This is a genomic window from Bacillus sp. URHA0034 (genome assembly GCF_056280405.1).
Genome location: NZ_JBWCDK010000002.1, coordinates 1,898,823 through 2,014,165 on the forward strand (window position 1 = coordinate 1,898,823; position 115,343 = coordinate 2,014,165).

A 115,343-nucleotide genomic window follows, 5' to 3' on the forward strand; every position below is an offset into this window, starting at 1 on the left:
CCTGACCGCCTACAAGGGGACTCCCATTTATCATCAGCATTCCACCATCGGACATTGCTTCGATTGCATTTTTTATATAATTAATTAGTACTTGTTTCAACTGGTTAGAATCACCTATGATCCACATGTTAGCAAAATCAAACTGTTTGTCAATTTGGATATTATTAAGAAGGGCCTGGGATCCCATTAAGGTAACAACCTGATCTAATAAGACTTGGAGATTTACTCTTTCATATTTTTGTTTGGATGGTTTGGCGAGTACCATTAATTCTTTTAGAATATCTTCAATCCGATCAATCTCCGAATTAATGATTTCAAAGTAGACTTTATTACCAATGTTTTCTCCCATTAGTAATTGTAAAAAGCCTTTGATGGCTGTAATGGGGTTACGAATCTCATGGGCAATACCGGCAGCTAGTTGTCCGGCAGTGGCTTGTTTTTCTGATAAGCGGGATAAATGATGGATTAGGGTATGATACTCTTTTTCACGTTCAAACGTTAACCTATTCTGCTTAATGAACGTTATATCCTTTAAGACTAAATACGAGCCAAGAAACTCTTGTTCAAAAAAAATAGGAATCGCGGTAACGTTAACATCTAATTTACTTCCTTCAATTACATGGACCTGAGCATCAAAATTATCGATTTTTTCCTGTTCTCTGCCTTTAAAGAAGGTTTGCTCTTCATCTAAAAAATCGGACACAAACAGTTTATTTAATTTTTTTTGTTGCAAAGTATCCCTGGAAAAACCTAATAATGGTTCACAAGCACGGCTGGCATATTCAATATTTCCTTGCAGGTCAATTAATATAAACGCATCACGAGTTTTAGATAGGATCGAAAAATCCTTATCCATATTCGTATCTCGATACACTTTTAACAGAACGCCTTTTCGATCGGTACCATGCATAACCATAAGGCAGATCCTCCTTTCTTAATTTACAGAAATAAAAAAGCCACAATAAGAGCAGGTAATTACCTACTTCTTACTGTGGCTTTAAAATCTAGCATACATTTTCTAGAGTTCGTTACCTTAATAAATATTACTATTTACCTAAATTCCCGAGTTAGAACATTAGAACAGAGCATTAACTCTATATCCATACTTAATATATTATATTCTTCCATTTTTAGCAATAAGTTATCAGTATTTTCTCAAAATAAATGTTCACTAAGATTATTCTTCTTACCTAGGTTCCACAAAAGGTTTGGTAAGGCCGCTTTGAAGGCTCCGGCAGTTTACTGTATTCCACCTGTTCCGGAGTATGAGCATACGGGTTTGAGAGAACACCTAAAAGTCTGTTCATTACACTGAAATCTTCATGATTTACTGCTGCTTCAAGTGCTTCTTCTACCAGGTGGTTCCGAGGGATTACTGCAGGATTACTGCCCCTCATTAACTGATGCGATTCCTCTTTAGTTTTTTCCTGCCTGCCAAGTCTCGCCTGCCACCGCTCCTTCCATTGTGTAAATCCATCTGCCGCAAATAACTCGTTCTCTTCATATTTATCAAAAGTTAAGGCAAGAAAAGTATTGGAATAGTCGGCCTGATACTTATGCATTAAATTGAGCAGTTCTTCAAATAAGGATTCATCCTCTTCCTCTTCGTTAAAGATCCCTAGTTTTGCTCTCATTCCTGTGAGCCAATTCTTTTGAAACAACTTTGTAAATCCTGAAATATTCTCCTGTGCTATTTGGAGAGCCTGCTCTTGATTGTTATCGAGAAGCGGCAATAAAGTTTCCGCGAATCGCGCCAGATTCCATCCGCCAATATACGGCTGATTAGCATAGGCGTAGCGTCCCTCTCGGTCAATGGAACTAAAAACAGTTGCCGGATCATATTGATCCATAAAGGCGCAAGGTCCATAATCAATGGTTTCACCACTTATGGCCATATTATCAGTGTTCATTACTCCATGGATAAAACCAATTAACTGCCATCTGGCAATCAAAGCAGCCTGACGGTTAATAACTTCCTGAAGCAGCGATAAATATTTGTTCTGATTATCTTCAATATGTGGATAATGGCGCTTTATGGTATAGTCAGCCAATGCCCGCAGATCATCCACTTCTCCTCTTCCTGCTGCATATTGGAAGGTCCCGACACGGATATGGCTGGCAGCCACTCGTGTAAGAATGGCACCTGGAAGTATAGTTTCGCGGATAATGGTCTCACCGGTTGTAACCACAGCCAGGCTGCGGGTAGTTGGAATTCCAAGTGCATGCATGGCTTCACTAATAATGTATTCGCGCAGCATTGGCCCAAGTGCCGCTCTGCCATCACCACCGCGAGAATATGGAGTACGGCCTGAACCTTTTAACTGTATATCGAACCGTTCATCTTTAGGGGTAATCTGCTCCCCAAGCAGTACTGCCCGGCCATCTCCCAGCATGGTAAAATGTCCAAATTGATGACCGGCATAGGCTTCTGCTAGCGGTGAAGCACCTTCAGGTATCTCATTACCCGCAAACACCGCTGTACCAGTTTCACTTCGAAGCCCCAACTTGTCTAATCCTAATTCTTCTGCCAATCGTTCATTCAGAACCACTAGCTTTGGGGAACTAACAGGGCTTGGGTTCTGACTTGTGAAAAATGAATGAGGAAGACGGGAGTAACTGTTATCAAAATTCCATCCTGTTTTTGTCATGACAGCTCCTTTTCTACATATAATCATGATTTTATTGTTATTCTTCGTAAAAAGGTGATAGCACTTTTTAATTTTTGCCTTCACATAGTTATTATACCTTTTCTCCATCAAGGTAATGTGAGGTATGCGTTGATCAGTTATAAAAAAAGCAGCTCCTTGAAGAGAGCAGCTCATATAGAATGGTTAACTAAATTTTCATAATCATGTTTCGTATCCACATCCAAAATCGTCCATTCATCATCTATAGGCACGTAAATATGTTGATCAGCGAATTTAAAAATCGGTTTCGCCCCCTGGTCACCGCTTATCGTTTTTAGATAAGGGATCATTGAGGCAGAAATAAAAACAGGATGTCCTGGTGTTCCATTATAGGTTGGTTGAACAATACATTTGGATTGAGCGAGTCCCTTTTCTATAATAACTTTGAGGATTTGATCGATTGTCGATATCCTTAGAAGGGGCTGATCACCCAAGAAAACTAAAACACCACTTGCTTCATTATTAAAGAAACCGATTGCTGCCTTTATCGAACTACTTAACCCTTCTAAGAATTGTTCATTAATGATCCAATTGAACCGATCGTCTTCAAGATTTATAGCCTCTTTTAGTTCATTTCTTTTATACCCAACAACCGCCAAGACTTCTTGAAACGGAAACGATAAAACTTTAGTCAAAACAATCTCAAGCATTGGTTTTCCATCAATCGGAAGCAAAGGCTTAAATTTTCCCATTCTTGAGGAAACACCTGCAGCTAAAACTACTGCTCTTATCGGAAACAAATTTATGTGTACCCCCACGAATTTTTTCCTCCTCTTTTATCAAGCGTGAGGTCTAAAAAGACACATGATGGTGTTTAATAGAATAGCTCAACCTAAACCATATTCTTTTATTTTGTTGTAAAGAGTCCCCCGTGAAATACCGAGCAAACTGGCCGCCGCACTTTTATTTCCATATGTTTTTCTTAATGCCTCTTCTATTTGCAACGCTTCTGCATTCTTTGAGGAAATTTCCACCGGGGTGCTTTCTACACCTTTTCCCTCGTTATCATTGATTATAATTTTGCTCTTTATGTTCTCAGGCAATTGTTCAATTGTAATGGATGGCTTGTCATTCAGTAGAACGATTCGTTCGATGGTATTCCTGATTTCACGCACATTCCCAGGCCAATCATAGTTCACTATGTGGAGCATCGTTTCGGGATGAACCTCTGGAACCATTTTTTTATACTTAGCACTAAATTCATTGATATATTTATCAACCAATGTGACAATATCCTCTTTTCTCGTCCGAAGCGGAGGGATATCGATTGTTATCACTGAAAGATGGAAGTAGAGCTTCTCATTTAAACTTCCTTCCCTTAGTAGCAAATCAATGGGTTCGGACGTTGACGTTATAATCCGGGTAGGGGATGTAATCTTCTCTACCCCTCCAACCCTGTAGAAACTATGGTCGACTAGGTATCCCAGTAACTTGCCCTGGATAGATAGCGGCATTTTATCAACATCTTCAATATATAACGTACCATTAGACGCGTGCTCAATCCTTCCAATTTGCAAAGTTTGCTGTTCAGAGGTGGCGGTAACCTTTTGAAAACCAAAAAGTTCAATTTCTAATAATGCCGCAGGAATGACCGAACAATTTAAAGTGATAAAAGCTCCATCTGCTTTTGCTCCACCATAGTGAATCGCTTGCGCTAACATTTCCTTGCCTGAACCAGGTTCCCCTGTTAAATGGACTGGTATGTCGGCATGCGCTACTTTTTGCGCAATTTTCAATGACTCTTGAAATCTTGGGCTTCCCGTTACCATCGTAGAAAATGGATTTGTCTTTGGGACGAGTAAAGATGAGTTTGAGTCCAATTCTTCATTAAGCCGTATAATATTGGTAATATTATGTTCTGTAGCGACACCGCCGATAATTTTGTTTTCAATTATAATCGGTAAGGCATTTATTAGAACATGAGTATCTTTATTTGGACGATGGTACTCTCCTCTTACAAATCGCCCTTCATTCAGAATTCGATGAAGAATAACCGAGTCATCATTAAAGTGCTCACCAATCTTCTTACCCAGGATAAATTCCTTTTTAATCTTGTATGTCTCTTCTGCTGTTGTATTCCAGTAAACAACATTTCCCGATTCATCCACAGCCGTAACAGAATCACTTATGGTTTCAGCCAAAGTTTTAAAATAAGCTGAAATCTTGTTATTCTCTTCGTTAAGTTTTTTAATTTCCTTCCCTGATGTTAGGATTCCCATGTATTCCCTTTCATTTTTAAAAAGGACCGGCCTCCTCCAGTCCACTTCCGACGGGAGACCTTTATCAGCTAAAACTACAGTTGAAGGCAGCCATTTGAGATGCTGAAGCCAGTCAATAATAGGCATAGAATCGTTCCCTAAAGCCATCAGGTTATATTCATAGTTATTAATGATAAAGTATGTTCCACCTGCGACAATGACAAAATTATACTCGTTCAGTTTCTTTTTAATTTCAGTTAATGGTGTACGATCATTTACAATTGTAAAGGAGTAATCCAATTGATATTGTGCACTTTTGAACATACTAAAATCCTTTCTCGCTTTTCTTTCACTTTACCACAAAATAAAACGCTATATCCACTTAATCGCATCAAAGATAGCTTCCCCTATAAAGCAAAAACATTATTATAATCACTGTTTTTGTCTGAACTCTTAACAACGAGTTAATCTTTGTTAGATATTTTTAACGCGGCTGATTGTCAATACAAAAGCTCAGTTTAAGTATAAAAAAGCTGAACCCGTATGAACGGGTTTCAGCTTTTTTAAATGGAATTACTGAATACTTACCTACCAGCGTTAGTCTAGAATTTTGACCAATCCATCATAATTAGGAATATCTCTTGGGACAGGACAATTATGCTGATTGTTTGTATTGATCAAATTCTTTCTTTAACTGGTCATTCGGTTCCGGTGTAACCAGGCTGACAAACCAGATAGCTGCCAACCCGACAATGAACCCTGGAATAATCTCGTAAAGGCTTTTTGCCAATACGGGAACATTGGCCCAAACAATTACAGTAACTGCTCCGCCAATCATACCAGCAAGAGCCCCCCATCGATTCATCCGTTTCCAGTAAAGGCTCAACAGAATAACTGGCCCAAAAGCTGCTCCAAAGCCTGCCCATGCATAAGCAACTAGGGAGAGAATAGTGCCATTTTTATTAAAGGCCAGAAAAACAGCAATAAAGGAAACAACAAGGACTGAAAGTCTGCTTACAAGCAACAGCTCTTTGTCTGTTGCTGACCTGCGGAAAAAAGTCTTATAGACATCTTCTGTCAAGGAGCTCGCCGTAACCAAAAGTTGAGATGAAATGGTACTCATGACAGCAGCTAACAATGCCGCTAACAAAAAACCAGTAATGAGTGGATGGAAAAGAATTTCACTTAATTTAATAAAAATTGTTTCTGGGTCTGCTAGATTAAGTCCTTGCTTTGAATAATAAGCTAGGCCTATAAAACCAGTAAACATCGCGCCACCCACAGAGAAAATCATCCATCCCATCCCAATTCTCCGAGCTTTCTTAATCTCTTTAACGGATGAGATTGCCATAAAACGAACAATTATATGAGGCTGTCCAAAGTAACCTAAACCCCAAGCCATTAACGAAATAATCCCGAGCAAAGAAGTCCCTTTAAAAATATCAAATAATTTAGGATTGATCGCTTTGATCTCACCAAATGCGGAGTCAAACCCGCCTACTTGCATAATAGTTACAGCGGGAACAAGTACTAGAGCAATCACCATGATTATTCCTTGGACAAAGTCGGTCCAACTAACCGCTAAAAATCCGCCAAATAAAGTATAGCCAATGACAACAGCAGCGATTATCCAAAGACCTGCCTGATAGTTAAGATTGAACGTTGACTCAAACAGAACCCCGCCTGATACCATTCCAGAAGAGACATAGAAAGTAAAGAATACAATAATAACAAGTCCGGAAGTTAACCGCAGCATTGACGAGTGATCGCCAAAACGATTTTCCAAGTAGGCTGGAATCGTCATTGAATTATTGGCGGTTTCCGTATAAATCCGCAGTCTTGGAGCCACGTACAGCCAGTTTAAATATGCGCCTATTGTCAGACCGATAGCAATCCAGGATGCACTCAAACCTTGGGTAAACATCGCACCTGGAAGACCCATTAGCAGCCATCCGCTCATATCGGATGCCCCTGCACTTAAAGCGGTGACCGCAGCGCCAAGTCCCCTTCCACCAATCATATAATCGGACAGATTAGAAGTTCGTTTGTAAGCGAAATAACCGATTAACAGCATTCCCACCATATAAATACCAATCGAGATAAGTATCTGTGAATTCAATCGTCATCCCCCGTTCTCCGTAATAAATTCTACAAATAAAACGTTCACATACATAGATTATCTCTTTCTAGTTTTCTGAAAAGAGCCCCCCTTACAGGAGCTCCCCAGTCTTATTGTTAAAATAGTTTTTTAGATTTTAACTTTGCCTGAGTAAATAGGAGCAAGTAATCGTATCCTCCCGCTTTAGAATCTGTACCAGACATATTAAATCCGCCAAACGGATGTGCTCCAACTAACGCGCCAGTACACTTTTTGTTAATATACAGGTTTCCACAATGCATATTTTCAAGAGCATAATTGATGCGTTCCTCATCCTTAGAATGGTAGGCACCTGTCAACCCATATTCAGTATCATTATAAATCTCAATTGCTTCCTTCCAGTCAGCAGCTTTTGCAATGGCAAGAACAGGTCCAAAGATTTCCTCCTGCATGATGCGGGCTTTCGGGTTTACATCAGCAAAAATTGTTGGTTCAATATAAAAGCCGTTCCCTTCCGCTCTTGAACCGCCAGTAAGCAGTCTGCCTTCCGTTTTACCAATTTCAATATAGTCCATAATTTTATCGACCGATTTCTGATCGATTACTGGACCAATTGAACAGTTTTCTTCTGGTAGACCAATGGATAGGTTTCTCGTCAATTCTACTACCTTTTCCACCACTTGGTCAAAAACTGATTCTACGATAATCGCTCTAGATCCAGCCGAGCATTTTTGTCCCTGAAAACCATAAGCTGAAGCCACGATTGCCGCCGCCGCTGCATCCAAGTCAGCTGTTTCATCAACGACAACACCGTCTTTCCCTCCCATTTCGGCAATGACACGTTTTAACCATAACTGGCCTGGCTGTACCTTTGACGCCCGCTCATAAATCCGGCATCCTACAGCACGTGAGCCTGTAAACGAGATGAAACGTGTTTTTGGATGTTCAACCAGATACTCACCCACTTCGATCCCATCCCCAGGCAAAAAGTTAAGTACACCTGAAGGAAGTCCAACCTCTTCCATTAATTCCACAAATTTAGCTGCAATCACAGGAGTTGCGTCTGCAGGCTTTAAAATAACTGTATTTCCAGATACAATCGCTGCCACTGTCGTCCCTGCCATGATGGCCAATGGAAAGTTGAATGGAGAAATGACAATACCAACGCCCAGCGGGATATAAGAAATTTGGTTGTCTTCTCCTTCGATTTTAGTAAGCGGCTGATGAACGCTCGTCTCGTTCAGGCGAATCATTTCCCTCGCATAAAATTCCATAAAATCTATTGCCTCTGCAGTATCTGCATCCGCCTCAGCCCAGTTTTTACCTGACTCATATACAAGATAGGAAGAAAACTCATGCTTGCGCTGTCTCATTAGGTCAGCTGCTTTGAATAAAAACTCTGCACGTGTTGCAGGGTCAACCTTTTTCCAGGTTTCAAATGTTTTCAAAGCCTCCTGCATAGCCTTTTCAGCTATCTCCTGATTCCCTTTACTAACAGTTCCAATAATTTCATCTACATTCCCAGGATTAGTAGAAACGGTTTGCTCTTCGGTAAACAGCTTATTTTTCCCAACTACTATTGGATACTTTTTGCCAAGCTCCTTTTTAACTTTTGCAAGAGCTGCGTGCATTGATTGTTTATTTTCCTCCATTGCAAAATCTGTAAAAGGCTCATTTTTAAATGTAGCTACTTGAATTGTTGTTGTCATAAGATCCCTCTCCTCTTTATATAAATTTGTTATTTTAATAGATTTTTAAGTACAAACCAGACATTAGCAGGTCTTTCTGCTAATCGTCTCATGAAATAACCAAACCAATCGACCCCATATGGTACATACACACGGACTTTAAAACCTTCTTTTACAAGTCTTGCTTGAGTCTCTTCACAAATACCATAGAGCATTTGGAATTCAAATTGCTCTTTCGGTATTTGATTCTCATTAATGACAGACTTTGTATATTCAATCATTGTTTCATCATGGGTTGCGACGGCTGTATAGTTACCGTTTAGAAGATGCCGCTTAATCATTTTTTTGTAGTTTTCATCCACATCATTTTTCTCTGGAAAAGCTACAGACGGTGATTCCTTATATGCCCCTTTCACAAGGCGCAGGTTTGCATTCAGTTGATTTAAGTCTGCAATATCATGCTCGGTCCTGTAGAGATAAGCTTGAATGACCAGGCCGACATTGTCATACTCCTTGCGTAGCTCTTTGTAAATATTGATTGATATTTGGCAATGCGCATAATCCTCCATATCAATTCGTACAAAATTATTATGGCGTTTAGCCCGATCGAGGATTTTACGCATATTCTTCATACATAGCTCTTTACTTATATCAAGTCCAAGAGATGTCATTTTAAGGGAAAGATTTGAATTAACGCCTGCCTCATTAATAGCATCCAGGGTTTGAATACACATGGCAGCCGATTCGAATGCCTCTTCTTTGGTATAAACAAATTCACCTAAATGGTCTAAGGTCACAACCTTACCCTCGCTATTTAGCCTTTTAACAACCTCAATAGCAGACTTAATAGATTCACCCGCTACAAAGCGGCTTGCCCCAAAACGTAACCCATATTTCTTTGCGAGTTTATTGGCGGAAGTGTTTTTCCCAAGTGATTGAAACATGTTTCTCATTATTAATTCCAAATCCTTCAATCCTCCTTAAAATATTATGTAAGTCCTTACAACAATTTTAATATTTTCTGAACACTATTGTCTATATATTTTTAATTTAGACAATATTGTTAACTTTATAAATTAATAATAAAGTATACTCGACAACTTTTGAACATTATTGTTACATTATCTGACAAGGTATTACAATGGTGTTTAATCTATATGTTCATGAGTAAATATTCAATTGAAGAATTTTGATATCCCCTAAAAACTAAGTTATCCTTTTCTAATTTTCTAGTTACAAATCTAGTAACGAACTTTTACTGTTCCACAAAAAAACATCCTATTCTCGTAAATAGGATGTTTTTATATTATGGCTATATATCAAAAATGGTTAGACCTAACGTAAAACTCGAGCTGCACTTGAAAACTTAGATGGATTATAAGCAGCGATTTTTACAACGTCACCTGTTTGTGGCGCGTGGATATATTGTCCGCCTCCAATATAGATACCGACATGATAAGCAGGGTTGCCTCTGAATACCAAATCTCCCGGCTGTACTTGACTCGGTGAAATTCTGGTTCCAACATTCTGCTGGTCGCGCGAAACCCTTGGAAGATTGATTCCGGCTGCATTTCTAAACACGTATGAAGTAAATCCCGAACAATCAAATCCACTTGGCGTAGAACCGCCCCAAACGTAAGGAGTGCCTAAAAATTGTTTTGCATATGCAATAATTGCACTTGCCGATCCAGAATTAGCTGGAGGGGCTGCAACTGTTGGTGGTGCAGACTTAGCAGGTGTGCTACTTACTGGCGTTTGCTCTTTAACTGGCGTTTGCTGTTTAACTGGCGTTTGCTGTTTAACTGGCTGCTTGGCTTGTTGCGCAGACTTTTGAACCTTTTGAGCAGGCTGCTGAGTTTGTTGTTTTGCTGGTTGTTGTTGTGCTTGTTGTTGTGCACGCTGACGAGCCTGCTCAGCCTGTTGTTGTGCAATTGCACGCTGGCGTGCTTCTTCTGCTAGCTGTTCAGCATATTGTGCCTGTTGGTTTTGTAATGTATTTTTTGCAGAAACTAATTCCTTTTCAACTTCTTCTTTATCTTGTTCAATCTTTTTTTGTTCAGAAGCTAATTCAGTTTGGCTCTTTTGTAATTGAGCGTATTCGTTATGTAATTTTTCCTCTGCACTTTTTAATGCTTGTTCTTTTTCATTCAAACCATTCAGCAAGTCTGTATCACTTTGCATAATACTAGAAATGGCAGTAAAACGAGTTAAAAACTCAGAAATATCATCAGAAGACAACAAAAGTTCTGCGTAGGCGGCTACGGACTGTTTTCCTTCTAATTGAATGCTTTTTAGCCTTTCAGCGTAGACTTCCTTGTGAGCATCTAGGGACTTTTGGGCTGCTGTGATTTCAGCCTTTGTTTCTTCAATTTTCGCTTGTTGTGTTTTAATTTGGTCGTTAAGTTTTTGACTTTTCTCTATTGCAAGGGAAATTCGATTGTCTAATTGTTGAACCTTTGTTTCAAAATCATCAATTTGATTTTGTGTTTGATTGATTTGTCCTTGTGTGACTGGATTTGCAAAAACAGGTGTAGCGGAAATCATAGTGGCGATGATGGAAGCGGATACGGTATATTTTATTAATTTTTTTATCATTCTTAGTTCTCCTCTAGTAACCTATAATTCTTAACTAATTCTTAATATATTCCTAGTTTATATTCCAAAAAGACTAAAAACAATGAATTAGTCGATAATGTAATATAATTGTAATTTAATGTAGAATAATCTGATTAGGATGTCGACTTCTGTTATGGCAGAGGAGGTATTGGCGGCAAAAAAAAGAAACAGGATCTATGATCCCATTTCATTATTTTACTTGTTGGCCTATTGCTTTTTAAGCCCTATGTCCAATAAAAATTTTTCATACTCAGGAAGTTACTCCACGTGTTCGTATAATGTCACACTTTCAATGTAGTTTATAAATTTACGAAGTTCTTTTGTCTGCTCTCTGTCAATCTGACCAAATTCGTACATTCTATGTATTTCTGCACGTTCGATATCCATTACCCTTAGCCGCATCTCTTCTTTTTGCTCTTCGCTTTTTTCATTATAACGGGAAGCCGGTCGTTTTAATTGATTAATGATTCGTTTGTAATCGACTATCACCAGATTCACAGCATCTGTTATTTTGTCCAATTTATTAGCGTATTCTTCCAAAAATTCAAGTGCTGCCTGCAAGGATTTTAATTGAATTCCTCTGCTCACACGTAATCTAGCGACCCTTTTTTCCTTATCTTTTCGATATTGGAGCCAAAAACGGCCCCATGTTCTTTTAATGACCCTTAAAAGATACAAGGTTCTCGAGCGAGCATTGTTAGACAACGCTTCTTCTCGATGATCAAGCGCTTTTTCAAACGTTGCAAATACTTCCTCATCCAACCCCTTTTTTTCCATAAGATCATGGATATAGATTCTTTCCACTTTCAGTGCCATTAATCGAATTTCGGTTACCTGTTGTTGAAAGATATGAGAATACTGTGCTTTAAGATACTTGCTAGGTTGAATCTGATGGAATTTCCGTTTATATTCAGCCATTAACTCATATCCTGCTGCTTCATTTTTTTCGTTTATTTCTTCCCTTATCTTCTTTATCGCTGCCAGCAAAATCTTTCGCTTTGCCTCTTGAATGCTTATATAATGCTTGTCCGCTCCTTCAACCTTTTCGCGATTACTTAAAAAAGGCAGAAACACTGTAGCCGCAAGCAAGGTAAACAGTATCACCCCTGCTGCCAAAAAGAGAAGCAAGGAACGTTCTGGAAAAGCCCCTCCGTTTATCTTGGTAAAAGGAATGGAAAGAATGCCTGCCATTGTCACAGCTCCGCGAACACCGGTTAAACTAGTGATTAGAGCTGTTTTTATATCTGGCTTTAGTGTACCCTTTGTCCCGGCTTTATGATATTCATAATACGAAATAAAGTACGACCAGATAAAGCGAATCCCAAGAATGACCAATCCAAACGCGATCACATAACTAATGATTAACCCATTTCCTATATTAGGATTTCTGACAGCCTCCACCATCGATGTTGGTATGTTTAATCCTAATAAAAGGAAGACAACACCGTTAAGCATAAATAACACAATTGACCAGATCCCCTCTGTCAATATTTGCTCTTCGGCCACGAAGGTTTCTGTTTTTTCTTTAACAACTGAATGAAAAATACCAGCAACAACAACAGCAATCACTCCAGAAGCATGCAGCAGTTCTTCTGCAATGATAAAAATAACAAACGGTGTCAGGAGATGTAATAATGAATGAAAGGTCACATCAATGATTCCTTGTTTTCTTAATAGATAGCGGACCCAAGTAATCAAGATTCCTAGAAATAGACCGGCTGCTGCCCCAACAATGAACATATAGGAGAAATCAAATATCGCCTCTTTTAAGGAAAAATAACCCGTTACAACAGCTGCAACTGCATAATTAAATGCCACCAAACCAGACGCATCATTAATGAGGGATTCTCCTCTAACCAGATTTAAGACCTTTTCTGGTATATGGATTCGCTTTGCAATTCCATTTACTGCAACAGGGTCCGTTGGAGACAGAATCGCTGCCAGTGCAAAAGCTGCTGCAAGGGGAATATTTGGAATCATCCAATGAATGAAATAGCCACCGCCAATAGTGGTGACCAAAACAAGGACAACGGCATTAGCAAGGATGGGTCTTCTCATTTTCCACAGTTCATCCCGAGGAAAATGCCGCCCGTCGTTATATAACAACGGTGCTACAAATAGCAGCAAGAACCACTCTGTTTCCAGTTCAAGTGTTAATCTCCTTGATATTAGGGCAATCATTATCCCGAACGCAATTTGTGTTAATGCTGTTGGGATAAACGGTATATAATGGCTGATAACATTCGATATTAATAAACATAGCAGCAAGATTAAAATAGTCATTAATAAATTCATCCGTTACTCTCCTATTGCGATCAGTTTTTTTATTATCCCCATAAATAAAAAAATATTGAAACTTATCTTCAAGTATTTTCCATAATTGTTCAATGCTACATAAAACATAAAGTGTATCCCCCCGCAAACCAGAAGTATCTTTAATTTTTTAAGTATTATCTTTAGTTTTTGGTGGTTAAATGTTTTGAGTCCCAAGCTAGAATAAAAGAATAAGAGAATGAGAGGAGGGCAGCCCTTCACTTGTAAGCGTTTCATTTGTTATGAAAAAAATTTTTGTGGGGGTAGAAAATGATAGGAAAGTTCAAAAGATTTATTTCATTACTTCTTGTAGCCTTTTTAGTAATTCCGACAGGCTGGATTGGACATGTTGCAAAGGCAGCGACAAACGCAGATATTCCCGTTCTTTTGTATCATCGGATTGTTCAAACTCCTACCAATCAATGGACGGATACCAGTATTGACCATTTTAACCAGGCCATGAAGTACCTTCATGACAATGGTTATACCACGCTATCAGCAGATGAATATGTGAGCATCATGCAAGGAACTGCAACGGCTCCTGCGAAGGCTGTTTTATTAACCTTTGACGATGCTACTCCTGACTTCGTTACCACTGCTCTTCCGGTACTGAAGCAATATAACATGAAATCCGTTCTGTTTGTTGTCAGCAGCTGGATTGGCGGCGGTTATAGCATGTCACTAGCACAGTTGCAAAGTTTAGTGAACGAACCTAGTGTGAGTATTGAGAATCACTCCAAAACTCATGACGAAAAAATTTGGGGAAATGGTGCTGCTGGTACTAGCAGTATGACCACTCAACAAGCGACTGATGAAATTGTCACAGCGAATGATTACTTAACAAAATTGACAGGTAAAGCCCCTGTCCTTTTAGCCTACCCATACGGTTCTTTTAATGCGACTGTAAAGGATGTTGCTAAAACCAACGGCATCAAGTATGCATTTAAAGTTGGAACCCCTAGTACTGGGGATTACGAAAAGGGTCGTTACTATGTATTAGATGCTGATTTAGCAACAATTGCAGGCTGGGTTGGCGGACCGGTACCTGAACCTACGACTCCTCCAACAACCGGAGACCAAACGCAAACGGTCTTTCACGAAACCTTTGAAAGTGGTTTAGGTGTTGCAACAAAAGCAGGCAACCCGCAAATAGAAGCAGTTTCCGGAAAGGTTTTTGATGGCAACGCTGATGGAAAAGCAATCTCTGTAAGTGGTAGAGTGAACAACTGGGATAGCGTGGATATCCCTTTCAGCAAAGTCGGCATGCAAAATGGAAAGAAATATACGATTACAGTCAAAGGATATGTTGATACTACCGTAAGCGTTCCTTCGGGTGCACAAGCTTTACTTCAGAATGTGAACAGCTATAGCGGCTTGTATGTAGCAGCCGATTATAAGACTGGACAAGCTTTTACTTTAACGGGTGATTACACCGTTGATACAAGCAAAGATTCTGCACTAAGAATTCAATCTAACGACGCAGGTAAAACAGTTCCATTCTACATCGGAGATATCCTGATTACAGAGAAGGTCGCCGCACCTACTCCTCCTGTAGATACAACAAGATCACCAGCACAAACCTTCAACCCAATTACCTTTGAAGATCAAAAAACAGGAGGCTTCGAGGGCAGAGCTGGTACTGAAACGCTTAATGTAACTAATGAAGACAACCATACTTCCGGCGGTTCTTACGCTCTCAAAGTTGATGGCAGGACACAAGCCTGGAATGGTCCATCACTACATGTAGAGAAGTACATTGACCTTGGAAAAGAATATAAGATTTCGGCATGGGTTAAGCTGATTTCACCAGAAAGCTCACAGCTTCAGCTTTCCACACAGGTAGGCACTGGCGGAGCTGCCAGCTACAATAACCTTCAAGGGAAAACAATCAATAAAGCAGACGGCTGGGTTAAGCTAGAAGGCACTTATCGTTATACCACTGCAGGTGACGAAAATTTGACGATTTATGTAGAAAGCTCAAATAACGCTACCGCATCTTTCTATATTGACGACGTCACCTTTGAACCTACTGGTTCAGCTCCGGTTACAATCCAAGATTTAACTCCGATAAAAGATGTCTATAAAAATGATTTCTTAATCGGAAATGCTGTATCATTAGCAGACTTGGATGGTGTTAGAGGCGACCTTCTCAAAAAGCATTTCAATATTGTCACAGCAGAAAACGCAATGAAACCGGATGGAGTGTATAATGCGAACAGACAATTTGACTTTACCGATGAGGATGCGCTCGTTAACAAAATTGCAGCTGCAGGCCTAAAGTTGCATGGACACGTCCTTGTTTGGCACCAGCAAACCCCAACATGGTTGTATTCTGATGACAATGGACAACCATTAAGTCGTGATTTAGCATTAGCCAATTTAAGAAGACATATTGACACAGTCGTTGAGCATTATGGTAACAAGGTCGTTTCATGGGATGTTGTCAACGAAGCGATTAATGATGGCATAACAAACCCAGCAGATTGGCAAGCAAACCTTCGTCAATCCGGATGGTATAAAGCGATTGGACCGGACTTCGTTGAGCAGGCCTTCTTAGAAGCTAGAAAAGTAGTCGACGAACATGGCTGGAATATTAAGCTTTATTACAATGATTACAATGAAGATAATCAGAACAAAGCACAAGCTATTTTTAACATGGTCAAAGATATCAACGATAAATATGCACAAACTCACCCTGGGAAACTTCTAATCGATGGTATCGGTATGCAATCGCACTATAACTTAAACACCAATCCTGCAAACGTTCAAGCGTCGATGGAAAAGTTTATATCTTTAGGTGTTCAAGTAAGTATTTCCGAGCTTGATGTTACAGCCGGCAGCAACAGCCAACTTACTGAAAAGCAAGCAAATGATCAGGCTTATCTATACGCGCAATTGTTTAAGATTTACAAAGATCACGCTAGTCACATCGGGCGCGTGACCTTCTGGGGACTAAATGATGCGACGAGCTGGAGAGCTGCGCAAAATCCGCTTATTTTTGATAAAAACTTGCAAGCGAAGCCTGCTTACTATGCGGTTATCAATCCGGATAAATTTATCGCAGACCATGCGCCTCAAGTAAAAGTGGCTAAACAAGGCACTGCTTTATTTGGCACCCCGGTCATTGATGGAACAGTAGATGATATTTGGAATAATGCACCAGCACTTCCAATTAATCAATATCTACAGGCTTGGCAAGGGGCAAACGGTACATCCAAGGTTCTTTGGGATAAAGAAAACCTGTATATTTTAACGCAGGTGAGCGACTCCCAGCTCGACAAATCAAGCCCTAATCCATGGGAGCAGGATTCAGTCGAAGTCTTTGTTGACGAGAATAATGCAAAAACAGCTTCTTACGAAAATGGAGACGGACAATATCGAGTAAACTTTGACAATGAGACATCCTTCAACCCTGGAAGCATTGCCAATGGTTTCGAATCTAAAACCAAAGTATCGGGTAATAGCTACGTCGTTGAAATGAAGATCCCGTTCAAAACCATTACTCCACAACACAACACGAAAATCGGTTTTGATTCACAGATCAATGACGGTAAAGATGGTGCCCGTCAAAGCGCTGCTACCTGGAACGACACTACTGGTAATGGATATCAAGATACATCAGTATTTGGCGTCCTAACACTTGTTGACAACGCTGCACCTGTTACAACTGATAACTCACCAATAGATTGGGTTAATAAAGATGTTAAGGTTAATTTTACAGCAACTGATAATGGTTCTGGTGTTAAAGCTACTTACTACAAAGTTGATAACGGTGACCAACAAACTGGAAATTCGATCGCTATTTCTGATGAGGGTATTCACACGATTACTTATTGGAGTGTAGACAACGCTGGAAACATCGAAGCGCAACATACAGTGACAGTCAAAATTGACAAGACTGCACCTGCTACAACTGATAATGCGCCAACAAATTGGTTGAATAAAGATGCTAAGGTTGAACTGACAGCAACTGATAATGGTTCTGGTGTTAAAGCTACTTACTACAAAGTCGATAACGGTGCCCAACAAACTGGAAAATCAATCACTATTTCTGATGAGGGTGTCCATACAATCACTTATTGGAGTGTAGACAACGCTGGAAATACCGAAGCGCAACATACAGCGACGGTCAAAATTGACAAGACCGCACCAACGTTAAAGATTACTCTAGACAAAACAACAATATCGTCACCTAATCATAAGATGGTGCCAGTTACCGCTACTATTAGTTCAGCAGATGCCGCATCAGGAATTGACTCAGTTGTGTTAACTTCCATTACAAGCAATGAGAAGCTTCAAGCTGATGATATTCAGAATGCCAAATTGAATACACCTATTACTGGCTCTACAGCTTCCTTTGCTCTTCGTGCAGACAGATTAGCAACTGGTAATGGCCGTGTATACACGATTACTTTTACGGCAACTGATAAAGCTGGTAATGTAACAACTAAGAGTGTTACTGTTACTGTTCCACATGATCAATCTAAATAATATTTAAAATGCCGAAATACCCTGAATGTGCACCATTCAGGGTATTTTTTTGACTTATATTTTGTTAAGTTAGCTAAACGTGAGTAACTTAATCAGTCATTCAAACAAAATTTCAATTTCACCATTAGACTTTGTACCTAAATATTAGAGATTGTCCAGTCAATCTCCTTATGCCCTATTTGGCGTAAGAACTCATTTGTCCGGAAAAATGGCTTGCTGCCAAAGAAACCACTGTGGGCAGAAAATGGACTCGGATGCGGTGATTTTATAATAAAATGCCATGGTGAGGTAATCAGCTGTTCCTTTTGCTGTGCAAATCTTCCCCACAAGATAAAGACCACAGGTGTCTTTCGTTCATTTAAGATTTCTATGACTTTATCAGTAAACCTTTCCCAGCCTAATCCTTTATGCGAGTTGGGTTTTCCCGCCTGAACCGTGAGCACAGCATTAAGCAGCAGCACCCCCTGCTTCGTCCATTCCGTTAGGCATCCATGATTTGGTATCTCGCAGCCTATATCAGCATGCAATTCTTTATAAATATTTTTCAAAGAAGGCGGAATGGATACCCCTGGCTTGACGGAAAAACTAAGTCCATGAGCCTGCCCTTGTCCATGATAGGGATCCTGACCGATAATCACCACTTTGGTATCCTCAAATGAAGTAAACTGGAGTGCATTGTATATATCATGCCTATCAGGATAAATTACTTTGTTTTGGTATTCTTCCTTTAGTATCTGCCGCAAACGCAAATAATAGCTTTCTGTGAATTCCCCTTCTAATAAAGGAGCCCAGTCATTTTTTAAAATGGTCATTTCAAAAACACTCGTTTCATTTTGGGTTGTCTATTTATTATAAATACCGGTAGAAGGAGTTATCAATGTCAAAAACATTTTTTCCTTAATTGGTTGAATGAAAGAATAGAAATAGGCAGTCACATATAGTGATCTGCCTTTTTTACTCGTGTTTAGAATCTATTAACGTTCTTCAAAAGTTTTGCAAGCTGTTTCGTCCACATTAGAAGCTACTTCGCTGCCGTTAAGACCAATCACATAAATGGAGTCAGCAATGCATTGGTCACCTTTTGCCCAATACTTACAATTTTTAACGTTGCACTTTACCTCTAAATCCATCACTTGCCACCTCCTTAAAAACGTTTTACTCATCAAATACCCTGTCAGGAAATGAAGTAAACATTTTTAGGAATCGTACTGATCGTGGCTAGTATCTATCTCGTAAATAGGAAGCAGACTACGAAACTGGTTGAAATTTTTTACAGAAAGAAGTGAAAAGGATAGTTGGGCAGAATAATTATGCTCTACTATCCCTTTTTTATTATATCTGACCACTTACTTGCTGTTTAACTAAAAGTTGCCTATTTCCTTGGTGCGCTTCTCTCAAAAATTAGATCCTAAGCGCGCCACGGAAACCTCTGGCCGCATAGTAGGATTCTGCTCCATTGTGGTACACGAAGACAGTGTCATAGCGACGGTCACAAAAGATGGCCCCACCGAGTTTTCTAATATTAGCAGGTGTTTTCACCCAACTTGATGTTTTATTATCGAAACTTCCAAGTTTCTGCAGCCCTCGGTATTGCTCTTCCGTTAACATCTCAATGCCCATTTCAGCAGCCATATTGATAGCGCTGTTTTGTGGTTTGTGTTGTTTCCTTGACTCCAGCGCTTCACGGTCGTAACAAACACTTCTGCGGCCTTTAGGACTTTCTGCTGAACAATCATAAAAGATGTATTCGCCCGCCTGATCATCATGAATAATAAGATCCGGTTCACCGCCAGTCCTTTCCATCTCATGAAGCGACCACAGTTTTTCAGGATTAGCTTCTAGCTTTGCTTGTATGTTAGCCCATTCAAGTCCTTTATGGCGGTTCATTTTTTTCTCAAAACGCGCTTTTAATGTTTTGAGTATTTCTTCACGTTGTTCTGATGACAATTTCCTTTTAACATTTTCCATACTAAGACCTCTTCGTATAATATGTTTAGAACTACCTTTTTCAGATCACTTCATTTGCCCGAAAGAATTAGCTTCCTTTTCAGAAATGGTTATTATTAGGCTACTTCATCTACTATTTTCTTATACCTTCTTCATTTTGTCGATACATAATAAATGTTTAAATTTAGTAGAGGTTTTTTTAGAGGATAAAAGGAAATTCATAAGATTATCTGGAAAGGTAAGGGAAATTGTTACATACGAAGGTAATTGCTTCTTTAGAGGTGTAGAGCGCAGCAAAATTGAAGATTGTAGAGAAACAGTCCTAAAGTATTAGCCAAAATAAATCCTTACACTCCCTTCTAGTTTTGCTGTCGCTAAACAATTTTGTATAAAATTCAGGATTTGTTTTTGGTCCCAAGCGAAGAACTCCTTTTTTGCCAAAGAAGAATCACCATTTTTATAGAATTGCTTGTAGGCATTCATAGCCTTTTCAATTTGTTGTATTGAGAAGGTAGAACTACCGCCTGATCCACTAACTCCTGCATAGTAATTATTTGCATCTAGTACATTATACAGTATGGTAGCATTATAATTCCCCATGCTAAAACGCGCATAGGCAATTTCTTTTCCTGCTTTATTGTATCCCGATATATCGTGGCCCATTATTTATCCTCCTTCAAATCTAAATTAACTTATCAGAAATAAATAGTCTTAGGAAACTTATATTGATAATATGTTTAAATGGTTTACCCCTATCCTTTCAAGTCTATTTTTTTTTAAACAATTCTCTTGAAAATAACATGTAAGAAATGGGTGTTTAAGGAGAACTTTGTGAAGATTCAATAAGAAGATGGTTCATAAACGTTTGCATCATTAAAGGTTGTATATATTCTTCGAGGGCTTCATAAAAACATCAGTTTGGATGGGGAAAATGATGAAGAAAAGAAACGTCATAATGTGAAAAAGTAATTATTTTTATTGTCATATATCCATTTTGCTACCTCCTCCTAATAAAATAATATCACATTAGATTTCATATAAATTTAGTCTTTTCAAAAGCTTTTCTACAATTATGTGAACATAAAATAAATAGCCTGTATCGACGACAATTACTTGGTGATCTCGATACAGGCTTTTTTATCAAAATGTCTTATTGAACTGTTTCTTACCAAGAGCAATCACTATTATTGTAGTTCGGCAAATAATAGGAGACCTTCAATTAATATTTTTACTGTTAAACTATTCCATCAAGATTGTTTGAAAAGTTATCAAGCAATGCACGAACTTCATCTGTTGACTTTGTATTCATTAATTGATTTCTTAATTCACTAGCTCCTCGAAATCCTTTGACATATATCTTAAAAAAGCGATGAAGAGCAGTGTACGGACGCAGCCCTAAACTTGAATATTTATCATGGAGATCTAAATGCAACCTTAAGAGATCCAGCAATTCCTTACTACTATGATCTTTCGGTTCTTTTTCAAAGGCAAAAGGATTATGGAAAATACCACGCCCAATCATAACCCCATCAATACCATATTGATGAGCAAGCTTCAAGCCAGTTTGACGGTCAGGAATATCCCCATTGATCGTCAAGAGTGTATCTGGTGCTACCTGATCTCGAAGTTTCTTAATTTCCGGGATTAGTTCCCAATGAGCATCTACTTTGCTCATTTCCTTTCTAGTACGCAGATGGATGGAAAGATTAGCAATATCTTGTTTCAATATGTGTGTCAGCCAGTCGCGCCATTCGTCGACCTCCGAGAATCCAAGTCTTGTCTTTACACTTACTGGCAATCCTCCTGCTTTTGCTGCTTGAATTAAATCTGCTGCAACTTCTGGACGCAGGATAAGGCCACTTCCCTTTCCGTGTTGTGTCACATTAGGGACAGGACAGCCCATATTGATATCGATACCCTTAAAACCAAGTTCCGCCATACCAATACTCATTTGCTGAAAGTATTCAGGTTTATCTCCCCAAATATGGGCCACAATGGGTTGTTCATCCTCTGTAAAAGTCAAACGCCCCTTCACACTTTGTTTCCCCTCTGGGTGACAATAACTCTCCGAATTTGTAAACTCTGTAAAATACACATCTGGTCTGGCTGCCGCGCTTACTACATGGCGAAAAACAACATCCGTCACTTCTTCCATTGGTGCTAATATAAAAAATGGTCGTGGTAAATCACGCCAAAAATTATCTATCATTTCCAATTTCAAATCCTCTCATTACGGGATATCAAGCTAGCTTCTTGTCCCAAAATTAAAAAGCAGATTGTCACTGCTTCTTTTACACTTATATCACGGATAAGCACTTTTTATCAAACCATCAAAAACATTTACGGTTCTGCTTACTTTAACATAAGCTCGTAACAGCTTTAACCTGCCCAGAGTATATATGGTAACACAGGAAATGCTGGTGACCACATATTTACGACTCTAGCAAAAATCTTTTTAGGATGCAAAGCCCTTTCTCCAATTCAACGGAGTCCTTAGGAGATGTTAGTGAAATACGAATAAATTGAGGAGATTCAGCTTTTTTGACCAAGAAACGATGAGAATGATAAACATGGATTCCCTGGTTCAAAGCAATCTGCTCAAACTGGTTTAGCTGCCATTCTTTATGCAATGGTAACCAGCGAAAGAAACTAATCAGGTTTTCGCTCGGATGATTGATTTTAAAATATTTCTGGTAAATCCGGTTCCGTTCTTGCGAAATTTCCCGCTTTTTCCTAATGATTTGTTCAGCAGCCCCTGTATTAATTAATTCTGTTATAATTTCTGCATTTAAGGCAGATGTTTTTACGTTGAGATTGAAAATTCCATAGGTGATTTTTTCAACAAACGGATTAGCGTAAGCGATAAATGCAACTCGGATACCAGAGCTGAGTGATTTGGCAATACTCAGGATATAAACAAACCTTTCCGGTACAAAATGTGAAATTGGGAAATAGCCATTTGGTGCCAGGAAAGAGTATACGTCATCCTCTATTAAAATAAGCCCGTGTTTATTAATAACTTCTGCTATTTCCTTTCTGCGGTTCATATTCATTGATACTGCAGTAGGATTATTGCAGGAGGGACTTAAATAAATTCCCTGCAATGCATTTATTCTGCAGACAGCATCTAATCTCTCCGGATTCATGCCAAACTCATCCCCCTCAATAGGGATTAATTGGATATTCAATATTTTAGCCAGTTCAATAAAATTAGGATAAGTATAGATATCGACCGCTATTTTATCTCCCGGATGAAACAAGGCCATTAGAATAAGTGAAAATGAATTTTGCCCTCCCGAAGTGATCGCTATATTTTCAATCGGTACATCCATGTTAAAGCGCTGCATCCACTTTTTAGCTGCCATTCGATGATAAGGCATACCCAAAGGGTGTCTGTAATCTAATAAATTTTCAAGGTAATCTTTGGCGGCAATGCTTTTAATCGCCTGTGCGACGAATGCGTTTGTGCTGTCGAGGGGCTTAATGATCCCCATCTCTATATAATTCTTATTCTCATCACTGTCCGCCATAAAAATAGCATTTTTTATATTGGGAGTAACAAAGGTTCCCCTTCCGGTAACGGCATATATGAATCCTTTCACTTCGCATATTTTAAATGCCCTTGTGACAGTGCTGAGATTAATATCAAGATAGTCTGCTATTTCTCGCTGAGGAGGAAGTTTCGTATTGGGTGCTAGAAAGCCGTTGAGAATATCATATTCCAGTAAACTGGCAATCGATCGATACAATGGAGGAGCAAGCTGTTTTTTATCCGGCTTCCACGACATAGGATAATTTTCAAACGAATTAACTGGCATATAACACCCTCCCGGGAAAAATTGTATTGCATACAATTATATCATTGAAGCCATACAATAGGGATGATAAAGTAAATTTACATACAAATTCTTATAAGTGGGTGAAAGATTTGAACATCAGTGATAACACGTTTTTGCGGGAAGAAAGCGGCTTCCTTGCCGGTGTACGGGATTGTCTGCCCACTGTACTTGGTTACTTAAGTATTGGCTTTGCGGCCGGTGTTGTGGAAAAAACAGCAGGGCTTACGATTGTTGAAATTGGACTCATATCCTTACTTTTATACGCTGGTTCTGGTCAATTTATTGCTGCCGCGATGATTGGAGCTAATAGTCCGACTCTAGCGATTATTTTTACTATTTTCTTCATTAACCTCCGTCATCTTTTAATGAGCGCGGCTATATCGCCTTATTTCCGTCATCTAACAACAGGCAAGAATATATTCATCGGATCTTTACTTACTGATGAAACATTTGGTGTAGCAATGAATGAAGCAGCAAGTAAAAAATGGCTTAGCGAAAAATGGATGCATGGACTAAATATAACTGCTTATTTGAATTGGTTTATTGCTAATATTGCAGGAGCATTTTTTGGAGAATGGATTTCCAATCCGGAAAAGTTCGGTCTTGATTTTGCATTGCCGGGAATGTTTATCGGCCTGCTTGTTCTGCAAATGTTCAGCCGAAGAAAATGGATGAAAGATATTCTTGTTGCACTAACTGCTGTTGCCATTGTTGTAGGGGTAAGTTTAGTAGCATCTGGAAGTGTAGGTGTTATTGTGGCGACAATCATTGCCTCTAGCGTAGGAATGGTGGTGGAAAAATGGAAGTAAGATGGTCAATCTTTTTAATTATTTTAGGATCAGCCCTTGTAACATTCATTCCAAGAGTACTTCCAATTGCTATCTTAAGTCGTGTGGAACTGCCAGAATGGGCTATGCGGTGGTTGAACTACGTTCCCATTGCCGTTATGGCTGCCTTAGTGGGGCAAGAATTACTAATGCCAAACGGAAAATTGGAACCTTTGCAAAAAAATCTTGAACTAATCGCCGCGATGCCTGCTTTTATGATTGCGATTGTAACACGCAGTTTATTAGGAACTGTTGTAGCTGGAATCCTATCTATCATGGTATTGCGTTTTATATTTTAAATTGGTAAAGGCTGTTAATGCAGTTTTGTAATAAGCATACTAGCAGTATCGGTCTTCAAAAAAGTGAAGAGGGGTTCACAAAGTTATTTTTCAATACTTCGTGAGCCCCTCTTCGTTATATTCCCAACATCTTGGACGTTAACCTTTATTCAGATTAAGCTCAATCATCGATATCAGAGCTTTAGTTTTTTTACTTTAACATGGTTGCTTGGAGGAATTCTTTTGTACGTTGCTCTTTAGGATGATCAAAGAATTCATTTGGCCGATTTCTTTCGATAATTCTACCATCGTCCATGAAGACAATCCAATCAGCCACCTCACGTGCGAAGCCCATTTCATGCGTAACCACTACCATGGTCATTCCTTCATCGGCTAACTCCTTCATGGTTGCCAATACCTCACCAATAAGCTGCGGATCAAGTGCAGATGTCGGTTCATCAAAAAGCATGATATCAGGTTTCATCGCCAGCGACCTGGCAATTGCCACACGCTGCTTTTGACCGCCTGACAATTTGCTAGGATAAATATTCGCCTTATCAAGAAGACCCACCTTTTGAAGCAACTCCTTTGCTTCAGCAATCGCCTGGTCTTTTGGGATTTTCTTTACCATAATCGGTGCTTCAATGACATTTTCAAGGACGGTCTTATGCGGGAATAGATTAAAGTGCTGGAAAACCATCCCCACCGTTTGGCGGATATTATTAATATTGTGGGTTTCCGGGCTAATCTCTTCCCCGTTGATTGAAATTCTCCCACCTTCCTTCTTTTCTAAAAAGTTCAGGCATCGCAGCAGCGTACTTTTACCAGAGCCAGATGCTCCGACCAAGCAGACAACTTCACTTTCATACACGGACATGTTTATATCTTTTAATACATGTAAACTGCCATAAGATTTATGTAAGTTTTCTATTTTTATCATTTCTCGTTCATTCACTTTGTCGTCCTCCTATCGATCACTAACTGCCAATCTCTTTTCGAACAGGCTCACCAGTATCGTTAATATCGCAACAAGTACTAGATAATAAACGGCTACTATTAACAAGTAGGTCATTTCATCGAAATTATTGGAACCCAGTGTTGTCGAAACATTGAACAGTTCATTCATGGAAATAAAGGCTGCAAGAGATGAATCCTTAAGTCCAATAATAAATTGGTTTCCAAGGGGAGGCAGTGCCCTCTTGAAAGCCTGTGGAAGAATGATACGGCGCATTGCTAGTATTCTGGTCATGCCGAGAGAGCGTGCCGCTTCCATTTGCCCTTTATCAATGGATTGAATCGTCCCCCTAAAAATTTCAGCAATATAGGCACCGTTATGAAAGGCAAGCGCAAGAGCCGCTGCCCAAAAGTCAGGAATGAGGAAAATTCCGCTAAAGCCAAAATACAGAATGAAAATCTGGACAATGAGCGGAGTCCCCCTTACAAGGAATACGTACGCATTTGAGATATAGCCCAATACTTTAATCCTGGAAATTTTTAAAAGAGCAAAAAATAATCCGAATAAAATCCCAATTAAAATGGAGACAACCGTAAGCTTTAACGTCAACAGCGCTGCATCTATGAAAAGATTTTTACTACTGATAAATGTATGTAAAAAGTGAGAAAAACTAGGCAAAATAACAACATCCTTTCTTTCTAATAACAATCTATTATTCTGGTTTTTTCGTAATATCCTCACCAAAATATTTTTGACTGATTCGGGATAATGTTCCATCGTTACGAAGTCTTTGAAGTGCATCATTAATCCGCTTGAGCAGTTTTGGATTATCCTTCGGAACTACAATGGCCTGCTCGCTTCGCTCGATTAACTGCTGCCCCTGAATCTTAAACCCTTCCTTTTTTGCACTTTTACCAGTGACAAAATCGGTAATAACGGCGTCATGCCGGCCAATACTTAGCGCTTTTAATGCCGTAATATCACTGTCATACATTTTAATATTACTGGTATACCTTTTGGCTATATCCGCATAGGTGGAGCCCTTTGCGACGGCAACTTCTTTTCCTTTTAAGTCATCTACTGTTTTAATCTTGCTGTCAGGTCTTGTAAAGATCTGTGGACCTGAGTAATAGTAGGGTGTGGAAAAGTCAACTTGTTTGGCGCGTTGTGGGTTAATGGTGTGGCTGGCAACAGCTGCGTCTGCCCGTCCCGTTTTAATGCCCTCGATGAGTCCTTTGAATTTCATCCTCTTCTGGACTGGTTTAAGTCCGAGTTCTTTTCCGACTGCGTTTCCTACCTCAATATCGAAACCAGTCATCGATAAATCATCATTGCTAACATAGCTAAAAGGCTTAAATTCTCCTGAAGCTGCAAAAATAAATTTCTGCTTATCGATCAGCTTTGTTCCATCTGCCAACTGGTTCTTTTGGATACAGCCAGTCAGCATCCCCATTAGAAACAAGCACAATAGAATCATTATGTATCGTTTTTCCATGCTTGATTTTCTCCTCTCTCGTTCAAGCTATACCATTACTTTTCCAGCATTTAAAAAAAGGACTGCTCTTTTGCTTGTGAAGCAGAAGAGCGGTCCCCTGATTTTCATTCACGAAGCTCGAAAGTTTTGCAAGCTGTTTCTTCCACAGTGTCAGCCTCTCTGCTGCCGTGTGAGCCTACCACATAAATGGAGTCAGCCACACATTGGTCACCATCAGCCCAGTACTTGCAGTTTTTAACATTACATTTCACATCCAATTGCATATTGTGCCACCCCCTCTAAACGGTTTTCTATTTAGATACCCCCTGCAAAGTTGGGTGAAACAGATTTTTCGACAATCGTCGCCACTGCAAAGTAGTCCCATCATCATAAATAAAAAAGGCCCTCATCATATATGAGAACCGAGAGACTTAGTATCTTGTTTACTATTTTTCAGAAATGCTATAGTTTATTTATTCTCCATTGGAAGTTCAACAGTAAAAGGTTTTAATTTTTTAGCTGGGACGAAGCTTGAAAAATCAAATAGCAACATTGTATTTTCCAGCTTAAAATTCTCAATCCTTTCTTTTCCGTTTAAGTCAAAAGTAGATTGGAAGTGTGCTGTTGACTTATCAATCATTTTTACCTTATTAAAGGGAATACCATGGTTTTTAGGAGGCCAGGGATTTTCTGGGTCGATCTCGGTTAAATATTCTTTATCAACCAACCAGAAAAGGTATTCCAAATTATGGTTAATTATTTCCAGTTTACCTTTACTCAAATTCTTTGGAAGTCCTGTAAGTTGATAATCTATTACCAAATTCCCACCTTTTTGAGTAACATCATTTACCTGCAAGCCTAAATTGAACCGTGTGCTTTTTAAGGTGAAAGATTTACTATTCAAAAGTTGTTCTACTTTCGGATCTGCTGCAGTTAACTGAGGATAAAAGGAAAGTGAAGTAATATCTGAATTGAACTTGTTCATTTCTCTTCGCATGGTACTATGATATCCATCTTCTTGTTTCGATTCCTCGAGAATTGTTGGGTCTTCAAACCTATAAACTTTTCCTCTATTATCAACAGCTTTTTGTATATAAATATCATCATCCTTGTATTTCTCCACAGTCTCATAAATAAGCGAAGATGATGCTTTTGCTGTGAGTATCTCTTTAATACGGATTTTTACCTCGTCTTCCGGATATTCTTGTTCCTTGTTTATAGCAAGTGTACGATTTTTTTCTTGTTTAATTGGAATATCAAAAATCCATTCGCCTTTTATTCCGTTGATATTATGTATTGCAATGGGGAGAGTAGAATTCTCCTTAAATGATTTATATGGATATTCCATTTTCCATTGAAAGTTATAACCATTAGCCACTTTCTTAATGTTAGTTGACTTTCCACGCAGCCAAGGGTCATAATCCCCCTTATAGTGTTCGAAGTTCATATCAAAGCTTACTTCCCCTTTTTCGTTGCCCCCCTTTTCAACACCTTCATCTACAAATCCTGTAATGGATACCACATTACCATCAAAATAAGCGCTGGTGAGTTTTACAGTCACTCCATTTTTAGTAATGGATTGATTTAATTCTGTAACTGCATCCTGATTCGAAAGTTCAACGCCCATTGAATCACCAAACTCTTGAAAGATTCCTCCAATTAACGGTGCGTTTGCTAATACTTTGTTCATAGTAGGATTAATAAAACCAGAGGCAACAGTCATTCCAAGGAGAGCAGCGGCAGCAGCAGCTGAACCTGCAAAAGCTTTCTTTTTCTTTATATTCCTACCTTGCCCTGACATTTTTAAGCCTTTATCAATAGCGGTAAACACTTTTTCTTTTGGTACCACTATTTTTTCAATAGCTCTTTTTACTTCTTTGTCATCCATTACATTTGCCCTCCTCTTCTTTATAGGATTTTTTTAATTCGGCTTTCCCCCTGCTTAAATAAGTTTTTACAGTTCCTTCGGGGATCTCCATGATTTCACTAATGGTTTTAATAGAATAATCATTGTAGTAAAACAAAATAATAGCGGATCGATAATTCCCTTTTAACTGTCCGATCGCATCTATTAGATTTATAGCTTCGTCATGACCTGAATGATAGGTTACCGTTAAATTAGACATTACTTCGTCTGTTAGCCGTACAATATTAGTTCTTTTCTTAAGAATTTGGCTGGCGCAGCGGATAATAATTTTTGTAAGCCAAGTCATAAAATATTCCGGATGCTTTAACGAATGAATACTCGTAAAAGCTTGATACGTTGCCTCTTGAACGACATCTAATGCATCCTCTTCGTTATGTACATATAGATAAGCAGTCCGGTAGATTCGTTCATAGTACTGCTTTATGAGTTGTTCAAAGGCCTTTTTATTACCCCTGATTGCTTTTTTAACCATCTTATCGCTATCAAACTCCATCTCTCTCTCAACTCCTCTCAACTATTAGTAGAATATATACTTAGAAAAAGTTTCAAAAATTAATAATAAATTTCTCGATGGTACTGCCCAAATTTAATACCGCTTTGTTAAGCCGTTACAAAAAACACAAAAAGGCAACGCCCCGGAGGGTTAGTTGCCTTTCAATAAAATGAGCTGCGTGATTCACTTCACGCGTCCAAAGAGCATGTGGCAATACATGAGGTGCTGCTAGTTTCGCTTCGTAATTTCCATCATAAGTGTTAATTATTTCTCCTTTACAAGACTTTGTTTTCCCTTTAAACTAAGTATGCAAAAGTTTTAATTCAACGAGAAAAGAGATGTTCTTAATGAATTCAGATCTGAAAAAGCTGTTCCTTCTACAATCGGTTTTTTTGAGTATAACTGGGTACAGCACCATTTTTATCAGTTATTATTTCTGGAAAAACAGCACCACACTAGGACCACTGATTGCCTTTAATGGCTTAAGTTATTTTTTGTCGTGCTTTGCATATATAATCGGGACGTATTATCTATTTAAAAATAAGTTAAAAACAAGCTATTATTTAAGCGCTTTGTCAGCCATCATCCTTTTTATTGTCCTGCTTTTAAGTTCTTACTTAAATCATATAGTTCTTCTTGTCATTTCAGCAACTTGTTTTGGTTGTGTTTTTGGTTTCTTTTATTCGTCTTCCAATTATGCGTTAAGTGTTCTATCAACTCGATCAGAACTCGATATCTTTAATTCGCGTATTGGTTATGTAAAAAACATTTTAATGATTATACTTCCACTCATTAACTCTTTTTTAATCTATTATTTTAGTTTCGCGGTTTCATTTTGTTTAATGCTTTTGATTTCAATTTTTTATTTTGTGGCAGTCACCAAAATGCCCTCAATTGAAGCTGAATTTAAATCGAACTTCGTCCACGATTATAGAACTGTTAAGGTGTCTAAACAAATGGTGCCATTTGGGATTATTACCGCAGGTGTTTTGGAATGCATGGCGTGCCTGCAAGTTATTTTGATGGTTGTTTTATCCAAAAACGCGCTTTATATATCGTATTTGAATGTGTTAAATATTGTGGTTTTAACCATTGGCATTGTTTATATATCGAGATTGAAAAAATTGAAATTGGAAACACAGTTTGTGATTTATACCTTAATCAGTACGGCGTTCATTCTGCTTACCGGTTTCGCGCAGTTAGAACCACTTTATTTTGTGGCAATGGTCGGACTTGTGATTTCAGTTTACGTGTACGGTTACACTATGGACAATACATTTTTCAGATATTTAAACGGCATGAGAAAAGAAGATCAAATCGTTATTCTTTTGAAACGTGAATTTTTAATCACACTTGGTCGTTCAATAATGTATCTAGTATTGTACCTGTTTGTTCAGACGATTCATTCTCCTTACCTCCCTTATTTGACGCTTGGAGTGATGCTTGTACTTGTTTACTCACTTATTAGATTCCGAAGATTTGATCATGAAAATGAACAACAGCTAGCGGCGTAGCGATTATCGGAAATTAACAAAAGTACTCTGCAGAAAATACAGTCTGATTACCAGCAAGAAAAAAGTCTATTGTCAGGAAACTGAAAAAGGCAACGCCCAAAGGGTTAGTTGCCTTTTTTTAATATGAGCTGTGATATGCACTCCACGTGTGCTGTATGCGGGAACATATCCACAGGTTGAATATATTTCACCTCATACTTCGGACTTAAAGTTTTAATATCCTTTGCCAAGGTAGAAGGATTACAAGAAACATAAATAAGCTTCTCTGGTTTCACCTGCAAAATCGTTTGAAGGAGCTGGTTGTCTAGTCCGGTTCTTGGCGGGTCGACTACGATGACATCCGGCTTCCAGCCTTTTTTGACCCACTTTGGCAATACTTCCTCCGCTTTACCTGGGACGTATTTTGTATTAGTGAATCCATGACGCTTGGCATTTTTCTTGGCATCATCAATTGATTCTGGGATGACGTCCATCCCGCGGACCTCTGCCGCTTGGTCAGCGAGCCATAATCCAATTGTCCCGACACCACAATAAGCATCGACTACCTTCTCTTTTCCGGTCAAGGCTGCAGCATTTTTAACCTCATTATAGAGCTTGACCGTTTGAATCGGATTCAATTGAAAAAAAGTTCTCGCCGACAGCTCAAATTGTAGATCCCCTAGCGTCTCCTGAATAAACTCTTCACCTGCAAGAGCAAGGGTTTCCGCTCCAAAAATAAGTGAGGTTTTTTCACCATTTATATTTTGAACAATTGATTTCACTTTAGGGAGCCTTTTTTGTATTTCTTCAATAATAGACTCCTTTTTAGGCAAGTCCTTTTGGGTGGTTATCAGAACTACCTGCAGCTCGCCTGTTTCCATACCTACACGTGCAACAATCGTTCTAACAATCCCTTTTCTAGTTTTTTCGTTATATATAGGGATTTGCAAGTCTTGGAGAATTGACTTTACTGTTGTAACGGCTTCATTTGTTTGTGAATGCTGGACCGCACAATGCTCAATATCAATAAGCTGGTGTGAATTCATACCATATAATCCGGCTAAGACCTTGCCATTTTTCTGTGCTACCTGAAAGCTGCTCTTATTCCGGTAACCCCATGGATTTTCCATTCCAATTGTTTCACGAATTTCGAGCTGATTCACGTTCAACTTTGTGTGCCGTTCTAGTGATTGAACAATAATATCCCGTTTTTCTTTCAACTGCTGGCCATATTGCAAATGCTGAAGCTGGCAGCCGCCGCATTGCTCATAAAATGTACATGGGGGCTGGACTCGATGCGGTGATTTAACCCGAATCTTTTTGACTTTCGCCTCAGCAAACTTAGGATTGATTTTAGTTGCCTCAACTACTACCTCTTCACCAGGCAGAGCCCCGGGGACAAAGACTACCTGCTTTTTAAAATAACCCACGCCTTCCCCATTAATTCCGAGTCTCTTTATGGTTAACGGAAAGGTTTGTTTTAATTGTATTTTAATACCTTGTTCGGTTTTCATTTTTCTCACTCCAAATTTTAAAAAAGCTTGAGTTGTATTATAGCATGTTTTATATTGAAAAGCCGAATTCTGCCTGAATCCGGCTTGGTAAGTGTTTACTAAGGTATTGCGGCAAATCTTTGTTCATTCTTTTTAAATAACAAAAAAAAGGCAACGTCCAAATGGGTAAGTTGCCTTCATTAATATTTACAAGTTAAATTTTTTCTATCTGCCAATCACTTTATTTAAGAATTGGACCAATCTTGGGTTTTCATTATTTGTAAATACTTCCTCAGGTGTTCCTTTTTCTACAATGACCCCTTGGTCCATAAAAATGACCTGATCTGCGACATTTTTAGCAAATGACATTTCGTGAGTCACTACAACCATGGTCATACCCTCATCAGCTAGGTCCTTCATTACCTTTAGCACCTCACCGACCAATTCAGGATCAAGGGCAGAGGTAGGTTCATCAAATAACAACACAGCCGGATCCAACCCCATCGCACGAGCAATCCCTACCCGTTGTTGTTGTCCACCAGATAATTGATGCGGATACATATTAGCTTTATCTCGCAAACCAACCCTGTCTAGTAATGTCAGAGCTTTCTCCCGAGCTGCTGTTTTTTCTCGCTTTAAGACATGAACCTGGCCTTCCATTACGTTCTCTATCGCTGTTAAATGAGGAAATAGATTATAATTTTGAAATACCATTCCCGTTTGCTGACGAAATGACGTTATGGAAGAAGAGGACAATTTTGTTTTTCCTGAGAAATCAATGGACTTTTCACCTAAAGTTATTTTCCCTGACTCAGGAGTTTCTAGTAAATTTAAGCAACGCAAAAATGTCGTCTTGCCTGAACCGGAAGGACCGATAATAACGGCTGTCTTGCCTTTCTCGATGGATAAATCAATTCCCCGTAGGACCTCCAATTCTCCAAATCGCTTAGTCACTTTTTCAACTGAAATCATATATCTCCCTCCCTCCATTATCTAGCAACGCCTTTTTCATATCGCCGTTCAAGCTTCGATTGCAGATTAGATAGGAAGGTACAAAAAATCAAATAAATGAAAGCCACTTCAATATATAACCATAGGGGTTCATACGTCACTGAAGCAATTTGTTGACCTTTTTGAAACATTTCTGTAACAGTAATCGTCGCTGCTAATGAGGTATCTTTGACAAGACTGATAAAGGAATTCCCAAGCGGCGGCAGGGATACTCTTATTGCTTGCGGCAGGATAATTCTCCTCATCGCCTTCGACTTTGTCATTCCAATCGAAAAGGCAGCCTCCCATTGTCCTTTGGGGATCGATTGAATGGCGGCACGAATGATTTCAGAGCTATACGCACCTACATTTAGGGTAAATCCGATGACGGCTGCCGGAAATGGATTTAACGTAATTCCCATGCTTGGGAATCCATAAAAGAGGATAAAAAGCTGCACTAATAATGGTGTGCCGCGAAAAATCCACAAATAAAATCTCGCAATTGCATTCAATTGCTTTATACTCGACAGGCGTGCTAAAGCAGTCAAGAAAGCAAGAATAATCCCCAGTGCAAAAGAAATCAATGTTAAAGGGATTGTAAAATACAATCCCGCTTTTAAAAGTGGAAAAAAGGAATCACTTAGGATTCCCATTATCCGATGTAAACGATCATCTGCCATCAATTTGAATCAATCCTTTACTTAGAAACATCTTCTCCAAAGTATTTCTTGGAAATTTTTAAGTAGGTTCCATCTTTTTTCATATCTGCTAATGCCTTATTTACTGCCTTAACTAATTCAGGGTTATCTTTACGGAATAAGAAAGCATTTTGTGTAGCGTTTGGCTCTGTATAAACAACCTTAATTGGTAAATCAGGACGTTGTTTCTTTAGATCTAAATAAGAAAGGCTATCATTAATGGTTCCATCAATTCGTTTAGAAGTAATCAAATCAATTGCCTGGTTAAAACCGTCAACCACTGTATTAGTTGCCCCATGTTTTTCAGCAACGACTCGGTAATTGCTATCTAATGACTGTCCAACTTTTTTACCCTTCAAATCATCAAGCGATTTAATCGTATTATTATTTGATCCTACAATTAATACTGCTTTTGAAGCGATATAAGGATCTGACATATCATATTTTTCAAGTCGTTCAGGACGAACCGCAACTTCGTTCGCAACCATATCATAACGTTTTGCATCCAGACCGGCAATCATTCCGTCCCATTTCGTTTCAATAAACTTGGGCTTAATGTTTAGACGTTTAAATACTTCTGTTGCTATTTCAATATCAAAACCGGTTAATTTATCGTTATTATCATGAAAGGTAAATGGAGCATAAGTACCTTCCGTACCAATCGTTACTTCGCCTTTCGCTTTAATTTGATCATAAAGTGATTTATTAGCAGTTGATGCTGTATCATTCTTTTTATCTGTATTGTTACATGCAGCTAGTGCAAACAACAAAAGTATGCTTACAAAAGATAGTAAATATTTCCTCACAGTTAATCCCCCATATTCTTATCGGTTTTATTTATTTTCTTACATTAATCCAGAAATTCTATTATGTCAATAAAATAATTCAACTATATTAAAAAACAATTTTTCAGAAGATAAAAAATTCAAAAAGCCGAATTCTGTTGAATCCGGCCTCGTTTAGTTACTTAGGTTTAGGAAAATCATCGAGGCTTTTAAATTTATAGCCCCTCTTTTTCAAGTCTTTAATCGCTTGTTCGAGTGCATCGGCGTTATCTTTTGAGACCGAATGCAGCAGAAGGACACAGCCTGGATGAACTTGCTTCATAATATTATTGTAAGAATATTGCCAGCCTTTTTGCTGATTAATATTCCAGTCAACGAATGCAAGTGACCAGAAGACATGTGTGTACCCCTCTTCTTTTGCAATTTTCATGGTTCTCTCGCTAAATACACCACGAGGCGGGCGAAGATACTTCATTCCTTTTTGCCCGGTTACTTCTTGTGTTTTGACCTTTACCTTTTTTAGCTCTTCACGGATTTTTTCATCACTAACAGCGGTAAAATCCGGATGGCTCCAGGAATGGTTGCCGATGATATGTCCTTCTTTCACCATTTGTTTGGCAAGCTCGGGCTGTGAGTTTAGAAAATGTCCTGTCACAAAAAAGGTTGCTGGGACTTTTTCTTTTTTCAAGACTTCGAGAATTTTCGGAGTGTAGCCATTTTCGTATCCACTGTCAAAGGTAACATATAAGATCTTTGACTTAGGGTCGCCTTTATAAAAAGCCCCGTATTTTGCCAGCAGCTGGTCATACTGGGCGCCAGCTTCGGGCGGAATCTCATTTTGTGCTTTTTTAAACCCCCAGTTAATTGGCTGGTTAGATACTGCCGCATAGGTACTAGTCGGGATTAATAAGCACATGATGGCAAATAAGGTGATTAAGCGTTGCATCCATGTTCCCCCTATTATTTTGTTAATTTTAGTGTTTGTTATTAAGGGGAAAAGGATAATTAGTATTTATAGGAAATCTTTAGGGGGATGGTAGTTGCGGCCTTTGGTTGTACCTGTATATGGGAAATTTAATAAGGACATGGTATAGGTGGTGATTCGTGAAGATGGCAGATGAAGGAATGAGCGCAGTTCCATGTTAGAAAACGAGGAATTTCCTAACAAAAAGTAATCTTTTACAGCATTCAAATAGGCGTCTTGAGAGATAAAATGACAGTTAGGACACTTCCAATTCTTTCTCTGATAGTCCATTGAAAAAGAAAAGCACTTTGGACATTGGACCCCAGTTATTACTTCTGATTTTAAAATCCTAAATTTCTCATATAGGTCTGTATTTAATGGTGTATGTTTCTTTAGAAGCAGCCTTTTTATTTTTTCCAATGTTTTGTTATCTAGTAGTTCACGATTATAACGATGATAAAGAACCTCTAATTTTTTCAGTAAGTCACTTAACCGGCAGACCTTCGTTATAGCTTCCGAATATCCGGAACTAATAACTAATTCAGTTGAGGATTTGCTAATCACCACAAGGGATTCTATTGGGACAGATGGTATCTTATATTTTTCTAAAAAATAAGATAACAACAGGTTGTGTCGGTTGGCCTGGGAAACGGGATTTTCATAAATAACTCTTTTATCTTCATACTCTTGGATCATTTGATTTGGGTCGATAATTAGCTTTCCTGAGTGGTTTTTACCATCTAACATGAAAATTCCTCTGGAGGAGAGAAGCAGGGCATCAATTTGGAAGTAGGCATTATCTCCATATTGTAGGCGGAGATCGTGAAAAATATAGAACCGTTCCGATGGTATTTGGTTTAAATAATAATTTATTTTCCGTTCACCATTATATCCTGACCTTGAATTTTTGATAAAAGACTTTAAATCGGAAATACTAGGATGATTTTGAGCGATTCTTTTCTCGAGAGCTTCTGCCCTTTGCAAAATAATGGGTGCTTTTAAGTTTTTAACGAACAAAATTCATGCCTCCCTTCATATTGAAGGATAAATTCGATTTATTAGATGCACTATCCTTTAAAATTCACGTGAACTTTTTATGAATTAAACATCAAATCGGTTTACTTGTTATAGGAATCCTACAATTTTAGTGCAGAATTCTACAAAGTAAAGGAGGAATTCTACAATTATTCAATTTATTCTACAAATCAAGGCTCCAATTCTACATCACTTAGAAATTAATTTCCGATTTAAAGATATTTTGCCCTAATTCTACGAAAGACTAGAGGAATTCTACAACATTCAATACTTATTCAACAAAAAATGTACCTTTTTACCAACTATCTCCTTACAAAAAAAAGGACAGGCGCCCCACTAACGCCTATCCCCAAACCCCTATTATTTAAAAACCGGCTCCTTAAACTGAGCTAACTTTTCCAATGAAGACTTATCTACATCAGCATGCAGGCTGTTGCCATGTGAGTCCATCGTTACAACGGCCGTAAAGCCTTCAACACGAAGGTGCCACATCGCTTCAGGAATACCAAACTGCATCAAATCAACGCCTTCAACACCTTTAATACAATCCGCATAATATTGGGCAGCGCCGCCAATCGCGTTCAAATAAACACCGCCATGCTCGTTCAAGGCTGCCAATGTTTTCGGTCCCATTCCGCCCTTACCAATCACGGCACGAATACCAAACTTCTTCATGATATCACCTTGATAAGGCTCCTCACGAATACTAGTTGTCGGACCAGCAGCCTTTACATGCCACTTGCCATTATCGTCTTTTAACATAACTGGACCGCAATGATAGATAACCTGTCCATTCAAATCAACCGGTGCCTCATGATCACTTAAATATTTATGAATCGCATCACGGCCGGTGTACATTAAACCATTGATTTGAACGACATCGCCAACCTTTAACGAGCGAATCTTTTCTTCTGTAATCGGGGCCTCTAACGTAATCACATCGGTGGACAACGCAGCAGCTGTTTCCTTTTCTGCTTCCGTTTCAGCGAAATCTATGAACTCACCATCCTGATAAGCCCACTCATTAATCTCACCCGTTGCAGCATCCACACTCACACCTAAGCGGCGGAATGCCCAGCAGTTGTAGGCAACTGAAACATAAAAGCTTGCTGGAATCCGGTTCATGACACCGATTTTACAACCTAAAAGGGTTGCTTCACCGCCAAAGCCCATCGTTCCGATTCCTAATTTGTTTGCATTTTCCATTACATACTCTTCTAGTTTGCGGAGATCCTCGTTTGGATTCACGTCTTCAACCGAACGGAATAATTGCTCTTTTGCTAAGTCATAACCTGATGAACGGTCACCACCGATACCTACCCCAATAAAACCAGCGCTGCAGCCTTGACCCTGTGCCTGGTAAACAGAATGCATGATACATTTTCGAATACCATCAAGATCACGGCCGGCACGGCCAAGTCCTTCTAATTCACATGGCAGGTTGTATTGAATGTTTTTGTTCTCACAGCCGCCGCCTTTTAAAATTAACCGGACATCAATATAGTCCTTTTCCCATTGATCAAATTTAATCACTGGTACCCCGGCACCAAGGTTATCCCCGCTGTTTTTACCTGTTAAGGAATCCACAGAGTTCGGGCGCAGTTTCCCTTCCTTTGTAGCAAGGACAATGGCATTTCTAATCGCTTCTTTGATTTCTAATTGGTTAACGCCCACAGGCGTCTTAATTTTAAAGGTTGGCAGACCAGTATCCTGACAAATTGGTGAAACTTGATCGTCAGCCATTTTAATATTGTTGGTAATCGTTGCAAGACTCATGGCGGCACTTGTTCCTGCATTTTCTTTTTGCTTGGCCGCTAATACAGCACGGCGAACGTCTTTCGGAAGTTTCGTTGATGTTTCAACAATTAGCTCGTACATGCTTTCTTGAAATTTTTCAATATTCAATTCGAGTACCCCTTTCCCTTGGTTCTCCCATTTTCTCTATTTTTAATTTTACAACTATTTACACGCTTACATTATACTCCTATAACCAGTAGAATTAAAGGAAATGTAAACGGAATTTCCCCATTAAAAAGAGCCTGTTATTCAACAGACTCACTCACTTCACGATTAGTAAATTCTCGGCATTTAGATTCCATCTCATCGAGCATCGAGATTAAACGATCAATATCCTCTAACTCAGTTTCTTCGGGATCAATCGCATCAAGTACATCGATAAACATATTTAAACGGTGTTTTAGGAAATCCACTTGTGTATTTTTATTTTGAATTGGGCTGCCCAAATGATCCACTCCTTTCATTACCGTTCCATCCTATCGAAATATAACAACTTTGGCAATGGGTTAATCATATTTTGCCCAGTTTCCTAAAAAAAGAACCCCTCAGTTAGAGGAGTCTTAAATATCCACGCAATTATCTCGGCCGTTCAGAGGCTGCAAAGCCAAAGGAAACATAATCCTGTACAGGGATCCAGGCTCCAATGCCTTGGGAGGTAACGTTTTTGATAACAATAAACTTTTTACTTCCTTTCAGCATCAAATAGACTTCTCCGTATGTGACCTTTCCTTTTTCACTTACCCCCGGCGCATAAGCATATAAATAACCCAAGCGATTTGGCGGGATATTGTAAATGTGATCATTCTTAGTCCCTGTACCAATAATGGTTTCAAAGGCTAACGGAAGACGTGTCTTTTCCATTGCCTTCAACAACATCATCTTTTTGACTTCTTCTGCATTCGGAATTTTAGAAGTCAAACCGCCTCTGATAATCTTTTGTGATTCCTGTACATACTTGATTTGATACGGAGTCTTGCCGCCGCGATTATCAAAATAATTGGTGTTAATTTTTTGATACTCCCAGTTAGGAGAAGTTTCGGATGATTCGTAGTTTAATGGCCACTGGCCAAGATAAATAATCGCTCTGTACCCAATCGCAAACGGCGAACTGTTAATGCTTGACTCATTAAGCATCCGAATCAGATCAGGGTTTTGAATTTTAACTCTTGAAGAATTAATCAGTTTTTTGGTCATATCACTTGGTTGCAGTAATGGTAAGTCCTGTGTTGAATTCGGGTACGTATTTTCTTTCGAAATGTTACGAACCGATGGTGGAACCTGATATTTTTGATATTTTATTGCAGATTGTTTTACCGGGGCTTTTTGAGCAAAAGCAGACGGTATAAAGGTTAACATTAATAGCAGTGTCATAAATAACGAAACATTTTTCTTCACGAGCTGGAACTCCTTTCACTAAGAACATTAATCAGTCTGCTAATAGTTTTTTCGGAGTTCCCCCATATTATCCATTTCCCTCTAAGACTTTTTTAACTATACTATGAATATTTCATTTGCAAACGCTGCATAAGTTTCTCAAAATAAGGAAAAAACAGTTGAATGGCTGGTCCTACTGTAAACGTAATAATGAGAGTGCCATAGGAAATCGGCCCATTTAGGAAAAAGGCAGGAATCAATGCAGTAATTTCACCAATGGTCTTGGCTGCCATCAAGTTAACACGGAACCGCTCCTTGATAGCTAACATGAAGTTATCAATCGGGCTTTGGGGAAACTTCGCCTGTAAATAAATCGATGCACCAAAACCGATAATCAAAATCCCAGTCAATAACATAAGCAGCTTCACTATTAGGAGTTGAACATGAAATAAATTGAAAACAGTATTGAGCCAAAAGTCAACTAACAAGCCAATTACAATAATAGTCATCAAAGAAAGGAGATCAGGTCTTCTTTTTACTAAGAGGCCATTAACAAAAACTAAAATAACTCCATCAATCATGACCCATTTCCCTACCGATAGCCCCACTTTTTCTGTCAGGGCAACATTCAAAGCATCCCATGCCCCTACCCCAACGTCTGAAACCTTAATGGTCATACATACGCCAAAGGTCATGATTGCTAGCCCAATAATGAAAAATAATAAGCGTATAGTAAATTTCATCTCTCTCTCCTTATGTATTGGTACTGAAGTAACAAAATTGTAATAATCTGATTATTTACAAAACTTTAACTAGGAATTATAATAAACTTAACCTTAAAAAAAGGAGGGCAGTAATCAATCGGTTTACGAGATACTTACTTTTACCTAACTTAAGGAGGTTGGGATTCCCGTCTTATATGAAAATTCAACACTCGTGTTTTACTATTAGTTTCCACTAAACATGAAGGTTGGTGATTGATGGTACCCACAAAATGAAAACGATTGATTTAGAACCCTAAAAAAATAGTGCTGCATCAGTATAGCACATGAATGAAGATTTACCTTACATCGAAAAATTTGTAAAAAAGGAGACTCTATACCATTTGGCATAGAGTCTTTTCTATTTCTATAACAAGAAAAAGCCAATCCCCATAATGACATAGGCAGCTAGTAGTGTTAATCCTTCAAACCAGTTGGACTCTCCATCATTCGAAATAACCACCATCAATAGGACTGATGAAACCATCGCGATTAGTTCCTGCCAGCTGAAAATAAGCGGCATCGACGTTTCAAAGAGGAGCGAAACGAGAACTAGCACTGGCAATACAAACATCGCCACTTGTAAGGTAGATCCAATCGCAATTTCAACAGCCACGTCCATTTTATTTTTGTAGGCCATCAACACGGCAGAAGCATGTTCTGCGGCATTCCCGACGATTGCGACAATAATGACGCCAATAAATAATTCTGACCAGCCAAATGTGTCCCCAACATATTCAAAGGTATGAACTAGATGTTCGGAAATATAAGCGACAGCAAGGGTTGCGATGAGCAGGACTGTAATTGCCTTCCCTTTCCCCCATTCGGGAACTTCCTCCTCATGGACCTCTTTAGGGGCAGCCGATTGATAGACTCCGCGATGGGTAACCAGCTTAAAGAAAAGAGCCGCTAAATAAAGCAAAATCAAAATGACTGATGTTCCTATACTTAAAGTTAGTGTACTGGTATCATCCATATTAATTGAAAAAACTTCTGGAATAACGAAGGCGATCATGACAGCAAACATTAACAAGCCGGAATTATGTCTGGCATCATACACATTAAATTCCTGACGCTTGAATTTTAAACCGCCAATAAAAAACGAGAGCCCCGCAACAAGCAGTAAGTTCCCTAGTACGGAACCGGTTAACGAGGCAAGAACCACGCCTACAAGACCTGCCTTTAAGGAAAAGATGGAAATGATCAGCTCTACCGCATTTCCGAAAGTTGCATTTAACAACCCGCCGATCCGGGGACCAGCCACAATTGCAAGACTCTCCGTGGCTCTTCCCATAAAACTTGATAAGGCGACGATGGTTAAACAGTACAGGATAAATAATATTATGCTCGACCAGTGCATCATGGTTCCAATCACAGACACTGGAACCCCAATGAATGTCATTAGCATAAAAACTTTATTCGTCAATGCATTCCCTCCAGTTAATTCAAACTTCTCTTTTATATTTTTCCACTTGTACCTTAATTTACCTAAAAATAAGAAAAATGTCTAGGTAACAATTCCCTTGCAAATGACCTACTTTCTAGATACCATCATGGAGGGACTATTAAACTTACTTTACATTACGCGAGGATGTTTTATGAATAAAATAAATGTGCGTTTTTGGATCCTTGTCAGTATTGTGGCAATCTCAGGATTCTCTCAAGGGATGCTCCTTCCGCTCATAGCAATTATTTTTGAAAAAAACGGAGTTTCTTCTTCATTAAATGGCTTTAATGCAACCGCCTTATATATCGGAATACTCTTAGTATCTCCGTTTATGGAAAGGCCGTTACGAAAGTATGGATACAAGCCTGTTATCATTTGGGGCGGAGGTCTAGTTGTTATTTCTCTTGCTTTATTCCCCCTTTGGAAGACATTCTGGTTTTGGTTTGCATTACGATTATTGATTGGGATTGGTGATCACTCGCTTCACTTTGCAACTCAAACGTGGATCACCTCATCTTCGCCAGCCGAAAAACGCGGCCGGAATATTTCCTTATACGGGTTGTTTTTTGGAATTGGTTTTGCGGCAGGACCCTTAATGACCCCACTTGTCACTATTAATCAATCCTTACCTTTTATTATTTCTTCAATTTTATGTTTAATTGGCTGGGGTTTTGTCTTTACGCTGAATAATGAATTCCCTGAACAAACTGTCCACATTAATTCTTTTTTAGCAACAATTAAACAATTTAAACAAGCTTTCAAATATGGCTGGGTTGCATTTTTACTTCCTTTTACATATGGGTTCTTAGAATCCTGCTTAAACGGAAGCTTTCCTGTTTACGCTCTCCGGACCAACATTAATGTTTCGAGTGTTTCCCTTGTTCTCTCTGTGTTTGCCCTTGGCAGTATCATTACACAGCTCCCATTAGGAATGTTAAGTGATCAATTTGGGAGGAGAAATGTCATCATGATCGTGTTGCTGCTCGGTTTTTTAAGCTTTACGCTGGCTAGTTTTGTGGGGCACTCGTTTATTGGCCTTTTCATCGCCTTTCTTTTTTCGGGGATGGTTGTCGGATCGACCTTCTCACTCGGTATTAGCTTTATGACGGATTTGGTGCCAAGGTTTCTGTTACCAACCGGTAATTTATTATGTGGAATTTTCTATAGCCTTGGCAGTTTAAGCGGACCAATAATTGGCGGTTTATTTATTAAGTTTTTTCAAAATGTAAGTTTCTTTTACATTATTAGTATCATGCTCCTTATCGTCGGCTTTATCATTTTTGCCTTTGCCAAAAAAACTGCAGTAAGGCTGGAACAGCAAAATACCTAAGTGCTTTTTGTAAGAGCAAATTCATATCTTAAAACATACGATATATGGTAAAATAAATAAAAAGAATATAGGTTGAGATTCGTGCTGTCATCACTTGATGACAGCTTTCGTGTTTTTTAAGGGTAATGAAGATGATTATTTTTCTCAATTAGACTCAAAAGCGGAAGCGCCCGTTTAGCGAAGGACACTGGCCGCTGGGCGCTGCAGCTAGACGTATCAAAAATAAGGGGGGAGTACAATGAGTTCCGAAGCAAAAGTTCTAACAAAGAGGATTCAAGAAGTCAGTTTGGTTGAAAAAATAAAACCACATATCGAATTGATAGCGGCAGCACTAAGCGGGGTTTTAATCGCTTCAGGCTGGCTGTTGGATAAGTATGGGTATGGGGTCGAATCGATAATTGCTTATTTACTGGCATTTGTGATTGGGGGATTCGCTAAAGCAAAAGAAGGAATTGAGGCAACATATGAAAATAAGGAACTAAACGTTGAAATGCTGATGATCTTTGCCGCAGTCGGTTCGGCCATCATCGGTTATTGGACGGAAGGAGCAGTATTAATCTTTATTTTCGCCGTCAGCGGTGCTTTGGAAACCTACACGATGAATAAAAGCCACAGAGAAATCTCCTCCTTAATGGAGCTGCAGCCACAAGAGGCTTTACGAATTACCAATGGTTTTGAAAAGCGTATAGCTGTTTCTGAACTAATAGTTGGTGACCATATCCTGATTAAACCGGGTGAGCGTGTCCCTTCTGATGGAGTTATCATAAAGGGGCAAACCAATATTGACGAAGCAGCCATTACCGGAGAATCCATGCCTGTTTCGAAGAGCGAGCAAGCAGAAGTTTTTGCCGGTACTGTCAATTTGACTGGGTCTGTCACAGTCGAAATAACAAAGGCTAGCACCGATACACTTTTTCAAAAAATAATCCAGCTGGTTCAATCGGCTCAAAGTGAAAAATCACCTTCTCAGCTTTTTATTGAACGTTTTGAAGGAACCTACGTGAAAGTGGTCCTGCTTGTCGTCATTACCATGTTCTTTTTACCATATTTCTTACTTGGCTGGAGCTGGCATGAGTCTTTTTATCGGGCGATGATTTTACTGGTTGTTGCCTCACCATGTGCCCTTGTTGCCTCGATTATGCCTGCTACCCTCTCCGCCATCTCAAATGGGGCAAAACACGGAATCTTAGTTAAAGGTGGAGTCCATTTAGAAAATTTAGGACATTTAGAAGCCATTGCCTTTGATAAGACGGGTACCTTAACAAAAGGAAAACCCGAAGTAACGGAAGTAATAGTAAAAGAAGGACTCAATAAAGAAGACCTTATTTTAAAAGCTGCATCGATTGAGAACCAATCAACACATCCACTTGCTCAATCAATTGTCAACTATACTAAACAATCGTTGAAGAAAGAGTTATTACAACCAGACAGCCTTGAAGATATACCTGGCTGGGGAGTAAAAGCATCCATTAACGGCGAGCAGTGGAAAATTGGTAAAGCAGCATTTGTTGGAAACGACGAGGCCGATAAGTTTGCTGAAGGTAAGGCTAAAGAACTCGCTGGCTTAGGGAACACCCTAGTCTTTATTGAAATTAATGGTGTACTCTGTGCGATGATAGCTATGAAAGATGTGGTTCGGGAAGAAACAAAGCATGCGATTGAGGACTTAAAAAAACAAAGTATCAAGACCATTATGCTTACAGGTGATAGTGAAAAAACAGCTCGGGCTATTGCTGCCGAGAGCCATGTAGATGAATATTACGCAGATTGTCTACCCGAGGAAAAGGTTGACCAATTAAAACAACTTAAAGAGAAATATAAAACAGTGGCGATGGTTGGAGATGGTATTAATGATGCCCCTGCATTAGCGATTGCTAACGTCGGAATTGCGATGGGAGAAGGAACAGATGTAGCACTTGAAACAGCTGATATTGTGTTAATGAAAAATGATCTGCCTAAAATTGCCGAAGCCGTCCGTCTTTCACAGCGAATGAACAAGATCATTAAACAAAATGTAGTTTTTTCTATCGCAGTTATTATGCTTCTAATATGCTCGAATTTCTTTCAACTGCTGGATTTGCCATTCGGGGTCATTGGTCATGAAGGAAGTACCATCCTTGTGATCTTAAATAGCCTTAGGCTGTTAAAATCATAAGTAAAGGACCAGGTGAATTCCCACCTGGTCCTTTTATATTAGGCTTAGTGATAGCCGTTAGATCCGTTTGCAGAACCCGAAGTTTTATTCCCCTTACTGCCTTTACCCTTTTGCTTCGTGCCGCCATCTTTTTTCGTATGCTTTGTCATCTTGTCATCCTCCCTTGATGTTCGGGGACTAAGTCCCTAATCATAGTTTGGCCGGATGAGTTATTTTCAGTAAGGTAAGTGTTAGCAGTTTGTCTTGTATTTTTCACTGTAGAAGGCATTTACTTCGCCTCCAAGAATAATAATAAAGGCTGATAAATATAACCAAATCATTAACACAATAATGGCACCAATTCCTCCATATGTAAGGGAATAATTACTTATGTTCCCAACGTAAAAGGATAGACCCATTGACGAGATAATCCAGCCAATCGTGGCAAAGATGGCTCCGGGAAAAGCACTTCTGCATTTAAGCTTTACATTCGGTGCTATCCAATAAAGCCCCGTAAAAATAAGAAATAAAATGATAGTACTGCCCAGCCAGCTTAACGTATTCCAAATCTTAATAAATTCTTCCGTATAACCTAATTGCGAGAATAAAAAAAGGCCTATTTCCTTTCCAAACACAGGGAGGATAAGGGCAAGTAAAAAGACAAAAATCATACCAAATGTTAATAAAATCGCCGTACCCCTTGCCACTATGAAGGAACGGCTTTCCTTCACGTTATAAGCTTTATTAAAAGCCCTTACGATGGCGTTAATTCCATTCGATGCTGACCAAATGGTCCCTATAATCCCGAACGAAAGTAAGCCGCCATTTCGTTGACTCATAATTTCTTTAACATTTTTTTCAATAAGCGCCATTGCCTCATCCGGTGCGAAATCGCGGATCATCCCGAGGATATTCTGATGTGGTATCGGGATATACGGAAGAAGCGAAAATAAAACAATTAAGAGCGGAAATAAGGAAAGAAGAAAAAAATAGGCCAATTGCGCACTCAAACCAGGAAGATCATCTTCTTCAATCCGATGCCAAAGTAATCTAAGCAATGAAGAGCGTACATTTACTTTCTTGTCCATATAGATCCTCCTTCTTATTTGTGATTTAGTGTCCGTTTCCTATTACATCATCTAAAAATTCATCCTCATCATTAACAGTAACAAAGGTTTCTTTCGTTTCTTTAATAATTTCGGTTACCTGTGGTGTCAGTTCCCTTAACTCCTCCACTTTTTCCGTAATAAATGTTATATCTTCGCTAACCGTTTCAAAGGTGGATTTAATTTTTGCAGCTGTTCCCTTGACTTTTTCAGATACTTCATCAGGATGACGCATGATATAACCTACCTTACTAGAGGTCTTTATTACATTCTCCTTCATAGCCTCACGTGTACCTTTATCAAATAAGCTAAGTGCTCCACCTGCAATGGCCCCTAGCAGCATACCCTTCCAAAACTGATTTTTCCTCGTCATCTTAACCTCTCCTTCGTGCTTTATCATTATCATTGGCTCTTCTTAAAAGAAAATAATACCATTGTTTATCTTACCATTTATTTTGCGATATCAAACCTTACAAGTTATCATTAATCATTTTCTTTGGACAAACTACAGGTGAGATTAATATTGACAGATACTTTTTAACATGAAAAGATGAGATTAAAATTTGTGAAAAGGGTGAAGGAAATGAATTTATCAGAAAAGTCTATTGAAAATGTCGAATTCATGATTGAACAAATAAAAGAAAAGTTAAAGGTACTTAACCTTGGAGCGATTAAACCCTCCCATTTTGATGAAGAAATGTACGAAGAATTAAAGGAAATCTATGAAATGGTCTTGAAAAAAAAATCATTTAGTCCAAATGAAATGCAGGCCTTAGTCGAAGAACTTGGAAGTCTAAGAAAAAAATAATAAAAAAGACCCGTTATTTATGAATTATCCAAATAACGGGTCTTTCGTTTATTTTTGTTCAGTTAAAATAATAGGACCGTCCTTTGTTATGGCCAGTGTGTGCTCGTATTGCGCAGAATATTTTCCATCAATCGTTCTAGCAGTCCAGCCGTTTAGATCCATTTTCGTCTGGTATCGTCCAATGTTAACCATAGGCTCAATCGTAAATACCATTCCCTCTTTGATACGCGCCCCCTTGCCTGGAAGCCCATAATGTGGAATATCTGGTTTCTCATGCATAACTGCTCCGATGCCATGACCAATAAAATCACGAACAACAGAAAACCCTTCACCTTCTACATACGTTTGGATCGCATGACCAATATCCCCAATTCGATTTCCGGCAACCGCCTGCTCAATTCCTTTATATAAGGCTTCTTTTGTTACCATTAATAAATGGGCTGCCTCCTCCGAAATTTGGCCAACACCGTAAGACCAAGCAGAATCCGCAAGTGCCCCATTATAATTCACAACCATATCAATCGTGACAATGTCACCATCTTTTAATGGGTCCTTTCGGGGAAACCCGTGACATACCTCGTCATTAATACTTGCACATGTAGCGTACTCATAGCCTTTATACCCTTTTTGCTCAGGTATTGCTCCATTTTTCCTTAAAAATTCATCAACGAATTCTTCTATTTCCCACGTGGTGATTCCTGGCTTAATGAGTTTAGCGATTTCCTTATGACAGGCTGCAAGTATTTCTCCTGCCTTTTTCATTGCTTCAATTTCACGTTGTGATTTTAATACAATCATCTGATTCCCTGCCTTTTTGATTATATTTATGTACATTCAGATTATTCGTTATAGTGTTGATTAGAACATTATTCTTTCATACTATAATGGCAACAATTTAATATTAACGCTATTGAGTCTTTTTTTCAAAACATACCTTCAACAGGTCCTAGGTCTAGGAGATTATTCACATTGTTCATGATATTGTAATAATAGTCCGTTCTTAATATGGTACTTGTTCATACTTTTTGATAGAATATATGTAAAGAATCTGTCCGATTAAAACATAATGACACTAGTTATCGGAAAAAACTAAAATGTAGGTGTGTGAGACTGAATGATTGGTGATCGCGTTAAAAAATATCGTTTAGAAAAGAAGATGTCACTATCCGAACTTGCTGAGCAAGCGGGAGTTGCAAAATCTTATTTAAGTTCATTAGAAAGAAACTTACAAAAAAACCCTTCTATTCAATTTCTGGAGAAAATTTCCGGCGTATTAAATCTTCCTGTCGAGCATCTAATTCACGAACAAATCAATAAGGATGATTTAGATACGGATTGGATGAATCTTGTCAAAGAAGCCATGAATTCCGGTGTTTCAAAAGAGCAATTCAAGGATTTTCTCGAATTTAATAAGTGGCGGATTAATCAAAATAATAATGAATAAAAAAAGCATTCTACAAAAGCGTTTATTTTTGTAGAATGCTTTTTTTTAATATGTAGCTGATGATTTTAAATCATCGTGAGTAAGAAAATTGCGCACATCCTCGATGGAGAGTCCAATTTTTCTTGCCTCTAAAATGAGCTCCATCCATTCCTGATCAACAACATCCAATTCTTTTTCAGTAATCACCATTCTACTCACTCCCAAAATACCGCTGTATTCCAGGTAACCCGGCCATCCTAGCAGCTGCTTTCCTGCCTTAGATCCTCGGCTTTGCGTCCCTGCTTTTCAACAGGTTTGCCCTTTTCTGCTTTCCCTACTTAAGTAATGTGATCTTTTTTCCAACCGTTTATATCTAGGTCTTTTTACTTAATCATTTGTGATATGTTCATTATATCGATTACCACAATTGGAATGTGTTGTTTTTTGTCATTTTTTACTAATTTTCTAGCAACTTTTTAAATTAAATTCCCCTATAATTCTACAAATAACCACATTTCATTTACAAATTTTCCCTAATTTGTTTATGAAGGTTAAATTTGTCTTAATTATAAACAACAGGTGAATATGCTTAAAATAAAAAAATTCAAAAAAGGTGTGAATGTAAAATGACCTTAATTCATGTTTTGAATTTTTCGATTCCTATTGCCTTTATGGTGGTTGCTGGCTTTTTATTGGACAGAATGTGCAAACCTGTTGAACAAGAAAAAAAGCTGGTGATGAGTAGTTCCTACTGCACCAAACCAACTATATTATTTATTTATTTTACGCTGTATGTTTAACTCATAGTTTTTAAACAGGGAAGAATTTGTTTTTACTCCTCTTTTTGCCATTAACTGATTAAACCTTAGCAGCTTTTCATTTAATTTTCGTTGAAGATTCTCCCTTTCATTATCATCACATTTTTTCAGTAAATCCTCAATAACCACCATTTCTTGACGTATGCGTCCTTCATCCTCTGTATAACCCGCATTTTTCATTATTTTATAAGCCATACGCAAGTCCTCAGGAATTGCGGATAAATCCTCAAGCTGCATGGGTTTGCCCAGGCCAGGCAGTGAATCAAATTCGCCATCTTTATACGCTTTTTTTATTCGGTCTTCTGACAAAATCTGAAAAAAATCCATAAGAAATGCCTCCTTTTCGCTCTATTGACTTTTTTTAATTATACCAACTGCAGCACTATAGTTAAATTGGAAAAATGATTCCAATTTATTTTTAGGAATGTTGGGGGAAACTACATGCGAAGACGAAAGGAGTGTTAACTTTGGCACGTGGAGAACATTTTGAACACAAAAAGAAAAATCATCCAGGTAATTTCCCAAAGGACAGCCTAACAGAAAAGCATGTAAAGGAAGCCATTGGAGATGAAGAATTAATTGTTACTCAGGAAGCTTTTAAGAATAGAATCGAAGATGAGGATGAACAGCGTGTAGATACTGGCCGCTGGCTCCCAAATCATATGAAGTAAAAAGGCGTGAGTTTTCACGCCTTTTTTGGCTATTTTTTTATAAATTGGTGAACTTCCATCATCTTTAACCACTGAGCCGCCTTTTCGATATCCTTTGAAAAAATCCGGTCGCTTTTAATTGAAGGTACTTGTTCCCGACCTTTGTCATACAACGCTCTTGTAATTGTAGCCATCTTATTGATCCCGCGAATTTCCACTGCCTGCATGGCACAAATCAATTCAATTGCAAGGACCCTTCTGACATTTTGGATAATTTGGTACGCGTGCCTCGAGGCAATCGTCCCCATGCTAACATGATCCTCTTGGTTAGCGGACGATGGAATCGAGTCGACACTAGCAGGATGGGCGAGTGTTTTGTTTTCTGAAACCAGTGACGCTGCGGCATATTGCATAATCATTGCCCCAGATTGCAGACCAGGTTCAGGACTCAAGAACGGAGGCAAATCATTTAGCTGCGGATTGACTAGCCGTTCAATTCTTCTTTCCGAAATATTGGCTAACTCTGCAACAGCTATCTTCATAAAATCCATCGCAAAGGCAATCGGCTGGCCGTGAAAGTTGCCACCTGAGATTACCGTCTTCCCTTCATCGAAGATTAGCGGGTTATCGGTTGCCGCGTTCATCTCAATTTCCAATTTGTCTTTTACATAGTCCAATACCTGCCAGGTGGCACCATGAACCTGCGGGATACAACGTAACGAATAGGCATCCTGTACCCTTAACTCCCCTTGTCTTGTTGTTAACAGACTGTCATTTAGGTAATGCCGGATTCGCGCAGCAGTTTCAATTTGTTGTTTGTAGCCTCTAGCCTCTTGCACCTCTTCTGCGAAAGCATCCATAATTCCATTTAAAGCTTCCATTGTCATAGAGGCTATCAATTCACTTTCAAAGCCAAGCTGTTCTGCTTCTAAATAAGCGACCACTCCCATTGCTGTCATTGCTTGTGTTCCATTAATGAGAGCGAGCCCCTCTTTCGCTTCCAATGTCACTGGTAAAATCCCTTCCTTTTGAAGGGCCACAAGGGATTCTACTCGTTTTCCTTTGAAAAACACCTCCCCTTCGCCAATTAATACTAAGGCAAGGTGGGAAAGTGGAGCGAGGTCGCCGCTGGCTCCGAGCGATCCTTGCTGAGGAATGACAGGGATAATATCTGAATTTACTAATGCTAATAATTTTTCAATAATAATAGGTCTGATTCCAGAATATCCTTTTAACAATGCATTAGCCCTCAGGAGTAACATTGCTTTGGAAACCACTTCCGGAAAAGGTTCTCCTACCCCGCACGAATGGGAACGGATTAAATTAAGCTGCAGGTCCTGGACATGATTTTTATCAATTAATACGTCACTAAATTTCCCAAACCCTGTTGTGATTCCATAAACAACTCGGGATTCTGAGACAATTTTTTCGACTGCCTCCCTGCTTTTTTGGACTGCCTCCAAGCTCTTCTTAGAGGCATTTACCTTCTTATTATCATATAAAACGGCTTTTATTTGATCTAACGTTAAATCCTTACCTGTTAACGTAATCATTTGTCTCTCTCCTCTACCAAGTTAGTAGAATAAAGAAAGAGGCTGGATTCCTCAACCTTTTAGATTAGGGATCCAGCCTCTTTTATTATTTGACGTTTATATTTTAGGGAATGCCGCATGTCCTTCATTCCAATCTATAACTATTCTGGTAATTTTATTGTATGTGAGGAAAAGCTTGGCTGTCAATCCGATTTCATCGAATAGATAACAATTTCCTTTCCAGGCAATCAAAGCCTTAGCTTTAGCTAAGAGAACAGATATTAAGGAATGAACACCGCCACCAATGTTAGCATATGCTTACTCTAGTTTTAGCTTTTTTAAAGCATCAGCCAGAGCTGAATTGATTGGCTCTTCTTGTTTTTGCTGCTGTTTTAAATATTTTTGGACATCGCCTTTCGATACTTTTCCACGAGATTCTTTTTTGCGCCGCGCTTCGAAAGCAGATAGTTTTTCACGGTATCCACATTGACATGCAAAGATTTGCCCTTCTCCCTCACCACGTAATTCAAGCTTTTTGCGGCATTGTGGGCAGCGGGCATTTGTAATGCGTGAGACGTTTTTGCGATGCCCACATTCACGATCCTGACAAACGAGCATTTTGCCTTTTTTGCCGTTTACCTCAAGCATTGGTTTCCCACAGTCAGGACATGATTTTGTTGAAATATTGTCATGCTTATACCTTTTATTACTTGCTTTAATTTCGCTTACGATTTCTTTTGTATGCTGCTTCATCTCATTAATAAATGTTTCTTTTTTAAGTTTACCTTTTGCAATTAACTCCAGCTTTTGTTCCCACTCTGCCGTAGTTGCAGGAGATTTCAGTTCTTCTGGAACTAAATCTAGGAGTTGACGACCTTTCGAAGTGATATGAATATCTTTTCCGCGTTTTTCAATTAAGAACGAATTGAATAGTTTGTCAATAATATCAGCACGTGTTGCAACTGTACCGAGACCACCGGTCGATTTCAAAGTGTCTGTAAGTTGTTTATTTTGATTCTCCATATACTTTGCTGGATTTTCCATTGCTGATAAAAGGCTTGCTTCTGTAAAGCGTGCCGCAGGTTTAGTTTGACCTGACGTTTGAGCGATTAATGTAATGTTTAATGAATCACCTTTTTCTATTCGTGGTATAATCTGTTCCTTTACGTCGTCTGCAGCATCATCATCTTCATAGCGGTTTTCGTATACTTCTTTCCAGCCAGAGTTCAGAATGGTTTTTCCACGCGCAATGAAATTTTCTTCACCAATTTTTGCACGAAGCGTTAATTGTTCGTACTCAAATGCAGGAAATAATACTGCTAGGAAGCGTTTAATAACTAAATCATATATTTTACGTTCTTTATCGGTAAAAGCAGAAAAGTTTACATACCCTTCCGTTGGAATAATCGCATGGTGATCACTTACTTTGCTGTCATCTACAAATAATTTAGAAGCCTTAATTGGTTTCTTTAATACTTTGTTTACTAACGGACGATAATCTCCTATTGAACATGCTTTAAGGCGTTCTGAAAGCGTTGGAACAATATCTGATGAGATAAAACGTGAATCTGTACGAGGATACGTTAATACTTTATGTTGTTCATAAAGCTTCTGCATAATGTTTAGCGTTTCTTTGGCAGAGTAGCCAAATATTTTATTGGCATCACGCTGTAATTCTGTTAAATCATAAAGACCCGGAGAGAATGACTTCTTTTGCTTTTTCTCAATCTCCGTCACAATTGCATTTTTCCTGCCAAGCTTTTTCACAATCTCATCGATCTTTTCCTTTTCAAAGCTGCGTCCATCGCCCTTAGCATTCTGCCAGGTTAGTTTTAAACCATCAACCGTTTGTGCTTCGATTCCATAAAAGTTTCGAGGTTTGAAATTTTTAATCTCATCTTCACGTGCTGCAACCATTGCAACAACCGGAGTTTGCACACGTCCGCAATTTAATTGCGCATTAAACTTTGTGGTTAGTGCACGGGTGGCATTAAGACCGATATACCAGTCAGCTTCAGAGCGCGCAACTGCCGATAGATATAGATTTTCATACTCTTTACCATTTCTTAGCTTTTGAAATCCCTCTTTAATTGCCTTGTCTGTAACGGAGGAAATCCATAACCGTTTTGTAGGTTTATTTACCTTTGCTTTAGCAAGAATCCACCGAGCAACTAGCTCCCCTTCACGAGCACTATCTGTTGCTATTACAATCTCTCCTACATCCGAACGCTGTAGTTGGCTCTTCACTGAATGAAACTGCTTACTCGTCTGCTTAATGACCACGAGTTTTAATTCATTCGGCATCATAGGTAAATCTTCTAATTTCCACGTTTTATATTTATCGTCATACACTTCAGGGTCTGCAAGTGTAACTAAATGTCCTAGCGCCCATGTTACGATATATTTATCACCTTCTAAATACCCATTACCTTTTTTATGACAATTCAATACGCGCGCAATATCTCGAGCGACTGAGGGTTTTTCAGCTATTACAACACTTTTTTTCACTTTATCTAACACCCTTTCGGAAAGCCGTTGAACTTTTAATATAGCATACAATCCCTTGAATTGCAGAATAGCTTGACTATGTTTGATGCTTCAAAATAATTTTGAACATTTGACGAGCAATCAGTTACATACTTAATTTCAGATGAAAATAAAGGTAAACAATTCTTATAAAAGGGGAGACTGTCTTCCTTTTTTTCTTGAAACCACTTCCAAGGGGATAGTATGATGTAGTGGCACGCATATAGAGAAACGAGGATTTTTATGAGGATTAGGGATTGGGATGCAAATTTAAAGGTTCGATTATTTGCGGAAGCCTTGGTGAATATCACCTATTGGATGTTTTTTCCGTTCTTATCGATTTATTTTGCTGAAGAGTTTGGCAAAAATAAAGCAGGTTTATTGTTAGTTTTTTCACAGATCTTTTCTGTATTGGCTAATCTAATGGGAGGATATTTTGCTGACCGCTTTGGACGAAAACGAATGATGGTTCTAGCATCTTTCGGACAGGGGCTTTCATTCTTATGCTTCTCCTTAGCCAGTTCTCCATGGCTTCAGTCTCCATGGTTAGGATTTATAGCGTTTACGGCAGCAGGTGTGTTTGGTTCATTTTACTGGCCCGCGAGTCAGGCTATGGTCGCAGACGTAGTCAAGGAAAAGGATCGCAGTGATGTGTTTGCTATCTTTTATACATCAATTAACATAGCTGTAGTAGTCGGACCCATTTTGGGATCCATTTTTTATGTTCATTATCGCTTTCAGCTATTGCTTATTGCTGGGGTTGTTTGCATTTTAGTAGGTTTGATTCTGACAAAATGGACTCGGGAAACGGTCCCTTCGCAAACACAGGTCACTCGCTCCACCGAGGGAAAATGGTATTATTTTTTGAGGAACCAAATAAGAGACTATGCTTTAATTGTGAAAGATAAAACCTTCCTTCTGTTCATAATTGCTGGAGTCTTAGCAGGTCAGACTTTTATGCAATTGGACTTATTAATACCTGTCTATATCAAAGATTTTGTAAAAGACCAGAGTTTGCTTGCCATTGGGGATTGGTCGTTCCTTATTAAAGGAGAGCAGGCATTTGGGATTGTTTTAGCTGAAAATGGTTTTCTTGTTGCCCTGTTGACCGTCTTTGTATCAAGATGGATGAGTAAATATTATGAGAGAAACGTCTTTGCCCTCTCTTCTGTTGTATATGCTATCTCTATTATTATTTTTAGTCAGACACACTGGATTTGGGGATTAATTTTAGCCATGTCCATTTTTACCTTTGCTGAATTAATGGGAGCAGGTCTGCAGCAAGGCTTTGTTTCAAAACTTGCACCAGATCATATGCGCGGCCAATATTTCGCGGCGGCCAGCTTGCGATTTACAATCAGCCGGACAATTGCCCCACTTGCCATTCCAATGACTGTTTGGGTGGGTTATGGATGGACTTTCTTTATTCTTTGTCTGCTGGCACTTGTGAGTGCAGGATTATATTGGATCATGTTTTATGTATTCGAAAAACAAAAAAGGAGAATTACTGCATAACCTGCTTTATCACTATGGTTTACGGTTTATTTTTCCATTTAAACACGCTACAATATAGGAAGATTCTGATAAAAGGAGATACATAATATGAGTGATTTTAATAAAAATCTTGAAAAATATGCCGAGCTTGCTGTTAAGGTCGGTGTGAATATTCAAAAAGGCCAAACCTTGGTGGTAAATGCCACTTTAGAAGCAGCTGAATTGATTCGTCTAATTGTCAAAAAGGCTTATGAAACAGGCGCACTCAATGTCATTGTGAATTGGAACGATGATTTCGTTTCAAAAACAAAATATGATTTAGCCCCAGATGAGGCCTTCTTAGAGTATCCAGTTTGGCGTGCAAAGGAAATGGAGGATTTAGCAGAAAAAGGGGCAGCCTTTATGTCGGTTATTTCTTCAACTCCTGACTTGTTAAAAGGTGTGAATCCTGAACGAATTGCTAACTTCCAGAAGGCAGCCGGAAAGGCACTTTCCCAATATCGAAAAGCCATTCAATCAGACAAAGTCAGCTGGACAGTGATTGCTGCAGCCTCACAGGATTGGGCTGCGAAAGTGTTTCCGAATGAGCCAAGTGACAATCAAGTAAATAAGCTTTGGGAAGCTATTTTTAAATCTGTCCGTGTCGATACCGAAAATCCAGTTGAAGCTTGGAAAAAACATGACGAAACCCTTCATGAGAGGGTTCACTATCTAAATGGTAAAAGGTATAAAGAACTTCATTATACTGCGCCAGGTACAGATTTAACCATTGAACTGCCGGAGAAACATCTTTGGGTAGGTGCCGGCAGTGTAAATGAAAGCGGGTTTGAGTTTATGGCCAACATGCCAACAGAAGAGGTATTTACTGTCCCTCTAAAAACCGGTGTGAACGGTACGGTTGCCAGCACGAAGCCTTTAAGCTATGGCGGCAATATCATCGACCGCTTCTCAATCACGTTTGAAAATGGGAAAATTGTTGGAGTGAAGGCAGAAGAAGGCGAAGAAATCTTGAAACGTCTTGTGGAAACGGACGAGGGTTCACATTATCTTGGGGAAGTAGCACTTGTTCCTTATAATTCTCCAATTTCACAATCCAACGTTCTTTTCTTTAACACTTTATTTGATGAAAATGCCTCAAACCATTTAGCGATTGGCAGTGCCTACGCTTTCTGTATTGAAGGCGGGAAGAAAATGTCTTCAGAAGAATTAGCACAACATGGGCTGAACGAAAGTATTACCCATGTTGATTTCATGATTGGGTCCGCCGAAATGGACATCGATGGAGTAACGGTTGATGGAAAAACAGAACCTATCTTCAGAGCTGGTAACTGGGCTTTTTAACAAGCAGAAACGGAGTTAGTTAAGTACCTTAGTTGCTGAGGGGACGTATCTTCTTTGATGTGGGCTCTTATCCCCCGTACGCGGCAACTTGGTGGGGCTTCGGCAGTTATGAATGGCTCTTATCCCCCGTAAGCAACAACCTGGTGGGGCTTCGACAGTTATGAATCGCTCTTATCCCCCGTAAGCAGCAACTTGGTGGGGCTTCGACAGTTATGAACTTTTAATCCCAGAACACCCTGCAACGGAAGAAGCGTACAGTAATTCTATAATAAGAAGAGAGCAGATTCACTTCTGCTCTTTTTTCTATGGCTTAAAAATAATCGCTCCGTCCTTTTCCTTTTCAATCGTTTCACGCATTTTAGTAAGCTGCTGGATGGGGTCCTCTAGTTTGATTCTGCCCAATAGATCAAAGAGTCCAAGCGATTTTAATAAACCTGTCTCCATTTTTTGAAGCTGATTCGCTAGCGCGGTATCATTTTGACAGACTTTGCTTAAAGGTAATTTCTTATTTAGTCCTTCATTGATTAATTCCAGTGCGAGCTGCTTATTAACGACTCCTTTACTTTCTCTTAGACGTTCACACGCCGATTGAATCGGCATCTCCCCTTTTGCTACTGGCTCCAGTGGCTTGGTCACAGGCTCTAATGGTTTCAGCACCGGCTCCAGCGGCTTCGTCACGGGCTCCAATGGTTTCAGCACCGATTCCAGCGGCTTCGTCACGGGCTTTAATGGTTTCAACACCGGTTCCAGCGGCTTCGTCACGGGCTCTAATGGTTTCAGCACCGGTTCCAGCGGCTTCGTCACGGGCTCCAATGGTTTCAACACCGGTTCCAGCGGCTTCGTCACAGGCTCTAATGGTTTCAGCACCGGTTCCAGCGGCTTCGTCACGGGCTCCAATGGTTTCAACACCGGTTCCAGCGGCTTCGTCACGGGCTCTAATGGTTTCAGCACCGGTTCCAGCGGCTTCGTCACGGGCTCTAATGGCGCTAATACAGGCTCCAATGGATCCAACACTGGCTTCAGCGAATCCTTCACTGGCTCCAATGGTTTTGTTACCAGCTCCGTAGTATCTTTTATCGGATCGAGCAGGGTACCATCAGAATTTGTCACCTCTCCTATTTTGGAAGGATCCTCACACATTAATGGCAAATGACCTGTTGTGATTTTTTCAATTTCTTTATCCATTTCCTTCAGCGGTAATAAGCTCAAATCTTGCAATACCTTTATCGGACCTGGCTTTGGTGGATTTGTTTTTCCTGATAACGCAGCCAGTGTCAATTGTTCTATTAAACTATCGACCGATTTCATATAATGAGCATCCATGACCACATTTTCCATACCAATTTCGGGTATCGTCTCTGCCGCGTTAATGCAGGCACCATTAAATGAAATCGCCGTTGTGTCGACGGTCATATTTTTTACGGTTACCGGTCCATTTGCTTTTAAGCTAATGGTTACAGCCCCATTAGGTGTGTCGATTTGCTTTGTTAATCTCATTCCATAAATCGTTGCTGATTGATACTGAATTCGGAGCATCAGCTTCCCGTTTTTCTGAGTCGTCTCTTGTTTGACAATCGTTGCATTCATACCGGAGCCAACCACCCGGTCCGCTTCGATAATAAATCCCTGATCGGTCGAGTTTTGGGCGGCGTAAACAGGATTACCGAGAGAACTTAAGGTCAGCATCAGCAACAGAATACAAAAGCACAAAAGAATAGGCTTTCGTTTCCAACACATAATTTCTCCCCTTTAAACAGAGTGTGTTTTCTCCAATCCGCTTGGAGGTGCAGTCTTCACTTTTGCGGGTTCAAGCCGCCAGGCCATTAGTAGAGCCCCGCCAATAATTCCGAATAATGTACCAAATAAGAACCCTCCTAGAGCACCAATAACGGAGAGAATCGAAAGGAAAATCGTAAAGATACCAAGAATCTTGGAGGCATTCGGGTAAAATAACGCGACTATGCCAATTAAGGTGATGACACCCCCAAATAATAAACCGATTACGGCAATTGACCCCGGTAAAAAGGTGCTTAGATATAGATTTAACGGAACCCATAAGATCATTAACCCACTTAGAATTGTAAGGATGGATCCCCACAGAGGCCGGCTTTTGTGCCACTTTTGAACTTCCATTATCTCTAGCCCCCTTCGCTAATTCTTATTAATTTTTTCAACCGTTAAGCGCATTCCGTTCATATTAATTGTTTTTTGGAATAGATAGTGAGTTTTTAATTTTGCATGCTCTAATATAATCGTTGAAGACGTCTGCTTAAACTGTTTCTGCCAGTCATCACTATGCTTTTCTTGAAGAACTAAGTTTTCGAATTTGGCGTTTGCTTCAATCAATGCCGCATCATGCTGAAGACCAGTAATCTGGACTGGCTTGGAGGCGGTTATTTTGACACGAATCCATTCCCCGCCGACTTTAAAATCTTTGTATAATTGAAGATTATCAATGGTCAGTGTTTCAATTAAGTTTGTTCCTTGCGGTGCCGAATCTGAAGAACTGGTTTCGCCCATTTTAGGATAGAAGGTATAATTATTTCCTACCAATTTATCAAACTCTACATAAAAATCCCCTACACCTGCGATTGGAACAGCATAAGCAACACCTGATATTCCAAATGAAACTAGTAGCAATGCTAACGTCAATACCCCCGCCGTTAGTGCTGACCAAAATACCTTTTTGCTAGTCGTCCCCTCTACAAGCTGAATCGAACCTCCCATCAAACCCCTCCTCTTTTAAACTATTTAAATAATATATCTTTTACCAAGCATACAATCCCTGTTTCATCCCAGCAATTACGGAAAATATCGTGTAAATTTTATCCCCCCGTCAAATGTCGGGGTCGTCATTCCACTACGGACATATTAGGAAATAACATTACGTACTATTTAAAAAGCGATGAATGAGGGTGAATGGTGATGAAGCATAAAATAGATACTCTTTTATTGAAAGGGCTTTCTCTTCTATTTGAAAATAAGGAATCGTTTTTAAAACGGTGGAAACGTCAGCTGACAAAATTAAATTTTCAAAATGACGGCTTAGCTAGCAAATTTGAAACGATTATTGAGATGGCCTTCCACAAAGCTGCAGACCATAAAAATCTTAACGTTGACTCATTTATCTTTTCACTGTTTTCGGAGTGGCAGGCTCAATTTTCTATAAAAGAAGAAGAATATGATTCTATTTTTCTTCTTACTACGATTGAAAATCTCTTTCATCAATTGCTTGCGGAAAAACCTGCCACAACTTTTTTAGACCATCAAGCCATACAATCCTTCTTTTCTAGAGTCCTTGATCAAACCTTAATAACCCAGCATGTGGAAGCGCAAAATCATAAATGGTTAAAATCAATCATCTCAACCAATATGGTCCCGTTGAAATGGGCAGCTGTGGTGAAAAAAGAACAGTCTGATTATCAAGTTGAAACCGTGGTCTGTTCCGATTCGAATCCAGTGGACAGCCATTTACTTGATATCTGTACAAGTTTAAAAGCGGTGGAAATAAACCACCTTTCGTTAGCAATTCAAAAATTAGTAGGTGTCAGTACCGATAAAGAGAAAATAGTCCAAATACCATGTATGAATGATTATCTCCTTATTAGTTCGGAGGATTTGTTGACTGGAGAGCAAATTTCTTTTATTAAGGGAATGTACTTACGGCAATTAAAGCTTCAACAGCTTGAAAGTAAAATGGAATGGAAAGATGCTTCCCTGCTATTTCTACAACATCTGCTCCGTACGAAAAGTGTAGACGATACCGTTAATGCAATTACTAGAGGACTAGTGGATTATATGCCATTCAAGCGCTGTGCCTTATTTTTATATAACCACTATGTTGACAAAGGGATAGGTGTTTCTGGTTATAACGTGAGCGATTCCACTATCCAGCAAATAAAAGAGGAAATCTTTTCTCTTCCCTTAATAGACAAATACTTTTATTGCCTAAGTCATTCCCAGCCTTTATATTTTTCGCAGGCGCTCGATATCTTACCGAAAAGATATGTGCAGGAGTACCAGCTTAGATCGCTTGTTGTCCTGCCTATTTTCGTACCAACCAATAGCAAGTTACTTGGGATTGCCCTGTTAGATCAAGGGGCAGATACATCATTTGAGGTTTTGCCTGAAACGATGACGACATTAATTAAATTTGGCCAATATGCTGGAGAGCTTTTGTATTCGATATGGGATGAGGCACTACAGCAATTCGGCGGACCGCAGACCATTTTAACACTTAGGGAAAAAGAAGTCCTGCAGTTAATTGCTGATGGGGCTTCCATTAGTGAAGCAGCGGTTAAGTTACATCTTAGCAGTTATACCGTCCGAGATTATGTATCAGCGATTATTCAAAAGTTAGCCGCAAAGAACCGAACCGATGCAGCTGTAAAGGCGATTAAAATGAAATTAATATCGTAAGGCGGCCAATATGTACCAAAAAGATATAGTTGCCTTTCTTGCTGGGTAGAGATAAAATGAACAATTAAGATAAAAAGCAAGGGGGGCTGCTTAAATGTGGAAAGAATTTAAACAGTTTGCCATGAAAGGCAATGTGATTGATCTAGCTGTTGGGGTGATTATTGGCGGGGCATTTGGAAAAATCGTCTCTTCACTGGTCGCCGATATCATTATGCCAATTGTTGCGTTGTTACTAGGGAGAGTGGACTCCTTTGCAGATCTTTCGTTTCTCGGCTTGAACTACGGGAAATTTATCCAGTCGGTGGTTGACTTTTTTATCATTGCATTTTCCGTTTTCCTATTTGTAAAGTTCATTAACCGTTTTAAAAAGAAGGAAGCACCAGCGGAAGTCGTGGTAAAAGTCGAACGGCAGGAAGAGCTATTGGCGGAGATTCGTGATCTTCTAAAAGAAAACCAAGAATTTTTTAGAAAAAATGAAACATCTTGACCACTTATACGTATATGTTATTAAGGAAGTCAGGGACTAAAGACTTTCTATCAAATTCATTTTGAGGTGAAGATTTTGTATACACAAACATCTACTGAATTTATGCCTTCCGTTTTAAGGACGTTTGCACTTTCATTAGCGATCGCCTTCTTAGGGACGATGGCAGGGGCATTTGTCGTACCGCCTGGATTGTTTATGCCGTTAATGATTTTAGAGTTTATTATGTTGATAACCGCCTTTTTCTTTAGAAGGAGAAAAGCTGTTTCTTATGGCTTTTTGTATATCTTTACTTTTATCTCGGGGATTACGTTGTATCCAATCGTAGCTTACTACCTGTCGACTTCTGGAGCAAATGTAGTCGGCATGGCATTTGCGAGTACAACCGTAGTCTTTACAGGGATCGCCATTTACGCCGCAAAGTCCAAACGTAATTTTTCTTTCTTGGGCGGGTTTTTACTGGCAGCTATTTTAGCATTAGTAGCCATTTCGGTTTATAATATCTTCTTTCCTTTAAGCTCGACAGGAATGCTTGCATACTCATTTGTCGGCGTTTTAGTTTTTAGCGGATATGTTCTTTTCGATATTAGCCGTATGAAGCACTACGGAGTAAGAGCAGAAGATGTGCCGTTGATGGCATTAAATTTATATCTCGATTTTGTAAACTTATTTATCAGTATTCTTCGTATCCTTGGAATTGTTTCAAGTAGAGACTAAAAAACAGGAGTTTGGCAAATTGCCAAGCTCCTGTTTTTTAGTTCTGTTTGATAACTGTGCCCCCTACTCTATGAAAAGTTCATCGTTCCGCTGCGTTCGTAACCATACCTTTCATAAAAATAGAAACCCCAATCTTTTTACAGATCGTTAAATAGTGCATGAGAGCTAAAAGAACTGCCCCTGTATTCATGCCGATAATCACCCCATTCATCTGCCAGTCGTGGGAGGAGCCAAGCCACAGGACTAAAGCAAAGGAGATGATCGTTGACCAAATTATATGAAAAAATAACTCTTTTAACATATCAAGACCAATTAAAAAAGCCTGCATTGGCATGATAAAGAAATGAAAAAGAAAAAACGGCCAGAGCAGCTGCAAATAAACAGCAGATGTATCAGATTTAAAAAATAAGGAGGTTAGTTCCGGAGCGAAAAAGTAAAAAATCGTCACAGCAGGAACACCATATATAAACGTAATCGTCATCACCTGCTGGAGCATTTTTTGCAAGGTTGCGTAGTCCTTTTGTGAATGGGTCTTAGAAACGGCCGGAATCAGTACAATCATTAATGAGTGTGCAATAAAAGCCGGGAAAAATCCAATCGAAGCCGCCACCCCCATCAGCATGCCGAATTGCTGAGTTGCCAGGGTGCTGGATACTCCAGAGTAAACCAAGGCCCCCTTGATAACAAACGGTTGAACGGCATTCATGACCGCTGAGAAAAGCCGGAGGCCTGTCGTTGGAATCGACACTGCGATTAAGTTTTTCCGTACCCCTTTCCGGTTCATATTAGAGAAAGGCTTCCGCTTTAACTGTTGAAATTGAATGATAAACAAGTAGAACAAATATAAAAACATCACAACCTCACTGCCAATCAGGGCGCAAATAGCAATTAATAAGGAGGCCTCCGCATCAAATTCAAAAAAGCGAAAGAGGATAAACAATCCCACAAGCTGGACAGCTTTACGAAGAAAGTTGGAGACTGCTATTTTCCCCATTTCTTGGACACCCATAAAGTACCCTCTTGCTACAGAGGTGAAAGAGATAACTGGGATTAAAATCAAAACCAGCCATCTGACATATGGATGGTAATTATCAAATACAGAGATAAATGGAAGGAGCGCAGCTGCCGCTAAAAATAGAATACATGTAAACGTGATCGTAATGGTCATGGCATGGTAAAGAATAGTGCGGTGATATCGCTGCTCCCTTTCAGCAACGAACTTTGAAATGGAGACCTGTAATTCAAAGCTAGACAACAACACCAGTAAAAAAATGGATGGAAGGATCGTCATATAAAGTCCGAGCCCATGTGATCCTAATTCTCTTGCCAAAATCATATTGATTAGAACCTCAATCATTTCACCTAAGAACGCAGAAGCAGCTAGAAAAAAGATTCCTTTATAATAAATACCCAATTTGCAAATCTCCCTTACTCTCATCTCTTTTAATAACTTATGAGACAAGTCCCTTGAATAGTAGGAGAAATTTTTAAAAAGAAAAGGACTGGTGGAAGCCAGCCCTTTTAAGCATTTGTTGAGATTACTTGTTTACCATCGCTTTTTTTCACCAAATAAGTAGTGAAGAAGATAATAAACAGTAATAGTAATTGGGGTAATGTGGTTTCATACGTTGGATACAGTCCGAGCCAGTCAATAAATGGCAATCGTTCCACTGTAGTGGTCGATAGCACATTTGAAATCTGCAGGGCATGGATACTGATTCCTAAAATTTTAAACGCTAAAAAGTAAATTAAGATGGTTGCTGTTCTAAAGAACAAGCGAATTGGAATTCTTACACTGTAATGAATGATGGCAAATCCAGCGATTACTAACACCACAAGGGCCAGACAAATCCCTAATACGAGCTCTGCTAAACCTATATACGGAGTAATGCCGGTATAGAAAATAATCGTCTCAGCACCTTCACGAAAGACCGAAAGAAAACTAATAAAGGCAAAGGAGATGAGACTCCCTTTTGCGATTGCCTGCTGCATTTGCTGATTAATGTATTTATTCCAATTTCCGATACTTGACTTGTTATGAAGCCAAGCCCCGACAGTCAGCATCATGACGACAGCAAGTATACCAGTAATCCCTTCAATATACTCCCTGCTGGATGCTGCCACAAACTTTGAAAAGACAATATTAATAATTACGGCTAGGACGGCACTGGCCAAGATACCTGCTACCACTCCTGTCCAAATCCACTTTTGCTGGGCGGATTGCCCCATCTTTTTCAAAAAGGCAATCAGGGTTGCGACAACTAATAATCCTTCTAATCCTTCACGCAATAAAATTAGGGCTGCATCCCAGAAGGAGTAACTTGTTTTACTTAATAACGGGGCAAGCCGATCTTCTAGGTCCTTAACAATATCGGAGGCTTTATCGGCATTTACATTTTCAGAATCTAATAGACTGATGGCTGTTGGTACTTTCGTTTCGATATCACTGTACAAACTGCTGTCCCTTGTTTGGACGTCGCCTTCCACCATTGGCCAAATCGTCAGGATTTTATTTAACTGCTCACTGGCATCTTTATAATCATTTTGAGATATTGCCTTTTCGGCATCACTTAACAATGTCGCTAAGTCCGTTAAGGAATAATCACCTTTAATCTGGTTCGTTACTTTACCTGCAAGAAAGTTTTCCACTTCACCTTTAAGTTGTTCTAAGTTTTGCCCGGCTTTATCTAAATCTGCAGGTTCCTGTGTAATCGCAATTCGAATCAGAGCTGTGTATTTCTCTATGTTCCCATATGCAGCAATACTCTCATCGTGAACTGCTTTCTCAGAAGCCGTCCACCCATTCATTAATTTTTGGTATTGAAGCTTTAAGGATGCGGTATCTCCTTTTTCGACCGAGTCCTCCATAACAGTTATAAGCGGAAGTAACGGCTTTATCTGTTCTTTTCCTTTTTCTTTATCTTTAGGATTTTGTTCCTCTTCATATTGGACGACTGCACTTGAAAGGGCCGAGAGACTTTTCGAGAGTGCCTCTTTATCGCCGCTGCCTTTAGCTAGTAGGCTTTGAATTTCTTTTAATTCTTTGTCAATCTTTCTAGACTGTTGGCTATCTGCCTTCTTAATTGACTTCCACTCACTAGCAAACTGCTCCATGTTTTTGGCAACGACTGCCTGCTCGCCATCCTTTGCCTTCATTAAACTATCACCAATTAGTACAAATAATTCATCACTATTTTCGGCAGCCTTAACGGGAAGGCTGATTTGAAAAAAACTGATTAGTAGGATGAATATTAATAATGGCTTCCAATTAAAACGATGCATCATTCTCTCTCCTCTGTAAAAGAGCATCCACTAGTTAAATAGTGTCTCTCCGATAAAACCGCCCTGTTTAGTGCCTGGTAAACAAGCAAAAATGGCACTTCCGCGGTGGGATGTATATTCATTTAATTTATCCATTTTAGCCAATCTGTTCTGAATAGGGATAAACTGCTTACTTGGTGTACGCTGGAAACATAAAAACAAAAGGCCTGCATCAAAGCTGCCTGTTTTCAAGTCCATTCCATCCGCATAGGAATAGGCCCGGCGAAGAATCTGCTGTGTGCCATCGCCATGGGATAAGCGTACATGAGAATTGACAGGGATCATGTCCGCACCGGTTTCTTTCTTCTGAGTGAAATCAGGTTTATCAAATTCATTCTTTTGACCTAACGGTGCACCACTGTCCCGGTATCGGCCAAATGTGTTTTCTTGCTCCTTTAGATTGGTTCGGTCCCATACCTCAATAAACATTTGAATCCGGCGCACTACAAGGTAACTGCCATTAACAAGCCAATCGGGTTCATCACCCGGCTGAACCCAGATATGCTCGTTAGTCTGTTTTTTACTATCAACATCCGGGTTGACTGTACCATCTTTAAAACCGAATAAGTTTCTCGGAGTTTCCTTTTTAGGATCGGCCTGCTTCGTCCGCTGGAAACCAGTTTGCGCCCAGCGCAAGGTCGCTTTCCCTCTGGCGATTCGAATAAGATTTCTGACCGCATGAAAAGCTACCTGCAAATCATCGGCACAAGCTTGAATACACAGATCTCCACCGGTCCATTCCTCTTCCAATGCATCAAGCGGAAAAGCAGGAAGGTCGACCAATTCCTTTGGCTGCCTGTGTTTTAATCCAAAACGGTCTTGATTATCTTTGACAAAAAGACTAGGTCCGACTCCAAATGTAATCGTTAAGTTTGAAGGCGAAAGACCTGCCGCCTCCCCTGTATCATCTGGAGGTAAAAATTCATTGCTAGAAAGTTTGCCGACTGCCTTTCCCTCTGTCATCAAAGCAGAAGCCTTCGTCCATTCTTTAAATAGTTTGGACAAGTCTTCTCGTTTAGATGTCGTTACATCTAAGGAAACAAAATAAACGTGGTTTTGTGGTTTTGTCGTAATACCGCTTTGATAATCACCATAAAAAGGAACAATCTCTTGATTCGACTCAGGGCTGGATGCCTTACTTTCCTTTAGCGAAAGGACACTACCGAGACCGGATGCTCCTAGAATGACTCCGACACCGCCAATTCCGGCGGATTTCAATATATCCCGTCTTGATACCTTTTTTTCAGCTAGTGCCTCTAAGTTGGTTGGATTGTTTGTCAATTAAGACGCCTCCGTAATAATACCTATTTGTGATAGTGGTTCAGCTAGTGCATCAATGGCCTGGCTAAGCTCTTTTACCTGCGCTTCCGTCAATTCTGTATAAAGCTTGTAGCCATCACCATTTTTATGCTGGTTTAATAGACTATACACATCATCAAAACGAGCCTGAATCTCTGTTGAAACGTCTTTGTCTTTTTTCTCTAATGCTGGTTGCAGCAGCTGATAGATTTTCTCCGCTCCTTCAACGTTTGCCGCAAAGTCGTAAAGATCGGTATGGGAGTAGCGGTCCTCTTCACCGGTTACTTTGGATGTGGAAACTTCATTTAGAAGGTCTACAGCTCCGGTTATTAATAAATCCGGCGTTACTTCAACTGTGTCAGCCTTTGCACGTAACAGGTTAACATCTTTCATTAGCTGATCAGCCATTTGTTCATACCCTTTTGTCGTGTTTTCCATCCATAATCCTTTTTCAATCCGGTGATATCCGCCCCATTCTGCTTCGGGAACGTCTCCTTCTCGCGCATCAATCTTTGGGTCGAGGTCACCAAAACTCTCAGCGATTGGTTCGGCGCGCTCATAGTGCATCCGAGCTGGTCCATAAAGCTGTTTTGCTTTCTCAATATCACCGCTTTTAACTGCAGTAGTAAACGCCTCTGTGGCTTTAACAAACTCTTCAATTTCGGTTATCGCATATTCTCTATAATCCGCACTTACCCCTTTTAAAGAATCCGCTGCAGTGTTTTTGGTTTCCTTTACTTTTTCTGTCGACGAAGCTTGATCGGAATTGGAACAACCAAATAGTAGACTGCTAGATAATAGAACAAGGCCAGATAATTTATGTATTTTCATATATTAATTTCCTCCAGGCAGATATTAATGAGAATGATTTTCATTATTATAATAATAACAGTAAATGAGAACAATTTTCAATGATTTTTTTTAAAATTAAAAGACCTTCCAACATATGTTAGAAGGTTTCACGTTTATTTTATTAAGGAATGCTTAAAGGCATAGATCACTGCTTGGGTTCGATCTTGGACATTTAGTTTGCTTAAGATATTGCTAACATGGGTTTTTACGGTTTTCAGGGCGATATATAAGTCATCCGCAATATCCTGATTCGTTTTCCCCTCAGCCATTAAAAGGAGGATTTCCAGTTCTCGGGCAGTTAGTTCTTCATGTGGCAGATGAGTAGTTTTTTGACGCATTTTGACCATCATTTTTCCAGTCACTTCAGGCTCAAGGACCGATTGGCCATGATAGGTAGCACGGACAGCGTTAGCAATTTCACTAGCCTTAGAGGTCTTCAGCATATAACTAGTCGCCCCGGCTTCAAGCGCAGGATAAACCTTTTCATCATCCAAAAAGCTTGTCACGATAATAACTTTAGCCTCAGGCCATTGCTCAATAATTTGCCGAGTCGCTTCAATTCCATCCATTTCCTTCATAACCAGGTCCATCAAAATAATATCAGGGCGAAGTGACAAAGCGAGTTCTACCCCTTTTTTCCCATTATCAGCTTCGCCTACCACTTCAATGTCCGGCTGCGCTGAAAGGTAAGAAGAAACTCCGATTCTTACCATCTCATGGTCATCGACAAACACTACTCTAATCATGCACACCATCTCCATTAATCATCACTGGAACCTTCACTTCCAGCCTTGTTCCTTTATTTTTAACACTAACCACTTTTAGTGTACCGCCTATTTCTACTGCCCGTTCGTGCATGTTCTGCATGCCATAGGATCCAGCTTTCATTTCGTTCACTTCGAAACCAATTCCATCATCTACAATCCTAAGAATAACAAGGTCATCCCGTTTTACTAATAAAACCTCAAATTTACTGGCTTTAGAATGCCTGAGCGTATTGGAAACACACTCCTGCAGGATTCGGAACAGATGATCTTCTACCCCTTTATCTAAGGGAAAATTCTCGACCTTCCAGTTAATATCCATTGTCACCTTTTGAGATAATTCGATTAATAGCTCTTCTATTCCTTCTTGGAGCGTTTTATTTTTTAAGGCAACCGGGCGTAAATGTAATAATAGGGCCCGCATCTCTAATTGTGATTGATGAATCATTTCCTCAACGAGCTTTAATTGTTTAGCATCCCGGTCATCTTCAGATTGGTCTTTTGTTTCGTTGATGGCCGACATCATCATCGAGGCGGCAAATAATTGCTGGCTGACAGAGTCATGCAATTCTCGGGCCAGGCGATTCCGCTCCTGTTCAATGATTTGCTGAATTCTTTCTTCCTGGGCCTCTACCTTTTCAGTAGCTAGCCGCTGTGACAGCTTTGCCTGCTCAGACATTTGCCTGCCAACGTTCTCAATTCTTTTAGCAATGGCTTGGATCTCTGAAACAGAGGGCTTCTCTGGCACTTCTATTGGTCTTCCTTCCTCCAGCTGATGCAATGAATGCTCAACTGCAAGTAATTGTTTACGCCAAAAAAGGCCTGAAATCCCGCCTAAGAATATTCCGATTGCAATACTAAAGACAGGAACAAAAATCACAATCGGTATATTCATGAATTGTCTCGACCATAGTTCCGACCAGTTTCCCAATGGGAATACATAAATTAGAACCGCTCCAATGACTAACGCGATTAGAAAACAAAACAGAATATGCCAGATCATTTGCCGCTGGGTTGAACTCATATCCGGCTCACCTCTAAATTCCCGACCACAAGCGAGGTAACGATTTTCACTTTGGTCTCGGAAGTTTCATAACCGGAAGTTTTCAGGTGGAAAACTTGGTTGAAAATTTTATCTTTGTCATTTCCAAATACTTTAGCCGAACCCACGACACCAGAATGGTGAATACTTACTTCCGTTTCGTATGGTACAAGGATGTGGATATTTCCGATGATATTTCGGATAAAAATAACGGCTTCTCCCTTTGGCAGCAGCGTGTAACTAAGGTCAATAACAGTATCGCCAATCCCCGTTTGGATGTTCACATCATCCCATTCATATACACCGGTAGGCGTTTTTTGCTGTCCAACGAGAATATTACTAAACAATGGTTCCGAACTAATCAACGTTTCTTCTGATTGCTCTGGTTCAGAAGGAACAATATCCGGCACTATTTTTTTTGGCTGCTTTTTTGAATTTATAAATTGAATGAAAAAGTGTAAAAGTATGGCTAGCAATAAAAACTTAAAAGTCATCATATGGACAATACTTAGAACAAAGAAGATGATGCCAACAATAAACAGGAATTTCCCTAGTCTTTTACCTGCCTTTTTTCGGCCTAAATAGATCATCCCGCCTGCAATAAAAAGAGAGAATATCAGCCCTCTGTTAAAAAATAAAATCTCTAAGAGCAAGATTACGATCCCGATGATAACAAGCCAGCTAAGATAATCACTTTTCGTATTTTTAAACATTGGCCACCCTCCCTTTTTAATGCAGTATTTTTACAGGTAAAAGGCGCAGTTACACTACGCCTTTTACCTGCCGGCTCGTCTTGTGCTTGTCACCGATAGACGGGCGCCTTACGCTTTTCTTTTAGGATACCATTTTTTTGACTAAATGGACTTACTTTCTTCTAATTTCATTTCTTTTTCTATTTTGGCAATCCTCGCATCGATCGTATTGCGGTAAAGGGAGCTGTTGACTTGATGCTCAAGCCGATCGAGATAGTTTTCAATTTCCTTAAATTTTGAGTAAGATTGATCGGAATAAGTATGAGCATCCAGCACTTGGTTCATTCGAAGATTTGCCCGAGTTACATTCTCACGGCCCATTAATTCCATCCGGCGTAAATTCATGTCTTTTAATTTATGCTTCATTTCTTCGTATTTTCTTTCTAAATCTCCAAGCTGTCCGGTGACTTGGTCAAGTGATGCTTTGATGCGGCTGGACCTGTCTTGGTATTGTTGATACTCAGTCGAGGCAAAATCAGCTAGCTCTGTTTCCTCCGCTTTTGAAGCAATTTCTGCCTGGTGCTTTCTTTTATTGGCTAACTCTACTGCATGATGGTATTCCCTCGTAAATTCATCCTTTAAAATATATTGACGCTCTAACAGTTTTCTAACCTTTTCTGTTTCTTGTTCACATTCACGAAGGTATTGGTTCAGCATAGCAATGGGGTTTTTATTTTCCTTCTGGTCGAGCGCCTCATGTAAATCGGCAGTAATGGTATTTCTAATCCTTGTAAATAAGTTTGTCATTTTTCATACTCTCCTTTTAAATTAGCATTTTAGTAATTTTTCAATTCGTTCCACTGTTTTTCAAAATTAACAAACGGGTCATCAGCTGCGTTTATTTTGTTGACCTTGCTTTTGTTCCACTTTTTATAAACAAGGTATAAAACATAAGCTGCTGCTACACCAATGATCGCTGGGGCATTGTGTAAAGATGCCATCAGGACGATAAAGCCAATAATTCCAAGCCCAATTCGGCCGCCAATCGATTTAGTCTTTATGAATTGCTTAAAGATGAAATACAGAAGAACCACACTTACGAGTAATCCCACCATGGGACCAATAGTTGACAGCAGGATGACTGCCGCAACACCTCCGGCTAAAAGTAAACCAAATTTTTTCATCTTTGTTTCACTCCTTTCTTTTCTTGTTTTCATCTTACCTTTTTTCCAATACTCCTAAAATTGCGCCTAAGCTTGATTTTTCTATCGGTCTTAAGACGTAGAAAAGGTCAGTCTTCCAAGCTATTGCTTAAAAAACTGACCCTTGACGTGGATTATTTAGAAATAAACATTTGGACCCAGTAATAACCATAGGAGCCGCCCTTAGCGTAACCAACCCCAATTCTAGTGTTGGAGCTTAAAATATTGGCACGGTGACCTGAGCTGTTCATCCATGATTGTACCACCGATTGTGGTGTCGTTTGCCCGGCAGCAATGTTTTCTGCTGCTGAACGATAAGTAATCCCAAAATTCTTCATCATATCAAAAGGACTGCCATATGTAGGACTTGTGTGACTAAAATAATTTTTGTCTCTCATGTCCATTGCTTTGTAGCGTGCAACCCGTGACAATTCCCAATCGGCCGTCATGGCACGTAATCCATTTTTTGCGCGCTCCTGATTTGTTAGCTGAATCACTTGGTTTTCAACTGATTTCACACCGCTTAAATCAGGTATGGTTACCTTTTGACCAGGATAAATCAAGTTTGGATTTTTAAATTGCGGGTTTGCTGAAATAATCTCACTAATTCCAACTTGATACCTGACGGCAATCTTCCAAAGTGAATCTCCTGACTGAACAGTGTAAATTTGTTGGGCAAACGAGACACTAGGAATACAGAAAAGGGATAGTAAAAATAGAAAACTAAACCAAAAAGATTTTTTCATTTTTTCGCCTCCTCGATATATAATTTTGATTTCAAGCTCAAAATATACAGGCAGTGAAAAAATAAACATCCTTTTTTACTTACATTAAATTAAACGGTCTTTGGAGGATTTAAATGTGACAGACATTTCTTGGATGACTTATATCATGTTAATTTTAGCAAGTTACCGATTAACCCATTTGATCGTTTTTGATAAGATTACGGAATTTATCCGCAGACCATTTGTAAAAAAGATTAAGGTAGAAACCAATGATGGAACCACAACAAAGGAAGTCCCCACCTCCATGTTTGGCTATTTATTAAAATGTTATTGGTGTGCCGGCGTCTGGAGCGCGGGTATTTTAGGTGGCTGCTACCTGCTTTTTCCTAAAGTCACCTTCGTGATTATTTTAATTCTCTCCATTGCAGGCGGCCAATCGATTATCGAAACTTTTGTCGGTGTGAACATCAAAAAGGTCGATTACTACTCCGAGCTTCATAAGAAAGACAGAAACAAAACCTAAGACAAGTGGAAAAATTACGAGCCCCTGCGCATATATTTAGATATGCTTCAACACTAGGCATATCTAAAGGGGGATTTTCAGGTGGCCATTTGGTGGATTACGACCATCGCTTTTGTCCTTTGTCTTGGTTTTGCAGGTGGAGTCTTTATTCATTTCTTACGACAGGGACTGGATACAGACGACCCCAACCGGATTGATAAAATTAATTCTGATCAAGAATCAATGTAACCTCCATCATTCCTTTATGTACTAAGGACTCGCTAAATTAGGCGAGTTTGCTTTTTTTAGTGACTGTGTTAATCTTGTATGTTGATTTCCGCTCCAGGCGGCTTCGCTTTCCACGGGCATGCCGGGGAGCCTCCTCGGCGCTTTAGCTCCTGCGGGGTCTCCCCTGCCCCGTACTCCCGCAGGAGTCTTCGCCGCCTTCCGCTCCAATCAACATGCTAAAAATCAACAATATTCTTTAACACAGCCTTTTTAGTAGAAAATAAAATATTCCTTCCTCACATGATTTTTTCTTTTTAGGAAAAATTAAACATGTGATTATTTTGAAGTGGAGGAATACATATGAGTTCATCTGAAAACACCCAAAAGTTTCCTCGAACATATTGGCGTGAAATCGAACTGCCTGCATTTAAGTCTTTAAATCAGGATATTAATGTGGATGTAGCCATTGTGGGTGCTGGGATTACAGGTATTACGGCCGCCTACCTCCTGACAAAGGAAGGAAAAAAAGTAGCCCTGCTTGAAGCAGGCGGAATTTTAAACGGAACAACTGGGCATACAACAGCCAAATTAACGGCTCAGCACGGCCTAATTTATGATGAGTTTATTAACCATCTTGGAAAAGAAAAGGCGAGATTATATTATGAATCAATGATGATGGCTGTTCAGTTTGTGGAGAATACCGTGAACGAGAAAGGTATTAAATGCGACTTTAGTAAGCAGGATGCTTATGTTTATGCGACAACGGAAGAGTATGCAGACAAGCTTAAAACCGAATGGGAGGCTTACAAGGATCTAGATATTGCTGGAGCCTTAAAAGATTCGATTCCATTTAATATTCCTGCAAAATTGGCATTAATGATGAGTAATCAGGCTCAGTATCATCCCCTTAAATTTTTAAAGGCCCTTTTGGATGAAGCGGTTCAGGCAGGCTGTTCTGTTTATGAAAATACCGTTGCTGATGATATAGAGGACGATTTTTCAGAGCCAAAGGTGATCACAAAAGACGGCCACAGGGTGACAGCTAAACAGGTAATCATTGCTTCGCATTTTCCTTTTTATGATAAGCCGGGACTGTATTTTGCAAGAATGTACGCTGATCGTTCTTACGCAATCGGTGTCAAAACAAAGCAAGAATACCCAGGCGGCATGTACATCAGCGCTGACAGCCCCACCCGTTCGATCCGTTATACCCCGCTCGATAATGGAGAGAATCTGTTGATTATTGGCGGAGAAAACCACAAAACAGGTCAGGGAGTTGACACGTTAAAGCACTTTGACAAGCTGCAAACCTTTACAGAAGAAGTTTTTGGCATAAAGGAATACGAATACCGCTGGTCTGCTCAAGATAACGTGACCTTGGATAAACTGCCTTACATTGGACCCTATACGGAAGATCGAAAAAATGTTTTAATTGCCACTGGTTATAAAAAATGGGGAATGACCACAGGGATTCTGGCAGGGCATATTTTAAAAGATTATATTGTCAGTGGTTCGAGTCCATATGGAGCGTTATATACACCATCCCGTTTTCATGCGGATCCCGATTTAAGGGAAGTAATTTCAACGAATGTAGATGTGGCCAAACACTTACTTAAGGGTAAGCTTGAAGTAGTTGAAAAAGTACCGGAAGATCTACAGGAAGGTGAAGGCTCGGTTGTTACGTACCGTGGAAAAAGAGCCGGGGCCTATAAAGACGACAAGGGGAAACTCTATATTGTCGATACTACCTGTACCCATCTCGGCTGTGAATGCGAATGGAATCATGCCGAAAAATCTTGGGACTGCCCTTGCCATGGCTCCCGCTACTCATATGCAGGCGATGTGATTGAAGGACCAACCAAGAAAGCATTGGAATTACTTAAAGAAGAATAATTTTAAGAAGAAAAAATCAGCTGAACTAAATTTATTAACAAAATATCTACGGATATTAACAAAAGATGGACATATTGTCAAAATAATCTTGGATATTAACAAAAAATCAGTTATTTTAACAAAAATCCAGAATTATAAACTATCCAGTACTGAGTCCCCTTGAAATTCAAAACGCCCCCATCCATTGGAGGCGTTTTTCTTAATTTATTTATTTGCTATTCGGACGGTTCCGTTTCAATTCTTCGCCAGTTGTAAATTCCACTAATTCTGCACTATCCTTCATGCCTTTTTTACGATTATTATTACGCTGGGCATTGGCATTACCAAGTTTCTGTCTTCCCACACTACCATCTCCTTTTCAAGAAAATCATTTATAGTATGGATGAATCAGAATCCCCCTATTCCTTTCCTAAAACTGGAGGTTTTCGATGGCCAGTCATTTGTTCAAAAGCAAAGGCAATTTCAATTAATACCGGTTCACTAAAGGCAGTTCCAGCAAACGAAAGACCAACAGGTTCTCCTTCTTGCGTGTAACCAATCGGTACTGTTATCGTCGGATACCCAGCCTTAGCACTTATATGCGACCCCTCGTCACTTGGAATGATAACCACATCTAATTGATTCTTTTCAAGTGCATAATCCATCCCCTGCTCGGTGGAATGATAAAGATCAAACTCTAATGCATCAATGTAAGCTTGTTCCGTAAGTGACCCGCTTGTTGCTTCTGATTCAACGAGTACAGCTTGTCCATACTTAAGCATTTGCTCTTCATTTTGATTATTAAAGGCAATTAAATCAGCAAGCGTTCTAATTGGAATTGAGGGATGAAGATTACTTAAATAAGCATTTAGGTCTGGCTTAAATTCATAGGTTAAAACATCATATTTCCACTGGGCTTTGACTGAAGGGATGAAAATATTCTCAATTACCTGAGCCTCTGACTTTCTTATTACATCCAATGCGGTTTTTACGATGTCTGCCTTATCTTTATCTAGAAGCTCGATAAAACCTTCTGTTGCGATACCGATTCGTTTCCCTTTAAGACCATCACCTCGCAGAAATTTCGTAAAGTCTGTCCCTATTAATGGATTTGTTTTCGTAATAGGATCGCGGTCATCCATTCCACATAAAGTTGTCAATAAAATAGCAGCGTCTTCAACCGTCCTCGCCATCGGGCCTGCCGTATCCTGGGTATGTGCTATTGGGATAATCCCTCTCCTGCTGATTAAACCCACCGTGGGTTTAATCCCCACTAGTGAATTCTGGCAGGCCGGGTTTAAAATCGAACCTGAGGTTTCCGTCCCGACTGCAGCAGCTGCAAAATTAGCAGCGATCGCTGCTCCCGATCCTGAACTTGACCCACCAACGTCAAATTTTCCAGGTCCATAAGGATTTAGGACTTGCCCGCCTCTTGAGCTATAACCGCTTTTCATACCATAAGCCATAAAATTGGCCCATTCTGTCATATTAGTCTTCCCTAATATAATAGCACCTGCCTGACGTAATTGCTCTGCTACTGCCGAATCCTCTAAGGCAATTGAATCCTTTAAGGCCACTGATCCTGCACTTGTATGCATTTTGTCATGTGTATCGATATTATCTTTGATTAAAATCGGAATACCGTGCAGCCGGCTGCGTGGTCCAGATTTCTTCCGTTCAGCGTCAAGAGCTTCTGCAATATGTATGGCATCTGGATTAACTTCCAGAATAGAATGGATCGACTTATCAAAAATAGAAATTCTCTTTAAATACAGCAGAACAAGCTCTTTAGAGGTAAGCTCGCCAGTTGTTAGTTTTTCTTGCATTACACTGATTGAGGCCTCCTCTAGCCACTCATCAGATAGTTTTTTCAATTTTGGATTTTGCATAATTTTTTCCCTCCTCTTCCAGATAAATAATTCAAGTTCTCCTATAAGTAATCCTTCTTTTATAAAAGGCTGTGTTAAAGAATATTGTTGATTTTTAGCATGTTGATTGGAGCGGAAGGCGGCGAAGACTCCTGCGGGAGTACGGGGCAGGGGAGAGCCCGCAGGCGCTAAAGCGCCGAGGAGGCTCCCCGGCACGCCCGCGGAAAGCGAAGCCGCCTGGAGCGGAAATCAACATACAAGATTAACACAGCCTTATAAAAAGAAGCAGTGGAATACACCTAAGTAGTTCAGTTATCGAGTAGAAAATTAAAATGCCACAACTGAACTATCAACCTGATTAACACTGCTTTTGTACGAAAATTAGCAAGTGAATTAGCAAAATAAACGCTTGGGAAACCGAGCGTTTTTTTAGCGTGTCGGAAAACTTATTTGTAAGAAGATTTCCTGACCTCGGACAGAACTGAAGTAATTTAGCATCTGCTGTCCGAAGTTGCCTCGACTTCGGACAGGATTGAAGTGATTTAGCCATCTGCTGTCCGAAGTTGCCTCGACTTCGGACAGGATTGAAGTGATTTAGCCATCTGCTGTCCGAAGTTGCCTCGACTTTGGACAGGACTGAAGTAATTTAGCCATCTGCTGTCCGAAGTTGCCTCTACTTTGGACAGGATTGAAGTGATTTAGCCATCTGCTGTCCGAAGTTGCCTCGACTTTGGACAGGATTGAAGTGATTTAGCCATCTGCTGTCCGAAGTTGCCTCGACTTTGGACAGGATTGAAGTAATTTAGCCATCTGTTGTCAGAAGATGCCTCTACTTTGGACAGGATTGAAGTGATTTAGCCATCTGCTGTCCGAAGATGCCTCTACTTCGGACAGGACTGAAGTGATTTAGCCATCTGCTGTCCGAAGTTGCCTCGACTTCGGACAGGATTGAAGTGATTTAGCCATCTGCTGTCCGAAGTTGCCTCGACTTTGGACAGGATTGAAGTGATTTAGCCATCTGCTGTCCGAAGTTGCCTCGACTTCGGACAGGACTGAAGTAATTTAGCCATCTGTTGTCAGAAGATGACTCTACTTCGGACAGGACTCAAGTAATTTATCCATCTGCATCCGAAGATACCTCGACTTTGGACACAACTGATATAATTTTCCTGATATTTTTCAAAGCTGCCCTATTCTCCGACACTTTTGCCCGTCTGATGTTTTGAGCAGCAAGCGGAAGTTAAAATTACTTATCGTTGACCTTATTTGAATCATAACTAGGAAATCAGCATTACGTTTGTTGCATCAAATAACATATGACCAATAACTATTGTCCATATACTAATTTATATGCCCTTTTTATTGCAAGTTTAGATATGATTCCATACAAACCTTGATGTATCAACAAAAATGAATAGTCCAACTCTATTGTGAATTGGACTGAAAAATACAGTTATAATTTTGTTTTTCTACCTTAAACTGACCTACTTAGGAATACACCACTGCTTCCTCTTACCGTTTAAGCCTTTGCTGTCTTTGTTCTTCCGCCACGATATTTCCTTGATAAAAGACTCTTTTATGGAGCGGGATTTGCAATTCCCGGCAATAACGCTTCAGTTCGCGTTCTTCACGCTCAGTTACAAGTGATATAACCGTTCCGTTTGCCCCCATTCTTCCTGTTCTTCCAGCTCTGTGTACATACTGTGTGATATCCTTAGGGAAATCAATTTGTACCACATGGCTTACACCTTGGATGTCCAGACCACGTGCCGCAATATCTGTAGCAATCAGCATTTTCATTTTTCCATCACGGAAATCCTTTAAAGCCGCCTGGCGTTCGAGCTTTTTCATGTCACTATGAAGCATACCAATTGATAATTCTTTAAATAACAATTTTTCTTTAACTACTTGAATCTCGCCAATATCATTAATAAAGGCGAGCGATTTACTTTTTTCTAGGCGGGCTATTTTTTCAAGAAGCTTAATTTTATCCCTTGGCTCACACAAAAAATAGATATGTTCCACTTCACCAGAAGATGCTATGTCATCTTTTTCAATCCGTAATACTTCAGGGTCATTGGTCAATTCTTTAGCTAACTTTTCTGTCACCTGTTTCATTGTGGCCGAAAATAATACGACTTGACGGTCACCCATAGTCGATTTCACAATCTGCTGAACCGTCTGTAAATGCTCTGGAATTAGCAGCTGGTCACCCTCGTCTAGGACAACCATCTTGACTTCGTGCATTTTCACCTTTTTTTGTTTAATTAACTCTAGTAACCGTCCAGGCGTAGCAAAAATAACCTGAGGACGCTTCTTTAATTTTTCAAGCTGGCGTTTTGGGTTGGCACCGCCAATAATGGATGTACCTCTTATCCCGCTTCCCTCTGACCACTTTTGGAATTCTTGATAAACCTGCATGACAAGCTCTTGTGAAGAGGCTAAAACAACTGCCTGTAAGGAAGGGGCCTTAATGTCGATTTTATGTAACAATGGGAGTAAATAAGCTAATGTCTTCCCAGTTCCTGTGGGTGACTCCGCAATCACGTCTTTTCCTTCGAGGATGAGCGGAACCGCTGACTCCTGAATCGAGGTTGGGGCTTGAAACCCTGACTTTTGCCATGCTTCCTGTAAAAAGGGTTGTAAGGTGTTTAACATTTTGTACTCCTTCTATCTCAAATCATTTTTACGATTATTATTTGTTATTCGATATCGTATTGATACTATCTTATTATTCTTTGGGTGTCTAGTTTGGATTATGCCGGCGTATTGAGGTAAAGGATAACCCAGACCATGTGGTAGGCAAGGACAGATAAATAAAGGACACATGTAGAAATAAGCAGGGCTCGAATCAGTCCTTTAAAGGGTTTGAGATAAAATAAAACAATCAGTATCAGCGGAAGGAATATTTTAATCAAATAAAAATAGGACCAGCCCTCGTCAATAATTTCTCTCATCATCGGGTTTCCCTCTTCAATAAACCCTAATGAGATTCCGACATGTGTCAAGATTGCATCTAACAAACCAGCAGCGAATAAAAAGATACAAGGTTTCATATTTCCTCCTTAACATTCCCTGTTAAACACCATTCTTTCTAAATATAAATAGATCGATACATTCTTTATTACGAACACACAAAAGGAAATAAAAGGCTGCTGGTTAAGCAACCTATGTAATCGTCTCAATTTACGTATTTCCCGCTTGCAGGTTTAGCCACTTCATTAAAATGCTCTACTAAATACATTAGGTTCGAGGATAGCTCCTCCCCACTCATCGGAATCCCATGCCCCGTCACAGCCAATTGCGGTTTCAATTCCGCCAATTTCTTCACTGACTGATAGGCCGCATCCCAATCGGTCGTAAAATATCGCGGCGGACCGCTAATTTCCTGTGTTTGTGTAATAACTTTATAAAGCGATTCTTGCTTTACAGTAACAAAGGCATCTCCGGCAATTAGGGTTCTATCTTGTTCACGGAATAATGAGATATGGCCCGGAGAATGCCCAGGGGTATGGATCCATTTCCAGCCCTCAGGCAGACATGGAATCGTTCCATCGTTTGGAAGCGCCTGAACATGTGCACTAATATCAATCCCATGGTTGGGGAACATCGTTGACATCTTGGCAACAAGCCCGCTGTCCACATTTGGATCTCCTGGTGGATAATTCTCTTTTCCCGTTAAATAAGGAAGCTCTTTTTCATGTGCATATACAGGAATTTCCCACTCCTCTAAAAGAGCGGCAATAGACCCAACATGATCAAAATGCCCATGCGTCAGGATTATCGCTTTCGGTATGGCTTTTTCTCCAAACCTCTCCTGAATCATATCCTTAATTTGCCCAGCCGACTTTGGCATCCCGGTGTCAATCAGTACAAAATCAGTTGTCTCACTTGGGTTTCCTATCACAACTAGATTAACAATTTGATCTGTGTAGCAATATATATCTGGCAAAACGGCAACGCCGATCCCGCTCCCAACTGAAGACATCGGAAGAAATGAATCCTCAAATTTACTATCCTGAGTCTGATCCATGCAACTACCCCCTTTTTGATTATTATTTAACCCAGTAAGTAATTTTATGACAGTTTCTCCGCATTACATTATAGCAGACATTTTTGTTTCTAATAAAGAATAACTATTCATAGTTATTCCTTACTTATCTCAAAGAAAGGAAAATCGAAAGGTTTGTGAACATTGTCGCTAATTCGATTTAAACAGGGCAATAGATGATAAAATGAACATCAGGAAAACAATATATCGGAGTTGAATATGATGTTTAGCAAAATTGCACTTTTCGCATCGTTCTTGTTCTTTTTATTTGGAACAACTTGTTTTGCCGCTGCACATTCAGTAAGATCTACTCCTTCATTGGATTCTGTACAGACAGATTCATTTGATAATAATTCAACATCAACTGTGGTGACCATCTCAAATAAAAAACCAAATAGCCAAGCTGCAGACACAAAAAACACCAAGAATCAGACAGATAATGCTGTTCTGCTTATGAAAAAAGACCAAGGCATTCAGCCTTCTTTTAAAGACTACCTTGTTCCTGCAGTAGTTTGTTTTTTCCTCATCATCGTCCTTGGCAGCTATTGGTTTGGTTTTAGGAGAAAGTATGTATAGAAGATATTCATAAACAAAAAAGCGTTTAACCTCAAGGTATACGCTTTTTTGTTCATATCTATTCTTGATGAAAGGCCAGCCAAAATTCACTATTAGAATCAATCATTGCTTTCAGTTCATGGAACGGTATTGAAAAAGTGGGAAAGCCAGCTGCATAAGGAGCAATTTCATAGGGCTGAAAGTAGATATTTAATCCCGCTTCATTTATATAAAACGGCTGATTCGCTTGGATTCCATGGTATTCACCTGGAAGGAGGTATGAGTATTCGTCATTGCTATTGATTTGATCTTCAATTAAATCACTTATCACCTTTACATAAGGACTTCCTGGTTTAAAAAGATCTGCTAACTGGTACAATCGACCCGCTTTAAGGTTTATATGAGCATATTTTTTTAACGGCATTCCATGAGCCGCACAAAATGGATAATCATAACCGGTTATCTCAATCACTACAAGATTTTTCTTAAAAAAAGTAATCTCATAATCGCCTGTGTAAGCGGACTCCAAAGGCGTAACGGATACTCGTTTTACCCCAGCCATTGCTTTTAAAGCATTGTTTACTTGGACTGCATTTTCGATCCCCTTAATCTCGGGATAATAAACGAGATAATCGAAGTTAGGCTTAAATTTATGTTCCACAACAGAGTATTGATTATTTAAGCGATAGGTAGACGCTTGTTTCCAAACCAACTCATTTTTTTGACTAAAGTATATGAGACGCTGATCAATATCACCTTTTATAAGGGTCTTTTCAATGCTTAGCCTCCCGTTTCCGCTTACGTATGGCAAGTGATCCATTCGATTTCCTTGCTTATCTATAAAATAGGTATGTTGATCATCTGAGACAGACGCTAGTCCATCCTGATAGTTCCCCATTTCATGAAAAATAAATCCAGTTAAAACATGTCCATCATGGTCAGCCAAGGCGAAAATGGAACGCATGCATGCTTGTTTCGGATTGATTTCTTTCCCAATGGCGAACCGTTTTTCCCCAATGTTTAAAATTTGATTGTAATTAGCTTTTATTACAAATTGTCTATTTTGATCAATTAATCCATAGAGTTCCTTTCGATTACCTTCGAGACTGACAATGGCACGCCCGTCTATAAATCGTCCGGCAGTTGTATACGCGGGCTCAATAATCATATTACCCTGAACATCGATATAGCCATATAATCCATCGTTAATTTTCTTAAAAGACAGCAGACCTTGACCATAATTTCCAACCCATGCATAGGGGTAGGTATGCAATACTTTTCCTGTAAGGTCAATTAAATGATACTGACCTCCCTTGGATTTTACAAGTGCTCTTCCCTCTGTAAAATCACTGGCCGATTCATAGATGACGGGGATTACCACTTTACCCCGCTTATTTAAATACCCATATAGGTAATTACCGTCCTTGTCTATTTCTACAGCTTCTACACGTCCCTCCTTATATTCGGGATCGATTAAAGCGTAAGCTTTTTCAGTAATCTCTTTCCCACTTTCATCGATAACCTTGAAACCTGCATGGTCATTAACCACCGACCGTCCTTCCAGAAACGGCTGAATTGTATCATATTTGGGCTTCACAATAAAATATCCTTTTTCATCAATAATGCCCGATTTATCTATAAGTCCAACGACAGCTAAACCATTGTCTTGAAAATCCGCAGCATGGTCATAGATTGGAGGTAGAATAAATTTGCCCTTCGCATTGATATATCCCCACTTGCTCCCGCCTATTTCTCTTATCGATGCAGGATATAAATAAACGGCTCTTGTGTCAAAAAATTCATTAAGGATTCGAATTGCCCTTTCCTCGATTAATTTTGAAACCGGAAAATAGGATAAACAGGATTCACACCTGTACTTTAAAACAAATAAATAAGGCTGTTGATGATACCGATAAAGGCCAAAGACTTCATTAATTCCATCCCCATCTAAATCTCCCCAGCTAAGAATGGCCTGATTGTTTAGATATTCGATTTCTGCTCCATCAGGGAGGTAAGGCATCACAAGACGTACCTCTCGATTAGATCCCACCATTGTTATTCACCCATTTTTTTAATATATATATGAGTTTAATAGGCGGTGTGTGTGATGATGATTTTTACAAATTAAAGATAGCACACTGTTGAAGCGTACTATTTAAGGTTCTTATAAATGCTCCTTCACATTGTACGATCGAAGGATACTTTCGATTTTAAGTGCTTTGCCTATATCCCCTTGAACTTTCAATTTACCTGTCATGAATGCCATCGTTCCATTCAGTTTTCCTAACAAGAACAGGCGGAAATTGGCTAATGACATTTTTAACGTACAATCGGCAGGTGTACCTTGCCTATTATTTACCGAAGCACCTCCATCTTGAAAATGAAGCTGGAAGGATTCCTCTACCTCGCCATGAATATCAAATTGATAAATGGCCGTAACCCCTTGGATGGGATCTGGGTTTTTATTTAATATTTCTACAATCAGCTTCACTAAATCCTGTAGAGTATACTCTTCAATTGTCTTTGACAAAGCCAACACTCCTTTTTTTAAATCACCCACATTCTTATAGGTTTATGATACTAGTACGTATCCGTATCGTGCAATCATATCCGTTCTTTTTTTTTGCAAAAAAAAGACAAATTCGGCAAACACCTGCTTTATCTCTATCGATGATTAAAAAGGTTCTTTGATATGATATCTTCGAAGAATCGTTTCTATTTTCATGCCCTTTGCGATATCACCTTTGGCTATCAGGATTAATTACCTAAATGTAAAAACGCACTGATAACAATACGATTTAACAGGCGAGCAAGCTCATCATACTCGACAGCGGCTGATTGGTTATAATGTTGGACCACCACTTCGTTGATGGCTCCTACCATTGCCAGGGATACTATTTGCATTTCCATCTCTGAAACAGTATCCGGCAGTTGCCCTTGCACGGTTTGAAAAATAAGCCGGGCAAAACGGCGATGCGCTTCACCTCTTACTTTCTCAATCTCTTGGGACATACCAACAGATTCAACTAACATTAAGTTAGCGGCCTTCATATCAGCAAAACATATCTCTATGTAGCGGCGTATTCCTGCATATGCCTTATAGGCATTTCGCTTCTCTTGATCAGTTGAACACCTTACTTCATTGAAGATTTCCTCTGCAATTACCCGTAAGAGCTCCGCCATTAACTCTTCTTTACTGGAAAAATTTTGATAAAAGGTTGTTTTTGAAACTCTGGCCATTTCAACAATCTCCAGCACAGAGGTAGCTTTAAATCCATCTGTTGTAAACCGTAATAAACCTGCATAAAGAATTTTTTCTCTGGCTTCTTTTGGCATTTCACTTAAAAATAACATCTAATCAGTCCAATCCATTTGGTACGACAACGTATTCCCTTTAATTTTGGCTCTGTTAAATACGGCTGTTGATTTCCGCTCCATACGCTCGCTTTCCGCGGGCGTGCCGGGGAGCCTCCTCGGCGCTGAAAGCGCCTGTGGGGTCTCCCCTGCCTCGTACTCCCGTAGAAGTCGAGCGCCTTCCGCTCCAATTAACAGAGTAAAAAAACAACAATATCGTTTAACAGAGCCTTAATTTTAAAAGAGAATACGCTGACCAGCAATAAACAAATGTAAAAAAATAAATAGCCAGATGGCTGCCTATTTTTATAAGGCTGTTTACGAAAAAGAATCTTCTTTAGTGACCGATATAACGCGCTTCCGGGATTAATTGTTTCCATTCACTGTAAGTGATAATGGTATTCCAGTGACCTGTCATTTTTGCGGCACCGATTACGATGAAGAATAACACAAAGAACGTAACCGGAACAAACCATTTATTCACTTTTTTCTTTGCAACCGTCATGTTTAATGCATCTTTAATCGGACATGCCTCCACACATGACATACAAGCCGAGCAATTTAGAGAGGTAACTTTCTCCACCTCATGAACCTTTAATCGCTGCGGGCATACCTTTGTACACATTTCACAGTTCGTACAAGTATCAACGTTCCTTTCTATTTTTGTCACTCTAAAAATCGAACCTAGTCCAATGAATGCACCACATGGGCACAAAAACCGGCACCAGAAGTTTCTAAAAAATAAAGATAAAATAAAAATAACAAGGATGAATTTCAAGGTAAATCCACTAAGGTTTAAGAATAATAGCAGCATCTTAACATCTGAAACTTTATTATAGTTATCAACAAGAAAGCTTTTGGCACTAAAAATATCCATTTGAAGGACCATACCGATAAAAAATAACAACAACACATACTTGATCGGGGTTAACAGCGAGACAAGCCATTTTGGCATATCAAAGTTTCGTTTAAATATCTTTCTGCCAAACCAGGCAATCAGTTCATTGGCTGTACCGACTGGACAGATCCAGCTGCAAAAGGATTTACGGAGGAGGATTCCTGCCCCGACAAAAAACGAAAGAAAAACAAGACCAGCTGGATGAATCACATCAAAATCCCCGCTGGTCAGCCAAACTTTCAGGGCAACGAGTGCACTTATCGGTAAAAATCCCTCGACAGCAGATGGGCGTTCCACGAACGGTGTTTTTCCATTTGTTACAAAGTGATCATAAAATTGATAAAATTGCAGTCCTATATAGAGCGAAAACAACAAAAACACAGCCTGAATGGCATATCTGGTGATTTGCACCGGCTTGCGTTTCAACTGCTTCCTATACCAAGCTTTAGACTTCATAAGGATTTCCTCCATTCATTATTAACCTAAATATAATGAACGCTGTGTAGGAGGTAAGTGATATAAATCATCGAATGACGTTATTTCAAAGAAATGTCACATTAGACTTCTTAAATTAGTCAAAAAGTGCCCTAGTATCATTTAGTGGTAAACTAATCTTTTAAGAAAAAAAATACCAGCGGATTCATTAAAATCCGCTGGTATTTTTTACTGTTCTGCCTTGAACACGATTTGATTCTGCCTTCTTGCTTCTTCTGTAATACTGAGGACGATTTCACTCCAGTCCTTTAATTTCTGATAACCCTCATTATTATTAGTTTCGATTATTCTCGCGATATTAATACATTCATAGATCATGTTTTGCTCTTCTTGGTTCATACTTAGGACTTGACTCTCTTTGGTATGCGCATCAAAAAACTTTATTTCGGATATTGGAGCCGCATCTTCAAGGACAAAGGTTCCCTTCTCCCCATGTATTTCACATGGAATCGTTGAAGCAGATATTTTAGAACAAAGAACGGTACATATGAAGTCTTCATAATCTAATAATAATGTTCCGCTGCCATCTACACCGCTTCTCAAAAGAACTGGGTGATAAGAGACTTTCTTAGGTCTTCCGAACAGGCAGACTGCTAAATATAATGGATAAACACCTAAATCGACCAATGCTCCACCGGAGTAATCCGCCGAGAAAATATTTGGCTCCTCTCCTTCTAAAAATAAATCATAGCGGGAGGAGTATTGAATGTAAGGTAAAATTGCACTTCTTAGTGTTCCTGCCATGTGAAGCTTTTCCTTGAGTATTCTAAAATTTGGAGTGTGTATATTCCGAATTGCTTCAAATAGATAGACACCATTTTCTTCAGCTGTTTGGTAGGCCTTTTCTAATTCAGCAGTGTTAGAGAAGATTGGTTTTTCGCAGATCACATGCTTTTTATTTTTCAAAAAAATCATTGCTTGCTCGAAATGAAGTGAATTCGGCGAGGCTATATATACGACCTGGAATTCTTCACTTTGAGCCATTTCTTCTAAGTCAGTAAAATAATGTGATGCATTATATTGATTTGCGAGCTGTTTCGCTTTTTCCTCGTTCCGTGAAAATACCCCCGTTAATTGATATTGTTCACTTAGCTTTGCTGCTTCAATAAAAGCTTCCGTAATCCATCCAGTCCCCACTGTAGCAAACTTAATCATGTTATTACCTCTTCCTATTGATTACTTTTAGGTACCATTTTATCCTTTTTAAGCCCTGCTTACCAATAAAACATGCAATTTTCCAGATTCTATCTGTTTCGAACATCAATTGTTGGGAACAATGGAAAAATATCAGATTTTATGTTATATGTAATAGATATGAAGAAAAGTGCAGGCTTTGATTCGAAGGCCATAGCAGACACTGATGAAAAGAGGTTTTAAAAGGTGGAAAATCAAACATCCAATTTCATAAAAGATACTATGATAAAAGATTTGGAATCAGGTAAACACCAAAAGATCGTAACACGATTCCCACCAGAGCCAAACGGCTATTTACATATTGGACACGCTAAATCAATCATTATAAACTTCGGTTTAGCGGATGAATTTAATGGACTAACGAACTTACGTTTTGATGATACCAATCCGTTAAAGGAGGATATCGAGTTTGTAAACTCCATTAAAGAAGATGTGAAATGGCTTGGATTTGAATGGGATAACTTATTCTTTGCTTCCGATTATTTTGAGGAAATGTACAACCGTGCTGTACTATTAATTGAAAAAGGGCTTGCTTATGTTGATGACCTGTCAGCTGAAGAAATTCGTGAATACCGTGGTACATTAACAGAGCCGGGAAAAAATAGTCCTTATCGCGACCGTTCCATTGAGGAGAATCTAGAGCTATTTAAACGGATGCGTGCAGGTGAGTTCGATAATGGTCAGAAGGTACTTCGGGCAAAAATTGATATGAGTTCACCTAATATCAATCTGCGTGACCCTGTTATTTATCGTATTTCACATACGACACACCATAATACTGGCGATAAATGGTGTATTTACCCTATGTATGCTTTTGCTCATCCGCTTGAAGATGCGATTGAAGGGGTCACCCATTCTATTTGCACCATTGAATTCGAAGATCAACGTCCTTTATATAATTGGGTGGTAGAACAATGTGAAATGGAAAGCACACCACAGCAAATTGAGTTTGGCCGTTTGAATGTAACCAATACTGTGATGAGCAAGCGAAAGCTTAAGCAGTTAGTGGAAGAAGGTTTTGTCGATGGCTGGGACGATCCGCGCATGCCGACAATTTCCGGAATGAGACGAAAAGGATTTACGCCGGAATCCATCCGTGCCTTTGTAAACGAAACCGGTGTACACAAAGGTTCCGGTGCCGTCGATTCACAAATGCTCGAACACTATGTCCGGGAAGATTTAAAATTAAAGGTTCCACGGACAATGGGGATCATTAACCCGTTAAAAGTGGTCATTACCAACTACCCAGAAGGCCAAATCGAATTACTTGACGCGGAGATAAATCCAGAAAATCTGGACATGGGGATGCGGAAGATCCCATTTTCTCGTGAAATATATATCGAAAAAGATGATTTCATGGAAAATCCGCCAAAGAAATACTTCCGCCTCTTCCCTGGTAATGAGGTTCGTCTAAAACATGCCTATTTCATTAAATGCGAAGAGGTTATCAAGGATGCAAATGGTGAGGTTGTAGAACTTCGTTGTACTTATGACCCAGCAACCAAGAGTGGAACTGGCTTTACCGGAAGAAAAGTCAAAGGAACCATTCATTGGGTAGAAGCGACCCATTCTGTTCCAGCTGAATTCCGTTTATACGAGCCGCTTATTTTGGATCAAACAGACGAAAGCAGTGATGAGGGGAAGACCACTTTCCTTGATCATGTAAATCCAAATTCTTTGGAAATACTTCAGGGTTATGTTGAACCAAACATGAGAGAAAGCAGACCTCAGGATAAATTCCAGTTCTTCCGCCACGGCTATTTCAACGTCGACCCTAAGGATACGACCGTTGATAAGCTTGTTTTTAACAGAATCGTCTCTCTTAAGAGTTCGTTTAAGCTATAAAAGCAAAAACCGTTTAGTAGAGCGACAGGACCTTTGCTGCACCATTTTCAAAGAACAAGCTTATAAACTTCTTATTATAAGACAAAGAACCAGGCTTATTGAAAGCCTGGTTCTTTGTCTTTAGATATGGGTATCTCTAAAATCACTTTTGTTCCTTTCCCCGGTGAAGCGATAATACACAGCTCACCACCAACAGAGCGTGCTCGTTCATCCATACTGAATAGACCGACGCCCAGCGACTGTTTGTCTACATCAAAACCCTTCCCTTTATCCCCAACCATGACCCGGACCATATCATCCATTTCTCTTACCGTGACGGCTGCTTCGTTTACCTCTGCATATTTCCGTATATTGGTTAATGCTTCTTGAATAATCCTGTAAATAGTCAGTTCAATACTAATTGAAAGACGCTGGTTTAACACACAATCAAAATAGACATCGATATTATAATGGTCGGAATAACGAGATAGGAAAGACCGAATAGCTGGGACTAACCCTAAGTCATCTAGAACGGAAGGACGCAGTTCCCAGGAGATTTCCCGAATCTCTTCGATTAATTGTGCCGCTTCTTCCTGCATCTGCTGCAACAGTGGATGATCGACTTCTGACATTAAGCGATTGATGGTAATTAAATGACTATAGAGATTTTGGCCAATTCCATCATGTAAATTACGGGAGAGACGCTTCCGTTCTTCTTCTTGAACATCAATAATGGAACTCATCATTTTTTGAAGTTCTTGCTCAACACGCTTTCTTTCTGTAACCTCATACCGAATGGCAACATATTGATAGGGCCTTTTTTGTTCGTTTAAAAACGGAACAATTGTCGTATCTACCCAATAATAAGTCCCATCTTTAGCTTTGTTTAGAATTTCACCCTTCCAAACCTTGCCCGCTCCGATTGTTCTCCACATCTCTTTAAAAAATTCTTTGGAATGATAGCCTGAATTGACAATCCGATGATCATATCCGACGAGCTCTTCCCGAGCGTATTTTGAGATATGACAAAATTGATCATTTACATATGTAATCGTCCCTCGCGAATCGGTAATGGCGACTATCGAAGATTCATCAAGGGCAAATTTATAATCCATCAGTTCGTTTCTCGTCTGCTGAATATCCACTTTCGATTCCCCCTGACTTAAAGTCCAATATAGTCCTTTAATATCTCTTCTAAAGCCTGACCTGATTCATTTACCCATTCTTGATCCGAATCGCTAAACGAACAACTTTCGCGGTTACCCACCAATAAGACCCCTTTTGGTATGCTATTAAAAAATAACGGGACTGCATAGCATGTGGTCAGCTTTTCGGCAAGAGCAATCGGATAGTCCGTAACTTTACCTGTTGCTTGATGAGGAAAATTTACCATCGTCATTGAAGCACCCGTTGAAATGATCTTACCGGCTATGCCTTTCCCGAAGCGAACAGTTATCCGTTTATATTTATCGTTTAAATTTCCCACAGCATAATGCCACCTTACGTCCGGACCCACTTTATTTTGGATGGCAAGACCGACAAAATCACAGCCAACCTGTTTCTTTAATTGGTCACATACGTTAGTAACCGCTTGTATCTTTAGTATCTCAGTCATCCCGTGCTCCCCTTATATCCCATAACCTAAGAGCCCTTTTCTCACCGCATACTGTACCAGCTCAGGCCGGGTTTTCATTTGCAGCTTCTCCATCACTTTTCCTTTATGAGTCTCAACCGTTTTCACACTAATGACGAGCTGCTCTGCAATTTCCTTGTTGGAATACCCTTTCGCTATAAGGGTGAGCACTTCTTGTTCGCGGTCAGACAAAAGATGGTATAAATCATTACTATCTTGTTTTGCCCCCGCTAAGTATTCTTCCATTAAACGTTTCTGTGCGGCAGGATGAAGATAGGCATCCCCTCTCGCCACCGATTCTATTGCAGACATTAACTCGGCATGGGGCGCACTTTTTAAAATACAGCCAGATGCCCCGCCTTCAATGGCACGGAAAAGGTACTCCTCGTCGTCATGCATCGTTAAAATTAAAATATTTATCTCAGGCATGAGTTTTTTTAGTTCTTTTGTTGCTGATAAGCCGTCTTTTCCATGCGGCATGCTTAAATCCATGACAACAACATCAGGTTTTAATTTTAAGGTCTTTTTAATCCCTTCATTTCCTTCCGATGCTTCTCCGATTACTTCCATTTGAGGATTGGTGTTCAACAGCATCTTTAAACCGCTTCTGACTACTGCATGATCATCAACTAACAGAATTTTTATCAATGATAAAATCTCCTTTGCTACTATAAGGGCAATGACAATTCGATTGATGTCCCTTCTCCTATTTTAGAAGATATCGCACAATTGCCGCCAGTGAGATGCATTCTTTCTTTCATCATGGCAATTCCTGATAAAGGTGTATGGGAAGTGCGGTCAAGTTCTTCAAGCTGAAATCCTTTACCGAAATCATGAATGGTAATCTTTAATTCTGCTTCTGACCAAGTGAAGGTCATTTTTACTTTCGATGTATCGGCATATTTCGCAATATTGGCAAGGGCTTCTTGGCACACACGGAAAACCGCAATTTGGGAGCGCTCAGGCAGATTGGACTCTTCACCCGCTGATTCTAAGTCCACTAAAATACCAAACGTGGACGTATATAATTTAAGATAGCTTTTCATTGCTGGAAGTATTCCAAAGGTGGTCAGGGTAGGAGGATGCAATTCTACAGATAATAATCTAATCTCCTGGATTGTCTTTTCAATCAGCTGTGACATTTCACGTACATAACTCTTCATATTCTGCTCGTTTATCCCAGATTCGACAACCTGTAAACCTGTTAAAATACTATATAAATTTTGACCAACGCCCTCATGCAGCTCTATGGCAATCCGTTTAATTTCTTCTTCCTGTGAATCAATGATATAAGAATTTATTTTTTGCATTTTCTGTAGTACATCCATTAAGGTTCCCCCCTTTTACCTGCTTAGTTGAAAGTTAAAAAAGTCAGGTTCTTATTAAAAGACCTGAACCTTTTTTATTGTGTAGGTTAATCCGCTGTCAGCGTCCATCGCAGCCCACACGTCGTCTGACCGTTTGACTTTGCTTGTGAGCGGCACCGCAAGAAAATAAAAATCATCAAAATAAAAACGAATATGCGTTTGATCAGGACAATACTGAACTTTTTTAATCGTTTTCCTTATAGCGCCAGCTTGGTCGCCGCCTTGGTCATCTTGGATACTAATATCGACTGGGTCTCCAGTAAACTGCTCTATATCTGCCAATTTAATGAGTTCCACAGCTATTACATCCTTTCAATACTGGATAGATGAATATTTTGTAGCCTTGCAAATTTTCCTAAAACGCCTCGCCCGCATGATCTTCGATATATTGGATGGTCTCTTCCTCAGACTGCCAATTGCTCATACCCTTAATTTCTGCCACAACCATTTCAATACCTTCACCTGTTTTTTCTTCTAAAAACCAATTTAACCGCTTTTTAGAAAAGGTCTGTTTCAATAAATCATCAATCTCAGCTGCAAAACTGCCTAATGCTGGTCTTACAAAACAAAAATCAATATAAGTCTCACTGGTCATTGACATTCACACCTTTTTTATAAATAAGCAAGGCAATCGGGAATAAAATGACGTTGATGACAGCAGCGATAATGGTATTTGTATAATTTTCATAGAAGTATTGATGGACCATATATTGGGTAAATATTATGTTTAACATGAGAATAGCTAAAAGCAGTCCAACGGGTACGTAACTACGCTTCATAACGTTTCACCCCCACGGCATAAACTGCACCGTTTTCGACTTTCACATAGATTTCTGGAAGCGGACGTCTTGGCGGTCCTGCGATTGGTTCCCCCGTTTTCACATCAAATTTCCCGTGGTGGCATGAACATAGCATCTCACCCTCGTCCTTTTTCCAAAACACAGGGCAGCGCAGATGGGTACATGCATTTTGGTAGGCTACATATTTATTTTCAGATAGTCTGATTAAAATCGCACTGTCATGTTCACCTGGAAAGGCAAAATCAACGGCATCCCCAACTGGGATAGCACTTACATCGGTAATTTTATGCTTCGGATACTTTTTATCACTAAGACCGGTTAATTCCTTCGCCGCTAAGGCTCCCCATGGGAGGGAAGTTACAGCAAATACTCCGGCTGCGCCAACTAATGTTTTCATGAAACCGCGGCGGTCCAGCTTACGTTCATTATTTCGATTAATATTGTGTGTATAGTTATCTTCATTGAACGGGATTTTATTATTTTTCTCTGACACGCTAATCCCTCCTAAAACAATTTAGTGACGCCCTGCAGGATACCAGGAAGATTCACTTTAACATTTGTTTCGCCTTCTAGATAAGGCATACTTGTTACCCATTTGTCATTATCAAGGTTAAATCGCTTTTGTTTTGCTTCAATTTCCTCTTCAGTCAGCCATTGTAATGTATTGGTCGGACAAACACTTGCACACATGGGTGGAATGCCGTCCTTAGAACGATCAATACATAAATCGCACTTATACATAAGATTTTGCTCGGTATCAAACTTAGGTATTCCATATGGGCAGGCAATCGTACAGTTTTGGCAGCCAATACATTTTTCCACAAGTGCTGAAAGTACGGCTCCTGTTTCGTGAATCTGAATAGCCTGAGCCGGACAGCTTCTTGCACAAGCAGGATTGACACAGTGAAGGCACATTAGAGGCATCGTTTGCCGGTTAACAAGCGGATTAACATCGTATACATAATTACGGTTCCGCTCCTCATGACCGCCACACTGTGTACAAGCCGCTAAACAAGAACGGCAGCCTATACAGTTTTCCAGTTCAATATAAAGCCTCTTTTTCATTTATTGCACCTTCTTTTTCATTTCTAATTTTCCAATCTGGGCAGCACACGCTTTAAATTCCGGCATTCTTGAGATCGGATCAAGGGCACCAATGGTTAATAGATTAATAGATTGCTCATGGCCCCAATGATACGGAACAAACACGGTATCTTTACGAATCGCTTCTGTAATTTTTACTTTATAAACCGCTTCTCCTCTTCTTGTAAAGAGACGGACTCTTTCTTCATGGCTGATATTGTATTTCTGTGCTGTCTCCGGATGTACTTCGACAAACGGCTCTGGGCACATATCCCGTAAGAATTGAATCCTCCTAGTTTGATTACCAGATAGATAGTGATAAACGACACGGCCAGATGTTAAACGAAGCGGGAACTCTTGGTCCGGCTCTTCTGCTGGCGGCCGGTAAGGTAATGCGAAAATTTTCGCCTTCCCATCGGAGTGATAGAATTTTTTATCTAAAAATAAATGCGGTGTGCCAGGATCCTTTTCATCTCTGCAAGGCCAAAACACTCCGTCTTGTTTTTCAATTTTTTCCCATGTAACGCCGTAGTAATCCGCTGTGCCTCCTTTAGAAGCGACACGAAGTTCATCGAAGATATCCCTGGAGGATTTTAAATGAGAAAAGTATTTTCCACGGCCCATCCGTTCGGCAATTTCAATTTGAATCTTCCAGTCTGGTTTTGATTCACCCAGCGGTTTTTGTGCTTGGTTAATTTTGATAATGCGGCCTTCGACATTGGTGGTTGTTCCTTCATCTTCCGCCCAAGTTGTGGTTGGAAGAACCACATCTGCAAATTCTGCAGACTCAGACAGATAAAAGTCTACACAAACCATGAAATCTAGGTTTTTCATTTGTTCTCGTACATAATTTAAATTTGGAGCAGATACCGCAGGGTTTGAACATAATAGGTATAGGGCACGGATCGTCTTTTGCTCCATTAAGCCAAACATTTCGTAAGCAGAAACGCCCTCTTTAGGCATTTCTTCCGGTTGGATTCCCCATACCTTTGAGATATATTCAACGTGTTCTGGATAAGCAAGTTTTCGATAGCCTGGAAGAGCATCTGCTTTTTGACCGTGCTCACGGCCGCCTTGACCATTCCCTTGTCCTGTGATCGTAGCAACTCCAGATTTAGGGCGACCGATTTTCCCCGTAACTAGTGCCAAATTCGTATAGGAAGAAACATTGTCTACTCCTTTAATTTGCTGCTCAATTCCTCTTGCAAACATCACAATAGCATTCGGTGCTTCTCCGTAAATTTGCGCAGCACGAATAATTTTCTCAGGAGCAACACCCGTTAGTTGGCTTGTATATTCAGGTGTAAATTCTTTTACTAGTTCTTTTGTTTCTTCATATCCATTTGTATGGTTATTGACAAATTCATCATCAGCATGACCATTTTGAATTAACAAATTTAGGATTCCATTTGCAAGGGCAAGGTCTGTTCCAGGTCTTAAATCAAGATGAAGATCGGCTCTTCTTGCAATCGGAGTTTCCCGTGGGTCGGCAACAATCACATAGCCGCCACGCTCCTGGACAGCCCAAATCCGGAACATTGATGTCGGATGGCATTCCGCTGTATTACTTCCGGCAAGGAAAATACAGTCTGTTTCATGGACATCTGTCCAAGGTACCGTTGAGCCTCGATCGATACCAAGTGAACGATTTAATCCTCCTGCTGCACTCGACATACAAAATCTTCCGTTGTAATCGATATAACGTGTTTGTAATCCAACCCGAGCAAACTTTCCGGTTAGGTAACATTTTTCGTTAGTCATGGATACCCCGCTATATACTGAAACAGAATCTTTTCCGTACTGTGTTTGAAGTTCCGTGAATTTTTTAACGATAAGGTCATATGCCTCTTCCCAGCTGGCTTCACGAAATCCTTGTTTTGTACCTTTTAACGATTTGTTATCGCGGATCAGTGGTTTAAGAATCCGGTCTAGATGGTTGACCTGCTGATAAGCAGTAACCCCCTTCGGACACATCTTTCCAAGTGTAACTGGCCAATCATAACGAGGCTCCACTCCGATGATTTTATTGGACTTGGTGTTAACTCTTAGGTTCATCCCACATTGCATGGCACAGTAGCTGCAGTGGGTTTTGACTAAAGTTTCATTGGGATGATTTAGATTTTCTATATCTTTAAAGAATGTATCTCTTTCGTTCTTAAAATTAGCCTTTTGCATTCTGATTGGCCTCCTTAACCTTCACTTGGTGCGTTGCGAATCCTGAAAATCTTGCAATCCGATATTTTCGGCGGCATGGTAAACACAATTCAGCAAGATTAAACCCGTCTTCCATGTTAAATTCCATCTCATTTATGCCTAATACATTTATGACATCATTTGATTGTTCAACCGATACGAAATGATCTCCGCACACTTTACATTTTTTCATTTCTTGTTCAGCGTAATGTTCGCGATAGTTTCTTGCAAACACACTCATGGGTCTGAATGGGATATGAGCAAGCTTTCCAAATGGTAAATAAATTAACGTTACAATTACTGAAAATTGATGGATTAGTGACATTTGCGGCTGCATCCAGCCATGCAGTACGACATTTTGAAAGGTTAGCAGTAAGCCTGTAACCGAAATAAATAATAATAAGTAAAGCGGTAAGAAATCATACATAAATTTTTGTTCTGCTCTAGCCTGCATGTTTTTTAAACGGCGGTGTAAAGCCATACATACACCGGCAGTTACCATGATTGCGGCAATATTAAGGGCATTATAGGACATCCAGGCAATGATTCCATCTGCTTTGACATGCAGTACGTTCATCCCGAAAAGCACGATTGTATAGTATCCATTGTCTTCCATTGTAAAATACATCCAGCTGAAAACGAGCGGGAAGGTTACCATACAAGCAAGCATACAACCCCAGCCGATTAAAATATGCTGCACCCAGCGGTACACACCGCGATTACGAATGAAGTCAAAAATGGCTAGATGACTAACCGCGGTTTTTGGAGTACTTTTTCTGAATAAAAGCTTTAAGCCTTTTTTGATAATTATTTTGGTAGGCGGTCTTTCCCCCCATGCGATGAAGCGATAGAAGAAGCCTCCAATGAAGACTAGCGTGCCGACCATATATCCGTATAGGTTTAAGTCAATATGTGTAAACATTCTTGTTCCGATAAAGGTTAAAATGATAAGTCCGATGATGGATAAAAATATGGATTTAGCAAAGTGTGATGCAAAGGCATCATTTACAGAGCGTCCCGCTTTTTTTGTTGCTGCAGCAGTAGTCGATTGCATTTTCCTGATCCTCCTCAAAAAAAATAACACATCCGTTTTTCTTATCCTTATTGTAAGAAAAACGGATGTGTTATCTATATCAGGGAACTCCCCTATTATAAGGGGGAAAAACCCCTAAAAAAGTTATTTTAGACAAATTCTTGTCACAAACGAAAGGTGGAGGTTTTAAAGAGGGCGGAATTCAGACAACAGCAACTGGTATGTGCCCTCTGTTGTCCGAATACAAGTTTACCTTTGAACGTACTTTTTCCGCCATGAGTATAGCAGAAGTACTATACCAATTATTATTTGTAAAGAGAATGCAATCGCATCCCAAAATGTGTTGGAGCTTGTCCCGTGAGAAAAACCTGGGAGTATTTTTTTCCACGCAAATAATAATTGTGGAATATAATAGATGAAATATAAGCTGACAGTCAAAACTACCCCAAGGACATAAAAGATGGAATAGAAAAAAACGGTCTTTCTTTCTCCAGTGAAAATCTCATCTATTTCCTTAGATTTTATAAAAGGAATCTTTTTACTAATAAGATGGTGTGCATTTTCCATTAAATTATAACAGCCAGAGGCATTTTCAAATACGTAATATAAATCAGTTTTCATGTATACGCAAAGTTGATACACCATTCGAATTACTGTATCTAATACAATAATGCTCATAATACTTAGGAAAATCCCTGATCCATTTCCGACTATGAGTTTTGTAATCAAGGCAATTGCTAGGATTACTGTATCAAAGCAAATACCAGCCAAGTATAAGACATTACGTTCTTTTGAGGGCAATTTCCAAACAGATGACATATCGGTTTCTAAGACAATAAGAAATAAACGATGGCCAACTTCTAATCTTGTTGATAGATTAAAGGCCCTCATTGCTAAAACATGACCCAATTCATGGATTAATACTAAAAAGAAGGTTAATAAAAGCAATGCAGGAATAGTTAACGCCATATAATCGAAGATAAACAAATCTTTATATTGTGGAAATAAATTAGGTTTATTAATGAATAGGATAATGTTTATAACAAATAAAGCGACATAAACACAATATGAGGTTTTATTAAAAAAGAAACGCCCGATATGGGGTGAAATCCATAAAAATCCTAATCTGTCCCCCACTGGCTTCTTTATCTGTTCAAGTCTTACACCGTCAATCTCTGCAATAAGTTGCATATCCATTAGCTGTTCAGCAAAATCAATAAGATCCACTTCTTCATCAGGATATTTTAAAACTAGTACGTTCTGAATATCCGCTAATCGCATCCCATCAGAAATCATATTGATTGCATCGATACAAATGTCAGGCATTTCATAGAACTCACCAGAAGTTTTATCCTCAACAATATAATGTTTTTTATCCTTGCGAATTTCTATAGGAACTAACAATAGAGTGGAATTCAATGTGAGGTTCATTCTAACACCCTTTTAGAATTTTTCAAAAAAAAGAGAGATGCCTATCTTTAACAGCATCTCTACCTTATTACTTTTACATACCTAAAAAAGGACACCACCAGCAAGTTGTTTTAACCTTTCTTAACTTACGAAATTTCATAATTCCACCTCCTTAGGTAATTCCCATTGTTTAGTCCAAGGATATTTTTCATGAAATTCAACCCAAGCAGGGAATACTTTTTGAAATTCATCCACTAGCCTCGGATCAAATTGGGAACCCTTACCATCAATGATACGTTGATATGCTTCTTCAACTGGCATTGCTGCCCGATAAGAACGGGAAGATGTCATTGCATCAAAAGCATCAGCAATAGATGTAACCCTTGCAAGCAAGGGAATTTCTTCACCTTTTAGTTGATCTGGATAGCCTTTTCCATCCCAGCGTTCATGATGAGATCGAATCACACAAATGCTATCCTGTATTCCCTCAACATCCTTAACTGCTTCCGCACCTACACCTGGATGTGATTTAATAATTTCAAATTCTTCTTCTGTCAACCTCTCAGGTTTCATTAATATATGATCAGGTATATGAACCTTCCCAATATCATGTAATAAGCATGCATAATAAAAAGACTTTTGTTCCTCTTTTGTGAACTTACCAATTTCTTTTGCTAATAATACCCCATAGTTTGCAACTCTTTCACTATGTCCTCTTGTATATGGGTCTTTCAACTCTAGGGTAGCAATTACTCCTTTTACAATACCTTCTAACTGATTATCATACGAGATCTTAACCGCTCGAACATAACCTTGAAAGCGAACTAATAAGAAAAATGAAAGAATTGATAAGGTAGCGAAAATCAGGATAACGAAGGCCAAGTAAGAAGCATCCAGTATAATAGCAGTTAAGAGATATTTCGCTATAATTCCTAAACTAACTAACCAAAAATACCTTGTACTTAGGAAAATAGGTAATGAAAAAACTAGAAATACTTCCACCATGTTTCCACTGTTGTATTCTTTTCCACTAATAGTATAGGATACAATATCAACTGAAAACACAGTTACAAGATAAGTTATAAAAAATACATATTTAATCCATGATTGTTTATTTTTTTTATTTAAGTAAATTAGTACGGGAATTAATAAGATGAGTACAATATAGTTCAAATACCAAAAATTGCTAGGAAATCCACCTTTTTGATGCTTAATATGGACTGGTAAAATATAATAGTAGAAAAGGTCATAGCCGCCCATAATTATATAGAAAAATGTAAGAAACCATTTTAATGTTCGTTGTTCTTCATGTGGTAACATATAAACCTCCAAGCGTGCATGACACACTACTAAAAAATTTGTAGAGATATTTTTTATCGATAATGTCATAATTCCCTAAAATAAATTAGCAAATCCTATTACTCTACATTATATAACATAGAAAAAACGCATAGCATTCTTTATTTTGCAATTTTTTGTAGAATTATAGAACTATTTCTTGATTTGATTTTTCTGCATTATCGGTAGGGAAACTTTTACTTCTGTACCTGCTCCAATTTCACTCTCAATTTTCAACTTCCCATTATGATCTTTGATGATTTGGCTTGTAACCATTAAGCCAAGGCCCGTTCCATCCTTTTTCGTAGTAAAGAAAGGTTCTCCTACATTTAAGATGTTACTATCCTCTATCCCACACCCCTCATCCTGGATGGAGATATACATTTTTTTAGAGTCGACCGTTTTAACATTAATCTTAATCCTACCACCCTCAATCATGGATTCAATTGCATTCTTAATTAAATTAAGAAATACTTGCTTCAATTGTTTTCCATCACATTCAATTGGTGGTAAAGGGCCTTCCATAAACGTCTCAATCTTAACTCCCTGCATCTCGGCCTGTTGTTGTGTAATTGAAAGAGTATAAGCAATAATTTCTTCAATACGCGCTTTTTCAAAATTTATTTCTTTAGGTTTGCCCAGATACATTAAATCATTAACTATTGAATTAATCCTATCAATTTCTTGAATCATGATAGGATAGAACTCATTTGAATTCGGACTTCGCTCATTCTGTAATTGCGCAAACCCTCTTAAGGATGATAAAGGATTACGAATTTCGTGACCTATCCCTGCAGCCATTTGACCAATTACCGCTAACTTTTCTTTATGCCGTAATTCTTCGTGAACATCTGTTATAGATTTGATATAGGAATTAAAACGAATTAGTACAGTATAAGCAATTAAGGAAAGAATAATATAGATAACTATTGGCATTAATACATGCATACTTTGTAAAATTAAGCCTAAAATTACTTCTTTGCCGATAAGCCCCATTGACACTATCCAAAAGTATTTCTTATTTACAAAAATCGGGCTATATAGATAAAATAAAACCTCTACAATATTCCCAGATGTATATGGAGTATCTTTACCCCAATACGTAAGTATTGTATCAACAAAATCTATTCCTAAATAACTATAAATATAAATGTACTTTACAATAAAAGGATTGCCCTTTTTAATAAAATAGACTCCGAAAATTAGAACAATAATGAATAGACTAAGGCTTCCCAGACTTGCGGAGATCATTGACTTTTCTTTATATATTGTTGATTTACTTAAGTAATAAAAAATCTCAAAAGAATAATACACGAAATTAAACAACCATAAAAATAAAATAATTGCCTTTTTCTCTTCAATAAATAACTTGGGATTTCTGTTTCCCTCTTTCATATTCTTTTCTCCCTAATACACTTGTAATAAAAAATGGATATTCAAGCCTATTTCTATTCTACCATTTTTTCTAAATTAAAAAGACAATATTTTTGTTCATTCGATTATTTTCGACATTTTCCGATTTAATTCTATCAAAAAAAAAGAACTTGCCAACAGCAAGTTCTTTTTCCAGTTGATTAACTGACCTTCTTAATTCGGTCACCTTTATAATTTAGTGTTGAATGCCTGCGTCCATATCCAAAGTAAACAAACAATCCAAGCACTAGCCAAATAGCGAAACTGATCCATGATATAGCTGGAAGCTGCAGAGCTAAATAGCCACAGAATAAGAATGCAAGAATCGGGATATAGGGTACAAACGGTACACGGAAACCCGTTTTGGGAGCCTGCTTATTTTTACGAAGATATAAGATTCCAACTGAGACAGTCATAAAGGCAAATAATGTACCGATATTCACCAATTCCGCAAGCCTTCCTAATGGTACTAATCCTGCAAAGATTGATACCAATATACAAGTGATCCAAGAGTTCACCATTGGAGTTTGCTTCTTTTTATCTACCTTAGAAAAAATCTTAGGCAGTAAGCCATCACGGCTGATTGCATAGAATAATCGTGTTTGTCCATAAATCATAACTAATAATACAGTAGTAATACCGGCAATTGCTCCCAGGGAAATGAACCCTGCCACCCAATCCTGGTGAATGTAGTTAAGAGCAAAAGCCACTGGGTTTTTTACACCTAGCTGTTGATAAGGAACAATCCCTGTTAAAATGGCCGATACAACGATATATAAAACCGTACAAACTAACAGTGAGGCAATAATACCAATCGGCATATTTTTCTGTGGATTTTTCACTTCTTCTGCAGCTGTAGAAACGGCATCAAAACCAATGTAAGCAAAGAAGACAGTAGCTGCTCCTGTTGCAACACCAGAGAATCCAAACGGCATAAACGGAGTCCAGTTACCTGGTTTTACATACCATACTCCAACAGCGATAAATAATACGACTACTGCCAGCTTGATAAGAACCATAATAGTATTTAATCGAGCTGATTTTTTTACACCTTGCGTTAGTAACATTGTGATAATGAAAACAATTAAGATAGCTGGAACATCAATATAGGTTCCATTTGCAGGATTATAAGCACTTGTAATGGCTTTAGGAAAATGAATTCCAAACCCTGCTAATAACCCTTGGAAATAGCCGGACCAGCCACTGGCTACTGCCGATGAGGCAAGCCCATATTCGAGAATCAAATCCCAACCCAAAATCCATGCTATGATCTCACCAAAGGTAGCATAGCTGTAAGTATAAGCACTGCCAGAAACCGGGACCGTCGAAGCAAACTCTGCATAACACAGGGCTGCAAATACACAGGCTAGCCCTGATAAGATAAAGGAAAGTATTAAGGCAGGACCTGCATGTTCGGCAGCTGCTACTCCTGTAAGGACAAATATTCCCGTTCCGATAATGGCCCCTATCCCGAGCATTGATAAATCAAATGCTCCTAACTCTTTCTTTAAGGTTACATCTTTATGACCTACTTCTTGAATAAGCGTTTGTATTGATTTCTTTCTAAATAAATCCATTATATACCCCCCCTCGGGCTGACTTCGGAAATTTCTGATTAAACATTTAAAACTCATATTTGAAATAATATAATCATTTTTCAGAAAAAGCAATATATTTTTAAAAAATAAATTATTTCAAAATAGTTCCAAGACATTAATTTCCACAAGCACACACATTTTGATCATGTTTTTTACTACTTACAACTGTTCTACACATTTATTTAGTTATTGTAAAAAACCATTTTTTATATATTAAAAACAAAAATCAACTTGACTGCACTGCACCCTAAAGGTTCGAGTGAAATCTAACTTTTGGAGTGTATTTTTATGTATTACGGAGAAGCACTTTACCCATTTGAGAAATTAAAAGAGAGAATTGAAAAATATATCAAATATTATAATAACAAGCGAATAAAGCAAAAATTGGCAGGCATGAGTCCGGTTCAATACCAAATCCACACCAGCCAATTAGCCGCATAATATATAAAACTCTAACTTTTCGGGATCTCCTCATTTTCGGAATAGCCCTTTTCTATTCTTCGATAGCCTGAACTTCTCGAGATATCTGACACGATAATCAGATACGAATAAATTTTATAATTTGATCATGTTGAAGTAAGGAAAGAAGCGGCAAATCTTCCTCCACAACCCTTCCGGCCACATTGACTCGTTCATCAGCTGGAAGGTCATGAAGAGTAATTTGTACCTCTCCGCGATATCGTCCATAACGGTCATTATCTCTCGTAATGGTTCCCATCGGGCGTGACCCAGTATGCTCAGGAACTATACTCTCCGAACTCCTTGTATCCATGAAACGAAGTACGTCACGTGAAAAATCAGGGCGGAGCCGGAACTCTCCTTCTTGAAAACCCTCGATTCGGATCGAAACACGTCGATTACAATCAAAATCCATTAATCTATGAAGAAGGTCCTCACTAACCTCAGGGTCCCCTATATACACATCCTTTACACCCGCGTTAAACAACTCCAATGCCGCCTGATATGGCTCCGCTTGACGATGATCCTCCAAGGTCGGCAGCCCCTCAAACAGAGGGCCTCGTTTTTCACCATCTCCCGGAATATATGCACTAATCGGGATTCGATACCGTTCAAAAAGTTCATTTTGCGATTGAAAAAAACTATAGGCTAAGCCCGTTTCACGCCTTGGATAGAAATTATGCCAGGCTAGTAGTTGACCTACCTCGAGCCCCCCTTCTAGCAAGGTACGCACATCATCTTCAAACAAAATACTGGCATTAAGTGCAAGTTTGAAATCCTTCGCTAGGTTCAAAATCGTTTCATGTTCAAAAAAATCATCCAGCCTTAAACCGATTACCCCTAAGGATTTTAACTCAAGTAAGGATTCCAATCCTAAGTGAGCCGGTGTTCGTGCCGATACATCCGCATAAACCTCTATTCCAACTTCCATTGCTGCTTGAAGCAGCATTTTAGCGCGGACCGCTAAATCCCCTGACTCTTCAGGGATGTGAAGCGAAGTAAACGCCCGCTTTACACCCATTCTCCCCGCAAAGGCAATCCTCTGTTCTGCTAAAGGATCATTTAAATAGAAGGAAATGCCGATCATTCAAATTCACCAGCCATATCATCTTTGAAGCCGAAGAAATATGTGAACACAAAACCCGCTGCATAGGCAATTAATACCCCTAGTAAATAGAGAAGAACTTGACCTGTTACGACAAGGAAAGCAAGAGGTAAACCTGATACGCCTACAGCAATTGTTGCAACATGAAACGCCGCCTGAAATGCGCCGCCTACGCCGGCCCCTAGACATGCTGTTAAAAATGGACGCCCTAATGGCAGTGTTACACCGAAGATTAACGGCTCCCCGATGCCAAGAATTCCCGCTGGCAAGGCACCGCCAATTGCTCTTTTTAAACGTGTTTTCTTTGTCTTAAAATAAATTGCAAACGCAGCTCCCACTTGTGCTGCCCCACCCATTGCCAGGATTGGAAGAAGCGGGTCATTACCAAGAGAATTAATTAATTCAAGATGAATAGGGGTTAAGCCTTGATGCAAACCCGTTACAACAAGCGGAAGGAAGGTTGCGCCAAGGACAAAGCCTGCAACTACACCACCCATATCGAGTAATGTGGTTAATCCTTTTGTAATCGCATCTGAAACGAAACCACCAAGCGGCATAAATACAAGATAGGTAACAATACCAGTAACCAATAATGCAACCGTTGGTGTTATGAAAAGATCAAGAGATTGTGGAACATAACGACGAACTCGTTTTTCGACAAGGGCAATGAAAATAGCGGCAAATAGTACCCCAATTAAGCCGCCACGTCCAGGAAGCAATGCAGTATCAAACAATTTGATTCCTGCAACAGCTGGGTTAATGATCAAGATACCGGCAATTGCCCCAAGTGCTGGTGAACCACCGAACTCTTTCGCAGCATTGGTTCCAACTAAAATTCCTAGGTAACCAAATAATCCTCCACCAATAACAGACAAGATTGTTGCAAGTTGAGAATCCCCTGCCAGCCATCCAGCTTGGATAATGGCTTTTGTGATCCCAGTTATCAGGCCTGATGCCACAAGTGCCGGGATTAACGGTATGAAAATACTTGAAATTTTTCGTAAAAACAGCTTAAATGGTGTGGCATTCTTTTTATTAATTTCAGCCTTTGTACTTGCGGCCTTACCCTTTAAATCAATTCCGCCGGCTGCATCTATTAATCTACCAAACTCCTCTGTTACTTTATTTACTTTTCCAGGTCCAAGAATAATTTGGAGTGTTTCCTCCTCAAGCACTCCTATGACCCCTTCTATATTCTTGATAGCCACCTTATTGATAACGGAATCATCCTTTGGTGTTACACGAAGTCTAGTCATACAATGTGTATAATTGACAATATTCTCTGGGCCGCCTAATTGTTCAAGAATCTTTCCCGCTAATATTTTATTCTCTCCAGCCATGCTAATTCCCCTTCTCTCTGTGGTTGTATTTTTAAAAGTGAACCCATTTCCCCAAGTCAGCTAATGGAGTGGTGTCTCCCCCTATAAGGACTATTTCCCTTCTTTGATATACCGGATTGCTTCCCTTGTTTTATCTATTGAGTTAATCGTATCCTCATATTGAACGGTTGCCATGGATAAAAATAATATGTCCATGATATATAACTGTGCAAGACGCGATGCTGTGGCTGCACTTCGAAAAGGTGCTTCCCCGGAATAAGAGGTAAACAACTTAATATCCGCCAAGTTAGAGACAGTTGATTGTCCGTATTTCGTTACACTAATCGTTTTAACGCCTCGCTCTTTCGCAAGAGTCATTACTTTAATGACTTCGGGCGTTTCTCCTGAATGGGAAATTGCAAACACCAGATCATCCTTACCAGCATTTGCAATTAAGGTAGCAACAAGATGTGTATCCGTAAAAGCGGTTGCATTTTTATGAATCCTAAGGAGCTTTTGCTGAGCGTCCTTAGCGATTATGTTTGAAGCCCCAATACCAAAAAAATGAACATTTTGGGCAGCCGATAGGGTGTGAACAGCACGTTCCAGTTCATCATAATTGATGATCTCTTCTGTATCTCGGATGCTTTGAATACTATTGCTTGTTGTCTTTTGGACGATAGAGAAAAAGGATTCACCAGGTTCGATATCACGATAACCTTGCTCGATAGGTTTCACCAAATCCCCGGCAATTCTAACCTTTAAATCTTGAAATCCATTTAACCCCAGTGACTTACACAGCCTAATGACAGCAGCTCCACTTGTACCTGCTTGCAACCCGATGTCATGGACCGTACTGTTTAAAATCGATTGAGGATTTTCAAGAATAAACTCAGCGATTTTCCGCTCTGAAGCCGGAAGCTGCTCCAGCATATTTTGAATCATTTTTAAACCACCTGCTGCCACACCAATGACCACCTTTATAAAAAATTCACTCCTACACTTTTTGGACTGCTTTTTTCACATATCCATTCGCTTCTGTTAATAATCTTTCCGCTTCTTGTTTATTCGTACCGGTTTTTATCATCACGATTGCCGTTTTAACTTGTAGATCCGCTTCTTCTAATGTCTCCAAAGCTCGTTCATAGGAAACCCCGGTAATTTTTCGGATAATGCCAATCGCCCGTTCCTTCAATTTTTCGTTACTCACATGAACGTCCACCATTAAATTTTCATATGCCTTACCTAAAAGAATCATGGACGAAGTGGAAATCATATTCAAAATCATCTTATGTGCGGTACCAGATTTCAATCTCGTTGAGCCTGTCAGCACTTCAGGGCCAACAATTACTTCGATTGCTTGATCCGCTTCCTTACTAATCGCTGCATTTTTATTGCAGGAGAGAGCGACTGTTTTCGCTCCAATACTTCGTGCATATCTCAGCGCACCGATTACATAAGGCGTCCGGCCACTGGCAGCAATACCGATAACCGTATCATTTTTTGTTAATTCTAATTCCTTCAAATCGTTAACACCGAAATCCGGCTGATCCTCTGCTCCTTCTACAGCTTTCAGAAAGGCGCCCTCTCCACCAGCTATTAGACCTTGTACCATTTCAGGATCTGTACTGAAGGTAGGCGGACATTCGACTGCATCCAGTACCCCTAATCTGCCGCTCGTACCTGCACCAACATAAATGAGGCGCCCCCCGTTTTTAAAGGAATCAACAACAAATTGAACAGCAACCGCCACATCTGGTAAAACTGCGTTCACTGCTAAAGCAACCAATTGATCCTGCTCATTCATAATTCGTAAAATATCGTGTGAACTTGCTGTATCTATCTGCATTGAATGTTCATTTCGCGATTCTGTCGTTAATAAATCTAGATTTTCTGCCATTGTATCGTTATCCTCCTGTTAGTCTTTTCTGAGGTGTAAACGGTTGCCCGTACATTTATTATATTCTCCTTAAAATAGAATTTCAACATTTTTAAATAAATTGTAAAATATTATTTTAAAACGATTTTTCACCTGGGAAAAATCGGTCACGAAATGCTAGTTATCATTTAAGCAAATAGCGACGAATAGCCTTTGCAACCCCTGATTCATTATTATTTCCCGTCACCTTGTCCGCCAATTGTTTCACCTTTTCCGGCGCATTCCCCATGGCAATTCCTAGACCCGCTACAGAGAGCATGAGCGAGTCATTAAAATTATCACCAATCGCTGCTGTTTGATAGAGTGGAATTCCCAGCTTCTCGGTAAGCTTGAATAGGGCAGATGCTTTTGTTACACCCACAGGGGTGATTTCTAAATTAACAAAATTAAAGCTGCTGCTAATTTCCATCTCCACTCCCTGTTCCTTCAACCGTTTGGGAAGATCAGCGAGCTTGTTGCCATTATCAAATACAGCGATTTTTGTAATATTCGGCTCCCGCTCCTGTAGGTAGCTGTTAAAGTTCTCAACCACTTTCACCTGGCATTTTTCTCGAAAACTTTGACAATGTAGTTGTTCTCCCCCTGATTTTTCAAGGGTGGGAATGTTATTTTCAATCCAGTTTTCATTCCATTTATTTACCTGTGGAACGAGAAGTGTATCCCCTTCGTAAAAATGGGCATAGATACCCTCCGCCTCACACAATCTCCAAAAACTAAGCAGTAATTCAGATTGAAAAAAAGATTGCTCGCTAACCTCTCCCTTCTCATCAATTAGGACTGCGCCATTGTATGCAATAATCGGCTCACCCGTTAGTCCGATTGTACGGGCAATCCATTGGGTGGAAAGTGGGGAACGCCCACTGCTAATAATCACTTTTCCACCTCTTTTGCGATAATCATAAATCGTCTCGATCGTTTCTAAATCGATTTCTTTTTGATCGTTTAATAACGTTCCATCCAAGTCCATTGCTAATAGTCGATATTTCACTTTTTACCACCTCTTTGTAATTTTATTTTATTTTTAATATAATATTACTAAAATTTAATTTCAAATAAAACGACACACGCTTCAATGATTGTTACCGCTCCCGGATACTTATTGCGGATGCATCTTGGCATTGAACATGAGGGCTTGTCCTCACATATTGGGACTTATTAACAGAAGCAATAATAGACAAACATTAGTGATTGGATTGAATTTAATCAGCAAAAAATAGCAGCCTATATTTTAAAAAGTTTTCCGAACGAAAGGAACTTAAAAATTTAACTTCATGGAGTACAGTAATAAAGGACTACTCTTATTTGTAGACCTTAAAACAAAATAATTTACTATTTGCTGTAGTTATCCGAACGAACAATTCGCGTTTCATGTAGAAATATTAGGACATCCCTTTATTGAAACTTAAAAACCTTGACACAACAAAAAATTTAGTGTAATATTGATTTTTGTGCTCCACAAATAAACAGTAACTTGTAATAGAGAAGATAATGCAATGTAAGAATCCATTTCTGGCATTCTGCTTATGTTTTAAGATAAAAACTTATTCACACTGGATCGGCTTCGGAGCCGTTAGGATGTAAGAGAGGTAGGGCTTGCGTCGTTTAGGTATAAAACCATCAGGTGGAAGAATAACCGCGGCAAACTTGTTTTTATTAACAATTACAATAAATTGAATTTTTACCTTGCAATGGCTGATATTTTTGACAACAACCATTCACAAGTTACAATAGGTTCTATCTAAATTAATCTTTTTTAAGAAGGCAGAGGGATAATCCCTCTGCCTTCGTCCAATTTAACCTATAAAAAAAAACGCCCTTTAATCAAAATGAGAGCACTGAAAAACCTTCGGTCTATTAAGAATCTCAAAGTAACAAAAAAAAGGTATAATCCTCTTAATGATGAGAAATTATACCTTTTAGATTTAGACTAAGTAAAAGAACTCTGTTGATTGGAGCGGAAGGCGGCGAAGACTCCTGCACGCCCGCGGAAAGCGAAGCAGCCGGGAGCGGAAATCAACAGACAAATTACATACACAACAAAAATTCAAGGGGCTTTTTCAGTGCCCTCAATCAAAATACAGGAAGTTTAATTTTTTATAACAATCGCTTGATTGCCCATTTGTTCCCATGCTTTAATGAAGCTTTCACGATTTAATTTCATATTTTTTCCACCGTATGGATTATTTATATAGATAAAATTTTCATCATATCCAGTTATGGCCACACTATGTTCGCTAAAAGTAATTTTAACTTTCCCCTGGGGTGTATCCCAAGTTTGAAAAACAGAGACTGGGGCAAAGCTCGATGTAGTAATAATCCAGACAGGACGCCCTTGTCCCACCTCTTTTAAAATATCTGAAAACGGTTTACCAGTTAGATTTACAGCTCTGTCTCCGACATATTTCTTCGTTAATTCGTATACAGGTCCATTGTATACTCCGAGCCCAGGTCCATGAGCCATATCCCCGACAAATCCGACATTAGGATTTCCTTTTTTGCCGTTACTATAGGTAAACGGGACTGTTTTAATTCCTTCAGCTAACTCATTCTTTGTTACCTTTACACCAGCATAATTTAGAATCATCGCAAGGCTGGTCACCTCACAGCCGTTATACAGCAACGGTGCATCCATTTGCTTAATTAATGGCACATCCAAAATGATACTATCTGGTAATTTGGGAGCTTCCTTCACCTGAAGTTCCACTTGTCGTGTTTTTAGGGGAACCGCTTCCCAAACCTTTGCAGCTGCTTGCCGCTCAGACATGACTGCATAAATGGTCCTTGTACCAACAGCGAGCAGTAAGAGGAGCCCTATGATAATTAGAAATTTTTTCATAAGCAGATAAACCATTCCTTGTTAAATTCTTTGCTGTTCTTGAATAATTAGTAAGTTACTACTATATAACCATATCAAATTTTACTTTTTGTATAAAGGAAAATTATTACCAAATATTATTATATTTGCCTTTTCTTAATTTAACCTTAAAAAAATCCCCTTTTAAAGGAGATTTTAGGCTTTTATTCTATAATGTTTAATCTTTTTTGCTATCTGATTAATAACTTCTGAAAAGACTAAACCAAAAGCAATGGAACCTGCCAGCATCAGAACTTTCGCAGCAAGTGCAATCGCTTCATTATAATTATTTTCCACAATATTTCTCATCGCGTCATATGCAAGCCCGCCGGGGACTAATGGAATAATACCAGCAACACTAAATATAATCACGGGCATCTTATAAATTTTCGCCATCTCTTGGCTGAGGACCGCAATAAAAATCGTTGCGGCCAATGTTGCCACTATCGGATCCTGTGAATATTCTTCGAGAAGAAAATAAATTAACCATCCGCCCATTCCGATTAGACCGCATTTTATTAAGGACTCCTTTGGTGCATTAAACAGTATCCCAAACGCAGCTGTTGCGAGAAAACTGGTAATAGCTTGCGAAAGAATGGCCATCTTCGTTTACCTCCAGGCTATAAAAATGATAATACAAACGCAATTCCGGCCCCAATGGCAAACGCCGTCAAAAAGGCTTCAGCCCCTTTTGACAAACCTGAGACCAAATGGCCCGCCATTAGATCCCGGATGGCATTAGTTACTAATAACCCAGGCACGAGCGTCATGACGGAACCAATGATGATCGTGTCTAATTTATGCCCCAAACCGATCCTTACAAATAATAAAGAAAGTAACCCAATTACGAATGAAGCTAAAAACTCTGAAAAGAACTTAATCGGCACAAAACGGTGAAAGGCAATAAAACTTATATAACCTGCCCCGCCAGAAATCATGGCAGGGATAAAATCATTCCAACCCCCGTTAAACATAATCATAAAACAACCACTAGCAAGCGAGGCAGCGGCTGCCTGGTACGCAAAAGGAAAAGTGACATTTAGGTCTTCGATGTCCTTTAATTTGCTCAAGGCTGTCTTTAGATCCAATTCCCCGCTGCTTATACTACGCGAAATACTATTGACCATGGCTACCTTTTTTAAATCGGTTGACCGTTCTGATATTCGGATAAGTTTTGTTTTAGTAGGTTCTGAGCCCTCCGCCGAAAAAATAATCCCCGTTGGAGTAACATAACTGTGTGACTTTTCAATGCCAAAGGAAGCAGCTATCCGCATCATGGTATCTTCCACCCTATAGGTTTCCCCACCACTTTGAAGCATAATTTTCCCTGCAAGCAGGCATACTTCCATAATTTCATAAGTCTGTTCAACCACCATTTTATCCATCTATTCATTCACCACATGTTTCAACATTTAATATCTAGTTTAATGCAAAAGAAGTATTGTAAGCAATAACTAAAAAAACAAGCAGCCTTAGCAATAGGAAAGGCTGCCTGCTTGGGTTAAGGATGTCAGATTTTCATAAGACTAAATTAAAGATTACCACGCTCCCATAAATGTAAGCAAGTGGTGTTTTGCCGATAATCAGCAATTATTTATTCTGACATTAGTCAGACAACATAGGTACGAACCTCTTCTTCCTTACTTAAAATAGAAATTTTCAGGCAATACCTATTCTTCCATATTGCTACATATAAAATTCCTTTTTAACAGAAAATGAGATATAGCTGGTCTTTGAATTATTAACCTATACTATTTGCACATGTTTAAAACCATTTTCAGGAGTAAAAAAGTTTTGAATCAATAATTATTTCAGGTACAATTACCTTATAAGAAAAATTTTTTCATATTATTTATTATCTAGAGGCATTTTTTAAGTCAAAAATCTTCTATTTAATAATGAAGGAGATTGTCTAATGGATAACCTATCTTACTATCTCGGCGTAGATATCGGAACAACTAGTACAAAGGCAGTTCTTTATAAAGATAAAGGGACTGTCATAAGTATGCACCATGTGGAATATCCACTATTTAGCCCAACCCCATCGGTTGCCGAGCAAGACCCAGACGAAATTTTCCGAGCAGTGGTGGAAACTATCAAGGTTGCAATCAACAAGGGCGAAATCGATTCAAAAAAAATTAAACTTGTCTCATTTAGTTCTGCCATGCATAGTGTCATTGCCATGAGTGATGAGAATAAACCGCTTACCCGCTGTATAACCTGGGCAGACAGCCGGGCAACTGCCTGGGCTGAAACGATTAAAAACGATCTTAACGGACTCGCTATCTATCGAAGGACGGGGACCCCGGTTCACCCTATGTCACCACTCTGCAAAATTACTTGGCTGCGCCACGACAAACCTGAACTCTTTAATCAGACAGGTAAATTTATCGGGATAAAGGAATATGTATTCCACAAGTTATTTGGCAAATATGTTGTCGACTATTCGATCGCGTCATCAACAGGCATGTTTAATCTCGAACAGCTTGCTTGGGATACGGAAGCCTTAGAAGTAGCGGGAATTAGCAGCGATAAACTAGCTGAACCTGTCCCGACTACCTATTATTTAACAGGCTTAAAACAGGAGTTTGCCGCAGAGCTGGGCCTATCTACAGAAACGCCTTTTGTAGTTGGCGCAAGTGATGGCGTTCTTTCCAATTTAGGAGTTAATGCGATTGACCCCGGCGTAGTGGCTGTTACGATTGGGACAAGCGGAGCTATCCGGACAGTGACAGACCGGCCTGTGACAGATCCTAAAGGAAGAATCTTTTGTTATGCGTTAACCGAGAAACATTGGGTTGTTGGGGGTCCGGTCAACAATGGCGGCATGACCTTCCGTTGGGTGCGTGACCAGCTGGCTTCGGCTGAAGTGGAAACAGCGAGACGTTTGGGCATTGACCCCTATGAAGTATTAACGAAAATTGCCTCCAAGGTTGCTCCAGGTGCTGACGGCCTTCTATTCCACCCTTATTTAGCCGGGGAACGTGCACCACTTTGGAATGCTCATGCAAGAGGGTCCTTTTTCGGCCTTGGCCTTCATCACAAAAAGGAACATATGATTCGCGCGGTACTAGAAGGTGTCATTTTAAATTTATATTCTGTTTTACTTGCGCTTCAAGAAATCATTGGTGTACCCACCAAAATTCAAGCAACTGGCGGTTTTGCCCGATCTGAATTATGGCGGCAGATGATGGCTGATATTTTCAACCAAGAGGTTGTTGTCCCAGAAAGCTTCGAAAGCTCATGTCTTGGCGCTGTCGTTCTTGGTATGTATGCATTGGGGGAAATTGAGGACTTTTCGATTATGTCTGAATTAGTGGGTTCAACCCATGCCCATCAGCCAATCGAAACTAATGTAGAAATTTATAATGACTTAACCCCAATCTATATCCGTGTCTCCCGAGTTTTAGAAAATGAATATGGCCCGATTACAAGTTTTCAAGAGAAGTGGATAAAGTGACTTATTTAAAAAGAAGAAAAGCATCCGGCTTAATGCCGGATGCTTCTTTACTACCCTTTTAGTTCTTTTCAACCGCATGGCCGCCAAATTCATTTCTTAAAGCAGCGACAACTTTACCAGTAAAGGTATCTTCCTCGAGTGAGCGATATCG

General features: G+C 39.4%; 107 protein-coding genes and 1 riboswitch (2 of these 108 cut by a window edge). Of the genes, 21 read left to right on the top strand and 86 right to left on the bottom strand.

Annotated elements, in window-relative coordinates:
- From ACZ9EE_RS11145 to ACZ9EE_RS11185, 9 genes are all read right to left on the bottom strand, one after another.
- Nucleotides 1-916, bottom strand: partial view of an ATP-binding protein gene (locus ACZ9EE_RS11145; protein WP_476027034.1) — the 5' portion only. It extends 215 nt beyond the left edge of the window; the window shows 916 of its 1,131 coding nt (coding positions 1-916); it begins with the start codon at nt 914-916; the stop codon falls past the left edge of the window.
- 274 nt (nt 917-1,190) lie between these two features.
- Nucleotides 1,191-2,648 carry a protein adenylyltransferase SelO gene (locus ACZ9EE_RS11150; protein ID WP_476027036.1) on the bottom strand — a complete coding sequence of 486 codons (1,458 nt, stop codon included), beginning with the start codon at nt 2,646-2,648 and terminating at the stop codon, nt 1,191-1,193.
- A gap of 170 nt (nt 2,649-2,818) precedes the next feature.
- Nucleotides 2,819-3,445 (bottom strand): nucleotidyltransferase family protein, encoded by a 627-nt coding sequence (locus ACZ9EE_RS11155; protein ID WP_476027038.1) that lies wholly within the window; start codon nt 3,443-3,445, stop codon nt 2,819-2,821.
- A gap of 69 nt (nt 3,446-3,514) precedes the next feature.
- Nucleotides 3,515-5,209, bottom strand: coding sequence for a sigma-54 interaction domain-containing protein (locus tag ACZ9EE_RS11160; protein ID WP_476027040.1), 1,695 nt, complete (start codon nt 5,207-5,209; stop codon nt 3,515-3,517).
- Between the two features lie 331 nt (nt 5,210-5,540).
- On the bottom strand, nt 5,541-6,959 hold the full coding sequence (gene putP / locus ACZ9EE_RS11165; RefSeq protein ID WP_476032928.1) for a sodium/proline symporter PutP: 1,419 nt from the start codon (nt 6,957-6,959) through the stop codon (nt 5,541-5,543).
- A gap of 161 nt (nt 6,960-7,120) precedes the next feature.
- On the bottom strand, nt 7,121-8,692 hold the full coding sequence (gene pruA, locus ACZ9EE_RS11170) for an L-glutamate gamma-semialdehyde dehydrogenase (protein WP_476027042.1): 1,572 nt from the start codon (nt 8,690-8,692) through the stop codon (nt 7,121-7,123).
- Between the two features lie 29 nt (nt 8,693-8,721).
- The gene (locus ACZ9EE_RS11175; protein WP_476027044.1) at nt 8,722-9,636 is read right to left on the bottom strand and encodes a proline dehydrogenase family protein; all 915 of its coding nucleotides are present in this window, start codon (nt 9,634-9,636) and stop codon (nt 8,722-8,724) included.
- 370 nt (nt 9,637-10,006) lie between these two features.
- Nucleotides 10,007-11,266, bottom strand: coding sequence for a C40 family peptidase (locus ACZ9EE_RS11180; RefSeq protein WP_476027046.1), 1,260 nt, complete (start codon nt 11,264-11,266; stop codon nt 10,007-10,009).
- 279 nt (nt 11,267-11,545) lie between these two features.
- A complete protein-coding gene (locus tag ACZ9EE_RS11185; protein ID WP_476027048.1) occupies nt 11,546-13,582 on the bottom strand; it encodes a Na+/H+ antiporter in 2,037 nt (678 codons plus the stop codon).
- 288 nt (nt 13,583-13,870) lie between these two features.
- On the opposite strand from ACZ9EE_RS11185, the gene ACZ9EE_RS11190 reads away from it, so the two are divergent.
- Nucleotides 13,871-18,091 (top strand): endo-1,4-beta-xylanase, encoded by a 4,221-nt coding sequence (locus tag ACZ9EE_RS11190; RefSeq protein ID WP_476027050.1) that lies wholly within the window; start codon nt 13,871-13,873, stop codon nt 18,089-18,091.
- A gap of 137 nt (nt 18,092-18,228) precedes the next feature.
- On the opposite strand, the gene ACZ9EE_RS11195 is transcribed toward ACZ9EE_RS11190, so the two are convergent.
- From ACZ9EE_RS11195 to ACZ9EE_RS11220, 6 genes are all read right to left on the bottom strand, one after another.
- A complete protein-coding gene (locus ACZ9EE_RS11195; RefSeq protein WP_476027052.1) occupies nt 18,229-18,903 on the bottom strand; it encodes a uracil-DNA glycosylase in 675 nt (224 codons plus the stop codon).
- A gap of 162 nt (nt 18,904-19,065) precedes the next feature.
- The gene (locus ACZ9EE_RS11200; RefSeq protein WP_476027054.1) at nt 19,066-19,221 is read right to left on the bottom strand and encodes a DUF1540 domain-containing protein; all 156 of its coding nucleotides are present in this window, start codon (nt 19,219-19,221) and stop codon (nt 19,066-19,068) included.
- Between the two features lie 271 nt (nt 19,222-19,492).
- Nucleotides 19,493-20,059, bottom strand: a complete 567-nt coding sequence (locus tag ACZ9EE_RS11205) for a DUF4256 domain-containing protein (RefSeq protein WP_476027056.1) — start codon at nt 20,057-20,059, stop codon at nt 19,493-19,495.
- 309 nt (nt 20,060-20,368) lie between these two features.
- Nucleotides 20,369-20,701: a hypothetical protein gene (locus ACZ9EE_RS11210; RefSeq protein ID WP_476027058.1), complete on the bottom strand. Its 333-nt coding sequence runs from the start codon at nt 20,699-20,701 to the stop codon at nt 20,369-20,371.
- A 571-nt stretch (nt 20,702-21,272) separates the two neighbouring features.
- Complete coding sequence (locus ACZ9EE_RS11215) at nt 21,273-22,247, bottom strand: tRNA dihydrouridine synthase (RefSeq protein ID WP_476032929.1); 975 nt, start codon at nt 22,245-22,247, stop codon at nt 21,273-21,275.
- Nucleotides 22,248-22,470: 223 nt separating this feature from the next.
- On the bottom strand, nt 22,471-23,856 hold the full coding sequence (locus tag ACZ9EE_RS11220; RefSeq protein ID WP_476027060.1) for an aminotransferase-like domain-containing protein: 1,386 nt from the start codon (nt 23,854-23,856) through the stop codon (nt 22,471-22,473).
- 110 nt (nt 23,857-23,966) lie between these two features.
- On the opposite strand from ACZ9EE_RS11220, the gene ACZ9EE_RS11225 reads away from it, so the two are divergent.
- Together ACZ9EE_RS11225 and ACZ9EE_RS11230 are read left to right on the top strand one after the other, a co-directional pair.
- Complete coding sequence (locus ACZ9EE_RS11225) at nt 23,967-24,686, top strand: AzlC family ABC transporter permease (RefSeq protein WP_476032930.1); 720 nt, start codon at nt 23,967-23,969, stop codon at nt 24,684-24,686.
- On the top strand, nt 24,677-25,003 hold the full coding sequence (locus tag ACZ9EE_RS11230; RefSeq protein WP_476027062.1) for an AzlD domain-containing protein: 327 nt from the start codon (nt 24,677-24,679) through the stop codon (nt 25,001-25,003). Before ACZ9EE_RS11225 ends, ACZ9EE_RS11230 begins: the two co-directional genes overlap by 10 nt.
- A gap of 190 nt (nt 25,004-25,193) precedes the next feature.
- On the opposite strand, the gene ACZ9EE_RS11235 is transcribed toward ACZ9EE_RS11230, so the two are convergent.
- The 6 genes from ACZ9EE_RS11235 to ACZ9EE_RS11260 form a co-directional block, all read right to left on the bottom strand.
- Nucleotides 25,194-25,922: an amino acid ABC transporter ATP-binding protein gene (locus ACZ9EE_RS11235; RefSeq protein WP_476032931.1), complete on the bottom strand. Its 729-nt coding sequence runs from the start codon at nt 25,920-25,922 to the stop codon at nt 25,194-25,196.
- Nucleotides 25,923-25,949: 27 nt separating this feature from the next.
- Complete coding sequence (locus ACZ9EE_RS11240; RefSeq protein ID WP_476027064.1) at nt 25,950-26,615, bottom strand: amino acid ABC transporter permease; 666 nt, start codon at nt 26,613-26,615, stop codon at nt 25,950-25,952.
- Between the two features lie 34 nt (nt 26,616-26,649).
- Nucleotides 26,650-27,432 (bottom strand): transporter substrate-binding domain-containing protein, encoded by a 783-nt coding sequence (locus ACZ9EE_RS11245; protein ID WP_476027066.1) that lies wholly within the window; start codon nt 27,430-27,432, stop codon nt 26,650-26,652.
- Between the two features lie 104 nt (nt 27,433-27,536).
- Entirely contained in the window at nt 27,537-27,695 is a 159-nt protein-coding gene (locus ACZ9EE_RS11250; protein WP_476027068.1) for a DUF1540 domain-containing protein, read from the bottom strand.
- A 185-nt stretch (nt 27,696-27,880) separates the two neighbouring features.
- Nucleotides 27,881-29,299 (bottom strand): DUF4179 domain-containing protein, encoded by a 1,419-nt coding sequence (locus ACZ9EE_RS11255; RefSeq protein ID WP_476027070.1) that lies wholly within the window; start codon nt 29,297-29,299, stop codon nt 27,881-27,883.
- Nucleotides 29,292-29,831: a sigma-70 family RNA polymerase sigma factor gene (locus ACZ9EE_RS11260; protein WP_476027072.1), complete on the bottom strand. Its 540-nt coding sequence runs from the start codon at nt 29,829-29,831 to the stop codon at nt 29,292-29,294. Before ACZ9EE_RS11260 ends, ACZ9EE_RS11255 begins: the two co-directional genes overlap by 8 nt.
- A gap of 347 nt (nt 29,832-30,178) precedes the next feature.
- Here ACZ9EE_RS11260 and ACZ9EE_RS11265 point away from each other — a divergent pair, with 347 nt between their 5' ends.
- On the top strand, nt 30,179-31,345 hold the full coding sequence (locus ACZ9EE_RS11265) for an MFS transporter (protein ID WP_476027074.1): 1,167 nt from the start codon (nt 30,179-30,181) through the stop codon (nt 31,343-31,345).
- A 104-nt stretch (nt 31,346-31,449) separates the two neighbouring features.
- Here ACZ9EE_RS11265 and rlmD read toward each other — a convergent pair whose 3' ends face one another.
- The 11 genes from rlmD to cax form a co-directional block, all read right to left on the bottom strand.
- Nucleotides 31,450-32,838: a 23S rRNA (uracil(1939)-C(5))-methyltransferase RlmD gene (rlmD, locus tag ACZ9EE_RS11270; protein ID WP_476027076.1), complete on the bottom strand. Its 1,389-nt coding sequence runs from the start codon at nt 32,836-32,838 to the stop codon at nt 31,450-31,452.
- Nucleotides 32,839-33,042: 204 nt separating this feature from the next.
- The gene (locus ACZ9EE_RS11275) at nt 33,043-33,789 is read right to left on the bottom strand and encodes an amino acid ABC transporter ATP-binding protein (RefSeq protein WP_476027078.1); all 747 of its coding nucleotides are present in this window, start codon (nt 33,787-33,789) and stop codon (nt 33,043-33,045) included.
- A 17-nt stretch (nt 33,790-33,806) separates the two neighbouring features.
- Nucleotides 33,807-34,487, bottom strand: coding sequence for an amino acid ABC transporter permease (locus tag ACZ9EE_RS11280; RefSeq protein WP_476032932.1), 681 nt, complete (start codon nt 34,485-34,487; stop codon nt 33,807-33,809).
- 17 nt (nt 34,488-34,504) lie between these two features.
- Nucleotides 34,505-35,311, bottom strand: coding sequence for an amino acid ABC transporter substrate-binding protein (locus ACZ9EE_RS11285; RefSeq protein WP_476027080.1), 807 nt, complete (start codon nt 35,309-35,311; stop codon nt 34,505-34,507).
- 157 nt (nt 35,312-35,468) lie between these two features.
- Nucleotides 35,469-36,236, bottom strand: a complete 768-nt coding sequence (pdaA, locus tag ACZ9EE_RS11290; protein ID WP_476027082.1) for a delta-lactam-biosynthetic de-N-acetylase — start codon at nt 36,234-36,236, stop codon at nt 35,469-35,471.
- A 66-nt stretch (nt 36,237-36,302) separates the two neighbouring features.
- Nucleotides 36,303-37,271 carry a nuclease-related domain-containing protein gene (locus ACZ9EE_RS11295; RefSeq protein WP_476027084.1) on the bottom strand — a complete coding sequence of 323 codons (969 nt, stop codon included), beginning with the start codon at nt 37,269-37,271 and terminating at the stop codon, nt 36,303-36,305.
- A 378-nt stretch (nt 37,272-37,649) separates the two neighbouring features.
- The gene (locus ACZ9EE_RS11300) at nt 37,650-39,194 is read right to left on the bottom strand and encodes a fumarate hydratase (RefSeq protein ID WP_476027086.1); all 1,545 of its coding nucleotides are present in this window, start codon (nt 39,192-39,194) and stop codon (nt 37,650-37,652) included.
- 137 nt (nt 39,195-39,331) lie between these two features.
- On the bottom strand, nt 39,332-39,532 hold the full coding sequence (locus tag ACZ9EE_RS11305) for an SE1561 family protein (protein WP_476032933.1): 201 nt from the start codon (nt 39,530-39,532) through the stop codon (nt 39,332-39,334).
- Between the two features lie 130 nt (nt 39,533-39,662).
- Nucleotides 39,663-40,481 carry a YfkD family protein gene (locus tag ACZ9EE_RS11310; RefSeq protein ID WP_476027088.1) on the bottom strand — a complete coding sequence of 273 codons (819 nt, stop codon included), beginning with the start codon at nt 40,479-40,481 and terminating at the stop codon, nt 39,663-39,665.
- Between the two features lie 101 nt (nt 40,482-40,582).
- A complete protein-coding gene (locus tag ACZ9EE_RS11315; protein ID WP_476027090.1) occupies nt 40,583-41,203 on the bottom strand; it encodes a YczE/YyaS/YitT family protein in 621 nt (206 codons plus the stop codon).
- Between the two features lie 385 nt (nt 41,204-41,588).
- Entirely contained in the window at nt 41,589-42,647 is a 1,059-nt protein-coding gene (gene cax, locus ACZ9EE_RS11320; protein WP_476027092.1) for a calcium/proton exchanger, read from the bottom strand.
- Nucleotides 42,648-42,819: 172 nt separating this feature from the next.
- Here cax and ACZ9EE_RS11325 point away from each other — a divergent pair, with 172 nt between their 5' ends.
- Nucleotides 42,820-43,998 (top strand): MFS transporter, encoded by a 1,179-nt coding sequence (locus tag ACZ9EE_RS11325; RefSeq protein WP_476027094.1) that lies wholly within the window; start codon nt 42,820-42,822, stop codon nt 43,996-43,998.
- Between the two features lie 238 nt (nt 43,999-44,236).
- Nucleotides 44,237-46,153 (top strand): heavy metal translocating P-type ATPase, encoded by a 1,917-nt coding sequence (locus ACZ9EE_RS11330; RefSeq protein WP_476027096.1) that lies wholly within the window; start codon nt 44,237-44,239, stop codon nt 46,151-46,153.
- A 230-nt stretch (nt 46,154-46,383) separates the two neighbouring features.
- On the opposite strand, the gene ACZ9EE_RS11335 is transcribed toward ACZ9EE_RS11330, so the two are convergent.
- Both ACZ9EE_RS11335 and ACZ9EE_RS11340 read right to left on the bottom strand, forming a co-directional pair.
- A complete protein-coding gene (locus ACZ9EE_RS11335; protein WP_476027098.1) occupies nt 46,384-47,220 on the bottom strand; it encodes a YihY/virulence factor BrkB family protein in 837 nt (278 codons plus the stop codon).
- Nucleotides 47,221-47,245: 25 nt separating this feature from the next.
- On the bottom strand, nt 47,246-47,611 hold the full coding sequence (locus ACZ9EE_RS11340) for a YtxH domain-containing protein (protein WP_476027100.1): 366 nt from the start codon (nt 47,609-47,611) through the stop codon (nt 47,246-47,248).
- A 210-nt stretch (nt 47,612-47,821) separates the two neighbouring features.
- Here ACZ9EE_RS11340 and ACZ9EE_RS11345 point away from each other — a divergent pair, with 210 nt between their 5' ends.
- Nucleotides 47,822-48,046, top strand: a complete 225-nt coding sequence (locus ACZ9EE_RS11345; protein WP_476027102.1) for a DUF1128 domain-containing protein — start codon at nt 47,822-47,824, stop codon at nt 48,044-48,046.
- Between the two features lie 48 nt (nt 48,047-48,094).
- On the opposite strand, the gene map is transcribed toward ACZ9EE_RS11345, so the two are convergent.
- The gene (gene map, locus ACZ9EE_RS11350; RefSeq protein WP_476027104.1) at nt 48,095-48,844 is read right to left on the bottom strand and encodes a type I methionyl aminopeptidase; all 750 of its coding nucleotides are present in this window, start codon (nt 48,842-48,844) and stop codon (nt 48,095-48,097) included.
- A 316-nt stretch (nt 48,845-49,160) separates the two neighbouring features.
- On the opposite strand from map, the gene ACZ9EE_RS11355 reads away from it, so the two are divergent.
- On the top strand, nt 49,161-49,490 hold the full coding sequence (locus tag ACZ9EE_RS11355) for a helix-turn-helix domain-containing protein (protein WP_476027106.1): 330 nt from the start codon (nt 49,161-49,163) through the stop codon (nt 49,488-49,490).
- A 45-nt stretch (nt 49,491-49,535) separates the two neighbouring features.
- On the opposite strand, the gene ACZ9EE_RS11360 is transcribed toward ACZ9EE_RS11355, so the two are convergent.
- Nucleotides 49,536-49,679: an anti-repressor SinI family protein gene (locus ACZ9EE_RS11360; protein ID WP_476027108.1), complete on the bottom strand. Its 144-nt coding sequence runs from the start codon at nt 49,677-49,679 to the stop codon at nt 49,536-49,538.
- A 29-nt stretch (nt 49,680-49,708) separates the two neighbouring features.
- Nucleotides 49,709-49,799: riboswitch (cyclic di-GMP riboswitch) on the bottom strand.
- Nucleotides 49,800-50,239: 440 nt separating this feature from the next.
- Nucleotides 50,240-50,614: a DnaJ family domain-containing protein gene (locus tag ACZ9EE_RS11365; protein ID WP_476027110.1), complete on the bottom strand. Its 375-nt coding sequence runs from the start codon at nt 50,612-50,614 to the stop codon at nt 50,240-50,242.
- A gap of 131 nt (nt 50,615-50,745) precedes the next feature.
- Between ACZ9EE_RS11365 and ACZ9EE_RS11370 the strand changes: the two genes are divergently transcribed.
- Nucleotides 50,746-50,958, top strand: a complete 213-nt coding sequence (locus ACZ9EE_RS11370) for a hypothetical protein (RefSeq protein ID WP_420489660.1) — start codon at nt 50,746-50,748, stop codon at nt 50,956-50,958.
- A gap of 29 nt (nt 50,959-50,987) precedes the next feature.
- On the opposite strand, the gene hutH is transcribed toward ACZ9EE_RS11370, so the two are convergent.
- The gene (gene hutH / locus ACZ9EE_RS11375; RefSeq protein ID WP_476027112.1) at nt 50,988-52,490 is read right to left on the bottom strand and encodes a histidine ammonia-lyase; all 1,503 of its coding nucleotides are present in this window, start codon (nt 52,488-52,490) and stop codon (nt 50,988-50,990) included.
- 297 nt (nt 52,491-52,787) lie between these two features.
- The gene (locus ACZ9EE_RS11380) at nt 52,788-54,977 is read right to left on the bottom strand and encodes a DNA topoisomerase III (protein WP_476032934.1); all 2,190 of its coding nucleotides are present in this window, start codon (nt 54,975-54,977) and stop codon (nt 52,788-52,790) included.
- 261 nt (nt 54,978-55,238) lie between these two features.
- Between ACZ9EE_RS11380 and ACZ9EE_RS11385 the strand changes: the two genes are divergently transcribed.
- Together ACZ9EE_RS11385 and ACZ9EE_RS11390 are read left to right on the top strand one after the other, a co-directional pair.
- Nucleotides 55,239-56,510, top strand: a complete 1,272-nt coding sequence (locus tag ACZ9EE_RS11385) for an MDR family MFS transporter (protein ID WP_476027114.1) — start codon at nt 55,239-55,241, stop codon at nt 56,508-56,510.
- A gap of 87 nt (nt 56,511-56,597) precedes the next feature.
- Nucleotides 56,598-57,830 carry an aminopeptidase gene (locus ACZ9EE_RS11390; RefSeq protein WP_476027116.1) on the top strand — a complete coding sequence of 411 codons (1,233 nt, stop codon included), beginning with the start codon at nt 56,598-56,600 and terminating at the stop codon, nt 57,828-57,830.
- Nucleotides 57,831-58,133: 303 nt separating this feature from the next.
- Here the strand turns inward: ACZ9EE_RS11390 and ACZ9EE_RS11395 are convergent, their stop codons facing one another.
- The 3 genes from ACZ9EE_RS11395 to ACZ9EE_RS11405 are packed head-to-tail and all read right to left on the bottom strand — an operon-like array spanning nt 58,134 to nt 60,557.
- A complete protein-coding gene (locus ACZ9EE_RS11395; RefSeq protein WP_476027118.1) occupies nt 58,134-59,540 on the bottom strand; it encodes a hypothetical protein in 1,407 nt (468 codons plus the stop codon).
- Nucleotides 59,541-59,579: 39 nt separating this feature from the next.
- Nucleotides 59,580-59,963 carry a DUF6114 domain-containing protein gene (locus ACZ9EE_RS11400; protein WP_476027120.1) on the bottom strand — a complete coding sequence of 128 codons (384 nt, stop codon included), beginning with the start codon at nt 59,961-59,963 and terminating at the stop codon, nt 59,580-59,582.
- A gap of 18 nt (nt 59,964-59,981) precedes the next feature.
- Nucleotides 59,982-60,557 carry a DUF6230 family protein gene (locus tag ACZ9EE_RS11405; protein WP_476027122.1) on the bottom strand — a complete coding sequence of 192 codons (576 nt, stop codon included), beginning with the start codon at nt 60,555-60,557 and terminating at the stop codon, nt 59,982-59,984.
- A gap of 198 nt (nt 60,558-60,755) precedes the next feature.
- Between ACZ9EE_RS11405 and ACZ9EE_RS11410 the strand changes: the two genes are divergently transcribed.
- The 3 genes from ACZ9EE_RS11410 (at nt 60,756) to ACZ9EE_RS11420 (ending at nt 63,450) form a co-directional block, all read left to right on the top strand.
- Complete coding sequence (locus ACZ9EE_RS11410) at nt 60,756-62,249, top strand: LuxR C-terminal-related transcriptional regulator (RefSeq protein ID WP_476027124.1); 1,494 nt, start codon at nt 60,756-60,758, stop codon at nt 62,247-62,249.
- Between the two features lie 94 nt (nt 62,250-62,343).
- The gene (mscL, locus tag ACZ9EE_RS11415; RefSeq protein ID WP_476027126.1) at nt 62,344-62,736 is read left to right on the top strand and encodes a large-conductance mechanosensitive channel protein MscL; all 393 of its coding nucleotides are present in this window, start codon (nt 62,344-62,346) and stop codon (nt 62,734-62,736) included.
- Nucleotides 62,737-62,838: 102 nt separating this feature from the next.
- A complete protein-coding gene (locus ACZ9EE_RS11420) occupies nt 62,839-63,450 on the top strand; it encodes a Bax inhibitor-1/YccA family protein (protein ID WP_476027128.1) in 612 nt (203 codons plus the stop codon).
- A gap of 79 nt (nt 63,451-63,529) precedes the next feature.
- Here ACZ9EE_RS11420 and ACZ9EE_RS11425 read toward each other — a convergent pair whose 3' ends face one another.
- The 10 genes from ACZ9EE_RS11425 to safA all read right to left on the bottom strand — a co-directional run bounded on the left by ACZ9EE_RS11425 (nt 63,530) and on the right by safA (nt 73,368).
- Entirely contained in the window at nt 63,530-64,864 is a 1,335-nt protein-coding gene (locus tag ACZ9EE_RS11425) for a polysaccharide biosynthesis protein (RefSeq protein ID WP_476027130.1), read from the bottom strand.
- Nucleotides 64,865-64,971: 107 nt separating this feature from the next.
- Nucleotides 64,972-66,735, bottom strand: a complete 1,764-nt coding sequence (locus ACZ9EE_RS11430) for an FTR1 family iron permease (protein ID WP_476027132.1) — start codon at nt 66,733-66,735, stop codon at nt 64,972-64,974.
- A 27-nt stretch (nt 66,736-66,762) separates the two neighbouring features.
- Nucleotides 66,763-68,052 (bottom strand): iron uptake transporter deferrochelatase/peroxidase subunit, encoded by a 1,290-nt coding sequence (gene efeB / locus ACZ9EE_RS11435; protein WP_476027133.1) that lies wholly within the window; start codon nt 68,050-68,052, stop codon nt 66,763-66,765.
- Entirely contained in the window at nt 68,053-68,901 is an 849-nt protein-coding gene (gene efeO / locus ACZ9EE_RS11440) for an iron uptake system protein EfeO (protein ID WP_476027135.1), read from the bottom strand.
- 134 nt (nt 68,902-69,035) lie between these two features.
- Nucleotides 69,036-69,668: a response regulator gene (locus tag ACZ9EE_RS11445; RefSeq protein WP_476027136.1), complete on the bottom strand. Its 633-nt coding sequence runs from the start codon at nt 69,666-69,668 to the stop codon at nt 69,036-69,038.
- Nucleotides 69,661-70,710 (bottom strand): sensor histidine kinase, encoded by a 1,050-nt coding sequence (locus tag ACZ9EE_RS11450; protein ID WP_476027138.1) that lies wholly within the window; start codon nt 70,708-70,710, stop codon nt 69,661-69,663. Before ACZ9EE_RS11450 ends, ACZ9EE_RS11445 begins: the two co-directional genes overlap by 8 nt.
- On the bottom strand, nt 70,707-71,441 hold the full coding sequence (gene liaF / locus ACZ9EE_RS11455) for a cell wall-active antibiotics response protein LiaF (protein WP_476027140.1): 735 nt from the start codon (nt 71,439-71,441) through the stop codon (nt 70,707-70,709). The genes ACZ9EE_RS11450 and liaF overlap by 4 nt, the downstream gene beginning before the upstream one ends.
- Nucleotides 71,442-71,582: 141 nt before the next feature.
- On the bottom strand, nt 71,583-72,227 hold the full coding sequence (locus ACZ9EE_RS11460; protein WP_476027142.1) for a PspA/IM30 family protein: 645 nt from the start codon (nt 72,225-72,227) through the stop codon (nt 71,583-71,585).
- Between the two features lie 29 nt (nt 72,228-72,256).
- On the bottom strand, nt 72,257-72,604 hold the full coding sequence (locus ACZ9EE_RS11465; RefSeq protein WP_476027144.1) for a lmo0954 family membrane protein: 348 nt from the start codon (nt 72,602-72,604) through the stop codon (nt 72,257-72,259).
- A gap of 152 nt (nt 72,605-72,756) precedes the next feature.
- Entirely contained in the window at nt 72,757-73,368 is a 612-nt protein-coding gene (safA, locus tag ACZ9EE_RS11470) for a SafA/ExsA family spore coat assembly protein (RefSeq protein ID WP_476027146.1), read from the bottom strand.
- A gap of 115 nt (nt 73,369-73,483) precedes the next feature.
- Here safA and ACZ9EE_RS11475 point away from each other — a divergent pair, with 115 nt between their 5' ends.
- The 3 genes from ACZ9EE_RS11475 to ACZ9EE_RS11485 all read left to right on the top strand — a co-directional run bounded on the left by ACZ9EE_RS11475 (nt 73,484) and on the right by ACZ9EE_RS11485 (nt 75,970).
- Nucleotides 73,484-73,870, top strand: a complete 387-nt coding sequence (locus ACZ9EE_RS11475) for a DUF1360 domain-containing protein (protein WP_476027148.1) — start codon at nt 73,484-73,486, stop codon at nt 73,868-73,870.
- An 81-nt stretch (nt 73,871-73,951) separates the two neighbouring features.
- Nucleotides 73,952-74,098 carry a hypothetical protein gene (locus tag ACZ9EE_RS11480; RefSeq protein ID WP_476027150.1) on the top strand — a complete coding sequence of 49 codons (147 nt, stop codon included), beginning with the start codon at nt 73,952-73,954 and terminating at the stop codon, nt 74,096-74,098.
- Between the two features lie 339 nt (nt 74,099-74,437).
- Entirely contained in the window at nt 74,438-75,970 is a 1,533-nt protein-coding gene (locus tag ACZ9EE_RS11485) for an FAD-dependent oxidoreductase (protein ID WP_476027152.1), read from the top strand.
- 208 nt (nt 75,971-76,178) lie between these two features.
- Here ACZ9EE_RS11485 and ACZ9EE_RS11490 read toward each other — a convergent pair whose 3' ends face one another.
- From ACZ9EE_RS11490 to ACZ9EE_RS11510, 5 genes are all read right to left on the bottom strand, one after another.
- Complete coding sequence (locus tag ACZ9EE_RS11490) at nt 76,179-76,313, bottom strand: hypothetical protein (protein ID WP_275677366.1); 135 nt, start codon at nt 76,311-76,313, stop codon at nt 76,179-76,181.
- 55 nt (nt 76,314-76,368) lie between these two features.
- Nucleotides 76,369-77,838, bottom strand: a complete 1,470-nt coding sequence (locus ACZ9EE_RS11495) for an amidase family protein (RefSeq protein WP_476027154.1) — start codon at nt 77,836-77,838, stop codon at nt 76,369-76,371.
- 1,491 nt (nt 77,839-79,329) lie between these two features.
- Nucleotides 79,330-80,475 (bottom strand): DEAD/DEAH box helicase, encoded by a 1,146-nt coding sequence (locus ACZ9EE_RS11500; protein WP_476027156.1) that lies wholly within the window; start codon nt 80,473-80,475, stop codon nt 79,330-79,332.
- 98 nt (nt 80,476-80,573) lie between these two features.
- Complete coding sequence (locus ACZ9EE_RS11505) at nt 80,574-80,873, bottom strand: DUF5658 family protein (RefSeq protein WP_476027157.1); 300 nt, start codon at nt 80,871-80,873, stop codon at nt 80,574-80,576.
- Between the two features lie 125 nt (nt 80,874-80,998).
- A complete protein-coding gene (locus ACZ9EE_RS11510; RefSeq protein ID WP_476027159.1) occupies nt 80,999-81,850 on the bottom strand; it encodes an MBL fold metallo-hydrolase in 852 nt (283 codons plus the stop codon).
- A 237-nt stretch (nt 81,851-82,087) separates the two neighbouring features.
- Between ACZ9EE_RS11510 and ACZ9EE_RS11515 the strand changes: the two genes are divergently transcribed.
- Nucleotides 82,088-82,444: a hypothetical protein gene (locus ACZ9EE_RS11515; RefSeq protein WP_476027161.1), complete on the top strand. Its 357-nt coding sequence runs from the start codon at nt 82,088-82,090 to the stop codon at nt 82,442-82,444.
- Between the two features lie 58 nt (nt 82,445-82,502).
- On the opposite strand, the gene ACZ9EE_RS11520 is transcribed toward ACZ9EE_RS11515, so the two are convergent.
- The 5 genes from ACZ9EE_RS11520 to ACZ9EE_RS11540 form a co-directional block, all read right to left on the bottom strand.
- Nucleotides 82,503-84,476, bottom strand: a complete 1,974-nt coding sequence (locus tag ACZ9EE_RS11520; protein WP_476027163.1) for a WG repeat-containing protein — start codon at nt 84,474-84,476, stop codon at nt 82,503-82,505.
- A gap of 111 nt (nt 84,477-84,587) precedes the next feature.
- Entirely contained in the window at nt 84,588-84,953 is a 366-nt protein-coding gene (locus ACZ9EE_RS11525) for an SCP2 sterol-binding domain-containing protein (RefSeq protein WP_476027165.1), read from the bottom strand.
- A 227-nt stretch (nt 84,954-85,180) separates the two neighbouring features.
- On the bottom strand, nt 85,181-85,777 hold the full coding sequence (locus tag ACZ9EE_RS11530) for a TetR/AcrR family transcriptional regulator (protein WP_476027167.1): 597 nt from the start codon (nt 85,775-85,777) through the stop codon (nt 85,181-85,183).
- 337 nt (nt 85,778-86,114) lie between these two features.
- Entirely contained in the window at nt 86,115-87,131 is a 1,017-nt protein-coding gene (locus ACZ9EE_RS11535; protein ID WP_476027169.1) for a 4Fe-4S binding protein, read from the bottom strand.
- Between the two features lie 207 nt (nt 87,132-87,338).
- Complete coding sequence (locus ACZ9EE_RS11540) at nt 87,339-88,322, bottom strand: Gfo/Idh/MocA family protein (RefSeq protein WP_476032935.1); 984 nt, start codon at nt 88,320-88,322, stop codon at nt 87,339-87,341.
- Nucleotides 88,323-88,550: 228 nt separating this feature from the next.
- On the opposite strand from ACZ9EE_RS11540, the gene ACZ9EE_RS11545 reads away from it, so the two are divergent.
- Nucleotides 88,551-90,209 (top strand): glutamine--tRNA ligase/YqeY domain fusion protein, encoded by a 1,659-nt coding sequence (locus tag ACZ9EE_RS11545; protein WP_476027171.1) that lies wholly within the window; start codon nt 88,551-88,553, stop codon nt 90,207-90,209.
- Between the two features lie 95 nt (nt 90,210-90,304).
- On the opposite strand, the gene ACZ9EE_RS11550 is transcribed toward ACZ9EE_RS11545, so the two are convergent.
- From ACZ9EE_RS11550 to ACZ9EE_RS11620, 15 genes are all read right to left on the bottom strand, one after another.
- Nucleotides 90,305-91,333, bottom strand: a complete 1,029-nt coding sequence (locus ACZ9EE_RS11550) for a PAS domain-containing sensor histidine kinase (protein ID WP_476027173.1) — start codon at nt 91,331-91,333, stop codon at nt 90,305-90,307.
- 17 nt (nt 91,334-91,350) lie between these two features.
- Nucleotides 91,351-91,803, bottom strand: coding sequence for a GAF domain-containing protein (locus ACZ9EE_RS11555; RefSeq protein ID WP_476027175.1), 453 nt, complete (start codon nt 91,801-91,803; stop codon nt 91,351-91,353).
- Between the two features lie 12 nt (nt 91,804-91,815).
- A complete protein-coding gene (locus ACZ9EE_RS11560; protein WP_476027177.1) occupies nt 91,816-92,469 on the bottom strand; it encodes a response regulator in 654 nt (217 codons plus the stop codon).
- A 20-nt stretch (nt 92,470-92,489) separates the two neighbouring features.
- Entirely contained in the window at nt 92,490-93,149 is a 660-nt protein-coding gene (locus tag ACZ9EE_RS11565) for a sensor histidine kinase (protein WP_476027179.1), read from the bottom strand.
- A gap of 54 nt (nt 93,150-93,203) precedes the next feature.
- Nucleotides 93,204-93,485 carry a hypothetical protein gene (locus ACZ9EE_RS11570; protein WP_476027181.1) on the bottom strand — a complete coding sequence of 94 codons (282 nt, stop codon included), beginning with the start codon at nt 93,483-93,485 and terminating at the stop codon, nt 93,204-93,206.
- A gap of 58 nt (nt 93,486-93,543) precedes the next feature.
- Nucleotides 93,544-93,783 (bottom strand): hypothetical protein, encoded by a 240-nt coding sequence (locus ACZ9EE_RS11575; protein WP_476027183.1) that lies wholly within the window; start codon nt 93,781-93,783, stop codon nt 93,544-93,546.
- Complete coding sequence (locus ACZ9EE_RS11580; RefSeq protein WP_476027185.1) at nt 93,773-93,967, bottom strand: hypothetical protein; 195 nt, start codon at nt 93,965-93,967, stop codon at nt 93,773-93,775. The genes ACZ9EE_RS11575 and ACZ9EE_RS11580 overlap by 11 nt, the downstream gene beginning before the upstream one ends.
- Entirely contained in the window at nt 93,957-94,481 is a 525-nt protein-coding gene (locus tag ACZ9EE_RS11585; RefSeq protein ID WP_476027187.1) for a QcrA and Rieske domain-containing protein, read from the bottom strand. The genes ACZ9EE_RS11580 and ACZ9EE_RS11585 overlap by 11 nt, the downstream gene beginning before the upstream one ends.
- An 11-nt stretch (nt 94,482-94,492) precedes the next feature.
- Entirely contained in the window at nt 94,493-95,053 is a 561-nt protein-coding gene (locus ACZ9EE_RS11590; RefSeq protein WP_476027188.1) for a 4Fe-4S dicluster domain-containing protein, read from the bottom strand.
- A complete protein-coding gene (locus tag ACZ9EE_RS11595; protein WP_476027190.1) occupies nt 95,054-97,246 on the bottom strand; it encodes a molybdopterin oxidoreductase family protein in 2,193 nt (730 codons plus the stop codon).
- Nucleotides 97,233-98,318: a hypothetical protein gene (locus ACZ9EE_RS11600; protein WP_476027192.1), complete on the bottom strand. Its 1,086-nt coding sequence runs from the start codon at nt 98,316-98,318 to the stop codon at nt 97,233-97,235. The genes ACZ9EE_RS11595 and ACZ9EE_RS11600 overlap by 14 nt, the downstream gene beginning before the upstream one ends.
- Before the next feature lie 228 nt (nt 98,319-98,546).
- The gene (locus ACZ9EE_RS11605) at nt 98,547-99,728 is read right to left on the bottom strand and encodes a hypothetical protein (RefSeq protein ID WP_476027194.1); all 1,182 of its coding nucleotides are present in this window, start codon (nt 99,726-99,728) and stop codon (nt 98,547-98,549) included.
- A gap of 135 nt (nt 99,729-99,863) precedes the next feature.
- On the bottom strand, nt 99,864-101,027 hold the full coding sequence (locus tag ACZ9EE_RS11610) for an HD-GYP domain-containing protein (RefSeq protein ID WP_476027196.1): 1,164 nt from the start codon (nt 101,025-101,027) through the stop codon (nt 99,864-99,866).
- 171 nt (nt 101,028-101,198) lie between these two features.
- Nucleotides 101,199-102,440, bottom strand: a complete 1,242-nt coding sequence (locus tag ACZ9EE_RS11615; protein WP_476027198.1) for an ATP-binding protein — start codon at nt 102,438-102,440, stop codon at nt 101,199-101,201.
- A 179-nt stretch (nt 102,441-102,619) separates the two neighbouring features.
- Nucleotides 102,620-104,035, bottom strand: coding sequence for an amino acid permease (locus ACZ9EE_RS11620; protein ID WP_476027200.1), 1,416 nt, complete (start codon nt 104,033-104,035; stop codon nt 102,620-102,622).
- 309 nt (nt 104,036-104,344) lie between these two features.
- Between ACZ9EE_RS11620 and ACZ9EE_RS11625 the strand changes: the two genes are divergently transcribed.
- The gene (locus tag ACZ9EE_RS11625) at nt 104,345-104,497 is read left to right on the top strand and encodes an IS3 family transposase (protein WP_476027202.1); all 153 of its coding nucleotides are present in this window, start codon (nt 104,345-104,347) and stop codon (nt 104,495-104,497) included.
- A gap of 97 nt (nt 104,498-104,594) precedes the next feature.
- Here ACZ9EE_RS11625 and ACZ9EE_RS11630 read toward each other — a convergent pair whose 3' ends face one another.
- The 8 genes from ACZ9EE_RS11630 to ACZ9EE_RS11665 all read right to left on the bottom strand — a co-directional run bounded on the left by ACZ9EE_RS11630 (nt 104,595) and on the right by ACZ9EE_RS11665 (nt 113,117).
- Nucleotides 104,595-105,602 carry a MupG family TIM beta-alpha barrel fold protein gene (locus ACZ9EE_RS11630; protein ID WP_476027204.1) on the bottom strand — a complete coding sequence of 336 codons (1,008 nt, stop codon included), beginning with the start codon at nt 105,600-105,602 and terminating at the stop codon, nt 104,595-104,597.
- Nucleotides 105,599-106,960 (bottom strand): PTS transporter subunit EIIC, encoded by a 1,362-nt coding sequence (locus tag ACZ9EE_RS11635; protein WP_476027205.1) that lies wholly within the window; start codon nt 106,958-106,960, stop codon nt 105,599-105,601. The genes ACZ9EE_RS11630 and ACZ9EE_RS11635 overlap by 4 nt, the downstream gene beginning before the upstream one ends.
- Nucleotides 106,961-107,050: 90 nt before the next feature.
- On the bottom strand, nt 107,051-107,905 hold the full coding sequence (locus ACZ9EE_RS11640; protein ID WP_476027207.1) for a MurR/RpiR family transcriptional regulator: 855 nt from the start codon (nt 107,903-107,905) through the stop codon (nt 107,051-107,053).
- Nucleotides 107,906-107,936: 31 nt separating this feature from the next.
- Nucleotides 107,937-108,839 (bottom strand): N-acetylmuramic acid 6-phosphate etherase, encoded by a 903-nt coding sequence (gene murQ, locus ACZ9EE_RS11645; protein WP_476027209.1) that lies wholly within the window; start codon nt 108,837-108,839, stop codon nt 107,937-107,939.
- Nucleotides 108,840-109,002: 163 nt separating this feature from the next.
- A complete protein-coding gene (locus tag ACZ9EE_RS11650; protein WP_476027211.1) occupies nt 109,003-109,866 on the bottom strand; it encodes a Cof-type HAD-IIB family hydrolase in 864 nt (287 codons plus the stop codon).
- A gap of 1,098 nt (nt 109,867-110,964) precedes the next feature.
- Nucleotides 110,965-111,714, bottom strand: coding sequence for a C39 family peptidase (locus ACZ9EE_RS11655; RefSeq protein WP_476027213.1), 750 nt, complete (start codon nt 111,712-111,714; stop codon nt 110,965-110,967).
- Between the two features lie 174 nt (nt 111,715-111,888).
- On the bottom strand, nt 111,889-112,335 hold the full coding sequence (locus ACZ9EE_RS11660; RefSeq protein ID WP_476027215.1) for a threonine/serine exporter family protein: 447 nt from the start codon (nt 112,333-112,335) through the stop codon (nt 111,889-111,891).
- 17 nt (nt 112,336-112,352) lie between these two features.
- Nucleotides 112,353-113,117 carry a threonine/serine exporter family protein gene (locus tag ACZ9EE_RS11665; RefSeq protein ID WP_476027217.1) on the bottom strand — a complete coding sequence of 255 codons (765 nt, stop codon included), beginning with the start codon at nt 113,115-113,117 and terminating at the stop codon, nt 112,353-112,355.
- A gap of 530 nt (nt 113,118-113,647) precedes the next feature.
- On the opposite strand from ACZ9EE_RS11665, the gene gntK reads away from it, so the two are divergent.
- Nucleotides 113,648-115,192 carry a gluconokinase gene (gntK, locus tag ACZ9EE_RS11670; protein ID WP_476027219.1) on the top strand — a complete coding sequence of 515 codons (1,545 nt, stop codon included), beginning with the start codon at nt 113,648-113,650 and terminating at the stop codon, nt 115,190-115,192.
- 58 nt (nt 115,193-115,250) lie between these two features.
- Here the strand turns inward: gntK and gnd are convergent, their stop codons facing one another.
- On the bottom strand, nt 115,251-115,343 hold the 3' end of the coding sequence (gene gnd, locus ACZ9EE_RS11675; protein ID WP_476027221.1) for a phosphogluconate dehydrogenase (NAD(+)-dependent, decarboxylating). 804 nt of this gene lie beyond the right edge of the window; the window shows 93 of its 897 coding nt (coding positions 805-897); the start codon falls outside the window, past its right edge; the stop codon is at nt 115,251-115,253.

Bases quoted from the DNA above. Each gene is read 5' to 3' on its own strand.
- ACZ9EE_RS11600 (WP_476027192.1), bottom strand. From the start codon at position 98,318: ATGCAATCGACTACTGCTGCAGCAACAAAAAAAGCGGGACGCTCTGTA.
- ACZ9EE_RS11495 (WP_476027154.1), bottom strand. From the start codon at position 77,838: ATGCAAAATCCAAAATTGAAAAAACTATCTGATGAGTGGCTAGAGGAG.
- ACZ9EE_RS11610 (WP_476027196.1), bottom strand. From the start codon at position 101,027: ATGTTACCACATGAAGAACAACGAACATTAAAATGGTTTCTTACATTT.
- ACZ9EE_RS11615 (WP_476027198.1), bottom strand. From the start codon at position 102,440: ATGAAAGAGGGAAACAGAAATCCCAAGTTATTTATTGAAGAGAAAAAG.
- ACZ9EE_RS11180 (WP_476027046.1), bottom strand. From the start codon at position 11,266: ATGATAAAAAAATTAATAAAATATACCGTATCCGCTTCCATCATCGCC.
- murQ (WP_476027209.1), bottom strand. From the start codon at position 108,839: ATGGCAGAAAATCTAGATTTATTAACGACAGAATCGCGAAATGAACAT.
- ACZ9EE_RS11535 (WP_476027169.1), bottom strand. From the start codon at position 87,131: ATGAAGTCTAAAGCTTGGTATAGGAAGCAGTTGAAACGCAAGCCGGTG.
- ACZ9EE_RS11245 (WP_476027066.1), bottom strand. From the start codon at position 27,432: ATGGAAAAACGATACATAATGATTCTATTGTGCTTGTTTCTAATGGGG.
- ACZ9EE_RS11630 (WP_476027204.1), bottom strand. From the start codon at position 105,602: ATGATCGGCATTTCCTTCTATTTAAATGATCCTTTAGCAGAACAGAGG.
- map (WP_476027104.1), bottom strand. From the start codon at position 48,844: ATGATTGTATTAAAATCACAACGTGAAATTGAAGCAATGAAAAAGGCA.
- ACZ9EE_RS11445 (WP_476027136.1), bottom strand. From the start codon at position 69,668: ATGATTAGAGTAGTGTTTGTCGATGACCATGAGATGGTAAGAATCGGA.
- ACZ9EE_RS11330 (WP_476027096.1), top strand. From the start codon at position 44,237: ATGAGTTCCGAAGCAAAAGTTCTAACAAAGAGGATTCAAGAAGTCAGT.
- ACZ9EE_RS11625 (WP_476027202.1), top strand. From the start codon at position 104,345: ATGTATTACGGAGAAGCACTTTACCCATTTGAGAAATTAAAAGAGAGA.
- putP (WP_476032928.1), bottom strand. From the start codon at position 6,959: ATGCTGTTAATCGGTTATTTCGCTTACAAACGAACTTCTAATCTGTCC.
- ACZ9EE_RS11460 (WP_476027142.1), bottom strand. From the start codon at position 72,227: ATGACAAACTTATTTACAAGGATTAGAAATACCATTACTGCCGATTTA.
- ACZ9EE_RS11220 (WP_476027060.1), bottom strand. From the start codon at position 23,856: ATGCCAGTTAATTCGTTTGAAAATTATCCTATGTCGTGGAAGCCGGAT.
- ACZ9EE_RS11280 (WP_476032932.1), bottom strand. From the start codon at position 34,487: ATGGCAGATGATCGTTTACATCGGATAATGGGAATCCTAAGTGATTCC.
- ACZ9EE_RS11655 (WP_476027213.1), bottom strand. From the start codon at position 111,714: ATGAAAAAATTTCTAATTATCATAGGGCTCCTCTTACTGCTCGCTGTT.
- ACZ9EE_RS11210 (WP_476027058.1), bottom strand. From the start codon at position 20,701: ATGGGCCACGATATATCGGGATACAATAAAGCAGGAAAAGAAATTGCC.
- ACZ9EE_RS11185 (WP_476027048.1), bottom strand. From the start codon at position 13,582: ATGAATTTATTAATGACTATTTTAATCTTGCTGCTATGTTTATTAATA.
- ACZ9EE_RS11160 (WP_476027040.1), bottom strand. From the start codon at position 5,209: ATGTTCAAAAGTGCACAATATCAATTGGATTACTCCTTTACAATTGTA.
- hutH (WP_476027112.1), bottom strand. From the start codon at position 52,490: ATGATTACGTTAACAGGTAAGGATTTAACGTTAGATCAAATAAAAGCC.
- ACZ9EE_RS11235 (WP_476032931.1), bottom strand. From the start codon at position 25,922: ATGATAAAAATAGAAAACTTACATAAATCTTATGGCAGTTTACATGTA.
- ACZ9EE_RS11315 (WP_476027090.1), bottom strand. From the start codon at position 41,203: ATGAAATTTACTATACGCTTATTATTTTTCATTATTGGGCTAGCAATC.
- ACZ9EE_RS11510 (WP_476027159.1), bottom strand. From the start codon at position 81,850: ATGGATCAGACTCAGGATAGTAAATTTGAGGATTCATTTCTTCCGATG.
- ACZ9EE_RS11605 (WP_476027194.1), bottom strand. From the start codon at position 99,728: ATGAACCTCACATTGAATTCCACTCTATTGTTAGTTCCTATAGAAATT.
- ACZ9EE_RS11430 (WP_476027132.1), bottom strand. From the start codon at position 66,735: ATGATGCATCGTTTTAATTGGAAGCCATTATTAATATTCATCCTACTA.
- ACZ9EE_RS11580 (WP_476027185.1), bottom strand. From the start codon at position 93,967: ATGAAGCGTAGTTACGTACCCGTTGGACTGCTTTTAGCTATTCTCATG.
- ACZ9EE_RS11595 (WP_476027190.1), bottom strand. From the start codon at position 97,246: ATGCAAAAGGCTAATTTTAAGAACGAAAGAGATACATTCTTTAAAGAT.
- ACZ9EE_RS11365 (WP_476027110.1), bottom strand. From the start codon at position 50,614: ATGGATTTTTTTCAGATTTTGTCAGAAGACCGAATAAAAAAAGCGTAT.
- ACZ9EE_RS11385 (WP_476027114.1), top strand. From the start codon at position 55,239: ATGAGGATTAGGGATTGGGATGCAAATTTAAAGGTTCGATTATTTGCG.
- ACZ9EE_RS11390 (WP_476027116.1), top strand. From the start codon at position 56,598: ATGAGTGATTTTAATAAAAATCTTGAAAAATATGCCGAGCTTGCTGTT.
- mscL (WP_476027126.1), top strand. From the start codon at position 62,344: ATGTGGAAAGAATTTAAACAGTTTGCCATGAAAGGCAATGTGATTGAT.
- liaF (WP_476027140.1), bottom strand. From the start codon at position 71,441: ATGTTTAAAAATACGAAAAGTGATTATCTTAGCTGGCTTGTTATCATC.
- ACZ9EE_RS11515 (WP_476027161.1), top strand. From the start codon at position 82,088: ATGATGTTTAGCAAAATTGCACTTTTCGCATCGTTCTTGTTCTTTTTA.
- ACZ9EE_RS11500 (WP_476027156.1), bottom strand. From the start codon at position 80,475: ATGTTAAACACCTTACAACCCTTTTTACAGGAAGCATGGCAAAAGTCA.
- ACZ9EE_RS11200 (WP_476027054.1), bottom strand. From the start codon at position 19,221: ATGGATTTAGAGGTAAAGTGCAACGTTAAAAATTGTAAGTATTGGGCA.
- ACZ9EE_RS11590 (WP_476027188.1), bottom strand. From the start codon at position 95,053: ATGAAAAAGAGGCTTTATATTGAACTGGAAAACTGTATAGGCTGCCGT.
- ACZ9EE_RS11660 (WP_476027215.1), bottom strand. From the start codon at position 112,335: ATGGCCATTCTTTCGCAAGCTATTACCAGTTTTCTCGCAACAGCTGCG.
- ACZ9EE_RS11265 (WP_476027074.1), top strand. From the start codon at position 30,179: ATGAATTCAGATCTGAAAAAGCTGTTCCTTCTACAATCGGTTTTTTTG.
- pruA (WP_476027042.1), bottom strand. From the start codon at position 8,692: ATGACAACAACAATTCAAGTAGCTACATTTAAAAATGAGCCTTTTACA.
- gntK (WP_476027219.1), top strand. From the start codon at position 113,648: ATGGATAACCTATCTTACTATCTCGGCGTAGATATCGGAACAACTAGT.
- ACZ9EE_RS11260 (WP_476027072.1), bottom strand. From the start codon at position 29,831: ATGGAGTTTGATAGCGATAAGATGGTTAAAAAAGCAATCAGGGGTAAT.
- ACZ9EE_RS11215 (WP_476032929.1), bottom strand. From the start codon at position 22,247: ATGATAGATAATTTTTGGCGTGATTTACCACGACCATTTTTTATATTA.
- ACZ9EE_RS11250 (WP_476027068.1), bottom strand. From the start codon at position 27,695: ATGCAATTGGATGTGAAATGTAATGTTAAAAACTGCAAGTACTGGGCT.
- ACZ9EE_RS11565 (WP_476027179.1), bottom strand. From the start codon at position 93,149: ATGGATGTACTACAGAAAATGCAAAAAATAAATTCTTATATCATTGAT.
- ACZ9EE_RS11420 (WP_476027128.1), top strand. From the start codon at position 62,839: ATGCCTTCCGTTTTAAGGACGTTTGCACTTTCATTAGCGATCGCCTTC.
- ACZ9EE_RS11620 (WP_476027200.1), bottom strand. From the start codon at position 104,035: ATGGATTTATTTAGAAAGAAATCAATACAAACGCTTATTCAAGAAGTA.
- efeO (WP_476027135.1), bottom strand. From the start codon at position 68,901: ATGAAAATACATAAATTATCTGGCCTTGTTCTATTATCTAGCAGTCTA.
- ACZ9EE_RS11665 (WP_476027217.1), bottom strand. From the start codon at position 113,117: ATGGATAAAATGGTGGTTGAACAGACTTATGAAATTATGGAAGTATGC.
- ACZ9EE_RS11255 (WP_476027070.1), bottom strand. From the start codon at position 29,299: ATGGATGACAAAGAAGTAAAAAGAGCTATTGAAAAAATAGTGGTACCA.
- ACZ9EE_RS11205 (WP_476027056.1), bottom strand. From the start codon at position 20,059: ATGGAAAATGTTAAAAGGAAATTGTCATCAGAACAACGTGAAGAAATA.
- ACZ9EE_RS11345 (WP_476027102.1), top strand. From the start codon at position 47,822: ATGAATTTATCAGAAAAGTCTATTGAAAATGTCGAATTCATGATTGAA.
- ACZ9EE_RS11555 (WP_476027175.1), bottom strand. From the start codon at position 91,803: ATGACTGAGATACTAAAGATACAAGCGGTTACTAACGTATGTGACCAA.
- rlmD (WP_476027076.1), bottom strand. From the start codon at position 32,838: ATGAAAACCGAACAAGGTATTAAAATACAATTAAAACAAACCTTTCCG.
- ACZ9EE_RS11485 (WP_476027152.1), top strand. From the start codon at position 74,438: ATGAGTTCATCTGAAAACACCCAAAAGTTTCCTCGAACATATTGGCGT.
- pdaA (WP_476027082.1), bottom strand. From the start codon at position 36,236: ATGCAACGCTTAATCACCTTATTTGCCATCATGTGCTTATTAATCCCG.
- ACZ9EE_RS11635 (WP_476027205.1), bottom strand. From the start codon at position 106,960: ATGGCTGGAGAGAATAAAATATTAGCGGGAAAGATTCTTGAACAATTA.
- ACZ9EE_RS11150 (WP_476027036.1), bottom strand. From the start codon at position 2,648: ATGACAAAAACAGGATGGAATTTTGATAACAGTTACTCCCGTCTTCCT.
- ACZ9EE_RS11325 (WP_476027094.1), top strand. From the start codon at position 42,820: ATGAATAAAATAAATGTGCGTTTTTGGATCCTTGTCAGTATTGTGGCA.
- ACZ9EE_RS11410 (WP_476027124.1), top strand. From the start codon at position 60,756: ATGAAGCATAAAATAGATACTCTTTTATTGAAAGGGCTTTCTCTTCTA.
- ACZ9EE_RS11400 (WP_476027120.1), bottom strand. From the start codon at position 59,963: ATGGAAGTTCAAAAGTGGCACAAAAGCCGGCCTCTGTGGGGATCCATC.
- ACZ9EE_RS11195 (WP_476027052.1), bottom strand. From the start codon at position 18,903: ATGACCATTTTAAAAAATGACTGGGCTCCTTTATTAGAAGGGGAATTC.
- ACZ9EE_RS11505 (WP_476027157.1), bottom strand. From the start codon at position 80,873: ATGAAACCTTGTATCTTTTTATTCGCTGCTGGTTTGTTAGATGCAATC.
- ACZ9EE_RS11360 (WP_476027108.1), bottom strand. From the start codon at position 49,679: ATGGTGATTACTGAAAAAGAATTGGATGTTGTTGATCAGGAATGGATG.
- ACZ9EE_RS11465 (WP_476027144.1), bottom strand. From the start codon at position 72,604: ATGAAAAAATTTGGTTTACTTTTAGCCGGAGGTGTTGCGGCAGTCATC.
- ACZ9EE_RS11340 (WP_476027100.1), bottom strand. From the start codon at position 47,611: ATGACGAGGAAAAATCAGTTTTGGAAGGGTATGCTGCTAGGGGCCATT.
- ACZ9EE_RS11530 (WP_476027167.1), bottom strand. From the start codon at position 85,777: ATGTTATTTTTAAGTGAAATGCCAAAAGAAGCCAGAGAAAAAATTCTT.
- ACZ9EE_RS11230 (WP_476027062.1), top strand. From the start codon at position 24,677: ATGGAAGTAAGATGGTCAATCTTTTTAATTATTTTAGGATCAGCCCTT.
- ACZ9EE_RS11575 (WP_476027183.1), bottom strand. From the start codon at position 93,783: ATGACCAGTGAGACTTATATTGATTTTTGTTTTGTAAGACCAGCATTA.
- ACZ9EE_RS11450 (WP_476027138.1), bottom strand. From the start codon at position 70,710: ATGAGTTCAACCCAGCGGCAAATGATCTGGCATATTCTGTTTTGTTTT.
- ACZ9EE_RS11190 (WP_476027050.1), top strand. From the start codon at position 13,871: ATGATAGGAAAGTTCAAAAGATTTATTTCATTACTTCTTGTAGCCTTT.
- ACZ9EE_RS11520 (WP_476027163.1), bottom strand. From the start codon at position 84,476: ATGGTGGGATCTAATCGAGAGGTACGTCTTGTGATGCCTTACCTCCCT.
- ACZ9EE_RS11275 (WP_476027078.1), bottom strand. From the start codon at position 33,789: ATGATTTCAGTTGAAAAAGTGACTAAGCGATTTGGAGAATTGGAGGTC.
- ACZ9EE_RS11335 (WP_476027098.1), bottom strand. From the start codon at position 47,220: ATGGACAAGAAAGTAAATGTACGCTCTTCATTGCTTAGATTACTTTGG.
- ACZ9EE_RS11405 (WP_476027122.1), bottom strand. From the start codon at position 60,557: ATGGGAGGTTCGATTCAGCTTGTAGAGGGGACGACTAGCAAAAAGGTA.
- safA (WP_476027146.1), bottom strand. From the start codon at position 73,368: ATGAAAAAATCTTTTTGGTTTAGTTTTCTATTTTTACTATCCCTTTTC.
- ACZ9EE_RS11355 (WP_476027106.1), top strand. From the start codon at position 49,161: ATGATTGGTGATCGCGTTAAAAAATATCGTTTAGAAAAGAAGATGTCA.